Consider the following 114,472-nt stretch of genomic DNA (forward strand, 5'->3'; position numbering starts at 1 on the left):
TGACGAAAATGATCGTGCGGTTGAGCTCTTTCTGCAGATCCAGAAGTTCGTCCTGCAACTTGTCGCGAATGAGCGGATCCAAAGCGGAGAACGGTTCATCCATCAACAGGATCGGTGCATCGGTCGCGAAGGCGCGGGCCAGGCCGACACGCTGTTGCATGCCACCGGACAACTCATGGACATATTTCTCGCCCCAGCCTGCCAGACCAACAAGCTTGAGCTGCTCTTCGACCTTCGCCGCCCGGTCCTTGACAGAGACACCGGCCAGCTCCAGGCCAAAACCGACATTCTCGGTGACCGTCCGCCAGGGTAGCAAACCAAACTGCTGAAACACCATGCCAATCCGGCTGCGGCGCAACTGCCGCAAGTCGGTCGCCGAGCAGGTCTCTGGATTAACGTATCGTTGACCGTCGTGAACCTGGACCTCCCCACGGATCACTGGGTTCAGACCGTTAACACCTCGCAGAAGCGTTGACTTGCCGGAACCGGACAGGCCCATCAGAACGATGACCTCCCCTTCGTAGATGTCGAAAGTTGCACCGGCGACGCCAAGGATCTGACCTGTTTCAGTCTGAATCTCTTGGCGGGTCTTGCCTGCATCAATCAACGGCAGGGCAGACTGCGGATCATCACCAAAGACAATGTCCACTTCCTTGAAGGAAACAACCGGCGTGTTCTCTACAGAACTCATGATTTGCCTCCTTCATCCTTGCGGAAGAACCGGTCCAGAACGATGGCGATCAGAACGATACAGACACCAACTTCGAACCCCTGGGCGATGTTAACAGTGTTCAACGCTCTAAGCGTTGGAACCCCTAGACCATCGGCACCCACGAGAGCTGCAATCACCACCATCGACAACGACAACATGATTGTCTGTGTCAATCCGGCCATGATCTGAGGCAGAGCGTAGGGCAGCTCGATTTTCCAGAGCAACTGCGACTTGGTTGCACCAAAGGCCTCACCGGCCTCCAAAAGAGCCGTCGGTGTTGAGGAGACCCCTAGCTGGGTGAGCCGGATCGGAGCGGGAATGGCAAAGATCACCGTGGCGATGAGACCTGGAACCATACCAAGCCCAAACAGGATCAAGGCTGGGATCAGATACACAAACGTTGGGATCGTCTGCATGAGATCAAGCACCGGCCGCAGACCTGCAAAAAAGCGCGGATGATGTGCCCCATAAACTCCGATGGGAATACCAACCGCCATACAAACAACAGACGCGGCAATAACCAGCGCCAGGGTTTCAGTGGTTTCTTCCCAATAGCCCTGATTAATAATCAAAAGCAGGGCAATGGCGATGAAGGCTGCCAGAGACGTCTTCCGATGCACGGCGTAACCGGCAGCGGTCGCCAACGCTACGATGACGAGCGGATGCGGCGCTTGCAGCAGCCAAAGGATCCCATCGATGAGCGTCTCCAGAAACAAGGAGATCCCGTCAAATACCCAATAGGCATTGTCGGTCAGCCAATCAACCATGGACCGTGCCCATGGACCAATTGGCAATTTATAATCTGTCAGCCAGTTCAACCTGACTCTCCGATATTAGATGCTGGAAATGAAAAGGCGCCGGATCGGTTGATCCGGCGCCATATCATTGGATCCTTAGAGACCCAGGGAGCCCTTGACTGCAGCGATGGATTCGCCGCCATCGAAGGTGGTCACACCATCAAGCCATGCTTCAAATGTCGCCGGATGCGCTTTGAGCCATGCCTTGGCAGCTTTCTGCGGGTCTTCACCATCGTTCAGGATCGCGCCCATGATCTCGTTTTCCATAGCAAGGGAGAACTCGAGATTGTTGAGCAGCTTACCAACATTTGCACATTCGCTGGTGTAGCCGGCACGTACGTTGGTGTAGACAGTCGCACCACCGTAGTTTGGACCGAAGATTTCATCACCACCGTTCAGGTACGCCATTTCGAAGTTGGCGTTCATCGGATGCGGTTCCCAACCCAGGAACACGATGTCCTTGTCACGTTTGGTTGCACGGGCAACCTGGGCCAGCATGCCTTGCTCAGAGGATTCTACGACTTCAAAGCCTTTCAGGCCAAAAAGATCCTCATCAATCATTCCAATGATCAGACGGTTGCCATCATTGCCAGCTTCGATGCCGTAAATCTTACCGTCCAGTTCGTCCTTAAACTTGGCAATATCCTGGAAGCTCTGCAGACCTTTGTCATAGGTGGATTTTGGCACGGCCAATGTGTATTTGGCGCCTTCGAGATTTGCACGGACGGTTTCAACGGATCCGTCTTCACGGTACGCCTTGATATCGCCCTCCATGGTCGGCATCCAATTGCCGAGGAAGATGTCGATATCCTTGTTCTTCAGTGATGCATAGGTCACCGGAACGGACAGAATTTTGATATCTGTGTCGTATCCGAGCGCATCCAGAACAACAGTGGTCGCAGCAGTCGTTGCAGTGATATCGGTCCAGCCAACATCGGAGAAGGTAACTGTTTTGCAGCTGTCCGGCTCACCCGCCAGGGCCGTTCCGGAGAGCATCATTCCGAGAACGAGACCGCCCACGATTTTTGCTGTTGTTTTCATTTCTAGTGTTCCCCTTGTAAAAGTGAATTCGTTCTCGGCCGCTTGATTTTTGTTCTCAAGTTCCAGCTTTTCAATCTGCCTTAACCCTCTTAGCAGCCGTTATGTTCGAAATGGAAACACTCTAGAGATAATTTTGCAAGTTTTCATTGATTGATTGATCAATTAAAAATAGGAATTAGGAAATTTTGGAGATCAAAATGCCTAAAGTCGGGATGGAAGAAGAGCGCCGCCGAAGCCTTATCAATGCAACCGTGGATGCAATCCACGAGCGCGGCTACAGCGATGTGACAATGGCTCAAATCGCCAAACGCGCAGGTGTGTCCGGCGGCCTAGTTCATCACTATTTTGGCTCTAAAGATCAATTACTTGCAGCGACAATGCGACATTTGTTGACCGAACTAAACCGGGAGATCCGGTCCGGTCTTGCAGCGGCAACCACGCCCCGCGCACGCATCTCCGCCATCATCGCAGGTAACTTCGCTGTCGATCAATTTCAACCTGCGGTCATTGCTGCCTGGCTGGCTTTTTATGTCCAGTCCCGGACCACAATGAGCAACCGGCGGCTTCTAAAAATATATGCGGCACGGCTTGCATCCAACCTGACTTACAATCTACGGGCGTTTTTACCACAAGAAGAAGCACGCCGCTTGGCTGAAGGAACGGCCTCAATGATTGACGGCGTCTGGATCCGCCAGGCCCTCAGCGACAGCAAAACCGACCGCCAGGCCGCCATTGCCATGGTCGAAGACTACGTCGAAACACAGATCGCGGCCTTGTCCGCACAGCGCCCGTCACACTGACGGGCCCGGAGTAACTCATGACGAACCAGTTTGACTTCATCATCGTTGGGGCTGGATCAGCCGGTTGCGCAATCGCCAGCCGCCTCTCGGAAGACCAGCAGAACCGCGTTCTGGTTCTGGAATTCGGTGGCACGGACGTTGGACCATTCATCCAGATGCCTGCCGCGCTTTCTTATCCGATGAACATGCCGCTCTATGACTGGGGTTATGAAACCGAACCGGAGCCGCATCTTAATGGCAGGCGCCTGGCCACTCCGCGCGGCAAGGTCGTTGGCGGCTCGTCTTCCATCAACGGCATGGTTTATGTGCGTGGTCATGCCTGTGACTTCGACACTTGGGAAGAGATGGGCGCCAGCGGTTGGGGTTACCGGCACGTCCTTCCGTATTACAAGCGGATGGAAACCAGTCAAGGCGGCCAAGATGGCTGGCGCGGCACAGATGGCCCGATGCACATCCAGCGCGGCACCAAATGGAATCCCTTATTCGAAGCCTTCAAAGATGCCGGCCAACAGGCAGGCTATGGCGTCACCAGCGATTACAATGGCGAACGTCAGGAAGGCTTCGCCGACATGGAAATGACTGTCTTCAACGGACGGCGCTGGTCCGCAGCCAATGCTTATTTGAAGCCAGCTCTCAAACGCGGCAATCTTGACCTGATCAAGGGCGCACTTGTGCGCAAGGTCATCATAGAGAACGGCCGCGCGACCGGTGTCGAGTTTGAAGTCGGCGGCGAAATCCAGACTGCGTATGCGGCCCGCGAAGTCGTGTTGTCCGCCTCGGCAATCAACTCTCCGAAAATCCTGATGCAGTCGGGCATTGGACCGGCAGACCACCTTTCTGAGCTAGGGATTGATGTTGTCGCAGATCGTCCTGGTGTCGGCGCCAATCTTCAAGATCATTTGGAACTGTATCTGCAGCAGGCCTGTACACAGCCCATCACGCTCTACAAGCACTGGAACCTGATTTCCAAAGCGGTCATCGGCGCGCAGTGGCTGTTCTTCAAAAAAGGTCTCGGCGCGTCCAACCAGTTTGAAAGCTGCGCCTTTATCCGCTCCAAGGCAGGCGTAAAGTACCCGGACATTCAGTATCACTTCTTACCGTTTGCCGTTCGCTACGATGGCAAAGCGGCCGCCGAAGGCCACGGCTTCCAGGCGCATGTCGGGCCTATGCGTTCCAAATCGCGTGGCCATGTCCGCCTGACATCCAGTGATCCGCGCTCCAAACCGTCAATCCTCTTCAACTACATGTCCCATGAGGACGATTGGGAAGATTTCCGCACCTGCATCCGCCTCACCCGGGAAATCTTCGGTCAGGATGCATTTACGCCGTACCGTGGCAAGGAAATCCAGCCGGGTGACAACGTCCAAACCGATGACGAGCTCAACGCCTTCATCATGGAGCATGTCGAAAGCGCCTATCATCCGAGCTGCACCTGTAAGATGGGCGCCAAGGATGATCCGATGGCAGTTGTCGATCCGGAGTGTAAAGTGATCGGAGTGGAAGGGTTGCGGGTCGCCGACAGCTCCATCTTCCCGCAGATTACAAACGGAAATCTCAATGGTCCGTCTCTGATGGTCGGCGAAAAAGCGTCCGATCATATCCTTGGCAAAACGCCACTGCCGGCGTCCAACCAGGAACCTTGGATCAATCCGGCTTGGGAAACCAGCCAGCGCTAATTTTCATCCGGCAGCAGCCGGCAAAAACACGACAAGCAGGAGCCTCTCATGCGCGCGCAACCGCAAGCCTCCCACTATATTGGCGGCGCCTATTCTGAAAGCCAAAGCGGCACTCCGTTTGAGTCGGTTTATCCGGCAACAGGCGAAGTGATTGCCAAGATCCACCCGGCCGATGATGCAATTATCGAAGCTGCTATCTCAGCCGCCAAAGAGGGCCAAAAGGCCTGGGCCGCAACTGCGCCTGTAGAACGGGGCCGGGTCCTGCGCCGGGCTGCCGAAATTCTGCGCGAGAAAAACCACGAACTCTCGGTTCTTGAGACGCTCGACACCGGCAAGCCGCTTCAGGAAACATTGATCGCGGACGCCGCTTCCGGCGCGGATTGCCTGGAGTTTTATGGCGGCTTGGCAGCAACCCTGACCGGCGAACACATCGATCTTGGCGGCTCATTTGCGTACACCAAGCGCGAACCGCTTGGGATCTGTTTCGGCATTGGCGCCTGGAACTACCCAATCCAGATAGCCTGCTGGAAGGCTGCACCGGCGCTTGTCTGCGGCAACGCGATGATTTTCAAACCGTCGGAAGTCACCCCACTCAGCGCTTTGAAACTGGCGGAGGCCTTGACGGAAGCGGGCCTTCCGGCCGGTGTCTTCAATGTCATTCAAGGCTTTGGCGATGTTGGCGCCAAAATGGTTGCGCACCCTGACATTGCCAAGGTTTCATTGACCGGCTCTGTGCCGACCGGCGCTAAGGTCGCCGCCCTTGCAGGTGAACATCTGAAAAAGACGACTTTGGAGCTTGGTGGAAAATCTCCGCTGATCATCTTTGATGATGCGGATATCGAAAACGCAATTTCCGCAGCGATCAATGCGAATTTCTATTCCACTGGCCAGATCTGCTCCAATGGCACGCGTGTTTTTGTACACACCGCCATCAAAGAACAATTCCTGAAGCGGCTTGCAGAACGCACAGCCGATGCGGTTCTCGGCGACCCGCTGGATGAAGCAACCAGCATCGGACCACTCGTCTCCAAGCCGCAGCTCGACAAGGTTCTGTCCTATATGCAGATCGGACAGGATGAAGGCGCCCGGCTAGTTTGCGGCGGCGGCGCAGCCATTGTCGACAACCTGCCGGATGGCTATTTCGTTCAGCCGACCGTTTTTGCCGACGTCAAGGACGAGATGCGTATCGCTCAGGAAGAGATCTTCGGGCCTGTGCTGAGTGTTCTCGATTTTGAGGATGAAGACGATGTTATCGCCCGCGCCAATGACACCGACTTCGGCCTGGCCGCAGGTGTCTTTACAAAGGACATTCAACGCGCTCACCGGGTGATCGATCAGCTGCAGGCGGGTACTTGCTGGATCAACACCTACAACCTGACGCCGATCGAAATGCCGTTTGGCGGGTACAAGAAGTCTGGTATGGGCCGAGAAAACGGTCATGCCGGGATTGAGTACTACAGTCAGATAAAGAGCATCTACGTGGAAATGGGCGGTGTTGAAGCCGCCTTCTGATCGCTGAAAACAATCTCAGTTCCAGGCTCCCCGGATTATCCAATCCGGGGAGCTTTTTTATTGAAGGCATCGTTCAATCAATTCATCGATTGATCTTTCAGCAAAGACGCCCAGATTAGGGTCATGACCTTAAAAACCGAACGGATCCATATGACCCGTCAACCGCTTGATCCCTCCCCGAGAACTTACGCTGCAAATGTGCAACTGCTGGCCCGCTCACAGCGCGGTCCAGCTTGTGCACCTGATGCTCAGACCCTGGAAGACGTCAAAAACTGGCTGCTCAACGATGCCACAGAGATTGACGACGTCATGCTGATGTTCGAGGAATTCATGTGGCGGTGCCAGGCGGCCCATTTGGACATTGACCGGTCGACACTTCATATCGGGACGTTGCACCCGCGTGTGATCGGTTTTTCTTGGTTCTGGAGTGCACAAGACAGTTTTTGCGATGAACTGGCCGCTGATGCCAACGCGCTTCAGCACGAAGCCTTCACGAAAAATCCCCTCTACAAGGTCATGGCCGAGGGCGAGTTTGTCAAAGTTGACCTGGAAACTAAAGAAGGCCTCAACGCCTTCCCGATCATGCGGGACCTCGCCGAGCAAGGATATACGAATTACGTTGCCATACCGCTGAGCGCCTCAGGCACCATGAACAATGCCATGACGCTGGCGACCACTCGAAAAGGCGGCATATCACCAGAGCAGAAAGAAGAAATCCGATCTTTGATCGAGCTGTTCGCCCTGCATGTAGAACGCCACATCGTAAAACGGATCGCCCGGAACGTTGCTGATACCTATCTCGGCCCGATCGCCGGTCAACGTGTGCTTGACGGCGAAATCAAACGCGGCGACGGCGAGGCTATTGATGCCGTTGTCTTCATGAGCGATATGCGCGGCTTCACCGGTCTTGCTGACCGATTAAGCGGAGCAGAAGTCACGGCCATCCTCAACGCCTATTTTGACCGGGTCTCAACGGCTGTTCTGAACCACGGAGGCGACATCTTAAAATTTATGGGCGACGGTGTCCTGGCTGTGTTTGATCAAAAGACACTTGGCCGGCAAGCTGCAGCGGATGCCGCGGTGAATGCTGCCCGTGCAGTCCTGTCGTCCATTGACGAGTTAAATGATGCTCCTTCCGATACTCTGCCTGATCCAGCTCTTTGGCACCCACTTAAGATCGGCATCGGATTGCATATGGGTGAAGTATTTTTTGGCAACGTTGGGGGAGAAGAACGCCTTGATTTCACGGTGATTGGCCGTGCAGTTAATGAGACCAGCCGGGTGGAGGCGCTTTGCAAGCCGCTCGGCCAGACATTGCTGCTGACCGAGCCAGTCCGTTCTGCTTTGCCGGACGGCTTGAAGTCCGGCCTGGATCCTATGGGAGACCATGTCTTGCGCGGAGTTGGCAATCCGGTTGCCATTTTTTCCGCGTAATCATCTCCGTCAGGCGCGAAATAGGAACAGCCAGTTTATTTGGTCAGAATCAATTTGCCCTGTTTTGTGATCGACAGCCGGTAGGTGTCGTCGTTGTGCAGGATGTGAATCTCCCGCGTCCCGCTGAACAAATCGTCCGATTTGAGCTCGGGTTTTCCGGCAACTGATGGGGCCTTGAAGTATGCTGGGCGTGCATTGGATACAGTGAGAGACAGTCGTTGCTTACGGCTGTTCGTCGAAGGTGTCATGGCTTCAATCCATCTCTTGATATACGGGGTTTCCCCAAGGCGGAGAACAAGCTAACGGCTTGTTCTATAGAATGTTTCTAAGGTGAGTAATTTGCTCAACTTTATACTTGACACTCATACTCATGTTTTTCTATTAAAGCAATGCCTGATCGGAAAGGAACTGGAAATCGCGTCCTCTGGTTCTTGGAAGACAGGCCCCTTGTTTCGGCAAGGTGCCAAATGCCGGCAAGCCAACCGCCCTCTCCTCTCCCTCAGCGGTCAGCCAGCTCGGCCTTTGTTCGATTGGCAAATCCCAAAGAACAAACAAATAAAGCCGCCCAATGGGCGGCTTTATTTGTTTCAGATCCGGTTTTTCAGATCAGGCGTTGGCAGCAACCGGTTGTTCACCCGGGTCAATATTGAGCAGCGTGCGCATACCAAACCGGTCTTCAGACAAATCTGCGATAGACCTACCATCCAGGACTTCCATGAAAGCTTCCAAAGCCTCATGCAGCAATCCGTTGAACCCACAGGACATGATCAAGGGACAGTCTTTGCTTCCTGAATCAAAACACTCAGCCAGCAAGAAACTGCCTTCAGCGGCACGTACCACTTCCCCAACCGAGATCTGATCGGCTGGGCGCGCCAGCATGACACCGCCGTTGCGGCCTCTGATAGTTTTGATCAGATTGGCATCGACCAAAACCTTCATGATCTTGAAAAGATGGGTTTCAGACATCTCGAAGCTGGCTGCGATTTCCGCAACCCGGCTCGGCTTGTCTGGATTGACCGCGCAATACATCAGGGCGCGGACAGCATAATTGGTCTGTTGAGTTAAGCGCATGGCATAGATATGCGGGTGCGGGCTAAAAAGGTCAATCATAAATTTGGAGTATTTTGACCAAGTTTTGCGGCAACCATATCCGAAAATCTATGTTCGGCCTCAATCAATCATCCCTGAATTGCCGAGTCTCACGCCTCTGCCGGCAGATTATCTTTCAGGAAGATATCGATACCGATGCGCTCTTGATCATCAATTATTGGCACTCCATCACAAAGCGCTTTCAAGATTCGAATGGCGCTGCGGATTTCATGTCCAGGATCCTGCGCAATGACAGCATCCATGATTTCAGATTGAAGTGCCTGCCGGGTGTAGGGGGTCAATTCGTGGCCGACAAAAACGATATCCTTTGCGCGTCCACTTTCCGTCAGCGCCGAAATCGCCCCCCGGTTGCCCGCCCCGATGTTGTAAACGCCAGCCAAATCCGGATGCTCGGCCAGCAATTTGCGGATCAGATCTTCATTCCGTCCATTGTCGTCCCGGCCCTCGCGGACCTTTAAAAGCTGTAAATGCGGATATTCCGTCTCAATCACTTCGCGCAGGCCTGCAAACCGGTCTGCATGATCGCGCAAGCCGAGCGATCCGGCGATCAAGCCAATCTTGGCCGAATGTTTGGGCAAAAACCGTCCAAGAAGCCGCCCGGCGGTGCGGCCCGCGGCCATATTGTCGATACCGACAAAATGCTGCCGCTCTGAGGCTGGATGATCGGAGACAAGGGTGACTACCGGCACACCTCTGTCCTGCAGCCGGTCAATAGCCGCCCGCACTTCCGGAAAGGCCGGCGCAACCACTGCGACACCATCACAAACCGACTTGTCCAAAACTGCAAGCGTTCCAGTCACACGATGACCGTCGAAGGCATCGATTGGCTCAACATGCACCTGCATGCGGGCGCCGCTCATGGACACCGCATGCGCTTTCGCTTCGCGGGTCAGGTCTTCCATGAAGGCATTCGGACCATTTGGAATGAGGAAGTGCAGCCGGTAAGCGCTTTTTTTGGCAAGACCTGCAGCAAAGACATCTGGCTGATAGTTCAAGCTTTCAACCGCTTGCCGGACCTTTTCGATAGTCGCTTTGCGCACACCTGGCCGTGTGTTCAAAACCCGGTCCACCGTCGCCAGACTGACGCCGGCAGCTTCGGCCACATCATGAATGGTCACACGCTTCAAAACCGCCTCCCTTTGCCGGCACTATACCAGCAAATGAGGCACGGTCATCAAAAAATGCTGCAATGCAGTATTATTAGCTATGTTAGCTCTCGCTGGGGTTAAACGACCTGTCCAGCTGCGTGGCCAGACGACCACGCCCATTGGAAATTAAAGCCGCCGAGATGGCCGGTGACGTCCATCACTTCGCCAATGAAATACAGCCCTGGAACCTTGTTGCTTTCCATCGTCTTGGAAGAGAGTTCCTTGGTGTTGACACCGCCCAGTGTGACCTCCGCCGTCCGGTAGCCTTCGGTACCAACCGGTGTCAGCTGCCAGCGGTTGAGCTGCTCTGCACACCCGCGCAGAACCTTGTCGGAAAGATCCGCCATCCGGCCTTTTAGTTGGAAGGCTTGCGACAGTTCTTCAGCCAAGCGCTTCGGCAAGATCTGAGTTAGGCCCGTTTTCAAGTCCTGTTTTGGCGTGTCCAAACGGGCTTGTTTCAGGACTTCAAAAACATCCGCGCCCGGCGCCAGATTAACAGAGATCGGCTTGCCTTCTTCCCAATAGGAGGAGATCTGTAGGATAGATGGCCCGGACAGGCCACGGTGAGTAAATAACAATCCTTCCCGGAAGGTTGTTTTCTTAAAACTCACTTCCGCATCAACAGAGACGCCCGAGAGCCGTGCACACAGATCCTTGTTGGCATCGGAAAAGGTCAATGGCACCAGCGCAGCACGTGGTGCAATTACGTCGTGGCCAAATTGTTTGGCAAGCTCATAGCCAAATCCAGTTGCGCCCATTTTCGGAATGGACGGACCGCCTGTGGCCACGACCAAAGACGAGGCGCGCAGTGGTCCCTTGGATGTTGCGATCGAGAACTTGTCGTCTGGCTTGCTGACCGCTGTGATCGACGTCTCCAGCTGCAAGGCCCCTCCGGCCGCTTCCAGTTCCGACAGCAACATCTGGATGATGTCTTTCGCCGAAGTGTCGCAAAACAGCTGACCCAGTGTTTTTTCGTGCCAGGCGATGCGATGCTTTTCGACGAGATTGAGAAAATCCTGCTGGGTGTAGCGTTTCAAAGCAGACACGCAGAAGCGTGGATTCTGGGACAAAAAATTTGTTGGTGTGCAGTGAAGGTTGGTGAAATTGCATCGCCCGCCACCGGAAATTCGAATCTTCTCCGCCGGGCGTTTGGCATGGTCGATGACCAAAACTTTGCGGCCGCGTTTGGCTGCTTCAATGCCACACATCAAACCGGCAGCCCCGCCGCCGAACACAACAACATCCTGATCTCGCATACCTGCGCTTATACAAGGATTTTTATCAGAGAACAGGACCTTGCCATCAGAAGACTCGGTGCAGGATGTTTTCTGAGCGACAACCTGGGTCGCAGGGAAATCACTACATCTTTTGGTGTAGAACTTGCTGCCTTCGCTACCAGCCAGGTAAGTTACCAAATGACCATGACTTCTTCAGACATACTCGAGATTTCCGGCCCCTTGGTCCTTGCTTCTCACAATGCGAACAAATTGGCAGCGCTTAAAGAAGCCTTGTTAGAGTGCCCTGTTCAGATCCTCACAGCACGAGAGCTCGGCATAAGAAGCCCGGACGAGACTGGGACAACGGTTTTGGAGAACGCATTAATCAAAGCCCGTGCGGTTGCGGACGAAACCGGACACGCTGCAATCAGCGACGACAGCGGTTTTTGCATTACGGCTCTAGACGATTTGCCTGGCGCGGCGGCTTTAGACTGGGCGGGACCGGATGGAGATCACACCCCAGCCCTAAATCGCATCGGTGACATGCTTCAAGGGAGAGGCATTTCATCCAGTCCTGCACGGTATGTGACAGCGATCGCTGTCGCTTTACCCTGTGGGTCAGCAATCGCCGAAGAAGGAGCTACAGAAGGACAGCTTGTTTGGCCTCCAAGGGGACAAACGGAAGGTTACCTCTCGGTGTTCGCCCTGGACGGAGATGCTCAGACAATTGCTGAAAAGATGGGGGGCGAAGATACCTCTGCTACACATAACATCGAGGCTTATGCACACCGGCGCCCAACAATTGAAAAGCTGATCCGGCGCCTTCACTTTGCAGATTAAAGCCAAAAGAAAACCGGCGGTTCTTCCGATCCGCCGGTCTCAGACAATCTCGCTAAGAAAGCGAAAGATTACTTCATTTCAGAGACAACTTCGAAGCCGTCAGCGCCGACTTCAAACAGGGCGTAAGTGCCCGGAACGTCACCTTTGGCATCGAAGTTATGGTCGCCAGCAGCGCCCTTATAGTCGATGGCTGTCCCAGCTGCGATCAGCTCTTTGGCCTTCTTCCACTCACCCGGACGGATAGCTTCGCCTTCGCCGTTGGAGACTTCCATCAGAGCAGCTGCAACGCCTTCTTTTTTACCGCCAGCTTTTTCAAGAGCCAGGGCCAGAAGGAAAGCCGCATCATAGGACGTGTTTGCGAAGATCGCATCCGGATCGCCACCAACGCCTTTGAAGGCTTCGTTGAACATGTCCAGAGAGTCGGACTTTTCACCAACCGGAGACGAGGACACGAATGTGGCCAGGTTTTCAGCGCCGAGTTCATTGATCACAGCATCAGACTTCATGCCGTCACCGCCAACGAACTTCTCAAAGAAGCCGTTTTCCAGAGCCTGACGCAGGATGGTGAGGCCAGTGCCATCGCCGTAATCGAAGATCACCAGCGTGTCAGCGCCGCCTTTGGCAAGCTCTGCCAGGTTTGAGCGGTAAGAAGCTTTGCCTTCTTCATGGGCTGCGAACTGGGTGATTTCACCGCCAAGCGCATCGACATACTCAGCCTTGAACGCATTTGCGAGGCCTGTGCCGTAGTCGTTGTTAAGGTGCGCAACGGCAACCTTGCCGTAACCCATCTCTTTCATAGTGCGTGCCAGAGCACGGCCCTGATAGTCGTCAGACGGAACAGTCCGGAACACAGTGCCATTGTCTTCCAGATTGGTGATTTCCGGAGACGTGCCAGACGGTGTGATCAAGGTGATACCTGCCGGGATGGTAACGGAGCCAGCGGCTGCCAGAACTGCACCCGAGCAATGCGGACCGACGATGCCGGATACGCTCTCGATGTTCACAGCTTTGGTCGCTGCATCGGTGCCGCCTTGCGGGTTACAGGCACTATCGCCAACAACGCCGACCAGCTTTTCGCCAGAACCGATACCGCCCTGCTCATTGACCTGTTGTACCGCCAGTTGAGCTGCATCGACCATGGCCGGAGCCATCGCAGCGATCGGGCCGGAAATGCCACCGATCAGGCCGATTTTGACGTCGGCTTTTGCCGGAACTGTGGCCAGCGCTGTGGCCGTCATCAGGCCGGCTGCAAGCGTTAGAAGCTTGGTTTTCATAGAAGTACCTCCTCAATTATCCGGTCTTTGCCGGGTCTTTGAATATTTTGAGTAGCACACGCATTCAGCGCATACCACCCCAACGCGGGCCTAGTGGTCCGCACCGGTTTTTGTACTCCGCTGATCTCCTCTCAAAGGCTCTGGAAGAAGCCCTTCCGGCCGGAAGCGCAGGACAAGCTGCAGCATCAAACCAATCAGGAACAAGCGGATGTATTTTGCCTGGATCGCATATTCATGCGGCAGACGATCTGTTGCAATCTCCGAGACGGACCAAATGATCCAAACCACCGCGGCGCCCAAGATTGCGCCCCGGTTGTTGCCGGACCCGCCAAGGATCAGCATGATCCAGACAAGGAAGGTGGCAACCATCGGATCGATGGCTTCTGGAGTGATAGACCGGTTGAAGTGCGCAAACAGCGCTCCGCCCAGCCCCATTAGGGCAGCTCCGAAGATAAAAGCTTCCAACCGCCGGAATTCAACGTCCTTGCCCATTGCTTTAGCGGCGTCTTCATTGTCCCGGATGGCCCGCATCATGCGCCCCCAAGGAGCGTTAAACTGACGCTCGACCAGAACATATGCAGCGATCAACACCGCTAGAACGATGATCAGATAAGCAATCTGCGATTCCATGTAGCCGATATCGCTCATCGGCCGCGGAATGCCCGGAATACCGCGTGCACCGTTGGTAAGCACTGGTTCCGACTTGATCACCAGACGAATGATCTCTGCAATACCAATGGAAGCAATCGCCAGATAATCGGAGCGGAAGCGCAAACAGATCTTGCCGATCGGCCATGCGACAACAGCCGCGGCAATCATTGCTCCGATCCAGCCGATGATGAAATGCAGATCGAAGCCGCCAATCCGGCCGTCTACCGCCTCAGTCGTTAAGATCGCCGATGTATAGGCCCCAACGGCAAAGAACCCTGCGATACCAGCATTAAAGAGGCCGGCAAAACCCCACTGAATGTTCAGCCCCAGCGCCAACAGTGCGTAGATCGCGATGAAGATCGCCATAAAGAGGGCATAGTTTACAAGACCCAGAAATTCCATCTTGTCCTCCCTCCTTAAAGAACCTTGCCCTTGAGCAGCCCAGTCGGGCGCACAAGAAGCATGAACAACAGGATGGCAAAGGCCATCGCGGCTTTGTATTCACTTGGAATAACAAGCACCGACAGCTCTTCGGCAATCCCAACAATCAATCCACCAAGAACGGCACCTTCGACACGGCCAACACCGCCGAGAATTGCTGCCGCGAACATCGGCAGAAGCATGTGCCAGCCCATCATCGACTTTAGCTCGGTGTTGAGTCCTAGGAAGAAACCGGATCCTGCGCACAGTCCACCAGCGATCACCCAAGTCAGGATGATGACCTTCTTGTTGTCGATGCCGGAAAGCAGCGCCAGGTTCGGGTTGTCGGACATGGCCCGCATCGCCTTGCCCCACTTAGATTGGGTCAAGAACAGCTGCAACACACCCACAAGTGCCAGCATTGCGACAACTGTGTAAATCTCACGGTCACGTATTCTCAGTCCGAAATAGTTTTCGGGCCGCACAATTCCGCGCGAATAAGTTTCGGTGTCGACCCCCCAGACAACCTGAACGACCGCCCGGACCATCAATGCGATGCCCAAGGAGGCCATGACGGTCACGATCTTGGGTCGTTCCCGCAAGTGATCATAAAACACCTTGTCGATACCGACTGCCACTGCCGCCGTTGCAATGATCGCAATCGGCAGAGCCGCCAACGGCGAAACCCCGAATGTGGTAACGACAGCGAGCGCAATAAACGCCCCGAGTGTCGCCAAATCTCCGTGAGCCAAATGGGCATACCGTAAGATCGCAAAGATCAATGTGATCCCGACGGCGCCAAGGGCGTAGATTGATCCTAGAACGATGCCTGGGATGACGTAGAAATTTAGAAGTTCAAGCAAATCCATACCGCTCAGCCCCCCAGGAACATTTCGGCGACTTCACGGTCCGCCAGCAAATCGGCTCCTGAGCCTTCATGACGGTTCTTTCCTGCAGCCAGCACATAGCCCCGATCGGCAAATGCAAGCGCTTGTTTCGCATGCTGTTCGACCAGCATAATTGCGATGCCGCTATCCCGGACATCGCGGCAGATCTGAAATATCTGCTCCATATACTTGGGCGACAGTCCAGCCGTCGGTTCGTCCAATAGCAACAGTTTCGGATCCAGCATCATGGCGCGCCCCATAGCGACCATTTGGCGCTGACCGCCCGATAAACTGCCTGCCATTGTTTTGCGGCGTTCTTTTAAGTCCGGAAACAATCCGTAAATCCGATCATAGGCGGCAGACAAATCACCCTTTTTCAAGAAACCGCCCATCTCCAGATTCTCGTGGATGGACATTTCCCTAAAGATGTTGTCGACCTGCGGTACGTAGCAGATACCACGTTGAACGATGCGGTTCGGCGCCCATCCAGTGATATCGTCACCGTCAAACAGCATTTTGCCGCCACGAATGTTCAACAAGCCAAAGACGGATTTCATGGCTGTCGATTTGCCGGCACCATTCGGGCCAACAATGACGACAATCTCATCGGGCTGCACATGCATCGAAACATCCTGCAGGATGTCGGCATCGCCATAACCGCCAGTAATCTTGTCCAGAGAGAGGAGAGCAGTCATGCGGCATCCCCTGTGGTCTCGCCAAGATAGGCTTCCAGCACCTGCGGATTAGAACGCACTGTATGAAAATCGCCTTCAACCAACACTTTACCCTCAGCCATGCAGACGACCGGATCACACAGCTTTTCAATCATTTCCATGTCGTGCTCGATCAAGATGAAGGTGTATCCACGCTCTTTGTTCAAGAGTTCGATCTTACTCTCCAGCTTGCGCAAAAGTGTCCGGTTCACACCTGCCGCCGGTTCATCAAGCAATACAAGCTTGGCATCCGTCATCATTGTCCGGCCCAGCTCCAGAAGCTTCTTCTGGCCACCGGACAAATTGCCGGCACGTTCATGGGCAATGTGGCTCAGCTCCAGAAACTCTAGCGTTTCGTAGGCCTTTTTCTCGACGTCAATTTCCGCCGACTTCACCTGCCCCCAGGAAAACCAATTCGAAAACAGGCTTTCTCCCGGCTGTGACGGCGGAACCATCATCAGGTTTTCAAGCGCCGTGAGTTTGTGGAATTCATGCGGGATCTGAAATGTACGCACCAGTCCTTTATGGAACAGCTGATGGCTGGCCAAACTGGTGACATCCTCCCCCAAAAACCGGATCGTTCCGCTGCTGGGTACTAACGCTCCTGCTATTAAGTTGAAGAGCGTTGTTTTTCCTGCTCCATTCGGGCCGATCAGTCCGGTGATACTGCCCTCTTCCACTTGGAATGAGCAGCCATTTACTGCCCGAAACCCACCAAAATTCATTACGAGCTGATTTAGCTCCAGCATCAAAGCTCCTCGCCGCCCCCCGGAAGCGGTCTTTCTTATTTCCTTTGGCCGCGCATTTGTGCTTCAGGCCCACGAAAGGCTCGAGCTTTATAGGTGTTTACCGCAGCTCCCATCCTTCTAGCTTCATTGACAGATCAATCAACTCATAATCACCGCCCTGCGCACCAGAAAAGGCAAGATTTTCCTGAAACGCGATAGAATTGGTATACGCGATCCTGGTGACTTGCAGGAGACCATAGTTTTTGAACCGGTGATTTAGCGCCCGAGCTGAAGGCAGAAAGCAACCGACAGCAGATCTAAAGTGCGTCAACGGCTTAGACAACAAATACAATTTAAACGAGAAATATGCGATTGAGTCGTCTTGCTGCACCGCGCACAACAACAATCTGTGAATTAGTTCCGAAACAATACAACCCTTGCTTACTCTTAGGAGCCGGAATATCCTTTTCAAGTAAGTGCGAATTTTTGCACCATTTTATCTAAAGTTTTGTAATTCAACATCATGGAGTTAGGGGAATTTTCATCACTCATGCCTATCATCCGCGACGTAGATAGGGTGCGACGGTTTTCTTTCAAACAACAAGAACCACAGGTGTCAGGTACTGTGAATCTTGCGAATATCGCCAACTTGAAACTCTTGCTTGCAGAAGCCTACACTTCTGCATTGAACTAAATTGCCTGCACACGCATGGCTTGGAGAATGACACTGTCTGATCATCTAAACCTAAGAAAATTGGTGCAAGACGACACAGATGAGTCCGATTTTTTGGCTAAAGCGTTGTCCGATTCCAGATTTGATGCCCGGTTGATTAACAGTATTTACGACCGGTTGGATACCGGTGTGTGGATTTTTGATTTCGACGAAAAACGTATAATCTGGGCCAACAACAAAGCGCTTGAGATAACCGGTGCTCCTAACCTGACAGAATTACGGTCCCGTGACATGGGCGCCGACATGTCTCATTCTGTTGAGCAACGTCTCAATCAATACCGGCAGGACTTTAATCAGCGGGACGTCAGCTTTTCCGAAATCTGGACGCTTTATCCCAAAGGCAAAGCCCGGGTCCTGCAAGTCACTTTGAGCGGCATTCGATTGAATGATGGCCGAATGGCCATGCTTGCTGAAGCACGCGACCATCACGAGCAACAGCCTGAGACGTTGAGAAGCGCCGAAGCCCTAATGCACACAACAGTGATGATTTCGCTGTTTGCTATGGGCGGATCACCGCTCTACCGGAATACGGCTGCACGAGCGGCCTGCGTCGATCCAGACACAAATTTCTTCAGCCAGTTTCAAAATCCGGCAGATATTCAACATCTCAAAGAACGCATCGAACGAGATCGGCATGCTCGGATGGTTGCCAAAGTTCGGACAAACGACGGCGATCGCTGGCATGAATTGACGGTCCGCCCTTGCAGCGACGTCGTCACGAGCCAACCGGCCTATCTGGTCAGTGAAATCGATGTGACTGAACTGCATGAAACCAAAGAACGGGCACAATATCTCGCAAGCCATGATGCCCTGACCGGTTTGTCCAACCGGACTTTCCTGACCGAACGTTTGTCCAAGGTCCTGGCCGCCGCAGCAGCCAAGGGGCTAACGGCTACACTGTATTTGGTCGATCTCGATGACTTTAAACTCATCAACGACACTATGGGGCATGCTGCTGGTGATTCCCTACTGCAGCTGGTGGCTAACCGATTGAAGGAAATAGCCGGCCCTAACGACATCGTTGCCCGCTTGGGCGGCGACGAGTTTTTGATTTGCCATCTGGAAGACCCGGAAGCAGAAGGTCCGGGCTGGTTCGGAAAATCACTGCTTGGCACCTTCAGCTACCAGCAGATCATTGACGGGCGTCCACGTAATATCAGTCTTAGCATCGGATATTCGCATTATCCGGACGATGGCCGGTCCATCGACAATCTCATCCGCAATGCGGATTTGGCACTCTATCAAGCCAAACGTGAGCCCAAGGAAAAATGTGTCCGCTTCAAGGATACGATGCGGAAACGCCGCGATGAAAACCTCGCGCTAAAAAAAGACCTCGAGCGGGCGATCCGGGAAGATGAGTTTGTTCTCTACTTCCAACCGATCGCCTTCACGAAAACCAACCGAACGGTGTCTGCCGAAGCTTTGATCCGCTGGCTACATCCTGAAAAGGGTCTCATCGCGCCAGACCAATTCATTCCGCTTGCTGAAGACACAGGTTTGATCAACGAGATTGGGGCTTGGGTCTGCCGGAGTGTTGCTCAGGCGCAGGCCAGGTTCCAACAGCGCGGATTGAGGATCGCGATTGCGATGAATGTCTCGCCCTGGCAGTTATCTGACCCAGAGTTCACGGCACTCATGATGGATCTGCCCGATGTTTACGGCTGTGATCCCAGCCAGATCTCGCTGGAAATCACAGAGAATGTGGTTCTGGGCGAAATCCCGGATGCTTTGACGGCGCTCAAGGAGCTAAAGAACGTCGGCTACAGTATTGTCATCGACGATTTTGGAACGGGTTATTCCAATCTCGCATATTTGTACAACTATCCGATTGACGGCATCAAAATCGACAGGGTGTTCATGAACGACATTTCGACCGGGGGCGCTATCGTCAAGTTGATCCTGTCGCTTGCTGATGCATTGGGCGCCAGTGTGGTCGCAGAGGGTGTCGAGACGGTCGAGCAACGCAATTGGTTGTCCGAAAACGGATGCCACCAGTTCCAGGGATATCTCTATTCCAAACCGATCCCGGAGGATCGGTTTATCGGTTTCTTAGAAGAACAGTCCCACCTAGAGCCTGTCGCATCTAATTGATTCCATTTGATGCATAGAAACGGCTCCTTCGGCTAGGCGCGATCGCGAAACGCGATCTGGTTGATCGTGTGAGCGGTGTAACGCTGCCGATGGGCCGTTTTTCTGCACGCTTCTGTATGAAAAGACATAAGAAAAGGGCCGGACACATTTGCTCACTTGCGACGTTGTTTTGCGCTTATGGTGATCACACCATCGCGCGCAAACCACCTAGCCAGAGATCAAATGTGTCGCGGTCAAATGAAAACAATTAGATGCGACAGGCTCTAGAAGCTATGTAACCTTCGCGCGCGTTTTGTACTCTGGTCTATTCCAGCTCTCAGTCGCCAGGATATCCGCAAGTACGCTAACCGCATCGACAATGTCTTGATGTGAAAGATACAGCGGTGTGAAACCAAAACGCATCACGTCTGGCGCCCGGAAATCTCCAATAACACCACGAGTGATCAGCGCCTGCATCACCGCGTATCCTTCTTCAAAACGGAAAGATACTTGGCTTCCCCGAGCCTCCGGGTCACGCGGACTTGCCAATGTCAGCTGTGGGCATTTTGCTTCAACTTCCGCAATGAACAATTCACTCAAGGATACGGATTTGCGCCGTATATCGGCCATATCGACATCTTCAAACACTTCCAAAGCGGCATAAAGACTCGACAGAGACAAAATCGCCGGCGTGCCGACCGTCATCCGGTTAATGCCGTGCACAGGCCGGTAATCCAGATCAAAGGCAAATGGCGCTTCATGCCCCATCCAACCGGTAATAGGTGAAGTTACTTTGTCCTGATGGTCAGGTGCAACATAGAGAAAGGCCGGCGCACCAGGTCCACCATTGAGATACTTGTAGCCGCATCCGATAGCAAAGTCCGCCTTGGCCCCTTCAAGATCGACGGGAATGGCGCCAGCTGAATGCGCCAAGTCCCAAATGGCCAAGGCGCCAGCCGCATGTGCCTTTTCCGTTATTCCAGCCATGTCATGCACACGGCCAGTTCGGTAATCCACCTGGGTAATCAGAACTGCTGCGACATCTTCCGAGATCGCCGCTTCAACATCTTCTGGATCGACAATCTTCAGTTCATGCCCGCTATTGAGCAAATCTTTCAAACCGGAGGCGACATAAAGATCGGTCGGGAAATTGCCATTGTCTGACAAGATGACTTTACGGTCCGGCCGCAGCGACAAAGCGGCGGCAAGAACCTTGAAGACATTTACGGATGTGCTGTCACAGGCAACGACCGAGCCTTCGGGCGCCCCAATCAACCGGCCAATCCTATTGCCGACACGAACCGGTAAATCAATCCAGCTGTGCTCGTTCCAGGATTTGATCAGACTGGCGCCCCATTCCTTTTCCACCACTTCAGCAATGCGGGCTGGAACGTTTTTTGGCAGAACGCCGAGGGAATTTCCATCCAGATAAATCACCCCTTCCGGTATTTTGAACGCATCCTTTTTTGTACGCAGGACATCGTTCTTGTCAGAAGGGTGTTGGGATTGCATGGAGGTCTCTTGTTCCAGGTCTAGTTAATTATCGGGAGCCGCACGCTATCAAAGGCAGACCAGCGGAACAACTGTTTCCGAATACCCATGCACAATGGGAAAATCTGCTCTGACCAAAATGTCGCAATCAACACAGTTTTGCTCGCTTAACAACACGTTTGCAAAAAGCAGTCTGGTAGCTTGGGCTTCATCAATCAAACCTCAAGTATCCGGCAAAAGAAGAGCACTCCGCAACGATGTTCATCAGTGTTTTTGATATTTTCAAGATCGGGATCGGTCCCTCCAGTTCGCATACTGTCGGCCCAATGGTCGCCGTGCACAGATACCTCGACCGCCTGAGAGCCAATCCGGGAATTTGTGGCCAGGCGGCACGGCTGACAGTTACGCTGCACGGATCACTGGCGTTCACCGGCAAGGGCCATGCCACTGATAAAGCAGTTTGCCTCGGGCTGCTTGGTGCCACTCCAGATACGCTTGATCCGGATCAGGTTGAACCAATGCTGGAGGCGTTGGAAACGAAACGCCGTCTGCGCATTGAAGGGCTGCTTGATGTTCCTTTTACTCCGGAGAAAGACGTCATTTTCGACTATGGCCCGGCCTTGCCTCTGCATGCGAACGGAATGACATTCCATCTCATCAGCCAGGATGGCTCGCTCCTTGATAGCTTTGTCTATTATTCCATCGGTGGTGGTTTTGTGGTCAGCGAACAGGAATTGCGCAAGACGACCAACGAGCCAGTCAATGAACTTGCCGTTCAGAACGTTCCATTCCCTTTTGCTTCGGCCAAACAAATGTTGGAAATGGGTCAGGAAGCTGGCCTCACGATCGCCGACATGAAGCTGCGGAACGAGTGCGCGGACAAAGAGCGCGACCAGGTTGAGGCAGGGATCGACAAAGTTTGGTCCGCGATGGATTCCTGCATCAATAGGGGCATCACGCAATCCGGAATACTTCCAGGGGGATTGAACGTCAAACGACGCGCCTCTGACATCTACCAGAAGCTAATCAAAGAAGGCCGTAGCAACCCGCTGTTTGAACATAATGTTTTGGACTGGCTGGGCGTCTATGCCATGGCGGTGAATGAAGAAAATGCAGCCGGCGGGCGGGTGGTAACCGCGCCGACCAACGGTGCAGCAGGTGTTATTCCCGCAGTGACACGATATTACCTCGATCATTGCCCAGGCGCCGACACGAATGGCATCCGCACGTTTCTATTAACTGCGGCTGCCATCGGCGGTATCATCAAGGCAAATGCCTCCATCTCTGGTGCCGAAGTTGGCTGTCAGGGGGAAGTCGGCTCTGCTTCGGCCATGGCGGCCGCAGGCCTATGTGCAGCTCTCGGCGGTACCAATGAACAAATCGAAAATGCCGCTGAAATTGCCTTGGAGCATCATTTGGGCATGACGTGCGACCCAATCGCCGGCCTTGTGCAAGTCCCTTGCATTGAACGCAATGCCCTCGGTGCAGTAAAAGCCGTTACTGCTGCGTCACTGGCCCTGCGAGGGGACGGCACCCATTTCGTTCCGCTTGATGGTTGCATCGAAACCATGCGTCAAACCGGGATGGACATGATGGAACAGTACAAGGAAACCTCTCAAGGAGGGCTCGCGGTCAACATCGTGGAGTGCTGATCTGCAAGCAAAGATCTGGCGTAGTGAGATCAATCGAAACGCTTTTGACTCGCATCTGAGGAAGGCACTTCCATGCCGGTTGTTGTGACGCCCATTTTCGCCGGTCTTTTGGCACTTCTTTACCTGGCTTTGAGTGTGCGGGTCATCAATTCCCGCCACGCAGAACAAATTGCATTGGGTGACAAAGGCAACAGAGCTTTACAACGCCGGATACGGGTGCACAGCAACTTTGCCGAATACACACCATTTGCCTTGTTGCTGATATTAATCCTTGAACTTCAGGGCGCTTGGACATGGCTCACTGCCGGCCTCGGCCTGTTCCTTCTGATTGGGCGATGCTTGCATGCCTATGGTGTCAGCCAGGATCCAGAACCTTTAAAGTTTCGAACAACCGGCACGGCCATAACATTCGGTGTTTTGGGGACAGCGGCATTTGCTACACTTCTGATCCCTCTGTTATCTCTTTGAATTCAGTTGCTCTCCGATGGGCCTTGCCATTTTGACCGGAGCGCGGCCCTACTTCAGGGCACGCGCTCCATCTTCAGATAGTTAGGCGATGTAATACGGCGAATTCATTTCCCGGCTGGCCCGCGCTGTAACGCCGGCATCGAACACTCTCGTATAAAAAGCACAGCCAACATTTGCCGCGGTCTCAGGAAACTGATTGATGGCAAAATCGAGCGCCTGCTCCACGGTTTCAAAGGCGTCAAAGCCGCCAAGCGTGTTGGTTTGAAGGCCGCTCAACCAGACCTTATTCTGCAATCCGGAAACCTGCTTCAGGTCTTTGTTCCGCTCTTGCCAGTTGAACTCTTTGAACGGTTTGGAGAACTGTAGTTCGGTGTAAACAAACGCGCCCGGTTTCCGATCCGCAGCCCCTCCAAAATGCACCGCTCCCAGGTCTACGCTCGCATCTTTCACAACAGCTGCGTCAAAGACCCTTGTATTGTGAGCCACACCAAATGAGCGCGGTTCGGTCGGGAAATACTCGGTCACAAACTTTCGAGCGTTGTCGATACTGTCGAAGGCATAGAAGCCTCCAACGGTTTGAGTGGAATGCCCATGCAGCCAAGTCTTGTTCAAAAATCCCGGTTGTTGGCGGATGGCTTCATTGATTTTTTCCCATGGGGCATTTTCAAAAGGAACCGAGATTGCGACTTCCGTGTAGACAAAGGCTTGTGGCGTCATTTTCAATTTCTCCTGCGCATAAAGTAGGGTCGGCTGAAGGCCGGCAACCGCTGTGGCGGCTGCAGCCCCGGCAATTAGTTTCCGCCTCGAAATCTGGAGATCCGCAGCGGATACACCTGGCAGTTTTCTGTTTGTCATTCCGTACCTTTCTATCAACTTGCATTATGCAAGTTAATTTGAGTTACGTTATCCAATTGTATTTTGCAAGCTGATTGCCTAAATTTTCTGTATGACCAAAAAATCAGACAAATATGATTCCGGATGCCCTATCGCTTTTGGGCTGAACACTTTTGGGGATCAGTGGACACTGCTTGTCATCCGCGACATGGCCATCAAAGGGGCGACAACTTATGGGCAGTTGCTTGAAGGCTGGGAGGGGATCTCAACCAACATTCTTGCACAGCGCCTAAAACACCTTGAAGAAAATGGCCTGGTGACCAAACACCGGGATCCGGAAAACTGGCGCAGTTTTGTCTATGAGCTCACCCAAAAAGGCCGGGATCTCGCCCCGGTGATCGCTGAGATCATCTTATGGAGCGGCAAATACAACACCGCTCCGCATGCCATGACAGACACACTCGAAAAGGTTCGAACCAATAAGCAAGGCTTTGAAGAAGATATTCGGACCGGAAAATTGCCTTAAATCCGGACCGTGCAGCTAAAAACAAATTGCCTGCCAGTTAAATTTGCTGCAACCGCGTCTTATGGGCATGAGCAATATGCAAACGGGCCGCCGCTTCGGCCGTGTCGGGATTTCCATCGGCAATTGCGTTGACAATAGCCGCATGTTCTTCAACCGCCGTTTCCCGCCGCTCCGGCGTGTCCAGCGTCGTTCCGGCCATCAGGATCAGCGACAACCGCAGATGCTCTATTTGATCGACCAGATACCTGTTGTGAGAGGCTAAGCACAAACGGCGGTGGAATTCGCGGTTTGAGCGGACAAGGCTGTCCTTGTCAGCGATCCTTTGGCGGTCTGCCACCACAAGATCCTGAAGGATCTCGATTTCCGGCTTCGACGCATGTTTTGCTGCAAGACCCGCGGCGGTCCCTTCTAGAACCTCACGCATAAAATAAACTTCGTTGATCTGATTGTGGTCAAGCGTTGGAACCACCATGCCGCGGTTCGGCTCGTGGACCGCCAAGCCTTGCGCTTCTAGCCGCTTCAACCCTTCGCGGATGGGTGTACGCGATACGCCAAATGTTTCTGCAAGGTCCGCTTCGCGCAGGCGGTCTCCCGGCTTTAATGTGCGCTCTTCGATGAGGCCAATCAGCCGGTGGTAGATTTCAGATCCGTTCATGCCAAATCTGATAGCCTGTCTCGGTACTTATGCGCAAGCTGGTAGCGCATTTCACCTTCTTTGCCGCCCCGGACTTGATCCGGGGCCAATGTTTGAGGTCCCGGAACCAGTCCGGGACAGCTCGATATATTTGCGACTTAAGCTACAGTCTTAATGCAGACGCACGCCTTGGCGTTTCAGTTCATCCTGCAACAAAGAGATATCCATGGCGTTGAGATCAATGCCGTGTTTGACCGAAATGGCCGCTGCAACACCTGCGCCCTGCCCCGTTACCGTGCAGCACATCATGTTGCGGGTCGCCGCGTGGCTGACCTTGTCACCGCCCGTCGCCCGGCCAGCGACGAGAAGGTTTTTCACGCCCTTCGGCAGCATGGTCCGGTACGGCAGCTGGAAATAGCGGCCGGTGGTCGGAAGGATCAAAATGCCATAGCCGTCGATAAATTCCGGGAAGATGCCGACACTGTCGTCAAACCGGCCCTGCTCGCGCACATCGTGCCCGGTCATGTCATAGGCGGCCAGGATCTTCCGGGTATCGCGGATACCGATGGTCAAGCCGAAATTGCGCAGTTTTGCGGTATCACAGCCTGGCTGATAGCGCTTCAGCGCCTCAACTGCGAGCATGGCTTGCCGGCGGCCCTTGATTTCATTTTTCGTCATGGAATCGGGATCGGTGCCGTCACATTCCGGCAAATGCACCAAATTCAGGTAGGTGAGATCACCACTGTCATAGACCGCGCCCCAAGTGCCGGAAATGGTCTGCAAATGGGCCGGAATGATGCCGGCTTCCAAAGCCTGTTTGAACGGCTTTTTCAGGAACGGCGAGAACATTGCATCTTCTTTGCCGGTGGTTTCCACCGTCCACTCGCCTGTTTCCCAGTCCTTGTAAGTGTGCGGATCTGCTCTGACCGCATCCATGAATTTCTTCTTGTCAACGCCGTTCATGGAGAACATGACGGAGGCCGCCTGCATTTCCTCAATCGGCGTCTTGTAGGTTTCGGCGCCTGCCCGGTAGGCAATGTCCGCATCACCGGTTGCATCGATCACGCGTTTGGCCAGGATCGCTTCGCGCCCTGCCTTGCTCTCGGTAATGATGCCCTTGATTTCGTTGCCGTCCATGATCGGCGCGGCAAAGGCCCGATGCATCATTGGCCGGATACCGGCTTCTTCAACGAGATTATCGGCAACCAGCTTGAAGCCTTCCGCGTCGATCGCATCACTGTCGGACTGTGGTTCTGGCGTGGTCGCGCCAGCTTCGCGGGCCCGGCTTTCAAACTCGCGGCCGACACCTTCAGTATCTATGGTCTTTTCGTGCCGGTACCAGGCAAAGCCTTCCACGCCGACGGCTGTGATGTTGCCACCCAAACAACCGAACCGCTCCACCAAGGTGACATCAACGCCGGCGCGGGCCGCGCCAAGAGCCGCAGCCAAACCGCCGGGGCCCGACCCGACGACAAGAACATCGGTCTCGTGAATGACATTGATTTCGCGCGCGGGTTCCGTGATCGTTTTCACGCTTCCTCCAAAACAACTTTCCAAACTACCGCACGGATTATGTGCCCGGCTGGTAGATCTTGCCGCAAATAACCGGGCGTTTTGCCCCAGTCGTTTCAGGGAAGGTTGCCGGCAGTCCGGCCAAGAGCCGTCCGCCTATGAAGGCCATCGCCTGAGCCTCAAGCGCATCGCCATCAATCTTGAAAACATCGGCGGAGACAACGTCACCGGACAGCTCTTCCTGCAATTTGCGCAGTAACACAGGATTATGCCTCCCGCCACCACAGATCAGCCACGATTTTGGCCGTTGAGGCAAAAGTGTTTCTGCGTGAGAAACAGCCCGCACAGTGAAGGCAAGTAAGGTGGCCGCACCGTCCTCCAGACTTAGCCCTCCAACAAAATCGCCGGAAAAACTGTAGCGATCCAGGGATTTTGGACCCGGCTCGGATAAATACGGGTGTTTGAGCGCTTCCGCCAACCGGTTTTCCGCCACCTGCCCCTTAGCAGAGATCTCACCACCGGGATCAAAATTGCCTTTGCCGTGCTGGCGTACCCAATCGTCCAGAAGCGCGTTCCCAGGACCAATGTCGAATGCCAGAATGTGGTCGCCATCGATGTAAGTTAGGTTGGACACACCACCGATGTTTAAGAAGCACATCGGCTCCTTGTCCGGACCAACCAGCGATCGGGCCAACGCCTGATGATAAACGGGGACAAGCGGAGCGCCCTGGCCGCCTTCGGCCATGTCCGCCAGCCGGACATCGCCAATGACCTGGATACCCAAAGCATTGGCAAGCATGTGCGGATCACCGAGCTGCACGGTTTCTCCGGCAGCTGGATCATGCCACACGGTTTGGCCATGAAAGACGATGGCATCCGGCGACAGGTTTTCCCTACTGAGGAAGTTTTTTATCGCTGAGATATGATCTTCAGTAACGGCGCGTGCCAGATCCGGCCATTGCTCGCGGCCGGTTCCCTTTTTCGCCGCTGCCTCAAGGACACGTGTCCGGGTGTCAGGCCGGTAACTAACCGTGTCCGCCGCGCCAAAACCTAAGACTTGCTGGCCATCTGTAGAAATTTGCGCCAGGTCGATACCATCGGCGGAGGTCCCGCTGATGGTACCGACGATGGACCAGGCCGTCATAAGTTTGCGGCCGCCCGAAGGCCGTCTTCGGCTATATCGAACATTTCGTTGACCTGGGCTTCCGTGATGATCAGCGGCGGACAGAAGGCCATTGCATCCAGCATGTTGCGGGAGATCAACCCTCTTTCATGGAACATCGCATTGGTTCGCGCGCCCAAGGCCCCGGGCGTGTCGGCCAAGGCTTCATGATGAAGTTCCGCGGCCCCGATCAGGCCGACACCTCTGGTTTCAATAACCAGTGGGTTTTCGCCCAATTGCGCCAATCGCTTCTGGAATGTTGGCGCAACTGAACGGACATTGCCGACAAGATCCCGTTCTTCGATGATCTTCAGATTCTCCAAAGCAACCGCTGCTGCCACCGGGTGGCCACTGCCGGTGTACCCATGTCCCAAAACCCCAATCTTGTGGGATTCGTCGGCGATCGGCTGATAGACATCATCGTTGATCAACAGCGCGGAGATTGGCTGGTAAGAGGACGACAGCGCCTTGGAGAGCGTCATGATGTCCGGCTGAAGCTTATAGGTTTCCGTGCCGAACATATTGCCGGTCCGGCCGAAACCGCAGATGACTTCGTCTGCCACAAATAAAATACCGTATTTTTTCAGGACCGGCTGAACCGCTTCCCAATATCCGTCTGGCGGCACAATAACACCGCCAGCGCCCATAACCGGCTCGGCAAAAAACGCGGCGATTGTTTCGGGGCCTTCCGCCAGGATAAGGTCTTCCAGATCTTGTGCGCAGCGCTTCGCGAAATCAGCTTCGCTTTCGCCATCCTTCTTTTGACTGCGGTAGTGCGGACACGTCGTGTGCAGGACTTGGGGCAACGGCAAGTCAAAAGACCGGTGGTTGTTCGGCAGGCCTGTGAGGCTGGCGGACGCGATCGTCACACCGTGATACCCACGCACCCGTGAAATCACCTTCTTGCGCTGTGGCTGACCTAGCGCGTTGGAGCGGTACCAGATCAGCTTGAGCGCCGTGTCATTTGCCTCTGACCCGGAGTTGGTGAAATAGACCTTGGACATCGGTACCGGCGCCATCTCGATCAGCTTTTCTGCAAGTTCGATCGAGGGCCCGTGCGTCTTGTAGGTGAAGGTATGGTAATAGGGCAGCTTTTCCATTTGGCGAGTGGCGGCCTCCACCAGGCGCTTTTCGCCAAAGCCGACAGCCACGCTCCAGAGGCCAGCGAGGCCTTCGATATAGCGTTTGCCATTGATGTCCGTAACATAGATCCCCTCACCCTTGTCGATGACAAGCGCTCCAGTTTCCTCCTGTTTGCGGGCATCCGCGTAGGAGTGCAGTTGGGCCGCGATGTCGCGGGCTTCGAGGGAATTGGGGAGCTGCGCCATGAAACGCCTCTAAATTTTGGTGGTGATCAATAGATGGGAGCCCTGCGCAAATCCAGTGTCTGCACAAGCCATTGAGGCAAGCTAGAACCTTTTTCAAAAAACGGAAAGCAAAGAGTTTGGTTTTGGATTGCAGGCGCGAGATCTACTCGGCAGCACTCCGGCATTCCCGGCCGAAATACTTGATCGCTGTTTTGAGCGGTTCTTTTCCTAGTTCACTTTTCACGCACAAATCAGCAGCCATTTGGCCAACCACATGGGCCGCGGCGGCGCTGGCTCCACGAATGTCCGGGTAGCCTTGCACAAACGGGCAAGCTCCAAATTCCGCGTGCGGTAAATCGAGTTTGGAAAACTCAAACGGCGCACAACGGGCGTCTCCTTGCACGGAGACAACGCCGGGGGTTCCCGCCGGATAAACCGTTTCACCGCGTGCAGGAGATGAGGCAACCACCAAACAATTCGCCAACAGGAGGCGGGCCGTTAGAAGACTGAGGTCCAGAGATGTTTTTGCTGTCCCGAAAGAACATAGGACGATGTCCGGGGGATCTTCTGAGAACCAGTTCAACGCCTGGCATACGTGTTCAATGGAGGTGGATAGCCGACCTGAAAACACGGCGGCATTGATGAACTCTGATTTTTCGCAGTAACTCCGGATCGTTTCGGCCATCGCCCTTGCATGGGTTTCGGCCAGAGGAGCACCATCTGGCTCGCAGAAGCGCCGCTGTTTTGCCAGCCCCGGCCAATCCGCAGGCAATGCCCCGTCAATCAATCCGATCCGGATCATGCACCTTCGCCTTCCCTCAGATAAAAATCAGTCAGATCGATCTCGGCGTCGAAGGCGCCATAGTGGGCGAGATTTCCATGTGTCACGATGATCCGCGTTCTATCTGAAAACACACTGTCGATCTGTTCAACAATCCTTTGAACGCAAGCGCCATCCACCTCTGACAGGCTTTCATCTAGGATCAGAACTCTGAACGGTTGCAGGAGCGCCCTGGCCAAACACAAGCGCTGGCGTTCGCCGCCGGACAGATCAAGCCCCCCTTCTCCCAAAGGGGTCTCAAGCCCGTCTGCTTCAAACCTGTCCGCCAGCTCAACGAGCAAGATGACATTCCACATTTGCGCATCTGTAGCTTGTGGGCTTCCCATAAGCAGATTTCTTGCAAGTGTGCCGGAAAAAACATGCCCCTTTTGCGGGACCAGCGCGACAGCGGACCGCACCTCTTGGAGGCTCACATGCCGCAGATCTACACCGTTGATAACAATAGAGCCTTCACTCGGGTCGTCATGCCTCTGCAGCAATCCGAGCAAAGAAGATTTTCCGGTTCCTGAGGCTCCCAAAAGACGTGTTTTGCTTCCAGCAGGAACACGCGCACTCAATCCTTGGAACAGTGGCCGACCATCACAAGGCGCGTAGGCAATATTTTCGATTTCAAACCTGCCGCCGATTTTGGGAAGAGCAATTGGACTGCCAGGCTCCAGAACCTTTTGGTCAGCGCTCATGATCTGGTCCAGCCGGTCAAGGGCGGCACGCATGCGCGCCTGCCCATGCCAGAGGGATATCAAGGACTGCATCGGGCCAATCAAGAAGCCAAGATAGGCGGTAAAGGCAATCAGCGAGCCGAGAGGCATGGTGCCATCGATAACCGCGATGCCACCGACGAGAAAAACAGCACCGCGCAAAACAGCCGTCAACACGAGCGGAACGGCTCGGGTGATTTCGCTCCACTTTTGCGCCGTCATCAAAGCGCCGATCAGCCCTTGCTGGCGCTGTTCAATATCGTTTGCAGCGCTTTGCGAAGCATTGAGCGCCCGCAGTGCCGACAATCCAGTTATGGTTTCCGCCAAACCGGATGCCAGATATCCACGTGCAGTGCGGACATCGCGGGCACGGGCATGCGTCACGGGCCGCGCTTTGGCAAAGAAAAACAGTTCAATCGGCGCTAGGGCGAGCGCCATCAGTGCCAACAGCGGAGACAGTACGAAAAGCATAACCACGCCGCCGATCAAACGGAGCACACTGCCTGCTCCCGAAACCAGAACAGCAAATGTAAACTGCTGAACTTCTCCAGCATCCCCATCCAAGCGGCTCATCAATTCGCCGATTTTTTGTTTTGCCTGCCAGCGCGGGGATTGACCTAAAATACGGGCAACTGCCTCTCGCCGCAGATCGGCCAATAGCCTTGCGGAAAAACGTAGGTGCAGAAGGGAATTGAGCGCACCCAGGCCAAGAGCTGCCAATCCAAACCCAAACAATAATAGAACAAAGGCGAGCAAAGCCTGCTTGTCACCAGCCATCAAGCCTTGATCAATGACCAGTTTTGTCAGCCATGGTGGAACCAAGGCAGCGGCGGCCGACGCCATGGATAAGACAAACAGACCCAGAAGCGGTTTGCGATAGGACAGGACCAAGGGTGCAAGCCATCCAGCTTCACGTGCGCCAAAGACGCGAACCAGAAACCTAAGAAAAAATGGCTGCTGCGCCTTCTCAGGTGCAGCTGTCTTTTCCGTAGTCGCAATGTTTGTCACCAGCGCCATCAAATCCTATCCGCCTCACTGCGGCTTGGTCTCATAAACACAACCCCTCTCTCATTGGGAGCGGGCGGAGGTAAGGTGCTATTACATGTGTCATCCCCGCCCCTAAGCGGGAATCCACTCGCATTTCCGCTTGCCGCAGAAAAAGTGCGTTTTTGCCGAAGCTCTGCAAACGAGTGGATCCCGGACCTCCGCTAACGCGTCGTCCGGGATGACAACCGTGCGTGCAGCCAATTAGGTACAGCAAAAACGAACTGGCTCGACCACAATAGCTAATTGCCTTGCCTCCCCCTCACTTTGAGCACGCTCCGATCTCTCCCAAAGGAGAGTTGAGGTGTTCCTGCACAAAACAGCTTTGTGCAGGAGATTTTGGTCAGCTGCCGGTGCTGATCACATGCATCGTGCTGGCAGCCATGTCGCCACCGGACGGCAACAGGATCTCACCGACTCGCTCCAGGGTTTCTGCATCGTAGACACCGATGTCGTCATTGGTGCCGCCGACATAGAGTTCTTTGCCGTCGGACGAGATGTTGATGCAGTAGTAGGTGTGCGGCAGGTCCACCCGTTTCACCAGTTCCTTGGTTTCAAGATCATGCTTGGAGAGCTGGGTGTACACGCCATAGAGGTTTTTCTTGTTGTTCGGATCACGCACGGCGGAGAACATGATCACCTCGAAACTGGCGAAATCCGCAATTTCAGACTCGCCGGTAGTCAAGTCGACCGACTGATAACCCCAAACGAAGTCCGCAAGTTCGCTTTGCGTTTCATCGGTGAATTTGGCTGCCGAATAAAGCAACATGAACTCGTCGGCTTGGGTGCCAATCGGCCAGAAGGCCAAGACATCCGGCGGCGAATAGGTTGGCCGGTCCCAGGAGGCATTGGCGATTTTTACCGACATATCTCCTGTCTTCGGATCGAAGGCATAAATGTCATGCCCGCCCGCATAGACCTCGCCGTTGCGGCCGGCAGCCATTACGGTTACGCGGCGTGGCGCCGGGAACACGCGCGCCGGCTGCGCATCCAAGCCGGCTGACGTTTCATAGACGGCAAATTCCGGCTCCAAAACTTCGAAGCGGTCGGGATGCAGGCGAACGGGATTGCGGACGGTGTACACTTCTGATCCGTCCTTAGACACCGCGAGAGACGCAATGGTCTTGCGCCGCACATCGCCTTCCGATTGATGCGCCGAAAAGACGGTATTACAGGTCTGCAGCTCCACGCCGTACACATCTTCCCAGCGGTTGCCGAGAATATAGGCGATGGAATTGTCCGGTGACATGGCGATGACGCCGGGAATGATGTTGAATTCAAGTTTGCAGTCAGTTTCAACCGTCCGCGCCTTTGCGTCGATGACATAAAGGCGGTCGGGTTTGGCGACCGTGACGATAAGATCCTTGGCGAGCGCCGGCAGGGCTGTCAGCCCCAGACACAAAGCCGCCGTTGTTGCGATAAAGTTCCGCATTGGATGTCTCCAAATTCTCGTGGCTTGCGCCAAATCAGGTTTCGCTGTCGGTCGGAAAGACCGTGCCCAGAGAACGCCAGTCCTTGCCGGCATTGTCGGCGTTGGCGTTCCAGTCCTTGTACGAATTGATGGTGTCAGGCACCTGAGCTGGCCACCAGCAGGGATCGGAACAACCATAGAGATCGGCTTCCATCGGCTGGCACAAAGCGGCGACGCCACCGAAAGGATCGACTTCCCAGCCCGGATCGAGCGTCGATGTACAGCCGGTCACGACGGTCTGCATCGCCCTGACTTCATCCATCTTGTCGGTTTTGACGGCATCTACGACGCGGTCGGCTTTTTGATTGAGCGGTTTTAAATGTTTCATTTGCCGAAGGCCCTCCGCGGCATGATGTGATCTGTGAAATAGGCGGGTGCGCCGGCGATCAGGTCGCCGTAGACGCCGATGCCGAAGTCGACCCAGTCGCGCATGAGATCGCAGTAGTGGTAGGTCGGTTTCATGGGATCGGAGAAATGCGCGTAGCTTTCATGGTAACAGCCACCGGCGCAGATGTTGCGGATGCGGCAAGTCGCACAGCCTTTCTCCGTCCGGTCGGCACGGTCCTCGATGAAGCGGGCAAGTTTTTGTTTCTCGATGCCGCCGTCGATGGTCCCGAAGGTCTCCATATCCGAGCCGGTGAATCGGTGGCACAGATTGAGACCGCCTTCATGATCGACCGCCAGCATGCCAAGCCCGGCGCCGCAAGGCAGCGCCTTCGACCGGCCCTCATAAAGGTCCGTCATCAGCTGGTGCATATTGGAAAAGCCGATGTTGGTGCCCTTTAGCGCTTCGTCCCGGTAACGCCGGCCGAGCCGCTTCATTTCCGAAAACACCGTCTCGAGCTCATCGCCGGTCAGATTGAACGGCGCGACCGGCCCAGAAGTCACCGGAGAAAAGCCCACTTCGTGAAAGCCGATCTCGTTTTTGAGATGATCCCATATGTCGTAGACCGCCGTCACTCCCCGGGTCAGCGTTATTCGCCCGCCGACCGGGCGGGAGGTGTACCGCTCCAGGAGCATCTTGGTCTTGGCCGCAACAACATCATACGTACCCTTGCCGCCGACCGTTTTGCGGTTCTTATCGTGAAGCGCTTTCGGCCCGTCCATCGAAACGGTTAGGCCAAATCGATGGGCATTCAGCCAGTCTACAATCTCTTCGTTCAGAAGAGTTGCATTGGTGGTCAGGGTAAAATCGACCTTTTTGCCGAGATTCCCGAAACGCTCCTCAGAATAAGCGACCACGTCCTTGATAAGGCCCAGATTGCTCAAGGGTTCGCCGCCAAAGAAAACAACATTGTAGCTGTCGCGGTCCGGGCTTTCTTGCAACAGAAGCTCGATCGAGCGTTTGGCCGTCTCGAACGCCATCCGCCGGCCTTTCGACGGCGTGTCGAGATCCTCCTTGTAACAATAAGTGCAAGACAAATTGCAGCCGGTGTTGACGTTGAGCACGATCGTTGTCAGTGGAAAATTCTCGATGTGCACCGGCGGGCGTTCCGCTCTAGGCGGACGGCCATCGGTGACAATATCCAGATCCAACAGGGCGCGGATGCGTTCGGTCAGAAGGTCCGGATCAACCCGGCCTTCAAACCGCTCCCGCACGTCCCCTTCGCTGATCCGTTCCCGGCCGGCGAAGAGATCGATGACATCATTGTCCAGCCGGTCGATCTCGAACAGCGAGGTGGTCGGCACGTGGAACAACAAGTGCCGTCCGTCGACTTCCACCCGGTGCGCGTTCTGAGGCTGAAAAAACAGGTATCCCATAGTCTTCCTCCTCAGCGGATCGGCGGGTTGTTCCAGCGTTGGACAGTCACAATCAGCTGCCCTTCGCCTGATACACCACCGCTTTCAGCCAGAACTTTCAGATTGCCAGCATTGTTGGTCGAAAATGGCCGCTCCGGATTTGGACCCGCGACGGCGGGGTTGAAGATGCCAAGCACACCATCCATTTCACCGGCGTATTTCACATCTTCCAGATGTTCGGCTTCTTCATTGAACGGGGCGACCGACCAGGATGCGGGAACCGCACCAATCCGCACATCATCGTCTGTTCCAGGCTGACCATCAGCCCCATTCCAATAGCCGATCGCCTCAAACCGGGCAGGAACCTTGCCGGCCGATCCACCGCCGCCGCCAACACGGGCAACCGCAAAGGCTGGTTCTATCTTAAGGCTGTCGACATGGCTGTAGACCGCGAGTGCATCTCCGGCCGAAGCGCCGCGCGCAGTCACCGACACAAGCCCATCAGCATCAGCAGCCGGTGTTACGTCCAGTGCGGTCCCGAAGTCATTTTCTGTGCCACCAGATCCGTCCAGTACGCCGGACAAATTGACGGCACCCAAACCTGTCCCAACGACTTGAACAGTTGCTGTTTTTCCTGCAGGTACCGTTGACGGCACGACGGCCACGATAGAAGCTTTGCCGTCAGACCGAGCGGCCTTGAAGGCTCCGCCGAGGCTATCTTCCGCATGCAGGAACTGGCGGCCTGTCAGGCTTGCACCATCTTCGGATATCGCAAGTACCTGGCGGTATTTCTCACCACCAATGTTGAGATTGGCACGCCACTCATAACCGGTGTAGAGGTTCATCTGACCGGACATTGCCAGTTCTTCACCGCTGGCAGTCAGAAGCGTTCCGGACACGGTGTAAGGCGAGGCATCGCCAGAGACGTCCAGAGTGCCATAGGCTTCGCCTTTTTCCGGCAGTTTTGTCGCAAACACCCAGGATCCGGCAGCGTCAGGTTTTTCAGCCTTTGCCCAAGACGCCCAGGCGTCCGTTTCCAGCGGATATTGTTCGGCAAGGAACGGGACGACTTCTTCACGGGCGATCTTCAGCCATTCGCGATCCCGTGCAAGGGCTTGATATTCCAGCGTTGGCCACTGCCCGACATGAAAGTCGATGTGATAGTTCCACTCGTCTTCCGTCCGGCGCTGCAAGGCAACACGGGCTGCGGAATGGCAGCGAGAACACATTTCGCCCAAAAGACCTTCAGGTTCCTCGATCACGGACGGCTCCTGTTCCAGAATGTACCGGAACCCGGCGGTCTCAGCCGGTGCCAGACCTTGAGTGTCGGACAGATACTGAACCAGTTGCCGCTGAGCATCCGCTTCGATTTTCATCCCGTAGAACAAACGCATGCGAACGATAGTCATCAACCAGCCTTCAGGCGATTTGCGTTGTTCTTTGACCCGGCTCAGTGCACCTGAGTTATCCGTTTCGTGACAGCCGGCACAATTGTCTTCAAGCAGTGCCGCGCCATCCAGAGCGACTGCCCCACCCGGCAAGAAGAGCAGCAAACCGGTTACCCCGGCCAGCGTCCCCTTTCGCAAACGTTTGATCATGCTGTTTCCCTCATTTTGCTGTGTTTGTTTGAAAGATTGTTCAGGGCGTTGACCGACAAGCCTTGACCAGCCAGCCAGCGGAATGCGGCTACTGCGGCTGCCGACGGGCGCTCCCCGGTTGTTTGTATGCGGTTGAAAAGGCTGAACAGTTGCCGAACTGACAGCCCTGCAACAAAGGCCACACCTTCCGGATTTTGCGGTGTTATCAGCACGTCCCGTTCTTTGAGCTGGTTGTCTTCAACAACCACGTGCTGTTCCAACGACGCTTCGGCGGCTTCCTTGTGAGCCGGCTCATTATCCGGCCAAGCGGCCCGCTCCGCCCAAAACGGCTTTGCCGCTAAATTCTTCTCAAGACGATAAAAATCCCGACCGATCCGGGCCTGCCGCCAAAAGGTCCCAACCACACGATCACGGTAAAATCGCCGCGCCAGGCAAGCGCCCTCTATCGGCTGATCGAGAACCGTTCGAACAATCGAAACTGCTGAGAGTGCGGACGACAACGCCCAAAAGAGGCCGTGGCCGGACAAGGGGTCAATTGCGACCGCTGCGTCACCAATCGGAATAATCGGAAGCGTCAATTCTGGTGCTGCAAGAACCAGTCCAGCTCCCCTTGCCAGTAGATCTCCTTGGAATGACACCTCTCCGAAATGGTTTTGAAACTCCGGCTGCTTTAGAAACACTCGAACGCGCTCCTGAAGTCCGGTCTGGCCGGACCCAGCTAAATCGGCCTGCGCAATACTTACCTGCAGCCACTGGCCGAATTCCGGATCGCATGCGAACCAGCACCAACCTTGTGGTGTTGCAACAACATGAGTTCCTGGATGCTGGATGCTGGCCTTTACATGCCCGGAAATGGCTAGGGTTTGCGGCCCTTTGAGACGTACCGGTGTGGTTGCCTGCCGGCCGCGTGCATCGATCATCAGCTTGGCAGTCACAACTTGCCCGCTCGACAATTGCAGCTCGACACCACCAACCGGATCGACGGTCTCGACCCGGCGCAACCGGGCGGTTTTGAGTTCCGCCCCGGCCTCGACCGCCGCTGTTCTGAGGAAAGCATCAAACTTATGACGGCGAACAAGACGTTCACCATTCTCCGTACCCTGCAATCCGGCCCAGACAACATGTCGAGGGGCAGGTTTGCTCACGGCATTCAGAGAAATTTCAAGGCCCTTGGCGGCAAGCAGACGCGCGACACGCTCGCCCATGCCCTCAAGGCGCGGACGGCTTGTTGCAGGATCTATGAGAATGACGCGTAATCCGGCACGCGCCAGCTCACGCGCTGCGAAGGCGCCAGCGGGTCCGCCGCCGGCGACTGCCACATCGAAGCAGGCCACCAATACTGTTCCCTCATCCAAACGCCCATGTATTCATGGTGCGATTTCGGATCTCTCTCTGCCTGCCATTAGAGGGAGCATGCTTGAGTGCTTTCTCGACAATTTTGGCCAATCTTTGAATGTTGGCAGAAAAGCTCAGTTCTTCGATTGCGCCATTTGAAATTATTTGGTCTATTTTTTGAGCTTGCGGCCTATTGACGCAAGACAATCTGAGGGGAGCCAGACGCAGGACGCGCCAAATGCCGAGGAATGCCACCATAATCTCCGGCGCCTTGAATGGCCTCGAAGATCTGCTTGTCCAAAACGGCCGGGATCCGGCTGCCCTTGGACAACAAAGTGGTGTGCCGAGCGATGCCTGGCGAAATGCGCAGTGCGAAATTCCACTCTTTTCATTTGTTGAAGTGTTCGAACAAGGGGCATCAATGCTCAGCCAGCCCAACATTGGCTGGAGATCAGGAACTTACTTTGATTTTCAACAGTTGGGCGATCTTGGAAGCGCCATTTTGTCGGCATCAACTGTTGGCTCCGCGCTGCGCACCTTCGAGCGTTTTTTGCGGTTTGTCCAAAGTGAATCGGATATGCAGCTGAGTGTAGAGGACGGTGTTGCCACGCTAACTTATAGAATTCTCAATCCTGACATCTGGCCACGCCGGCAGGATGCGGAGTTCACTTTATCTGTCCTGATCGAACTCATCCGGCGAGGAGCCGGGAGGGCCTGGCAGCCGGATCTGATCTGCTTCGAACACACGGCCATCCGTCCAATCGGAAACTGTATTGATACTGCTGGCAGCTTTTGTCTTTTCGACTGTGAAACCAACGCGCTAAGTTTCCCGGAAAGCGTTCTCAGCGCACCAATGCCTCAGGATGACCTGAACCGCCATCAGCAAGCCTTGAAAAATCTGACACAAAGTCTGACGACCAAGGCTTGGGCGCAATCGTTGACGGCCCGGACGCGGACAGCAATTTACGAAGGTCTTGGCTCCGGAACGGCAGATCAGGAAACTGTAGCACGGCAACTCGGTCTTTCCCGCCGCAGTTTACACCGGCATCTCAAGGATGAAGGTGCAAGATTTTCGACGCTTCTGGATGATTGCCGGTTCCGAGTTGCCCGCCACGCATTGGTGGATACACGGCAACCGCTCGCTCAAATCGCATGCGAACTCGACTACTCAGATCAGACAGCGTTCGAACGCGCCTTCAAACGGCGCACGGGTATGACGCCGAAGCGGTATCGCCAATCTTTTGGCAAAGTGCCGAGTTAAAAATTCAAGATACTCGATTTCTTAAGGCGCTCTGACTTAACCGGTTTTGGCAAGGTCAGGCGTGGACCGTGTTTCTTGCAGAGCTTCATCAACAATTGTCTGTATTTCTGACCGGCAGGAGCCACAATTTGTCCCGGCTTTAATGCACGAACCAATGGCTTGCACTGATTGCGCACCAGCCTCTGCGGATGCCAGAATTTCACTACGGCCAACTCCGAAACAGGCACAGACCAGTGCCCCCGGATCCGGTCGATCCCCTGCCGGCCGTCCGGCCAATACCTGGACCCGATGTACGCTGCTAAAGTCTTGATCTTTCAAGAGTCCACAGGCCCATTGGCGCGAAACCTCAACCGGTTCTGGACTGAAGTAAAAAGCCGCCTGCAAATGCCGATCTTTCCAATAGGCAAAGCGTTGCGAATGCGCTTGAGACCCAACGACCGACAGTCCTTCCGGCTGACCGCCTGAATTTCCTGCAAGGTGGATGGAAAGCTCTTTCAAGTCCATTTCGCGCGTAGCAGCCATTTCCAGCCGCCAACCCCCGTCGACCGGCGCCAGAGCCCAATAGTCCGCTGGAATGTCGTTCGGTTTTTCCGACAAAACCGCGAAGCCGTACCAAGCCATTTCGACTTTGCGGATCGCAACTGGCGTAAACTTCAAACCCGGCTGACCTGACACAGGATCCGTTTCCGGTGCAATCACTGCATCCACCCGCCCTCTGGAGGACAATTGGTCGGTCCAATGCATGGGAACAAAGACGACCCCCTTTTGACCGCGATCTGTGATTTGCGCGCGCACCAGAACTTTACCGTAAAGGCTACGAACCTCCACGATATCGGCCGCTGCTATGCCATAAGCTTCGGCGTCTTCCGGGTGGATTTCGGCAAACGGCTCAGCGATGTGCGACGTCAGACGGCCGGTTTTTCCGGTCCGTGTCATCGTATGCCACTGATCGCGGATGCGGCCCGTGTTCAAGGTCAGCGGATACCTGCGTTCCGTTTGCCGGATCGGCTGTGCTTCAACTGCAACAAACTGAGCCAATTTGTTTGGCGTGTAAAAACCGCCATTTGCAAAGAACCGGTCTTTTGCCTGGGAACGGTCATATGGCAGTGGCCATTGAACAGGTGCCATCTCCTCATAGGCCTCATCCGATAACGTCTTCAATGCGCCGATATCAAAGTCGCGGCTACCATTATTCTGATAAGCGGAAAGCGCGGCGTGCTCACGCAAAATTTCCGAGGGCTTAGAATAGGAAAACCCGGCGTCAAAACCCATGCGTTTGGCGACTTCCGTCAGCTGCCACCAGTCAGGCTTGACCTCTCCCGGCAAATCCAGGAAGCTTTTTTGCCGCGAAATACGGCGTTCTGAGTTGGTGACCGTTCCGTCCTTTTCACCCCACGCTGCCGCAGGCAGCAGCACATCAGCATAGGCAACCATGTCCGCATTTCGCGTTACTTCAGAGACGACGACAAAGGGGCATTCTTCTAAGGCTTCGGCGACTTCATCGGCATCCGGCAGACTGTCGACCGGGCTGGTGGCCATCACCCAGAGCGCTTTGATCGTGCCATTCTTGACGGCCTTGAAGAGTTCAACCGCTTTCAGGCCTTGTCTGTCTGCGATCACTGGGCTTTGCCAGAAGTCCTGAACCAGTTTCCGGTGATCGGCATTTTCTAGAGCCATATGACTGGCCAGCATATTGGCGAGGCCGCCAACTTCCCGTCCGCCCATAGCATTCGGCTGACCTGTGACAGAGAACGGTCCCATGCCCGATTTGCCGATCCGGCCAGTTGCCAGATGCGTATTGATAATCGCGTTGACCTTGTCGGTGCCGACAACCGATTGGTTTACGCCCTGACTGTAAACAGTCACCGTTTTTTCGGTCCGGGCAACCATTGTGTAGAACAGGGCAATATCCTGCGGCGGCAGCCCGGTTTCATCCGCAATCCGGTTGATCTCGCATTTTCCTGCAATTGCGAGTGCTGTGTCGAAACCTTGTGTGTGCCGTTCAATGTAGCCGGTATTGAGCGCTCGGTTTTCGGACAAGAATGCAAGTAACCCGTTGAAAAGCGCCACATCCTTGTCGGGCTTCAAGGCAAGGTGCAGGTCGGCAATGGCGCAGGTTGCTGTTTCACGCGGGTCAATGACCACAACCCGCATCTCCGGGTTGGCGGCCTTGGCCACTTCCACCCGCTGGAACAAGACTGGATGGCACCAGGCCAAGTTTGACCCAACCAGCACCAAAAGGTCACAAGTCTCCAGATCCTCATAGGTTCCTGGAACTGTGTCTGAGCCGAAGGCGCGCCGGTGCCCGGCAACAGACGACGCCATGCAAAGTCGCGAGTTTGTATCGATGTTGGCCGAGCCGATGTAGCCCTTCATCAACTTGTTCGCGACGTAATAGTCTTCCGTCAGGATCTGGCCGGAGACATAGAAAGCGACGCTGTCCGGACCATGTTCTTTGACAGCCTCGGAAAACTTTTCCGCAACCAAGTCGAGCGCGGCGTCCCAACCTGCCGGTTCTCCAGCGACTTCAGGAACCAGCAGCCGGTCGTCGAGGGAGAGCGTTTCTCCCAGCGCCGACCCTTTTGAACACAATCTTCCGAAATTGGACGGATGATCCGGGTCGCCAGCGATTAAAACCGACCCGTCCTTTTTCCGGGTTGCCAGGACACCGCAGCCAACCCCGCAGTAGGGGCAGGTGGTTTTGACCGTTGTTTCTTCCAGATGCGCGGCCATGCGGTGTCTCTCCCCAGTATTTCCTTAGTGTCGTTGGATTTGGTGGCCCGCCTTAGCGGGCCTGCCTACGGGCAAGATCGTCTGCAGCGAGCAGTACCTTGCCGTTCTCAACGCGGGTGGCCGTGACCGCGACCGAGCCCTCATCGGCGCCTTTGGCCAAGCCGGTCGTCAAATCAAAGACCCAGTTGTGCAGCGGGCATGTTACCGAAGTGCCATGCACGATACCCTGGCTTAAGGGGCCGCCTTTGTGCGGACAGCGGTCGTCCATAGCGAAAACTTTATCGTCCGCGGTGCGGAAGACAGCTATGCAGCCGGCACTGGTTTTGACGACACGGGCGCCTTCTTTGGGAATGTCGGCCAATTCGCCGATTTCAACCCAGCTTCTTGTTTCCGCGTTCATTCCGCAGCCTCCGCCATCAACGTCGCCATGGGCTTGAATTCATGCTTGTCCTTGCCGGAGACACGTTCTGACCACGGGTCGACCTGCGCGAACTTCTGGGAGAAGACAAAGCGGTCGTAATACGCCTTGCGTTTGTCCGCATCGTCCATGATCTGGGTCCGGATTTCGTCGACGCCGATCCGCTTGGCCCACTTGTAGATCCGCTCCAGATAATGCCCCTGTTCGCGGTACATCTGTGTCAGCGCACAGACGTGCTCCAGAACATCCTCTTCTGTTTTCACCAGTCCGAGAACTTCGGTCCCCTTGATGTCGAGACCGGCTGCGCCTGCAAAATGGATTTCATACCCGCTGTCGACACAGATGACGCCGATGTCCTTGCAGGTCGCTTCGGCGCAATTCCGCGGACACCCGGAAACAGCGAGTTTGAGCTTGGCCGGTGTCCAGGAACCCCACATGAATTTTTCCAGCTTGATGCCGAGGCCGGTGGAATCTTGGGTGCCAAAGCGGCACCACTCGGAGCCGACGCACGTTTTCACCGTGCGCAGTCCCTTGGCGTAGGCCTGACCAGATACGAAACCGGCCTTGCCAAGGTCCTCCCACACAGCTGGAAGATCTTCCTTTTTCACACCCAGCATATCGATCCGCTGACCGCCGGTGCATTTGACCGCCGGGATGTCGAATTTGTCGACAACATCGGCAATGGCCCTCAGTTCAGACGACGTCGTCATGCCGCCCCACATGCGCGGAACGACAGAGTAGGTGCCGTCCTTCTGGATGTTCGCGTGGACCCGTTCGTTGATGAATCGGGACTGATAGTCATCCGCATATTCATCCGGCCAGTCCGAGACGAGATAGTAATTCAGGGCCGGACGGCATTTTGCGCAGCCGCCGGACGAGGTCCATTCCAGCTCCTGAATGACAGCTGGGATGGTTTTCAGTTCCTTCGACTTGATCAACCGGCGAACTTCGTCATGACCGAGATGCGTACAGCCGCACATTGGTGTTACTGCAGCCGGATTATAGGCATCGCCCAGTGTGACCTGCATCAACTGTTCAACAAGCCCGGTACAGGTGCCGCAGGATGCGGAGGCCTTAGTGTGGGCGCGGACGTCATCGAGGGTCGTCAGACCTTGATCCTTGATCGCGCCAACGATCTTTCCTTTACAAACGCCGTTGCAGCCGCAGATTTCTGCATCATCCGGCAAGGCTGCAACGGCCGCCGTAGGGTCCAGGGGGGCGCCCCCCTGATACGCCTGGCCGAATATCAGTGTTTCGCGCATTTCGGAAACATCTGTTTTCTTTTTCAAGAGATCAAAGAACCAAGGACCATCGGAGGTTTCGCCGTAAAGAACGGCCCCGATGATCGTGTTGTCTTTCAGGACGAGGCGTTTGTAGACACCAGAAGAGGCATCGCGCAGAACGATCTCTTCCCGGTCCTCGCCCTCAGCAAAATCGCCGGCGGAATAAAGGTCAACACCGGTGACCTTCAGCTTCGTTGCCGTGACAGAGCCAGTGTATTCGGCGCTTCCGCCGAGCAAGTTGCCGGCAATCACCTCGGCCATTTCGTAGAGCGGTGCCACAAGCCCGTAACACATGCCGCGGTGCTCGACGCATTCCCCGAGCGAGAAGACGTCCGGATCGCTGGTGCGCATATCGTCGCCAACCAGAATGCCGCGATTGGTTTCAAGACCAACAGACTTTGCCAGATCAGCAGATGGACGGATGCCAACCGCCATCACAATAATGCTGGCGTCGATTTCTGTACCGTCGTCCAGGCGGATCGCCTTGACCTTGCCAGTGCCATCATCGACGATTTCCTGGCTGTTTGCCTTGGTCAGGACGTCAATGCCACGGCTCTTGAATTCCTCTTCGAGAAGATAACCGGCAGCCGGATCGAGCTGGCGTTCCATCAGGGTCGGCATCAGGTGCAGGACAGTGACCTCCATCCCTTGCATCTTGAGACCGGCTGCAGCTTCGAGACCCAGCAGACCGCCGCCGATAACAACGGCGCGCCCGCCGCCTTTGGCTGCGTCCAGCATCTTGTCGACATCATCGAGATCCCGGTAAGTCAGGACCCCTTCCAGATCCTTACCCGGCAAAGGAATGATGAACGGGCTGGACCCGGTTGCAATCACAAGCTTGTCGTAGCTCTCGGTAATGCCGTTTTCGGACGAGACGGTTTTGGCGCCCCGGTCGATTTCGGACACCCGGGCGCTTTTATGAAGGGTAACGCCATTTTCTGCGTACCAGTCATCGCCATGGGTGATGATGTCTTCATAGGTCTTTTCGCCAGATAGCACCGGCGACAGCATCAAGCGGTTGTAATTGACCCGAGGCTCGGCGTTGAAAATGGTGACGTCGTAGGCGTCTTTATCCTTGTCGAACAGGTATTCCAGCATTCTGCCGGGTGCCATACCGTTGCCGACGATGACGAGTTTTTGTTTTGTCATTCTCTCCCTCCCCGGTTTCATTCAGCGGCTTCGATGGCTGCCTTTTGGCGGGCCATGCGGGCTGCACGTTTTTCCTGGATGGATTTCAGTTGGTCTTCGCTTGGATCGGCGCCGCCCTCATAAGCTTCCAGGAAGTCCAGAAGCTCTTCGCGGTAGGCGTAATAGTCAGGGTGATCCAGCAGTTCTTTGCGGGAACGCGGGCGCGGCAAGTCGACGTCCATGATGTTGCCGATCCGCGCGTTCGGTCCGTTGGACATCATCACGACTCGGTCAGCGAGCAGAATGGCTTCATCGACATCATGGGTGACACAGACCGCGGTCACCTGGGTACGTTTCCAGACGTCCATCAGAACGTCCTGTAGCTCCCAGCGGGTCAAGCTGTCGAGCATGCCGAACGGCTCATCGAGCAAAAGAAGCTTCGGTGAGAGCGCGAAAGCCCGTGCAATGCCGACACGCTGCTTCATGCCGTTGGAGAGGTCCGCTGCCGCCTTGCCCATCGCATCGGCCAGGCCAACCTTGCTCAGGTAGTATTCGATAACGTCCCGTTTCTCGGCCTTGGAAGCATCCGGATAGACCTTGTCGACACCGAGTTCGACATTCTCATAAGCCGTCAACCACGGCATCAGGCTGGGTGCTTGAAACACAACAGCGCGATCTGGTCCGGCCTGAGTGACGTGGGTGCCGTCCAGAACGATCGCGCCTTCGGTGATCGGGTTGAGCCCCGCCACCATGGACAGAACCGTCGACTTGCCGCAGCCGGAGTGCCCGATCAGGGTGATGAACTCACCCTTTTTCATTTTCAGCTCAAACCCATCGACGACGGTCAGCGGCCCTTTTGGCGTCGGATAGACCTTCTTGAGCTGAGAAAACTCCAGATAGCGGTTGTCGTTGATGGATTCTGACGCCCGCTCATACGCAACCGGCAGTGCATCCTTGCCCTTTTTCCGCTGAGTGATCGGAACAATGTTGGGCAGGATGATATCCCGCTCCAAGTCGGAACCTCGCGCGGCCCCTTCTTCCATTAGGTATTCGGTGACTTCTGCCCTAAGCTTGATGAACTCATCATTGTGGTTGAGTTCACCGCGATCCCGCGGCCGGCCGAAGGGAACCTTGAACTCAGGGCCAAGCGTGGCCGGAGAACTTGGTTTCAACGGAATGATACGGTCTGCGAGAAGGATTGCCTCATCCACATCGTTGGTGATGAGGATGATGGTCTTCTTTTCCTGCTCACAAATCGCAGCGAACTCATCCTGAAGTTTAGACCTGGTCAACGCATCCAGCGCCGAAAGCGGCTCATCGAGCAGTAGAAGTTCCGGCTGCATGGCAAGCGCCCGGGCAACGGCAACGCGCTGGCGCATACCGCCAGAAAGCTCGGACGGTTTGCGATCCATTGCGTGACCAAGGCCGACCATTTCAATGTATTTGTCGGCGATCGCCTTGCGTTCAGCTGCGCTCTCTTTCTTGAAAACGCTATCGACGGCAAGACCGACGTTTCCGGCAACCGTCAGCCATGGCATCAGGGAATAGGACTGGAACACGACACCTCGATCCGGGCTTGGACCGTCGATTTCTTTGCCTTTGAAGATCACGCCGCCCTGATCCGGCTCAATCAAGCCGGCCAGCAGGGAGATCAACGTGGTCTTGCCGGTTCCCGAGAAACCGACGATGGCGATGAATTCACCGTCCTCGACCTTCAGGTTAATGTTTTCCAGAACGTCGGTCCGCGCGGCCCCTTCACCGTAAGACTTGGAGACGCTGGAGATTTCCAAAAAGGACATTCAGAAACTCCTTACCGGTTCGCGGAGAATGTGAAGGCGCGCTGCAGGGCAAACATCAGGCGGTCAAGGGCAAAGCCGATGACGCCGATGGTCAGAACAGCAACCATGATTTTGGCGAGCGATTGGGAAGAACCGTTCTGGAATTCGTCCCAGACGAATTTGCCGAGGCCCGGGTTCTGCGCCAGCATTTCCGCGGCGATCAGGACCATCCAGCCCACACCCAGCGACAGGCGGAGACCAGTGAAGATCAGCGGCAGGGACGATGGCAGAACCAGTTTGGTTACAGTCTTCCAGGTCGGCAGTTGCAAGACGCGGCCAACGTTCATCAGATCCTTGTCGACAGAGGCAACACCCAGCGCGGTGTTGATCAATGTCGGCCACATGGAACAGAGCGTCACGGTGACGGCCGAAACCAGCAACGATTTGGAGAGCCAGCTATAGGGATCAGCATAGGTGGCCGAGACGATCATCGTTACGATCGGCAGCCAGGCGAGCGGTGACACCGGTTTGAAGATTTGAATTAGCGGATTGATCGCACCGTTGAAAGACCGGGAAAGTCCGGAGGCTATGCCGATTGGCACTGCAATGACTGTCGCAATCAGGAAGCCAAGACCGACGGTCTTCAGAGACGTACCGATCTGATCGATATATGTCGGCTTTCCTGTATACGTGCGGTGCTTGATCTTGTCGGTTTTACCTTCGGCTTCGTATTTCGCGTTGCGTTTGTCCTGACGCTCATAGAAAGCGGCGGCCTTTTCGCGTTCGCGAACGTGATCGTTCCAAAGATTGATGGTTTGCTCCCAGACCTGAGCCGGTCCTGGAACAACACCAAGTGAGGTTTGAACTTGGGGCGCAAAGAACGCCCATAGTGCGAGGAAGGCGAAAATTCCGAGCAACGGGATCACAAGCACGCGCTTGAGTTCGCTCATCTGCTCCTTCGGGCTGTCGCCAGCAGCAATTTTTAAGAGCGGGACCAGCCAGGAAAAGCCAAGTGCATCCAGCCAGCCGCCAGCCTTGTTGATCCAAGTAAAAAGTTTTTCTTTGCGTGCGGCCCGGGCGAGATCCGGAGTGCCGGCGGTATCGGCATTCGCCATGGAAACAGTCCCTTGTGTCTTTGTTATCGTCTTTGAAAAGGGGAGCGGCGGCGCTGCATAACCGCCGCCCCAGTTTGGGGAGCGTTAGCCGCCAACCACTTCGTTGCCGTCCACGACCTGCTTGCCTTTCAGGCCGATCGGCAGGCTGTCGATGTAGGCATTCGGCTGTTTTCCGTCGTAAGGAATGCCGTCAATGATGTCGCCGGCCGGGGTTGGTGCGCGGTAACCGTCGGTATCCCAAGGGAAGTCGGCTTCCGCCACATGACCTTCTTCCACCAGCATGCGCGCGGCTTTCAGGTAGATATCCGGCTGATAGACGGATTTTGCGACTTCGTCGTACCAGCTGTCCGGCTTATGTTCGCCGATCTGCCCCCAGCGGCGCATCTGTGTCAGATACCAGACAGCGTCGGAGTAATACGGGTATGTCGCGAAATAACGGTAGAAGACGTTGAAGTCCGGAACATCGCGCTTGTCGCCCTTCTCATATTCGAAGGTGCCGGTCATGGAGTTTGCGATCACTTCCGCATCTGCGCCGACATATTCCGAGCGTGATAGGATCTCAACGGCTTCCATGCGGTTGGCGTTGTTGTTTTCATCCAGCCACTTGGCGGCGCGGATCAAAGCCTTGGTCAGAGCCAGCGTGGTGTTCGGATATTCCTCGGTGAACTCCTTGGTCAGGCCGAAGACTTTTTCAGGGTTGTTTTTCCAGATTTCGTAGTCGGTCACGACCGGGACACCGATGCCTTTGAAAACAGCTGCCTGGTTCCAAGGCTCGCCTACGCAGTAGCCGTAGATGGTGCCGGCTTCGAGAGTTGCCGGCATTTGCGGCGGCGGGGTCACTGACAGAAGCGCATCCGCCTGGATTTGGCCGGAAATGTCTGTTTCTGAATAAAAACCGGGATGAATATCGCCAGATGCGAGCCAGTAACGCAGCTCGTAGTTATGGGTGGAGACTGGGAAGACCATCCCCATGTTGAACGGCTTGCCTTCGTCGATAAACTGGTCGACGACCGGCTTCAGAGCTGAGGCCTTGATCGGGTGTGCCGGTTTGCCGTCGTCCTGATATTCGATGTGCGGCTTCATCATTTCCCAGATTTCGTTGGAAACGGTGATGCCGTTGCCGTTCAGATCCATGGAAAACGGTGTGACAATGTGGGCTTTGGTACCAAAACCGATGGTCGCTGCAATCGGCTGGCCCGCCAGCATATGCGCGCCGTCCAGTTCGCCGGTGATGACGCGATCAAGCAGGACTTTCCAGTTCGCTTGAGGCTCTAACGTTACGAACAGCCCTTCTTCCTCGAAGTAGCCCAGTTCATAAGCAACAGCGAGCGGGGCCATGTCGGTCAGTTTGATGAAGCCGAATGTCAGTTCGTCCTTTTCGACGTCCAGCATTTCCGCCAGCGCAGGTGTTGCCGGAACGATAGCGGTTGCCGCCATCAGTGTTGCCAGCGCGGTCCGTCTTGTGAATTTCAGTGTTTCCATCAGTTTCACGTCCTGTCCCCTCGTAGATTGTCCCTCTGCCTTCCGGCAATGGGAACCAAACAAAAAGCCGCCGACTGAGCCTGCGGGTCTGGGAGGAGTGACCTGCAAGTCAGTGCGGCGGCTTTGCCTGAACGCCCGCCAATGGGCGCAATATCGATTAGGCCATCGTTGGCCTGCGTGGTTATCTAAGCACTAAGCGTGCCAATTCATAAATTTTCCATTTTACTTATTTATTTCAAATACTTAATTCCATTCTGCAAAATCCCAGATGAAATTCAACTGGTGTTTCCTAAGCCCATTATGCGGGCAGCTGACTTATTTTTGTGCACTGCAACGAACTTTAACTGAACAAAAGATTGCCACAGACATGGCACGTTTCCGATCTAGCGCTGATCAAACAACCGGATGGAATTGTCCTGACTCGCTCCGCTCAGTCCTAGCGCCTGAAGAAACGGTCTTGGCGAAAAGATTTTCTCGGCGACCTCAGTGTCTTTTGGGGAGACTGACGCCTGGCCCCAGCGCACCATTTGCTCGTAAAACCACCTGCCGTGTTCTGGAACTGGTGCAGCCTTTACACCGCCCGAGAACGACAGAAAGTCCGCAATTTGTAAGGCTTCCGTGCGGCTGAAATGAACCTTCCCAGTTAGAGCGGGCAAACATAAGGATACCGGGCAGGACAGATACTCAGGCTGTGACAGAAGTTCCCCCAGAGCCTCCGTATTCTCTTGCGCGGCACACCAATCAGCGGCTCTTGCAATTGCTTTCAGCAGTGCGGCAAGGGTTTCGGGATGAGACTCAGCCCAGCTCTGGGTCACTCCTAGAACCTTTTCCGGACTATCAGGCCAAATTGCCTGTTTGTAGGTCACCATCCGGCCAGTGCCTGCCAGGATCGCAGCCGTGTTCCAAGGTTCTCCTACGCAATAGCCATCTAACTGACCGGCTGCGAGCGCATCCGCCATCAGTTGCGGCGGCAAAACCGAGATTTCTATATCGCGGTCAGGCACAATACCAGCTACAGACAGCCAGTAGCGCAGCTCATACGCGTGTCCCGAGAACGGATGAACGACACCAAAGCGCAGTTTGGCTGCACCTTCTGCCATTCGATCCATCATGACCGCAGCAAGCGCCTTGCCGGTACTGACCGGATCCCCTTCCGGGTCTGCGCCGTGACCTGCCATCACCTGCCAGAGTGCGGCCGATGCAGTTATCGCGTTGCCGCCGAGCCCAAGGACCATTGGAGCAAGCATTGGCACTGCCAAGCTTGTGAGGTTCAAACTGGCAGCAATCGGCATCGGTGCCAGCATGTGCGCCACATCAAAATGCCCGACGGCAATCCGGTCTCGAATGTTGGCCCAAGAAGTTTCCCGGACCAATTTCAATGCAATTCCTTCTTCTTCGGCAAAACCCTTTTCAGCTGCAGCGACCAAAACAGCGCTGTCGAGAAGCGGGATAAATCCTGCGATTACTGGTTTTAGCTGCGGATCCATGATCCTCCGGCCTCCGTATAGACGGCCCCTCCCCGGCCTGTTTTTACCAACTGCATCTTTTAGTCCCCGAGCAATCCGCTGGCGATCACCAAGCTTTGCGCCACATCGATGATCTTGCGGCTCTGGTTCATCGCAGTCTTTCGCAAAAGATCATAAGACTCTTGCTCGGTCAGACCTTTCGACTTCATGAGAATGCCCTTCGCCCGGTCAATGGTCTTGCGGTCCGCCAGCTCTGTGCGGGCATCTTCCAGATCCTGGGTAAGTTTTGAAAACGCACGGAACCGGCTGATCGCCATATCGAGGATTGGCTTGACGCGCTCCCGCTTCAGACCATCAACAACATAGGCAGACACACCGGCATCGACAGCCGCTTCAATAGAATGGCTGTCGGCCTTGTCGACGAACATGGCAATTGGACGCTGTACAGCCCGCGAGACCTGAAACATGTGCTCCAGCCGGTCCCGGTTTGGGTTTTCCAGGTCAATAACAATCACATCTGGATTGATGTCCGCGATTTGCCGAACCAGTCCATCCATTTGATGAACCAGAATAACCTTGTCATGGCCCGCATCACGCAAACCCTGCTCGATGATGGAGGCCCTGATCTTATTGTCGTCGATGACAAGGATGGAAAGCGCGTCGCTCATGCCCGCATTATGCGCAGGACTATTTTTTATGCAATTCAAATATTGCGGCGCAGCATACGCAATCCACTGCACTGAAGGTATAGGCCGTCAATCGGGCCAAACCCAGCAAGGCAGGGCAGGTCCGGAAGACCGGCCCCGCCCGCTTTGCCGCAACCAGAGCACCGGGCGTAAACGTGGAACGGTTTGATGGCTTTGGCCGGTCTATCCGGTTAGGCGCAGCACGCGGCGCGATGCGGGGCATCGGGCAAGAGGTGCAACGCAGCCGGTGGGCCGGCCAAAGTCACCCAAAGGGCCTCGTCTCTTGAGCCCGCTGGCCTGCGTTGGCCCGCCCTTATGGTGCCAGCACCACTGCGGGCGCCCCGCCTTGCCAGCAGACACATGAGACGGGTCAAGCGCTTCCACGTTTTCGCCCGGCGCTCTAGCTATTCCGCTGCAATCGGCTGCCGTGCGAGTTGGCACTGGCTCCACAGCGAATGCAGCGCGAAGATCAACCGGTCCACATCTGCGGAGGAGTGAACCGGAGATGGCGTGATCCTCAGCCGCTCGGTCCCTTTAGGGACCGTCGGATAGTTGAACGGCTGGATGTAAATGCCGAATTCTGTCAGCAGCGTATCTGACAGGAACTTGCACTTTGCCGGGTTGCCGACAATCACCGGGATGATGTGGCTCGGGTTCGGCGTGTGCGGAATGCCGTGATTGTCGAGACGCTTGCGCACTGTCGCAACAATCGCCTTTTGCTGTTCCCGTTCCACCGAACATTCTTTCAAATGCCGGATGGACGCCGTTGCCGCTGCAGCAACAGCAGGCGGAAGGGCTGTTGTAAAGATGAAGCCGCTGGCAAAGCTGCGGACAAAGTCGCAGAGCTCCTTGGTCGCTGCGATGTAACCGCCAACAACACCGATCGCCTTGCCAAGCGTGCCTTCAATGACGGTGAGCCGGTCCATCACCCCTTCGCGTTCTGCAATACCGCCACCGCGTGGTCCATAAAGACCAACAGCGTGCACCTCATCGAGGTAGGTCATCGCGCCATATTTGTCGGCCAGGTCGCAAATCTCCGATATCGGAGCAATGTCACCATCCATTGAATAAACGCTCTCAAAAGCGATCATCTTTGGCTTGGAAGGATCGGCTGCAGCCAGCTTGGCTTCAAGGTCTTCCAGATCATTGTGTTTCCAGATGACTTTTTTTGCCCGCGAGTGGCGAATACCTTCAATCATCGACGCATGATTGAGACTGTCCGAAAACACGATCATGTCCGGAATTTGCGATGCAAGCGTGCCGAGAGCGGCCCAGTTGGAAACATAGCCGGATGTAAATACAAGCGCGGCTTCTTTACCGTGCAGGTCGGCGAGCTCTTCTTCTAGAATCACATGATCATGCGTGGTTCCGGAAATATTGCGTGTGCCGCCGGCACCAACCCCGCAGCGGTCGATCGCATCATGCATTGCGGCAATCACTTTGGGATGCTGGCCCATACCAAGATAGTCATTTGAACACCAGATCGAGACGTCGTCAGGCCCTTTGTCATGGGTCCAGACCGCTTCTGGAAATTGACCGCGTTTGCGTTGAAGGTCGATAAAAACCCGATAATTGCCCTCATCTTTGAGAGCTGCGAGCCGGGTTTTGAAAAAAGCTTGGTAGTCCATAATGTCCCCGCTTTCTATCGTGGACAAAAGCTATTTGAAGGGGGATTATTGGTACATGACAATAGTCAAGTTTCCGGCGGCCTTCCGTTGAAAGATCCGCAATTCACCGCATGCAAACAGCGGGAACATTGTGTAGGGTGGCGGCCAGAGAGAGAGGGCCAAACACGTCTTTGGCTCTTGGAGGGGAACTCGAAATATGCCGAATGAACGCCGCAGGAAGATTGCGGAAAACTCCTTATTGCTCAAAAGCTTTTCGCCCGAAATCCAGGAGGCAGTCCTCAGGATGTCGAGCTGGCGGGAGTATGAACGGGGTGAAACCTTGTTTCTTCAAGGTGAAACCGCACAAGCTGTCCATATTGTGACGGACGGATGGGTGAAGCTCTACCGGATCGCGCCCAATGGCGGCGAAGCCGTTGTGAGCGTATTTGCCAAGGGCGAAAGCTTTGGTGAAGCAGTCGCCTTCCGTGGCCAAGCCTATCCGGTGTCTGCAGAAGCCGTCACATCCTGCGAAGTGATGCGCATCCCAAGCAGCGCGATTCTGGAAGCCATGCGCAAAGATCCAGATATTGCAGTTTCAGTGCTGGCCTCTACATTTGCCCACTTGCATTCGCTTGTGTCTCAGCTCGAACAATTAAAGGCGCAGACGGGCCCACAGAGGGTTGCAGAATTCATTTTGGAACTCTGTGAAAAGGACCATGGCAGCTGTGTCGTTACCCTGCCTTACGACAAGTTCCTGATCGCTGGCCGGCTTGGAATGAAGCCGGAGAGCCTCTCCCGGTCGTTTGCGAAATTGAAGCCGGTTGGTGTCCACATCAACCGGAACCACGCAGATATTGAAGACATCGAACGGCTGCGCGACTTTTCTGAAACCGACCCTGTGGAAGCCTGGCACAAATCATAATGACAAAACTAGAAACCGTCCTGAATGCGATCGACGACGCCAACCGTGCCGATCCAAATCAGGAAGACGGCCAGCCGGCCGCCCTGCTTTATGGCCACCGAATGACCTCCGAAGTGGACCGGTTGTTCCCGGAGGCGTCTGACAGCCTGAAAATTGCGGCCCGGGGCCAGCACATCGAGCGCTGGACCGTCGCCCGTAGCACCTACCCTGAAGGCCGGGCTGGTTATCATGCCTGGCGCCGGGATCTTGCAAAACATCATGCAAGCCGGGTTGGCACCATGATGACTGACGCGGGGTATGCGGTAGATGACGTCCAAGCCGCTGAGCGCATGCTGCGCAAAGAAGGCATCAAACGGCATGACGACGTGCAGGCGCTTGAAGACGTGATTTGTTTCGTATTCCTCAAATGGTATTTTGCGCCGTTTGCCGCCAAACACGAAGAAAGCAAAGTCCTTGATATCGTGCAAAAAACGGCGCGAAAAATGTCAGATCAGGCGCGCGAGCGGGTGCTGAAGGAATTTGACCTTCCGGCGCCTTTGGCCGACGTCGTTAAGCTATAAACGCCGGGATCAGATATAGCCCCAGCATCAAAAGCCCATAAAGGCCAAGAACCCAGGTGAACCCCGCCGCCCAGGCGGGAGCTTCCCATAGGCCCAGATAACGCAGCAAGATGACCCGGGCCTTAAGCCAGGCCAAAAAGAAGACAGCTGCGCCGATGACGGCTTGCGGTACGCCGGTGCCAAGCAAGGCCGACGCAAACACTGAGGCTGCACTTAGTGCCAGTAAGATTCCCCAGGCCCGGAAGATTGGATCGCTTAACAATCTGTCACCTCAACAGGTAGATGACGGGGAACAGCAATACCCAAACGAGATCAACCATATGCCAGAAGGCAGCGCCGGTTTCGATATTCCGGGGTGTTGCGAAAAAAGAAACCAGCCCTAGGATGACGATGCCTGCGAGCACATGGGCCGCATGGAAACCGGTGAGCAGGTAATAGAAGGTGAAAAACGGATGCGTTTCCGTCGTTATACCTTGCCCGGCCTTCTCGACATATTCCCAGGTCTTGATCACAAGGAAAACGCAGCCCAGCGCCATGGCCGAAAAAAGGGCAAACCGGCTCTGTTTCTTTCGACCAGTTGAACACAGCCGGTAAGCCAGCGCTGCGAAATACCCGCTGGTGATCAATACGATTGTGTTGATACCTGCTGAAACGCGGTGCAAGTGATCCTGCGCTTCAGCAAAGCCGGCTGGATCGGTAATCCGAACACTTAGGAAAGCCGCCAGCCCAGCACCAAAAACCAGGAGTTCACTGATGATCAGCACCCACATGAGCAATTCGCCCGGGAGCTGATCCAAAAGCCCTGGTTTCTGAGCGCCGGTGGCCATCTGGGTCTCAGCCACCGACAAGCTGGCGGTAGATCTGCGGCAAGGCCTGGGTCAGCCGGTCTGGATGCGGGATCACCGCAAACCCACCTTGGCCGAACAGCCTCGGGAACCAGGACTGGCCGGATTTGTCGATCGTCACGCCGAACACAGATTGACCGGCCCTACGGGCTTCGCGCACCGCCATCCGAGTGTCTTCAATACCGTGACGTCCCTCATAATGATCCAGATCATTGGGTTTGCCGTCCGTGATGACCAGCAGAAGTTTCCGTTTTCTGCTTTGTTCCGCAAGCTCCGAAGACGAGTGCCGCATGGCAGCACCAAGCCGGGTATAAAATCCCGGTTTTAGTCCACTGATGCGTTGTTCAACCAGCTGTGACATCGGCTCATCGAAGCGTTTACAGGATTGCAGATAAACCCGGTGGCGCTTGAGGGATGAGAACGCATTGATCGAAAAATCATCACCGCAAGCGTTCAAACCCCACGCCAAGGCCGTTAACGCTTCGCGTTCGATGTCGATGACAGCCCGCTCACCAACGGCGCTTTCCGTTGACCGGGACACATCCAATAAAATGGACACGGCAAGATCGCGGGCTTCCGGCCGCGTTTGCATCCAGATCCGGTCGTTCCCGGTGCCGGTCGCCAGCCTCTCAACTTGGGAGCGGACGGCGGCTTCCATATCAAGATTGTCGCCTTCAAGGTGCCCGCGTGTTGTCACACGCCCTGGACGGAGCGCTTCAAACTGCTTTTTCACGGAGCGGATACGCCGCGCGGCACGTGGGTCCGTTTTGGCGATCAGATGATCCGGATCCGGTGTAGCAACACTTGAAAAGACACAGACATGATCCGGCAGGTATGCCCCACTGCGCACATCCCATTCCGGATAAAGCGTTTTGCCGGACAGTCTTTCCCGGTCAACATCTTCCGGTGCCAGGTCCAGATGAAGTTTCAACCGTGTTGCAGGCGCTTTGGACACCTGGCCAAGGCCGATTTCATCCTGATCGTCGGCAGCCTTTTTCGCATCGTCGTTTTCGTCGTCATCAACCCGGCGGTTCAGATTGAGAAACTCCGCCCAACTCAGGATCGCTTCGAACTTGTGGAGGATAAGACTGTCTTGGCGTTCGGCCTGATCGGCTTTCCGCCGCCGGGCGCGAATTGTCTTGTTACTTCCAGCCTCTTCCGTCTCTCCTTCGGTCTCGCGGTTTTCAACTTCATCGCCAGCCGAAAAGACCAACTCGCGGAGATCTGGCCACAAAGGCACGGGGCGGAACGGATGGTACCCGCGCGGGGCGTTAATAGCACTGAAATCTCCCTTGGCGACCAAGGCTTTCAAGTCGCGAACATCGGGAGATAAGTCGGCGGGATCGCCAAGCATGTGGCGGATCAAAGCCTCGATATCTTTCTCGCGGTCCGGCAGCTTCATTTCTGGCCGCTGGCGGAGCGTGCCATTGCAAAGTTCGCTGTAAAGGCCCTTCAATCCCGGAGCGGCTTCAATGGTGGCATACGTCATATCCAAAGCGAGTTTGAGAGCTCTCAAATCTGCCCGCAACGGATCTTCTTCGGCCGGCAGCGGGATCGCATGCGCGGTCATCCCCGTCAGCCAGAGATACAGCGCAGCATTGGCTTCGCGGAACGGAAACACCGCCAATTGCGCTGGCAGCCGTAACACTTCGCCATCAAAACTTGCTCTTGGAAGCAATTCTGCTTCGGTCCCGAGCCGCCTCAGAAAACTGAGGCGGTGACGGGATACTTCTTCGGAGACCGGGCGGATTTCAACACTGTGAAGCCCTCCCAGTCCCCGAAAGAAGACTGCAAGTCGCCCGCCGACCTCATTGAGGCCGACCGCGGCTCCATGATGCACCTCAGGCGCATCCAGGCGACTTGCAAATGAATGCCATAGTTTCCCGACCGTTTCTTCGGGTTCCCATGGTTCAAAATCGATCTTGCCCATCGGTCTGGCCTCACCCAAACACGGCCGTGACAAGATCTAGGAGCCCGCGTTTCACGTCCTCATCATCAGTGAGAGGCTCAATCATGGCCGCCAGAATGGCTCGTTCAACTGGCATGCCTTGGGCAATCAAAGTTGCGGCATAGACGACAAGGCGGGTGGAAACCCCCTCCTCCAGATCCTGCCCTTTGAGCGCCCTGAGTTTGTTGGCGAGACGGACCAGGGATTTTACCCGCGCTGCGTCCAGCCCGCTTTCCTCTGCAACAACCTCAGCTTCGAGATCAGCTGCCGGGAAATCGAATTCCATTGAGACAAAACGCTGGCGTGTTGAGGGTTTCAGTGTCTTGAGAATGTTCTGATAACCAGGGTTATAGGACGCAACCAGCATAAAGCCTGGCGCTGCCGCCAATTCTTCACTGGTCCGGTCGATCGGCAATGTGCGTCGGTCGTCGGTCAGCGGATGGAGCACGACGGTCACGTCCTTGCGCGCTTCCACCACCTCATCGAGGTAACAGATCGCCCCTTCGCGAACTGCACGGGTCAACGGCCCGTCAACCCAGACGGTTTCACCGCCCTTTAGAAGATATCTGCCGATCAGGTCGGCTGCCGACAAGTCATCATGACATGCGACGGTATAAAGCTTGCGGCCGAGTTTAGCGGCCATGTGTGCCACAAAGCGGGTCTTACCGCAGCCAGTCGGGCCTTTCAAAAGGACCGGCAAACCGTTGGCGTGAGCGGCTTCAAAAACCGTACACTCATCGCCTTGCGGCAGATAGAAGGGGGCAGATGCCGCCCCCTTTGCCAAGGATACACTTCCTTCCATTGGAATTACTCCGCAGGAGCTGCGGCGGTGTCGCCACGCTCGATGATTTCCTTCCGCGGAACTGCGACCGCGTAGATGAAGAGCAACGCTCCGATGACAACCGCGATACCGGAGCCGAAGCGCATCCAGTAGAACAGCGCCAACTGGTCTTGAACGTCCATGAAGTATTCGCCAGAAACGCGCTGCAGGTGCGTTTGGATTGTACCTGCAAATGTCAGGACGAAGGTCATGAAGGTCATACCACCGGTCATCAGCCAGAAGGACGCCATGTTCAGAACCTGGTTGTACGGATCACGACCGCGCAAGATAGGCATCGCGTAGGAGATGATCGCCAGGTTCAGCGAAACATAGGCACCGAAGAAGGCCAGGTGACCGTGGGCCGCTGTGATCTGCGTACCGTGAGTGTAGTAGTTCACGCCATGCAGAGTGTGCAGGAAGCCCCATACGCCAGCGCCGAAGAAGGCGAGTGTGGCACAGCCGAGCGACCACAGAAGCGCAGCCTTGTTCGGATGATCCCGGCGGCCTTTCCAGACCATGACGAAGGCAAAGGCCATCATTGCGAAGAACGGAATGACTTCCAGGGATGAGAAGATAGATCCTATCCACTGCCAGTAAGCCGGAGTCCCGATCCAGTAGTAGTGGTGACCCGTTCCAAGGATACCGGAGAACAGAGCTGCGGCAACGATGACGTAGAGCCATTTTTCAACGATCTCGCGGTCAACACCCGTCAGCTTCAGCATCAGGTAAGCAAGGATCGAGGCCATGATCAGTTCCCAAACACCTTCAACCCAAAGGTGGACAATGTACCACCAGTACTGCTTGTCGAGTGCCAGGTTGTCGGGATTGTAGAAAGCGAAGAGGAACAGCAGTGCCAGACCCCACAGACCGAGCAGCAGGATGTTGGAGATGGCTGTCTTCTTGCCTTTCAGCACGGTCATCGTGATGTTGTACAAGAACATCAATGCAGCAACCACGATACCGACCTTGACCCATTTGGGTTGCTCGATGAATTCGCGGCCTTCCTTACCGAGCAGGAAATTGCCTTCAAACAGGTTGAAGACGTAAGTCACAACCACGCCCAGTGTGCCGACCACCAGAATCAGCAGCTGCAGATACGCCAGCTTCGGTGAATGCAGCTCCCGCTCCGCTTCTTCCGGTACGAGGAAATAGGCGGCGCCAAAGAAGCCGAGCAGAAGCCAGACAATCAGGCTGTTGGTGTGCAACATCCGGATGATGTTGAAGGGCAGCAACTCTGATAGGAAGTTGGGCTGGACATAGACAAAGCCCGCCAGCAAACCGCCGATCACCTGGATGGCAAAGAGGCCCATAGCGACGGCGAAATACGCCAGGGCAACTTTCTGAGATTCGTATTTCATCTTAAGTTCCTTTTGCGTTCCAATCAGCCGGCGTCGTTCGGCGGCCAGTCCTGGGCGTCGATCTTGTCGGTCCAGATCAGGAAGTTCGCCAAGTCGCGGATTTCCTTATCGGTGAGATTGAAATTCGGCATCTGCCGGCGGCCTTCGATGCCGGTCGGCATGGCTTCCATCCAGGCTTTGAGCGTTTCGAAAGCCCCTTCAGGGTCATCCAGCACGCCCCAGCGTGTCATTACGTTGCCGACTTCCGGAGCGTAGTAGGCGCCCTCGCCGAGAATCGAATGACAGTTGATGCAAGCGTGCTTTTCCCAAACATGCTTACCTGAGGCGACACTTTCGGTGATACCCGCGTGGTCGGTCGACGTCCCGGTGATGTAGAAGTGGCTGTGCACCGACAGCCCTAGGAAGATGAGGATGAAGAACAGTGACCCGCCATAGAATATATTTCGGGCCATGCTTTTAGTCATGACTTCGCGCATTACGCGCTCCTTTCCCCGTGTTGATAGTGGCGAAAGAGTGGCAGCGCGGCGCCTTTTTTCCTTAACCAAAGTCAAGTTTGGTTTCGGCTAGATTGCGAATCGTGAATTTCGCGAATTGTTTCCGCCATTTTTTTCCAATGGCTTAGACGTAATACTCCTTACCTTTCACAGATGAGCCGCCACCAACCGCAGAAACGCGCCAATCCGGGGCCGGTCTATTATCTGCAGTTCCCAAGTGCCGTACACATTTTTGCCATCTTTAGCCCCTGACCACCGGCACTCTTAGCAAAAGTCAAGGAACGACTCTCCAGTCCGACGCAACTTGCACCTGCCTCACCTGGATTTGGAGATGAATATGTCACATCCAAGAAATTATAAGCGGGCCGGCCGCGCGTTAGCCGCCAGCTTTGCTCTGATGCTGGGCGGCGTGGCAACGCCCGCTTTAGCTGAAGGCCCCACTTTGAGCGAGGAGGCCTTCGAAAGTTCCAAGCAGCTCTATTTTGAAAGATGCGCCGGTTGTCACGGTGTTCTTCGCAAAGGCGCCACAGGCAAAAGCCTCGAGCCGATCGTGAAGAAAAAGAATGCTGATGGCACTGTCACAGAAACCGGTACCTTGAAGCTTGGCCAGGAACGTCTTGAGAAAATCATCTCCTGGGGTACCGAAGGCGGCATGAACAACTTCTCGGACATCATGACCGAGCAAGAAATCAAGGACATGGCGACCTACATCATGATGGAGCCGCCGAAGCCGCCTGAAATGTCCCTTGCGCAGATGAAAGAAACCCGCAAGGTCTATGTCGAACCCAAGGACTACCCGACCGAGCCGCTTCATGGCCGGAACTGGGAAAACTTCTTCGTCGTTATCGAGCGTGACGTAGGTAAGGTTGCTGTCATCGACGGCGACACCAAGGAAGTCCTAGCCCACATCCCGACCGGCTACGCCGTGCACGTGCTGAAAGCGTCTGAGCATCACAAGCTGGACGAACCGGAAAATCCGGGCCGCTTCTGGTACACCATGGGCCGTGATGGCAAGATGACCAAGATCGATCTTTGGCAGACGCCAGACAAGATGTTGGTATCCGAGGTCTCTATCGGTTATGACGCTCGTGACGTTGCCGTGTCTGGCGATGGCAAATACGTCATCGGCGGTGCCTATTGGCCTCCACACTTTGCCATCGTTGATGCGCACACAATGGAGCCGGTCAAGGTTGTCTCTACCCGCGGCGTTAACGTCGACGGTGACTATGTAGAAGAAAGCCGCGTGGCAGCTATCTACACCACTCCGAACGAGCCTACATGGATCGTAGCGGTTAAAGAACTCGGTCAGCTGTGGCAAGTTGATTACACCGACCTGGATAACCTCCGGATCGACAAGATCAATTCTGCTAAGTTCCTGCACGACGGTTTCTTTGATCCAACAGGCCGGTACTTCCAGATTGCGGCGAACGCGTCGAACAAAATGGTCGTTGTGGATACCAAAACCCACAAACTTGAAGCCATGATCGACACAGCTCCGCTTCCGCACCCGGGACCGGGCGCCAACTGGAACGACCCGAACTGCGGACCGGTTGCCGGTACCACCCACCTTGGTGAAGGTACTGTGACGGTTTGGGGTAACGACCCTGAAGGTAATCCGGACAAAGCTTGGAAGACTTGCTACGAAGTCGAAACAGACGGTGCAGGCCTCTTCATCCGGACACACCCGAACTCCAAGTACATCTGGGCTGACCAGACGAAACATCCGGAGCCGGAAGTTCAGCAATCTGTTCAAGTCATCTCGAAAGAGACCGGCGAGATTGTGAAGACTATCCAGATCACTGATGAAGAAGGGAACGTCGCAGTTCACTTCGAATTCAACCAGGATGGTTCGGAAGTTTGGGTCTCCAAATGGAACCGCGCCACTTCGAAAGAGCCAAACGGCGAAATGGTCATCTTTGACGCCGAAACTCTGGAAGAAAAAGCACGGGTCAAGGGCCTCTATGCTCCAACCGGCAAGTTCAACGTCTACAACCGTTCGAACCACGTCACATAAAACGACTTAGCTCACAGAGGAGGGCGGGCAATCGCCCGCCCTCCTTTTTTGCAAGCGATGCCGGGGCTTTATTGGCACTGCCAGCCGGAAATTACCGATCTTTCCCAGCGTCCTGCATTCCGATTTTCGACGGCCACAGGAAATAGGCCCGAAAAGACACTCAAAACGGAGCCTGGACATGAGCGAGAGCAGTCAAGGTCAACAAAAAAAGCCGATCTGGCGGCGCTACCTTCTTTGGGGAATGCCCATCGGGGGCGTTGCAGCTGCTTTTGTGGCCGGCATTATCTTCTGGGGCGGTTTCAACACCGCAATGGAAGCCACCAACACCAAACAATTCTGCGTCTCCTGTCACGAGATGCGCGACTTCGTCTATGAAGAATACAAAGGCACCATCCATGACGTGAACCGCTCCGGTGTCGGCGCGGTCTGTTCGGATTGCCACGTTCCAAAAGACTGGACCCACAAAGTAATCCGGAAGATCAAGGCGTCTAGGGAACTCTGGGGCAAGATGGTTGGCACTATCAACACCCGCGAGAAATTCGAAAACAAGCGGCTATATCTGGCAAAGAACGAGTGGGAACGCATGAAAGCGACCGATTCCGTTGAATGCCGGAACTGTCACGACTTCGAATCGATGATGCCAGAATTCCAAAAGCCGCGCGCCCGCCAGCAGCATATGAACGCCATGACCAATGGCCAGACATGTATCGACTGCCACAAGGGGATTGCGCACTCTGACGCCCGAAGCCGTGCCGACGAGGCTTATCTGGAAAAACTGGAAGCGCCGAACCCGAAGTTCGTTCGGGAAATCCCGCAAGAGTATCTGGATAGTCTGGCCCGGATCGAAGCCAAGGAAGCTGAAGAAGCAGCAGCCGCTAAAGCTGCTCAAAAAGCCCAGCGCGAAGCTGTTCAGGCTCAAATTGCAGCTGCCGTCGAAACAGCCGTTGCCGAGGCCACGGCTGCGCAGGATGGTGCTTCTGGAGCATCTGATGCAGGTGGTTCAGGCGGCGGAAACGTCGCTTCGAATGTCGACTGGAACGCGGTTCCTGTCAGTGACATGACCCTGTTCTACCCAGGTCAAGCGTCCTTTGAATGGGTGCAAAACGGCAAGACCCATGGCGGCGCACGTCCGTTCACAAAGGGCGGTGATGCTTGCACCACATGTCACGCCAAAGAGCTGGAAACCATCGGCAACAAACTTGTCGCTGGCGGCGAATTGGAACCAACCCCAATCCCTGGCAAACGCGGCACGATCGATGCGACCGTTCAAGCGGCACATGATGATGAAAATCTCTATGTCCGCCTGCAATGGGCCGATGCTGGACACAATCCGGCACCGTTCGTAGATGGCGGCAAGATGGATCCGGACAACCAGATCAAGGTTGCCATGATGATCACCGGTGACGGGATCGAATATGGGGATCAAGCCGGCTGCTGGGCATCGTGTCATGCAGACAACACCTACATGCCGTTTGATCCGGGTGCCGACGCCATTTCCGGCAATGCCGATGTGGCAGCGCAGCTGGAAGCCAAGGATACGATCACAAAGTATCTGACCGAGAGCCGGACCAAGGTGGAAATCAAAGGCCGCCGCGGCAAGGCGCAAGGTGGTTGGGATAAGCTGAAGCCTGCAGATGAGGTTGCAGCCCTGTTCGACGATGGCACTTACCTCGATCTGCTCCGTGTCTATGCGGACGGTTCGGCAACCAACGGCTACCTACTCGACCGCCGGGTAAAAAACGACGGTGAAATTGCAGCCGAAGCCAATCTGGCTGGAGGCATGTGGACCGTTGTCTTCTCGCGGCCGTTGGCCTCGGGTGCACCGGGTGATGTGCCGCTCGAAGCTGGCAAAACCTATACAGTCGGCTTTGCTATCCACGACGATTTCTCGTCCGCCCGTTTCCACCATGTGACGCTGAACACCAGCCTCGCATTGGATGATGACAGCGCACAGATTAACGTCGCAAAACAATAATATGCAAAAGAGGGGCGGCCAGATAATCTGGCCGCCCTTTTTCTATTCTGCGTGGGAGAATTTTCATGTTTCCAGGAATTCGCCAGCTTCCCCTCGCCCTCTTGGCAGTCTTGAGTGTCCCGGCAATTTCCTTGGCTGATGAAGCCGCTGAACTTTGCGCCGAAGCCGAGGAGCGTTACGTCGACATTGTTGGTCAACCGTCATCCCAGGCCGAAGGCGTGACTGTCGTCACGATGTACAAATACCGGTTCTGTCCTGAACAGCTTACGGTTCCTGTCGGCACCACAGTTCGCTGGGTGAATGTGGATAAAAGAACCAGTCACAGCGTTCATTTAAAAGAAGCGGGCGAACCAGAATCAGACCGGCTTTTCCCCGAAGAAGCATTTGAGTTCACGTTCCTTTCCGCAGGAAGCCAGCAATATCTTTGTGGCCCACATTGGGAGACCCAGGAAATGATCGGCATGGTTACAGTAACCGATTGAATTAACGAAACATTGCGGCTTGGCAAAAAATGACTTGAGCTTGACGATAGTCAATCCGGTTCCTCGTTAAACGGGCGATCATAGTCCCGAAGATTTCAGGAAAAACGAGGTCCCGAATGACTGGTAAAGTCTATCTCATTGGAGCTGGTCCCGGCGACCCTGAACTGCTGACAGTAAAAGCCACCCGCATGATCGGCACAGCCGATGTGGTGGTTTATGACCGGCTCGTCTCACCGGAGATTCTGGCACTCGCACCGAGCAATGCCGAGATGGTGTCTGTCGGCAAATCCCCGGATAATCATCCTGTGCCGCAAGAACGGATCAACGAAATCCTCGTTGAACTGGCAACGGCCGGCAAAACAGTTGCCCGCTTGAAAGGTGGCGATCCGCTGATTTTCGGGCGAGGATCCGAAGAAGCTGCTGTCTTGGTTGAACACGGAGTTCCGGTGGAATACGCACCAGGGATCACCGCTGCTCAGGGTGCAGCTGCCTCCAGCGGCGTTCCTCTGACACACCGAGGATTGGCGACCGGTGTCCGCTATGTCACCGGCCACCGGCAAGCCAACGGGTCGCTTGATCTCGACTGGAAAAGCCTGGCAAGTGAAGAGACTACGTTGGTGGTCTATATGGGGGTCGCCAATATCGGACAGATCGCCCTGCGCTTGATGGCTGAAGGTTTGAGCGATCAGACGCCTGTTATGGCCATTGCACAAGCCACCACTCCGCGTGAAACCCGACATTTTTCCCGGCTTGGCGATATTGCCATCGACGCTCGCGAAGCTGGTCTCAAAGCGCCGGTTTTGTTCGTCATCGGCAAGGTTGTCACGCTAAGCGCCGAATGGCCGTCGGCCGCTGAAACCCTTGAAATGGTGGAGGCAATACCGGCAAGGCAGCGGGCCAATGCTTAGGATATTGGCTGCTGGCCTGTTTATGATTTCGACCGTCCAAGCTGAAGAGTTCGCCTCCTCTGACGAACTTAAAAACCTCGTCCATCAGGATTGCGGGTCATGCCATGGGCTCACTCTAAAGGGCGGTCTCGGGCCAGATATCCGGCCAGATACGCTTTCTCACTACGACGCTGAAACGCTCACGACAGTGGTTCTTGACGGAATCCCTGGAACCGCCATGCCGCCCTGGCGGCCGTTGATCAGCGAGGGTGATGCCAAGCGCATCGCCGAATATTTGTTGCAAGGAGAGTTGAAATGAAATGGATTTCAGGCGCGCTTCTGGCCCTGATGCTTGGAACCTCAGCTCACTCCGACACGATTGTTGCAACAGGCGATTTGGGGCTGGTGGTCGAGCGGGCAACCGGCTCTCTTCTTCTTGTTGATCAATCGGAAAGATCATCGATTGGGCAAATCACCGGGCTTGGTGATCTCTCGCATGCAAGCCTTGTCTACTCTCCGGACCAACGGTTTGCCTATGTCTTTGGCCGTGATGGCGGACTGACCAAGATAGACATCACCGAAAAGAAAATCGTCAACCGGGTCGTGCAATCCGGCAATGCGATCGGTGGTGCGATTTCCGATGATGGCAAATTGGTTGCCGTTTCGAATTACGAGCCGGGTGGTGTCCGGATTTTCGATGCCGACACGCTCGAAATGGTCGCTGACCTGCCGACCGATTCCAAAACCATCGGTCTCGTTGATGCACCTGGACGCCGGTTTGTGTTCACCTTGTGGGATGAAGGTGAAACCTGGATTGCCGATATGTCTTCAGGTGAGCCGCAAATCACCAAGATTACCGATATCGGCGTTAACCCCTATGACGCGCTCATCACCGGAGACGGACGCCTGTATATTACCGGGCTTTTTGGCGAGGACGGTCTGACAGCGATTGATCTGTGGGACCCGAAACCAGAACCAATTCGCGTGCTGCCGAACTATGGCCGCGGCCAGAAAGATCTCCCGGTTTACAAGATGCCGCATCTGGAAGGTTGGGCTCGGGCCGGACGGGAATTCGTCTTGCCGGCGGTGGGCCACCATCAAATTCTTTGGGTCGACGGTGAAAGCTTGGAAGAGACCGGGCGTACAGACACTTATGGCCAGCCGGTGTTTGCCATGTCACGGCCCGACGGCCGGCAGGTCTGGGTGAATTTTGCTCATCCACTGAACGACACCATTCAAGTGGTTGATACCGTGAGCAAGGAAGTTGTTCATGAATTCAAACCGGGCAAAGCGGTGCTTCATATGGAATTCACACCGCGCGGACATGAAGTTTGGGTATCGGTTCGTGATGCTGGAAAGGTCATGATCTATGATACGCAAACCTTCGAAAAGCTTGGTGAAATCGACGCTGAAAGCCCATCCGGGATTTTCTTTACTTCCCGCGCTCACAAGACGGGACTGTAAACCATGGACCGGATTGGAGATCCCCTTGACCGCCGGCTCCTGAATGACTGGCAGCGCGACTTTCCTGTAACCCAACAACCGTTCCTGCAGATCGCGGAGGAGCTGGATTGCAGCGAGGAGACCGTCCTTGGGCGGCTGGAAAACCTGCATACAACTGGCCGGATAACCCGGGTTGGGGCGACCTGTGCGCCGAACACAGTATCCGCAAGCACGCTCGCTGCACTTGCCGCGCCGCCGGAGGCAATCGAAGAGGTTGCCGAGATCGTCGGCAGTCAGCCGGGCGTAAACCACTCATATCTTCGCGAAAACGACTGGAACCTCTGGTTCGTAGCAACTGGACCGGATCGGGATTTTGTCGACGCCAGCTTGCAAAATATTCAGTCACAAACGGGACTGGACGTGCTGGATCTGCGCCTAGTACGGCCGTTCAATGTCGACCTCGGGTTCAAACTCAACGGCGGAATGGACCGGCCACCAGTGCCCCGGCCGGTCTTGATAGAGCGCCTGCAGGGGGACGACGATCACCTTCTGCAGGCGCTTACCAAAGGTATGCCGATTGTCTCCCGTCCCTACAAACACATCGCTGATGAGTTAGGCGTTCCCGAGTCCCATGTTCTTGATCGGGTGTCAGATCTGGTAGACGGTGGAATCATCTCGCGCCTTGGGGTCATTGTCCGCCACAGAGCACTTGGCTGGAGTTCCAATGCCATGGTTGTCTGGGACATCTCCTCCGAGCGGATCGATGCCGCCGGACCGGCCCTGTGCAATCTGCCAGGTGTGACACTGTGTTATGAGCGCAGACCTGTTCCAGGTGTCTGGCCTTACCGGCTCTACTGCATGATCCATGCGCAAAGCCGCAACGACGCGCTTGAAGTTCTCGAAGCTGCGAAACATCTGCCGGAGCTGGCCGGTATCGACTGCAAAGTTCTCTTCTCGAGCCGCTGCTTCAAACAAACCGGTGCCCTCATCAGCCGGCGGGGAGCTGCAGCATGACCTATGAACTGACCCAGCAAGACCGCGACCTTATCAACTTGATGCAGGAAGACCTGCCGCTGACATCCCATCCATTCGAAGAGGCTGCACGCCAGCTTGGTATCGGGGAAAAGGATGTCGTCGATCGTCTGCTTCATCTCCGCGATGCGGGCGTCCTAACTCGTTTTGGTCCTTTTTTTGATGCCGAAGCTTTGGGAGGCGCCTTTTGCTTGTGTGCAATTGCGGTTCCCGAAGAGCGCTTCGAAGAGGTCTTAACGAAAGTCAATGCTTTCGAAGAGGTCGCGCATAACTATCAGCGGGACCACAAACTGAACATGTGGTTTGTGCTGGCGACTGAAAATCAGGTCGGCATCGAACAAACCGCAAAAGCCATTGAGCGCGACACCGGTCTCAAGGTTCTTCTGTTTCCCAAGGAACAGGAATTCTTCATCGGGTTTCGAGTGAAAGCATGAAATTGGATCCGAAAGACAGAGCGATTGTTGAAGCAACCCAGGCCGGTTTGCCGCTGGTCCCAAACCCCTTCAAGGTGGTTGCCGATACGTTGGGCATGGCGGAAGACGACCTAATTGAACGCTTCCGGCAGCTCAAGGAGCAAGGCATCGTCCGCCGGATCGGAGCTGCTCCGAACCATTACCGTCTGGGCATGACAGCCAATGGCATGACTGTTTGGGACGTTGAAGATGCAGTTGTGGATACACTCGGCGAGAAAGTCGGCGCTCTGCCCTTCGTCACCCATTGTTACCGACGCCCGCGCGCCTTGCCGGACTGGCCTTATAATCTTTTTGCCATGGTGCATGGAGAAAGCCGCGACGAGGTCATGGCCAAACGCGAGCAAGTCGCGGACTTGCTTGGAGACGCCGTGAAGGCACGGGACGTACTCTTTTCCACCCGGATCTTGAAAAAGACCGGTATGCGGCTGCGCAGGAAGGAAAGCTAAAACATGTTTCGCCTGTCAGAGTATATGCACCAGATCGTGGCACCGACGCCGGTTCGCGTCCGTAAAAGCCCCGGCCCTGTCAAACCGGTTGTGATCTGGAATTTGACCCGCCGCTGCAACTTGCGCTGCCGTCATTGTTATACCGTCTCTGCCGATGTCGATTTTCCGGGTGAACTGACCCACGAACAGGCAATGACAACTTTGGATGATCTGGGGCAGTTCAAGATCCCAGCTCTGATCCTGTCCGGCGGAGAACCGATCGACCGCAAAGATCTCTTTGAGATTGCGGTGAAGGCCCGCCCGATGGTCCGTATGCTCGCGCTGTCCACCAACGGCACCAAACTGCACGGCGAAATGGCTGACCGGGTCGCAGACGTTGGCTTCGATTATGTCGGGATTTCCATCGACGGTATCGGGGCAACCAACGACTGGTTCCGTGGTGTGGAAGGCGCTTACCGCGATGCTGTCAAAGGGGTCCGCGAGTGCAAGGCCCGCGGCATCAAGGTTGGTCTTCGCTTCACCATCACTGAAGGCAATCACACCCATTTGCCGGATCTTTTGAAGCTTTGCGACGACGAAGGTGTCGACAAGTTCTACCTGTCCCATCTGGTCTATGCAGGCCGCGGCGACAAACACCGCGGCGAAGATGCCGTGCATGAACGCTCCCGCAAGGGGATGGATCTTCTGATCGACCGTGCCTGGGCCGGCGTCAATGGGAGCCGTCCGCTGGACATCGTGACCGGCAACAACGATGCCGATGCCGTCTATTTCCTGAATTGGGTCCGCCGTAAATTCGGCGACGACACAGCCGAACATGTGCGCACGCATCTGGTCGCCTGGGGCGGCAATTCCTCCGGGCTTGGTGTGGCTAATATCGACACCCAGGGCAATGTCCACCCCGACACTTATTGGTCCGATTACACAATCGGCAGCGTAAAAGACACGCCGTTCTCAGAACTTTGGACCGGCAGCGATCCAATGCTGGCGCAGCTGCGTACTCGTCCGCGTCCGCTGAAGGGCCGCTGTGGGGCCTGTGCGTTCAAGGATGTCTGTGGTGGCAACACCCGCATCCGCGCCTTGCAGCTGACTGGCGACCCTTGGGCGGAAGATCCGGCCTGTTATTTGAGTGACCAGGAAATCGGTCTTGAAGACAGCCTGCATGAGCGTCTGACCGTTACTCCTTTCAAAGGAAAGAGCCATGATCCGGTTCATCGCTTCACTTAGTGCCGCAGTTATTTGTGCGTCCACGGCGCTGGCGGAGCCGGCAAAAGTCTACCAGGAAGCCTGTCAGGACTGCCACGGCGCCAACCGTCTTGGCGGGCTTGGTCCTGCTCTGATCCCGCAAACGTTGAAACGCATGCGCGGACCGAAACTTGAAAAAGTTATCCGGGACGGCCGTGTCGCGTCGCAAATGCCGGCATTCAGCGACAGCCTCAGCGACGAAGAAATCAAATCGCTTGCTGAGTACATCAAAACACCGCTTGATGAAGTCCCGCCTTGGGGCGAAGAGCAAATTGAAGCCAGCCGCCACTTAAACGAAGATTATAAACCGGTCGAAAAACCGGTTTGGTCGTCTGATCCGATGAACATAACTCTGGCCGTTGAGACTGGAGATCATCACGTCAGCGTTCTGGATGGCGACACGTTCGAACGGCTCGACCGGTTCCCGACGCCCTTTGCCGTGCACGGCGGTCCGAAGTTTGATCCCAAAGGCCGGTATGTGTTCATCATGTCGCGCGACGGCTGGGTGCAGAAATACGACCTTTATGCACTTCAGGAAGTCGGCCGTGTCCGCGCCGGCCTCAACAGCCGTAACATTGCGATGAGCCATGACGGCAAATGGCTGGCAGTCGCCAACTATCTACCCAACACGCTCACCATCTTGTCGACAGAAGACCTCAGCGTTGCGGAAGTCCACGAAGTCAAAGGCAAGGACGGGACACCCAGCCGCGTCTCTGCGGTTTATCAGGCCCCACCACGGGAGAGCTTCGTGCTGGCCCTGAAAGATGTGCCGGAAATCTGGGAAGTGTTTTATGGCCCCAATCCGCCGCAGATGGGTTTTGCTCACGATTGGCGCATCGAAGGCCCTGTGAAACATCCCTCACCTTTCCCAATCCGGAAAATCACAACGCCGGATTACCTGGACGATTTCTTCTTTGACCAATCCTATGAATACGTCATGGGCGCCTCGCGCAGCGGTGAAGGCGGTCTGGTGATTGATCTGGTGATTGGTCAGAAGACGGCTGATTTGGACCTGCCAGGCATGCCGCATCTTGGTTCCGGTATCACCTGGAAATACGGTGACACCACCGTAATGGCGACACCGCATCTGAAAGATGGGACTGTTTCGGTCATCGATATGAAGACCTGGAAGACCGTGAAACGCATCGAAACGCTTGGTCCTGGTTTTTTTATGCGCAGTCATGAAAATTCGCCCTATGTATGGGCTGATGTCTTCTTCGGACCCAACAAGGATGCCATGCACGTAATCGACAAGCAGAGCCTTGAAATCGTCAAGACGCTCCGCCCAGTCGACGGTGCGACGGTGGCCCATGTCGAATTTACCCGCGACGGCAGCCACGCCCTTGTCTCCGTTTGGGAGGACGATGGTGCTGTGATTGTCTACGATGCGGAAACGCTTGAGGAGGTGAAACGTCTACCGATGCGTAAGCCTTCAGGAAAATATAATGTCTGGAACAAGATTACCTTCTCAGAGGGCACCAGCCACTGAAGCGCTGATCGTTTCGCACGGTCAGCCTTCGGATCCGCAAGCTGGTGAAGATCAGCTGCGAATGCAGGCTGAAAAAATACAGGCCTTGCTTCCCGGCTGGCATATCCGGTCGGCGACCCTTGCTGCGCCGGGTGCGCTCGAACAAGAACTGGATGCTTTTTCCGGTAAACCCTTCCTCTTTCCAATGTTCATGGCAGATGGCTGGTTCATTAACACCGCTCTGCCCAAACGCCTTGGGGACCGGGAAGTTCATCAGCTGTCTCCGCTTGGGGTGTTGCCAGGCTTACCGCATCAAACGGTCAAATACCTCAAAGCAGAGGCAAAACGGCGGAACTGGTCGTGGAACTCCTGCGATGTCATGATTGCCGCTCACGGGTCGGTCACCGGCCCCGCTGCGGCCGAATGCGCGAACTATTTTGCCCGGCGTGTGCAAACCCTGATGACGTTCAAACAAAAGGTCCGGACTGGTTTTCTCGCGGAAGAACCGTTCCTTTCCCAGGTCGCACGGTTCAGCACAGCAAGAACCCTTTTGCTGCCTTTTTTGGCCGGAGTCGGATCTCACCTGACGGATGATATTCCGGAGGAACTGGAAAAAGGCAAATTCCGTGGAGTTCTGCTTCCACCTGTCGGCGAGGCGCCGTTTGTCCCCAAACTCATTGCCCACAGCTTGAAATCAGCGGAGCAAAAGGCCCTTAACTTTGATCCGATGAACAAAGAAAGACTGGTTGTGAGTTTTGCTCCGCCGGCAGCGGCCTCCGCTCCGGACCCTAATCCAGCCGATCCTATTGAAGCCAATAAGGTTTCGCACAGACCTTCTGGATCAAAAGGACGTACCCAGTCGGCTGCGGCGAAATTGTTGAAACTGCTTCAGGGATTTCGGAGTTTTCCGTCCGGCACTCATTCGAACCGGCTTAAAGCTAGCTAACGGACTTAGCGCCCAGCTGCAGGCCGGCATATAGTAACAAAGCGCGAAACATGCGCGACGTGGTACGTTCCAAGATTGAAGAGGCATTTCCACCATGACCGCCACCGAAAAACCCTGGTCAGTGAAGAAACTTGCCGTCGTCCTCTATCCGTTCGCCGCCGGCGCTGTCGCCATCAATCTGTTTATGCTGGGCCTGATGGGCATTGCTGTTGGTCTGCCAGCGATCTCGCCGGAAGTGGCGCTTGTAGCAAGTATCCCATTGGGTGTACCTGCGACCTGGTTGTTTGCAAAATGGGTGCGCGGCCTGATGGATGAAGCAGATGGACGAAAACCGCCAGCTGATTGACTAGCGGCGGCTTTCCCCGGCTTCAACGAGAATTACGCAGAACCTGATTTACCCATTTAACCAAGCGGTTTCACCGTTTTGACGAACGGCAAATGCGGTAGTGTCCGCATAAAGAGCAAGGACTTCTTTCAGTCCCTTTTCGCCAAGCACCAACGCGGCTGTCGACAAACCGTCAGCGACTGCAGCAGACCGGGACAACACACTGATAGCACTCAAGTCAGTGCGAACTGGCGCGCCCGTTCTCGGGTCTAGAATGTGAGAATTTTTCCCAGCTTCATCGAAGGTTGTGCCGGTTTGTGCCGAACTCGCGACTGCCATATTGGACAAGGCTGTTCTTTCGGAAAGCTCTTCCCGTTTTGGATCTGGCCGGAGGGTGACTGGCCAGCCCTTTTCGCTTTCACCAGTAACAGGCGCTCCGCCGTTCAAGCGCAGCTCTCCAAGATCCACAGCAACGTTGTCAAACCCCTTCGACTTTAGAAGCTCCGACACACGGTCGGTGATGAACCCTTGCGCGATCCCATTGAGGGTCAACGCCATGTCAGGTGATCGAAAACCGACTTTTCCGCTCTCAATCTGAACCTTGGAGAACCCGGTCCGACTCAGCGCTTGTTTGTGCAAGCGGCTGTCGTAGTCGCCAGCTGCATAATAGGCCCAGAGGGGTTGAATGGTCGGATCAAAAGCACCGCCAGTCGCCTGATGAAGCTGTTTTGCAAGTGACAACAACTTTAGCAAGTCGAGGGATGGTCCCTCCAGTAGACCTTGGCGGTTCAACCGGGACAGTTCACTCTCGGATTTGTAAAGGCTGAAGATATTTTCCAGCCTGGCGATCTCCAACTCGATCTCGCCAAACAAGCTTTTTGCTTCATGCGCATCATTATGCACGAGGTTGATTTCAGCACCTGCCCCCAGAGCGATACCTGTCCATCGATGGATGGTAGGCGCAGCGGCTGCAGCCCCCGGGAAAAGAGCGACTGCCGAAGCACTTGCTGCACTGATTTTCAAGAAACGGCGCCGACTTAGTTTGCTTTCCGGCATTTCAATTCCAGTCATTAGTGCACCCCGTCCGATCCGGGCTCTAAAAGCTGCAGAGCTGAAGACACATCGACCGGTGCCAGAACATAGTCTGCCGAAATTTCTGCAAGCCGGACGACATCACCGCCATTTTTGTCGGCGAACTCTTGGGCGCCTTTTTCCGTTCCAAAAGGAATGGTTTCCGGGGCGCCCATCCCGCCGGCTTGTTTGCTGCCTGTCACGAACCAGGCTTCATCGGCATCGATCCAATTGTCGTTACCTGGCTGGGTCCAGCTGACCGCTTTGTCCATGTCGTTGACGTAAATCGCGGCGATCTCATCGGTTTCTTCCGGAGACAGCTTGAACGCAACCGCATCCCGCACCTGGGTAAACCAGACCGGGAACGGATTTCCCGCCAGATGGATCTGGGCTTTGGGGCCATCGTGCTCCAGGACTGTCATCTGGCAGTAATGGCCGGCTGCTTCCGGCGTCAGCTCGATAGCGGCCGGTTTGGCAATTTCAATCTCTTCCTGGCAGCCCACCAAGAGGCTGGCGGCTAGGAAAACAAAACCAAGGCGGATCATGGTGTAATCCTCCGGATAAGGACCGTTGCTGCCAGCAAGGCTGCGCAGGCAAACAAGATGAGCGACGCGAGGGCAAGTGCTGGATCGAACGGCAGGGTTTCGGCAACACCGGCCATTCCGCCAACAAGGCTGCTGGCTTCAAGTGCAGCCAGATTGAACAGCCGGAACGCATCTGCCGGGTTCAACAAAACCGCATAGGGAAAGACCTTGGCTGCAAAGACACCGCCCGGATTGGCGACCAAAGCGCCCAAAAGAGCCAGATCGTAAAGAACAACAAACACCAGCCAGACCGCAATGGCGGCCGCTGCCGCCGTGCCGACTTGGCGTGTCATGCAACTCAAGACATAGCCGATGGCGACGAAACACTGGCCCAGGAGAAGCGATGTTGCGATCAAACGGGCAAAGTCCATCAATCCACTGGTGGATCCTGAGCCGGTTAGCACCAGGAAGGCCGCAGTCGTTCCATAGCCGACCACAAGCGCGAAGGTCAAAACCAGGGAATGGCCAATCGCTTTCCCGATCAAGAACTCGGGCCGGGAAACCGGGCAGGAGAAGGTCATTAACAACGTGCCGCGTTCGATTTCACCGCACACAGCATCAAATGCCAGCAGCAGCGCGATAAGCGGCACGAGGTAAACAGACAGGCTGGCCAATGAGGCAACAGTGATCGTCAGGCGGTCCACGCCGAGCGTGCCGGCAGGAGCGGAGCCGAGCAAAGCCAAAGCGAGAGAAAACGCCGCGAGGATAATTGTTGCCAGCAGGATCCAGCGGTTACGGATCCCGATCCGGACCTCTTGAGCAGCAATAGTCAATATTCTGGAGATCATTGCTGAGCCTCCTCTTGAGCCGCTTGCGAAAAGTATTTGTAGACATCGTCCAAACTTGGTGCATGAACGTCCACATCTTCAACGAGATGGCCAAGTGCACTGATCGCAGACAGTGTCCTGACCTTCTCATCCATGCCGCAGTCGAGTTCCACCGACCGACCATTCATACGGCTACGGTCGATGTTTCCGAGTTGGTCCGCCACCTCTTCTGCAGCACCCGGCCGGGTCCAGATTTTCAGCCTGATCGGCAGGCCAGCCTGAGCTCGTAAGTTCGAAAGTTGATCGTCGGCCACCAAATTGCCCTTGGACAGGATCAGGATCCGGTCAGTACGGGCTTCCAATTCGGTCAAGGCATGTGACGACAAGAGTACGGTTGCGCCCTGATCGGCAATCTCGCCAATCAGTTCATAGACATTCTGGCGGGATATCGGATCAAGACCTGTGGTCGGCTCATCGAGCAGCACCAGTCTCGGATGTCCAATCAAGGCTTGTGCAAGGCCAAGGCGCTGACGCATGCCCTTTGAATAAGTGCCGACCCGCCGTTTGGCAGCGTCTGCCAAACCGACCCGGTCAAGCAGGTGCATGACATCTTTCGGTTTTTCACCTTTGAGCCGCGCATAGTAGCTAAGAACTTCCCGCCCCGTCAGGGCTGCTGGAAACGCCACAGACTCCGGCAAATACGCCGTATTTGATCGGGCCTCCTGGCTGCCTGGTTGTGACTCCAGAACGGAGATATCGCCACCGTCCCGGTTCAAAAAACCAAGGACCATCTTGAAGAGCGTTGTCTTGCCGGCGCCATTATGGCCCAAAAGGGCAACACGTTCGCCGGCGGCCAGCGAAAAGGAGACATCGTTGACCGCAGTGTGGCTCGAAAACCGTTTGGTGACATTCTGAACTTCTAAGCTCGTCTTTGTCATCCTTGAACTCCGGAATTGGGTACGGACCCGGCGGGTGGATGCATCAAAGGTGCATTGTCTACGATACCACCCGGCAGCAGGGCCGGAAATTGGGATTGCGTCCAGCGCAGCAACTGCACAGCTGGACTGCCGATCAGGATCTTGGCGGACGGCTGGGTCCACAACACCTGGTCGACCATATCATTCGGACGGTAAGCGGTATCGGCGAGGCCATCGCCATTCATATCGAAAGCCGCGTGGTCACTCCAGAAATTGCCGCGGCCATCTGTGCTCCAATCAAGGGAGCGGCTGCCGACATATTTGACCTGCGTCTTGTTGCGAATGAACGCGTTGCCTTGGAACTTGTTTCTTGCGGATCCCGCTGTGAAATGAACACCAATCGGACACCTTTCGAAGCGGTTGTCCATCACTGTGTTCTTATTCGCATTGTACATGAACAGGCATTTCTCACCGCCACCGAAGACTTGGTTGCCTTCGATTTTCGCCCGGTTGGCATAATTCAACATCAGACCGTGATGCTTATCGCCTTTGGAGACATTGTCGCGAACCTTAAGCCGGTCCGAAAACATCAAGGCATAGCCAATGTCATTTCCTTCAGAGACATTGCCTTCGATGACACCGCTGTTGCCATGCATGTAGTGAACCGCAAACCGCAATTGCGAGAAGTGGTTGTTGCGGAACGTATCCTTGTGGCTGGTATTGACGAACACGCCGTCCCGACCATAGCGGATCGTGTTGAACTCGGCCAACAAATGCGGCGAATTCCAAACGTAGATACCGTTGCCACGTTCATTGGGGCGTAGATCCTGTCGACCCTCAATCAAGTTGTTGGAGACCACAGCATCATCAGGACCATGAACATCAACACCGGTCAGGTTGTTCAGGATCTTGTTGTCCCGGACGGTCGCACGGTCAGCCTTCTTGGTCAGTTTGACACCGGCATCCAATGTCTGGTGAGACAGACCTGATCCGGTGATGATCAGATTGGAGACCGTGACATCCGGCGCATCGACCGTGATCACACTGCCCGTACCGGTGCCTGTGACACGGGCACCATCATCCCCAACTATTTGAAGCGGAACTTCAATCGTGATCGGACCTTGATGATTGCCAGAGGCAAGCCGGAGGATATCCCCGGCCTGCGCTTTTGTGAGGACTTGTTGCAAGGCGCCCTGCTCGGCTGGAACAGTCCATTCTTCTGCGGCCAGCGGGCCCAGGCCAGCAAGCGCCGCAGCGAGAAGGGATATCCCGCCGGAGAGTAAGTGCAGAGCGCTATTCATTGTTAGGCGCCTCTTGGCTCAACAAACATCCGGCCGCGCATTTCCATGTGAAGTGCGTGACAGAACCACTGACAGTAGAACCAGTGTACACCCGGACGTTCCGCGATGAAGGTCACAGAAGCCGTGGCCTGCGGTCCAACTTCCATAGCAACGCCGTAGTTTGCCAGGCAGAAGCCGTGGGTCAGGTCGTCGATGTCATCAATGTTGGTGACATATACGGTGACTTCATCGCCCTGCTTAACCGTGAATTTCTCCATGGAGAAGTTCGGAGCAACCGAAGACATGTAGACTCGGACCTTGTTGCCGTCGCGGATAACATCCGCTGCGTCTTCAAGATCAACACCATCGGCTTTGGCTTGCTCAATCGCATCGGCAAAGCTCGGGTCATTCCGATCCCAAACAATCGCCGGGTTCACTTTTGAACGGTGAACGACGATGCTGTCATGCGGCTCGGCAAAAGTCGGGCCGTCATGGACAACCTTCATTTTGTCGCCGGAGATATCGATCAGCTGCTCGTTTTCCGGCTTCAACGGACCAACGTTCAAGAAGCGGTCTTTCGAGAACTTGTTCATCGAAATGAGCCACTTGCCGTCTGCTTCTGCGGTCTCACCCATTGATGTCGAGTTGTGACCCGGCTGGTAATGGACGTCGACTTTATCCAGAATTGGATCAACGTCCGCACCACCGTAGGCATCAATCGCCTTTTGGATGTTCCACTTGGCAACCTGGCTGTCCAGGAAGAGTGTGGTGTAGCCGTTACCGTTGTTGTCGAAAGCAGTGTGGAGCGGGCCAAGGCCAAGTTGCGGTTCTGCAACGATGGCGGAACGCGGATCTGCATTGTCAGAGAACAGTGCATCCACTTTGGTCACGTCGATCACAGAAACTGTCGGAGACAGTTTGCCGTTGATCACGATGTGCTTCTTGTCCGGAGCCGCGTTGACACCATGCGGGCTGTTCGGAATCGGGATATAGCGTGTGAAGTTGGAGTTGGCATCCTTGCGGCCATCAACAACCGGAACGCCTTTCATTTCCGTATAATTGCCGGAAGCAACAGCTTCCTCGATGGCCTTGATGTTGAAGACAACAACATGGTCGAGTTCGCTCTCGGTCATTTCGGCAAGGTTCGTGCCCATTTCCGAGTTATAGGAAGTTGAGAAGGCGTATTTACCCTGATAATCACAGTCGGTGTTATCGAGGTTACCGGAAACAATCACCTGCCATGCGACCTTCATGGTGTCACCGTCGATCGCGGTGAAGATGCAGGCGTATTTATCCGGCTCATCCAGGATGCTGCCGTCGTTGACCAGCGGCGCTTCATGTTCGCCGTTTGCGAAGACGTAGCCCGTGCGCGGATATTTCTGCGGACGCATGCCATGAATGTCATGGGCATTCGGGATCTCGATGATCTTGTCCGTCTTCATCATTTTCAGGTCGATACGCGCAACGCGGGTGTTCGCCTTGTCGTTGGCGAAGATGTAGCGACCGTCGTATGTGCCGTCGGTGAAGGACATGTGCGGATGGTGAAGGTCACCATTGTCGTAGGTCACTTTGCCCTGAGCCTTCAAGAAGGCTTTGGTTTCCGGCAGCAGACCTTCGGTCAGGATTTTCAGAGACTCGTTGGTCTGACCCCAACCCGTAGCGGAACAACGGTTAAAGACCGGAATGCGCATCAGTTCGCGCATAGAAGGAACACCGAGAATGCGGACTTCGCCTGTTTGGCCTGAAGACCAGAAACCGTAGTATTCGTCCAGCTCGCCCGGCGCCAAATGTGCGCTCTGGCCGCCTTCAGCGGCAGTTGCCGGTGTCGCGCTTCCAAGAGCAGCGGCGCCCATGCCGGCGACAACAGCCGTTTTTGCAGTTCCTCCAAGCAATGCCCGGCGTGACATTGCTCTTTCTTTTAAACTCTCCGTCATGACTTTTCTCCTTGTGTCGGTGTCGGAGTTCATCCAGCTGAGTTGGCGGTAGTCACCCCGCCGTCCGGTGCCGGTTTCGTGTTCCCTGTCTGAGTTTCAAGTTTCTGCCGATCGGCGCGTTTCTGAGCCCAGACGGGGCATTCCTTGTTGTGTCTCCTCGTGTGGGAGTTCACCCAGCTGGGTTAGCGGTAGTCACCCCGCCTGCCTGTGCCGGTTTCGTCATCGCTGTCTGCTTTTCAAATTTCCGCCGCTTGGCGAGTTTCTTGATGCAGACGGGACATTTCTGATCGTGCTGATACAGGACCTGGCAATGCAGGCAGTTCAGGCACTCGTTCGGATTGATGTTGCCTTCCGGATGGATGGCTTGGACCATGCATTCCTTGCCGCAGCGCTGGCATGGATCGCCGCAGTCGCGGTAGCGTTTCAGCCAGTCAAACATGCGCAGGCGCGCAGGGATCGCCAGGGCAGCGCCCAGCGGGCAAAGGTAGCGGCAGTAGAACCGTTCAATGAAGAGACCAGCTACCAGCAACGCGACCGCAAAGAGGACGAAGGGCCACGCCCGCTGGAATTTCAGGATAATCGCTGTCTTGAACGGCTCCACTTCCGCATAGTGTTCGGCAACGTCAAGAGAGTAGAGGGACAGGCCGAACAATCCGAGGAAAATCATATACTTGAGTGGCCACAGGCGTTCGTGGAGAGCCCAGGGCACTTCGATCTGAGGAATACGGGCAAACTTGGCCAGCCGGTTGGTCAGCTCCTGCATGGCACCGAACGGACACAGCCAGCCGCAATAGGCGCCCCGCCCCCAGAACAACAAGGCAGCTGCAACGGAGAACCACAATAGGAAGACCAGTGGATCCATCAGGAAGGCGTCCCAGCTGAAACTGCTGGTCAATGACGAGAAGAACGCCATGACGTTGACGACCGAGAGCTGCGCATTTTGCATCCAGCCCAACCAAACCAGCGTGAAGGTCAGGAAGGCAATCCGGAACCAGAACGTGAAGCGCTCATTGCGGGTGACCTGCATCTGGAAGAAGAAGACGATCGTCAGAATACCGATCGCACTGGCCAAGATAATGATGTCGGCCTTGCGGTCTTCCCAGATACGCACCCAAAGTTTCGGCGCTTCATCATCGCCGTTGACAAGAGCCTGTGCGGAGACTGGGTCGCCAGCGGCGAGCGCGACTTCTTCGGCCTTCAGATAGGCATCCGGCAGTTGATATCCGAGATCGAATGTCAGGAAGACCTTTTCAATTGGACCAACCGCGCGCTGAACAAGCAGCTGCAGACGGAAATCTTTGGAAGGATCAAACCCGGCGTCGGCTGGTATGATGAACAGATCCATCTCGACAAAGGCTGGAGACCCATCTGCCGCTATTTCACCAACGCGGACTTGCTGCTTGTCGAAGAAGCGGACGGAGATATCGTCCTGGATCAGCTGGATCCGGTCGAAAATACCGCCTCGGACATACCCAGAGCCTTTGAAGGAATACCGCCCGCGCCCCATGACCAGGATTGCATGCTCACCTTCTTTCAAACGGTTCTTGAGATTGTCATATTCCCGTTGACCGAGAAGCGACAGACCGATGGACGGCACATTGGCCAGGCCCATGTACATGTCGATGAACGTATCTGTATCCGGACCATCTTCCGGGCGCTTGATCGCACGTGGGTCACCCTGAGTGACAAAAGCTTCATTCACTTGGGCAACATCTAGGGACAGGCGCCGGACAGACCCGTCACCGGTCATTGTCATCCAGTCACTGACAGCCACTTTATCGTAATCGATGATCTTCTTCGGGCCAGTGTCCGCTACGGCTGGTACCAAACCGCCCAAACCAAGAATACGGGCCACTTTAATGCCGGCGCGGACGATCGAATCATCAATCACCATGATGGTGACGGTCGCACCCGAAATGATGTCCAGTTCGTGCGCGGAGCCGCCTTGCTGCGCTTCGATTTTGAGATCCAGACCGGCATAACCTTCTGTCACCGCCTGAATTTGCGAATCTGGAATACCAATCAAAACAATCGGTTCTGAGTGTTTGACCAGCCGCACACCTGTGACAACGGCATCAGGGTCAACGCCAACCATCGTGTGGATCGGTTTGCCCGAATATCCAGTTGTTGAAACAAAGTCAGATGTCAGGAAGACCCACCCAACTGTTTCACCGCCTTTTAGGGCAGGAACAACCGGAACATCGTCCCGCACAGCACCGAAACTATCGGCACCGGGAACCATTTCAGATGGTTGAACTTTATCCAGAAACCTTGAAACCAGCGCGTCAGAAGCGTTGGCCGTCGGGGCCAATACCAATGCAGCTAGCATGGCCAGGCTCAAGCACAGTATCTGAATTATTTTACCGGGACGCCCCACGGGACACGCTCCAACAAATCATGCATAATATTTTCAAGATTTGTTTTGCGCCTTCGCCGATCTGTTTTCTTTGACGATAGTCAAGAAGACACGTAACGAATTGCAATCTTATACAAACTTCCGCTTGGCGCGTTACGACAGAAAGCGCTTCCGCCGTCGAAAACAAGAAGCGCTCTGATTGGAGTTATTTCTGTTTGCGAGGCGTTGTCAGGATCGGGAAATAGACACCGAGATAGAGCGAAAATGCTGCGATCCAGAGCCCGCCAGACAGGAACATGACTGTGTAGTACTCAACAAATTGCGTTCCGAACGTCCGGACCAAGGCGCCGGCGATGATCAATACATAAGCAATAGAAATCGGAGTTGGAGCGATAAGCGGCCGACCACTGTGGCCAAGAGACGCACGGGTCATCATTGCCATGGTCATACATCCGACAGCGCCTACAGCCAGAAGATGAAGGGCTGCCGTTTCTGGCAACACAGCAAACAAGATAGAACTGCCGTAGACGATATACCCTGCCCCGAGCAGCAGATAAGCTACGTGAAGAACCCACAAAATCGGATTGTTTAGAGTTTTCAACCCTACCCATCCGAAAAGACGGGCCAAGTTCACGCCACCTGCCACCAAACAAATCAGTCCCAAAACCTGCTCTGGTACGAACGGCAAGCATGCCAAGACGGCAAGCAACGCTGATAGGATGCCAACACGGTCCAGCCATTTGTGGGACGCAGGCAATTTGCCAGTATGACCTGCCCGGTTCAGGGCATTTCGAGTAAAAGCTGGAACGACCCGGCCTCCGATGATCGCAATCATCGCGGCGCTGGCAAAAATACCCAGCCGGACGCCAGCTTCGGTATTGCCTCCGGCCCAACCAAGCCACTCAAGATGCATGAACAGATTGCCGATAAAAAGCGCGGCCAAAAGAAACAGAAAAATGACATTTCTGAGTTGAGACAATTGTGCAAGCCGCCCAAAAATCGCGATCGAAAGCACCGGAACAAAGGCCAAATCGATTGCGGCGACCAGAAGCGGATCCAGCACCGAGGACATGCCGACTGCAATCCGGCCTGACAGCCAGACCAGACCGGCAATCATGACAAAAGCAGGCCCTGCTTCATTGCTGCCTGTCCAATTTGGGACAGCCGTCACAAAAAAACCGGCCATCACCGCAACAGTGTAGCCAAACATCATCTCGTGGGCATGCCAAAGGTGTGGCGCTGTGTTTATAGGAAGTGCCAGAAACGCGCCGCCTGCTGCATGCACACCGAGCCAAAACACCCACGCCACCATTGCAAAGACGGCATAAAGACCGGCAAACAAGAAGAAAAAACGGAAACCTGCGGTAAAGACTACCGGAAACTGAATTTGGCTCTTACCGTCTTTTGACATCGCAGCTTCAACCATGACCCTACCTTCATCAAAACGATGGAAGACCCTGCAATGGTGAACATTGGTGACAGCACCTTTGAACAGTTTCGTCCAATGAGATGATTACAGCGTCTCCGCAGCCAAGGCTTGACCTTGGTCAAACAGGCGCGGTTATTGGTGCGTACTGGTGTCTGGCAGGCAATTTCCCGGCAGTGACACCGCCGGGAAATCATAAGTCTCTTAGCGTTTGGGAAGCTGGATCCACTCGGTCATAGCAACATCGGCGTGGGCGAATTGAGGCATGCTGGCGCTCAGGTCATCCATATTCTTGATGTCTTTCTCATTGAGGAAATCCTGCGTGATCAGAGTCGGTGGAACAATCACGGAAGCACCAGGATTTTCTCCAGCCAGCATCATCGCGAGCGCCCGTACCGAGACTTCGCCAACCACGGCAGGATTGGTCGCAACTGTTGCGACCCAGGCTGACCCCGGCTCCCGCATTGCCGAAATATCAGCTGTCGAAACATCGGCGGAATAGATGTCGATGTCGTCTGTCAGACCGGCTTCGTCGACTGCAATTTTGACGCCTTTCGCAAATTCATCATAAGGCGCGAAGACCACATTGATGGTCGGATTGGCCTGAAGGACCGCACGAGCCTGATTGGCCACGGAGTTCGCGATTGGGTTGTCCAGCGTGCCAAACATGGCTGCTTCTGTGATGCCCGGATTGGCCTTCTTGGTTTCTTCCCAGGCAACGTGGCGGCGATCCAGCGGTGCAATGCCCGGGACATAAACATAACCGGCTGTGAAGTCGGTACCATTGTCCTTGACGGCTTGCTCAAGTGCGAGCTTTCCGAGCATGTAATCGGATTGTTCGATCTGCGGAATAGCTTCATTTTCGACGTTCACATCGAATGCGACAACTTTGATGCCGGCATCAACTGCCCTCTGGGCCGCTTCCTTCATAGACTCGGTCAAACCGTGCTGGATGATGATACCGTCTACACCGAGCGCAATTGCCTGGTCGACCATATCCGCCTGCAAGGCAGCATCCTGGCGGCTGTCAAATACTCTCAAGTCGACACCAAGCGCTTCCGATTGGGTCTCAACGCCCGACAAATAAGCTTGGAAGAAGTCTCCCGTTGACAGATAGCGCACCAGAGCAATGGTCACGTCTTCCGGTTTGTCAAACGGAGCGGGCATATCTGCTGCCAGGGCCTGTCCGGCTCCAAGAGCAATTGCGGTCGCTCCGGCCAATTTCAATAAACTGCGTCTCAACATTGTTTTTCCTCCCAGTTATCTACGTCTTTCATGAATGTCCGCTGCCGGCGCGCCGCGCAGACAGGTAAAAAGTGAAGACCAGCGCCAGAACAAGGACCGCGCCTTTGACAAAGTCCTGGGTGTAGTAAGGGGCATTCATCATCGTCATTCCTTGAAGAAGGATGCCGACAAAGAGGGCGCCGATCGCAGTTCCAAAGGCATTTGGACGGGCAGCGCCCAACACGGCAAATCCAATCAAAGCCGCCGCGACGCTGTCCAAAAGAAGATTGTTCCCGCTGGCGATATCCCCGCGCCCAAGCCGCGCGGCAAGCAGGATTCCGCCGATCGAAGCGGTGACACCGGAAATCATATAAGCGGTGATTTTGTAGGTGTTGACCGGTGTTCCCACCAATGCTGCCGCCCGTTCATTGGAGCCAATGGCATACTTGAGGCGGCCGTGGCGGGTGAAGCCAAGGTACAGCCAGATCAGGATGGCAATCAAAATGAATATGACTACGGGCACCGGCACCAATCGATCCAGAACCAGATCAAACCGGTGACGTCCAAGCCAGAGAAAAGCCTGCGAGAAGCTGCCTTCAGCCACAGACCCATTTGGCAATGCCATGCCCGTGGCGATGGAATTACCTTGTGTTGGAATGCGCTGCAATCCGATCAGCAAGAACATCATACCGAGCGTTGCCAGAAGATCCGGCACCCGGAACTTCACTATCAATACGCCATTGATGAAACCAACTGCTGCGCCCATCAATAGACATAAGAGAACCGCGACATAGGCGGGCTGCTCCAAAATAACCATGGAATAGGCGGAGAGCATCAAAGCCGACGTGGCAACGGCTCCGATGGACAGATCAAACCCGCCGACCACCAAAGTGCAGGTTACTCCAAGTGCCAGAATACCGGTGATGGCAACCGACTGAAGAACAAATACAGCCGAACGCGGGCTCGCAAAGCCGGATGCCGCCAAGCTGAAATAGATAATAAGACCGGCCAGCAGGATCAAAAAACCGTACCGTATGGCGAATTTCAACAAGTTATCCTGCATTTACCTGCCCAGAAGTTGTCCCTGAAATTTGTGCGACAAGCGCACCAAGATCGACATTTGCATTGATGTGCTCTCCGGAAATACTTCCTTCGTTCATGACGATGATCCGATCCGCGATCTCAAGCGCTTCATCAATCTCGGCCATGAAAACCAAGGTTGTCCGGCTCCCTGCCGTCTGACGGATATGTGCGCCGATATCCCGCCGGGCACCAATGTCCACGCCTTGGAAGGGTTCGTCCAAAAGAAGCACACGGGAAGCTTTCAACAGCCAGCGACCGATCATCACCTTTTGCTGGTTGCCACCCGACAGTGTCCCAATGCCATCGCCGCTTGATTGGCAGACAATCCCGATCTGATCGATCATTTCATTGGTTGACCGCCGCTGATTGATCCCAGCAAGAAACGAAAATCTGCTGAATGCTCCCAAGAATGGAAGTGTCATGTTGTTGGCGATGTCGAAGGCGGGAATGACCGCATTCGTTCCGCGGTCCTTTGGAGACATGAATACGCCGCGGGAAATGGCATCGCGAACCGAACGCGGCTTGTAGCCGGATCCGTCCAATCGCATGCCACCGGCGTGCGGCGGGGTTATCCCGAAAATGATTTCCGCCAAGCGGCTTTTACCGCTTCCCAGCAAGCCCGTGATTGCAATCACTTCACCCTGCCGGGCAGAAAGATCAATCGGATCACAGCCTTCCTGGATTTCCAGACCATCGAGTCCCAGAACCGGTTTGTTACCAGAAACAGGAACAACATCGACGTCGGTCATCTTGTGTCCGAGCATCGCGGTAACGGCCGCCTCCAGATCAAGCGGCTCTTGTTCGAAAACGCCCGAAATCTCGCCATCACGAAGGCAAACGATACGATCGGCTATCCGGCGGATGTCCGACATGCGATGCGAGATGTAAAGAATTGCCACACCCTGTGCCCGAAGCCGGTCAACCAGAGCGAACAAACGCTCGGCCTCTGAAGCTGACAAGGATGAGGTGGGTTCGTCCAGAATCAGGATCTTTGGGGTTCTTGCCATCGCACGGGCAATAGCGATCATTTGCCGGTCGGCAACGGACAGGTCTGAGACGCGGGCGCGGACATCCACTTCAATCCCCATAGACTGAGCGATTTCTTTGGCTTGCCGGCGCAGCTGCCGTTCCTGAACAAAGAGCCCTGCGCCTTTTTCCGTCAACCGGTCCAGCATCAAGTTGCTGGCAACATCGAGATCCGGGATGACACCGTCATCAATCGATTGGTGGACTGTAACAACGCCTTGCGCAATGGCCTCAGCAGCGTCGCGCGGGGCAAAGAGTTTTCCGGAAACCAACACTTGTCCGCCGTCGGCCGAATGAAATCCGCTAATGACTTTGACGAGTGTTGATTTTCCAGCGCCATTTGCGCCCATAAGCACAGTCACGGAACCTGCTTTGAGCTGCAGGTCCACGCCTCGTAATACATGATTTCGTCCGAAGGATTTGTGAAGTCCTTCGATTTCTAAAACGAAATCAGTCAACTAACCCTCCCAGATAGGCTGTTCTCGTTATCTTCGAGGGGAAGCCTACACCCAAAAATAAACAATAGTCAATGCGATTGACATTTGACAGAAACGAAGCCTAACCTGCAATCAAACTTGGGAGAACACATCCAAATGGACGCGTCAGACAGCTATCAGGCCCTCACCGTTGAAAACCTCCCCAAACGTTTGGGGTCATTGGATGCAGTGACAGAAAAGGTCGGCGGAGACCCGTCGTCCTGGCAAGTGGAGGAGGTCGGCGACGGCAATTTGAACCTGGTCTTCATCGTCACCGGCCCCTTGGGAAAGGTCATTGTCAAACAAGCCCTTCCCTATGTCCGGTTGGTTGGCGACAGCTGGCCGCTGCCGCTGTACCGCGCCTATTACGAGTACCATGCACTGGTTCGACAGGCAGAAAGAGATCCGGGCAGCGTGCCGGAGATTTTTCATTTCGATGAGACACAAGCCCTGATCGTTATGGAGTTTCTTGCACCGCATGTGATTTTACGCCGCAAGTTAATCAACGGCGAAAGGGTTGAGGGCCTAGCTGAAACCTTAGGAAAGTTTTGCGCACGCACAGCGTTCCGCGGGTCAGAACTCTCCATGAAAAGCGCGGACAAAAAGGCAGATGTCGGGTTGTTTTCCGGCAATATAGAAATCCCAGCAATCACGGAAGCGCTCGTTTTCACCGATCCCTATTTCGATGCTGAGATGAACCATCACACTGATGGTCTTGATCCCGTGGTCGCTGAAATCAGACGCAACGCAGACATGAAGGCGCGGGTTCAGCGCATGCTTTTGAAGTTTTCGGCGAACACCGAAACGATGGTTCATGGCGACCTGCATTCTGGCTCGATCATGGCCACCGAAACCGAAGCCAGAGTGATTGATCCAGAGTTTGTCCAATATGGTCCGTTTGGGTTTGACCTTGGAATGATGATCGCAAACTTTCTGATGGCCTATTTCAGTCAACCGGCGCACCGCGGAGATGATCTGGACAGCTATCAGGCATGGATCCTGACCGTGGTGGAAGACTGTCACACTGCATTTGTTGATGAGTTCCGCAGTCTTTGGGCCAGTGAGCGGAACGGGATGTTGTATCCCTCAGCCCTCTTCGAAGATCAGGGCCAGAGTTCCGGATCTGCCTGCACCGCGTTGCTGGCCGATATCTGGACAGATGCACTTGCGATCTGCGGAATTGAAATGCACCGCCGTACCTTGTCATTGGCGCACAATGCAGACTTTGAAGAGATCGAAGACACAACTGTCCGCGCGCCTCTTGAGGCCCGCAATCTCATGCTCGGCGCTGAGCTGATCCAGAAATCCGAAACAATACCAGATGCAAAAACTTTGACGGACCTGGCGCGCGATTTCAACAAAAGGAACTTCCTATGAAGGTCAACGGAAAACACTATCGGTCGCTTTGGTGGGACTCGGAGCAGAACTGTCTGCAGATCATCGACCAGCGCTGGTTGCCGCATGACTTTCGTATTCAGCCTGTACGGACAATGGAAGAATTCTCTGACGCTATTGTCGAGATGCGCGTTCGCGGCGCCCCTTTAATCGGTGCAACCGCCGCCTATGGGATGGCACTGGCGATGGCGATTGACGCGTCTGACGAAAATCTGGATGCAGCTTGGACATTCTTGGAAAAAACCCGTCCAACGGCAATCAATTTGCGGTGGGCGCTCGACCGATGCCGGACCGCTCTGAAACCTTTACCAGTAGTAGAGCGCGCCGAAGCCGCGCTGAAACTTGCCCACGCCATTTCAGATGAAGATGTCGAAATCAACCGCCGTATCGGCGAGAACGGTCTCAAGCTGATTGAGGAGATTGCTGCTAAAAAGCCGAACGGAGAGCCGGTTCGCCTGTTGACTCACTGCAACGCCGGTTGGATCGCAACTGTGGACTGGGGGACAGCGACGAGTCCCATGTACCAGGCGCATAATGCCGGCATCCCGCTTCATGTCTGGGTCGATGAAACCCGCCCAAGAAATCAAGGTGCCTTAACGTCCTGGGAGCTGGGTAGCCACGGCGTGCCGCACACCTACATCACAGATAATGCCGGCGGCCATCTGATGCAGCATGGCCAGGTGGATATGGTGATCGTTGGAACCGATCGCACAACACGGCGCGGCGACGTTTGCAACAAGATTGGCACCTATCTGAAGGCGCTTGCTGCACGGGATAATAATGTGCCGTTTTATGTTGCCCTGCCGTCCCCGACCATTGATTGGACAGTCGACGATGGCGTGGCCGAAATCCCGATTGAGGAACGGTCTGAACGCGAAACAACGCATATTCAAGGCAAAGCTGAAAGCGGAGAGTTTGGCGTCGTTCAGGTAACACCGGATGGCACGGCCGGCGGCAATCCAGCGTTCGATGTGACGCCAAACAGGCTCGTAACCGGTTTGATCACGGAACGGGGGATATGCGAAGCTTCACCAGAAGGATTGGCGAGCTTGTTCCCGGAAATGGCGCAAGCTGCTGAATAGGATAAAAATGGCCGGAAGCACACCGCCTAAAAAACCAAAAGGACATTCCGAAATAGACCGGATAGCCTCACGGGACGACGCACCTTTTGTCGAGGCGGCTTGGCTTTATTACCATGACGGCCTCAATCAGAACGAAATTGCAGACCGGATGAAGGTCAGCCGGGCAACAGTGGTCAATTACCTCAACGAGGTGCGTAAGCGGGATTGGGTGCGTGTCTATCTGGACAGCAATGTCTTTCTGGAACATCAGCTCGCCGACGAACTGTGCAAGGCCTACGGCCTCAAAGAAGCGTTGATTGCACCGGATGATCCTCATGACCCGGTGTCCTCCGGAGCCCGGGCTGTTCGTGCGGCCGCGGACTGGTTGCCGCGCTTACTGGTTCCGGGAGACCGGTTGGGCGTATCCTGGGGCGAAACCATTTATCAAGTCGCGCAGAATGTTGCCCATGTGCCGATCGACGATTTGACCGTTATTCAGCTTTTGGGATCACGGCCGGCTGCGCTCGGATTTGCTGCCGAAGCTTGTACATCGATGCTGGCGCAAAAACTGGGCGGACAATGCATCAACCTGCATGTACCTCTGTTGCTTTCCAACAAAACAATCCGCGATACCCTTTGCGAAGAGCCGGTTATTGCTGCTCAGCTCAAGGCTTTGGCGACGTGCAACAAGACCATTCTGGCTTGCGGCAAATGTAGCGAAGATGCGCATGTCGTCCGAACCGGGATCTTGAATGTCAGCAATGTTGCAAAATATCGCGAGCAAGGTGCTGCCGGTGTCATTTGCGGCAGACTGATTGACACAGACGGTGAACCAATTGTTGCGGCCATCGAAGACCGCATGATTGGCGTTTCTTTAGAGCAAATGCGCGGCAAGGAAATGTCTTTGCTGGTCGCCGCGGGTTCTGGCCGGGCGACGTCCGCCCGTGCAGCCATATTGGGCGGTTACGTTACCCATCTGGCCACCAGCACATCGATTGCGCGGGAGCTTCTGGACATGGCAGCCTGACCACCTTGCCAATGATGTTTGTCCAGCTTCGACAAGGTTCCGGATTATTTTTCGACAGTTCGCGCCTATTCCCGCCCACATTAGGCTTGGTTTAATCCCGGACTACAAACACGGAACAGCCCGCCCGACGCACAACCCGGGACGCGGTCGATCCCAAAAAGTAGTCCTGAGCGGACGGATGATGTGAGCCCACCACAATCAGATCAACTCCATTGTCTTCCGCATAAAGAGCGATCTGCACGCCGGGTTTTCCGGTCACGACCTTACAGCCAATTTGATCGTCATCGCCAGCGGCCTGTCCCAATTTGGCTTCGACTTTTTGAGTCAGATGATTGTCGATGTCCAGATCGACAAATTCAGACACAAATCCCGGAATGTTTTCCAGAACGGTGAGCAAGGTGATCTTGCCATCGTCTGACAATAAGTGCCGGGCGACCTCCATTTTTTGCGCAATCAGGGTTTCATGGTCCAGCGCAACGGGAATGAGGATATGTGAGTACATGGGATCGGTGCCTCTTCTCATTTGGTCTGCATCAAGGAGTCCCCGTCAAAGGCGGTAAGACAACCAGCAAACCGATTCCAATCACGGCTGCCAGAAAAACGGTTTGCGCGATCAAAAACGCAGCTGCGCTCTTACCCACCTTCATGAGATCTTTCGGGACGGTTTTCAGGCCTACCGCTGCAATTGCGAGCAGGAGGAGCCATCGCGATATGGAAGCAGATGACTCAGTGATAATGGACGGCAAGTTGACGAAGGAATTCAATGTCGCCAAACCGACAAAACCGACAACAAAAAACGGAATGAGTGGCGGAGAGTCCGAGCCTCCGTCCGCTTTGACATTGGAAAGCCGGAGTACAAGCAGCGCGAACAGAACAATCGGCGCCAACATGGCAACCCTTAGCAACTTGACCAAGGTTGCAGTTTCACCAGCTTCTTCAGACACGGAGAACCCAGCGCCAACCACCTGGGCGACATCGTGGATTGTTGCTCCAAGATAGATCCCGGCCATTCGGTCAGTGAAACCTAGGCTCTGACTAAGAATCGGGTAAAGGATCATGGCGACGGTCGACAGGATGGTGACACCAACAACGGTGAAAACCAACCGGTCTTCCGACCTTTCGTCCTTCGGCAATATGGCCGCGATCGCCATGGCAGCAGACGCTCCGCATATGGCGACAGAACCCGCCGACAAAAACGCAAAACGCATTCTAAATCCAAAAAACCGAGCGAATACCAAGCCAAATCCAATGGTCAGAAAAGTGCCACTCACAACAAGGGCAACGACAGGAAGGCCTAAAGCGGCAACCATATCGAAACTGATCCGGAGCCCCATCAGCGCAACGCCGAACCGGAGCATCTTCTTCGCCCCAAAAGCAATGCCGGCTTTGCACTGCGCATCTTCGGACAGAAAGTTCAGGGCAATCCCGATCAGAAGTGCCAGCAACATAGCTGGTGCGCCGTAGTGCTCGGCAATAAACTGGCTGGCGAGCGCGATGACTGCAGCTACCAAAAGACCTGGCAGGAGCAGTTGCCCCTTTTCCTTCAACGCCCGAACTTTTTCGGAAAGCCGCAGTTCTGCAGTTTGTTCCATCAAGAAATCCTTTGGTCAGGCGGCCGGAAAACCGGCCACCTGACAGTCAACTCACGCGCTTCTGTAGAGTTTTGTCATTGAGAACTCGCGGTGTCCGAGGGCTTCGGCTGCGGTATTGCGACCATTGGCGGTGCGGCGGATCATCTCGATCAGCGCATCGCCGGCCTCATCAATGGTCATCTCGCGGCGCAGGATGCCGGAAACATCCACATCTACGTGTTCGCTCATGGTGCGCACCGTGCGCGGGTTGGCGGTGATCTTGATCACCGGCACGATTGGGTTGCCAACCACATTGCCCTGGCCGGTCGGGAAGGTGTGAATGACAGCCCCGCCCGCGGCCATCAGCGTCACACACTCGGCCGCCGCAGACGAACTGTCCATGAAGTAAAGACCATTGCCGGAGTTCGGCGCTTCGGCCGGTTCCAGAATGTCGATGTACTGCGACGTGCGGCCGATCTTTTCCAGATTGCCGAGCGCCTTTTCTTCAATGGTGGTCAGGCCGCCCTCAATGTTGCCCTTGGTCGGCTGACTGTCAGAGAGGTCATCTGTCTGGTGGGCAAAGATGACGTCGTCCGAATAGGCTTTCCACATCTTGTACCAGCGTTCGCCAACCTCTTCGTTGATGGCCCGCTTCTGACAGATGTGTTCGGCGCCCGTGATTTCGGACGTTTCACCAAAGAAACCCGTGATGCCCTCAGGCAAGAGCTTGTCATACATGTTGCCGACGGTCGGACAGGAGCCAAGGCCGGTGGTGGTGTCGCTCTCGCCGCATTTGGTTGACACCCATAGATCGGAGATCGAGCATTCCTCGCGCTGGTATTCCGACGCCATATGGACGAAATCCTTCGCAGCCCAGGACGCCTGACGGATCGTCTCGAAGTCGCCTTTCTGCTCGATGGAAAACTCAGCGACCGGCTTGCCGGTTTTCCGGATGCCGTCGGCGATGCGTTTGGTCCAGCCCGGCTCGATGCCGATGACAACGACCGCGGCAACATTCGGGTTGGCGCCGGTGCCGATGATGGTGCGGAAATGCAGTTCCAGATCTTCCCCGAACTGCAACCGGCCATAGGCATGCGGAATGGCGAGCGTGCCCTTGACGTTGTTGGCAACAGCTTCACAAGCGGCGTTGGAGATATCATCGACGGGCAGGATGAGAACGTGATTGCGCACGCCGACGCGGCCGTTTTCGCGCCGGTAGGCCTTCACCGTGATATTCGAATATTTGGACGACATGAAACGGCTCCTTACCAGCGCTTGGTTTTGCAATTGTGGGTGTGAACGTGGCCGCCCTTTTCGATATCGGCGATGATCTTGCCGATGTCCTCGCCGTATTTGATCGCCGTGTCGCCGTCCTTCAGGTCCTTCAGCGCGATCTTGTGACCGATCGGCACATCCGCGCCGGCCGTTAACCGGAACGTGGAATTGTCATGGGTGACGCAGCACAGCATATCCGTGCCGGCACTCAAGCCTTCCACAACAACAACACCGACATTGTCGGCATGCTCGTGGACAAGCAAATGCGGTATCTCTGACATCATTTAGCTCCTCAAGAGACTGGAGTAAGTAGAATTTTGGGGACCATCACCTGGCCCGCACGCAGGTCGGCGAAGGCCCTTTGGCCGTCTGACAATGGCCGTGTCTCAACCCAATTGAGCTCACCGAGCCGCCCATCAAACATGGCCTGTGCGGTCTCGCGGAAGTCTTCGGCGGTGTAGGTGTAGGTGCCGATGAAGGTGATTTCCTGAAGCGTCATTCGGCGGATATCGAGGCCGCCGTCAGCAGAGCCGAGCCCGATATGGACAATCACAGCCCCCGGCTTTGCCAGCTTCGAGGCACTTGCGCGTGTTGCGGCATATCCAACCCCGTCAATGATCAGGTCGTAAAGCCCGCTGGCATCGGCTGCCTCTGGCGTCAAAACCTCGATTCCACACATAGACTTGAGATACGCAGCACGCTCAACATTCGGTTCGACTAGCCTGACATTCGGGACGCCTTGGGCCTTAAGAGATAATGCTGCGCCGAGACCGATGGCACCACCGCCGATCACAAGCGCCTTTGCTTCACTCGGATCTGTAGCCAGAACTCTTTTTGCAAGGCGCACGCCGTGCCAGCCACAGGCGATCGGTTCGGCCAAAGCAGCTTGCGCATCCGTAACATGGTCCGGCACTGCCACCAGGTTGGACACAGGCATGGTGAGGTATTCTGCGAACCCGCCCTCGCGGGGCGGCATGGAGATGATCTGACGGTCGGGGCACAAATTGTCCCTGCCAGACCGGCACGCTTCGCAGGTACCGCAGGTGACCAGCGGATTAACTGTGACCCTCTCGCCCTCAAGCCTTCCAGAAATCACTGTTCCAGCCACTTCATGGCCAAGGATGAGCGGCGCCGGGCGGCGTTCGTCGTGCCCCAAAAAGGCATGCATGTCCGAGCCGCATATTCCGGTGTGAGCCACCTTGATAAGCGCTTCCCCTTCGGCTTGCACCGGATCGGCAACTTCCAAGTAAGCTTGGCTTTCCGGGCCTGTGTAGACAAGAGCCTTCATTTTGCAGTGAACCCTCCGTCGACCATCAGCACCTGCCCTGTAACAAAACTGGATGCGTCCGAACAAAGAAACAGGAGCGGGCCGTCGAGGTCTTCCAGCGCGCCATTGCGGCCGACGCAGGTTTGATCGGCATTACGCTTGGCCCGCTCCTCATCTCCAAAGACAGCCGCAGTCAGTTCTGTTGGGAAAAAGCCTGGGCCGATGGCATTGGCGTTTATCCCGTCCTTTGACCAGGCTTCCGCCATGGCGCGGGTCAGTTGTCCGATGCCACCTTTGGAGGCGCCATAGGCAATGCCACCTGGGAAAGCACGGGTGGTTTGTAGCGACGCGAAATTGACGATCCGGCCCCAGCCCTTCTCCCGCATCGCCGGAACAAAGGCTTTGCTTAAAAAGAACGGCACTGTCAGGTTGAGCATCATTGTGATGTCCCAACCAGCATCTGTCACATCGTCGGCAGCTTCACGTGTGTTGATACCGGCCGCATGAACCATGATCTGCGGCGGACCAAATGGCGCAGAGATATTCCGGCTAATCTGTTCCAGAGACGCCCTGTTGCTCAGATCGGCCGGGACAACCGCAGTCGTACCGGCGACCTCTGACCGCCAGGCCTCAAGGTCAGCTTCCCGGCGGGCCACTCCAACCACCGAGGCCCCGGCGTGGGCCAGTACCGTTGCCGCGCGCCGGCCAAGACCGGAACTTGCACCGGTGACACAGGCGACTTTGCCTGAAACATCAAACAAACCAGTCATGACCTTACTCAGCCGCCTCTGCGGTCAGGTCAAAGTTTTCACTCGGGAAATACTTCTTGAGCCGGATATCGGCCGTGCGGGCGTGACCCTCCATGCCCTCCAGGCGGGAAATGCGCGCTGTCGCTTCGGCGACTGGCTTGGCACCTTCCCGGGTTGCCCGTTGCCAAGTCACGATTTTCATAAACTTGTGCACCGACAGGCCGCCTGTGTAGGAAGCTGCACCCGAGGTCGGCAACACGTGATTGGTGCCAGACGCCTTGTCGCCGAATGCAACGGTGGTTTCCTCGCCCAGGAACAGCGAACCGTAGCAGGACAGCCGCTCCAGCCACCAATCGAGATCCTCGGCCTGAACGGTCAAATGTTCGGGCGCATAGGCGTCCGAGGTAGCTGCCATTTCTTCTCGGGTGTCGCACAGGATCACCTCTGCATAATCCCGCCATGCAGCGGCGGCGTTGTTGCTGTTGACCTCCGGCAGATCGTCAATCAACTTCGGCACCAAGGCCATCACCTCTTCAGCGAGCAGCCGATCATCCGTGACCAGCCAGACCGGAGAGTTGTAGCCGTGTTCGGCCTGACCGACGAGATCGGCGGCAACCACTTCGGCGTCCGCAGTCTTGTCTGCAAGGATCAGACTGTCGGTGGGGCCGGCGAACATGTCGATGCCGACACGTCCGAACAAAATCCGCTTGGCTTCGGCAACAAACTGGTTGCCCGGCCCGACCAAAATGTTGGCCTTGGGCAGACCGAACAGGCCGAAGGTCATGGCGGCGACGCCCTGGACACCGCCCATGGCGACGATCTTGTCGGCACCGCAAACATGCGCTGCATAGATAATCGCCGGATTGATGCCAACGCCCGGCCGAGGCGGCGAGCAGGCGACGATATTTTGGCAGCCGGCTACCTTGGCCGTGGTCACAGTCATGATCGCGCTGGCAATGTGGCTGTAACGGCCACCCGGAATGTAGCAGCCCGCTGTGTTAACCGGAATGCTTTTCTGTCCTGCTATCAGGCCTGGAACAATCTCGACCTCGACGTTCTGACAGGTCTCCTTCTGGGTCTGCGCAAAGCGCTCGACATTGGCATGAGCGAACTCGATGTCCCGCTTCAGCTTGTCCGGAACCTTAGCGCTTGCAGCCTCGATTTCCACATCGGTCAGGATGATGGCACCGTCATACTTATCGAACTTGGCGGCGTACTCCATCGCGGCGGCATCGCCGCCCTTTTCGATTGTGTCGAGGATCTCCTGAACGATCTTCGTCGTCTCGGAGGCATCCGTCGTGGATGTCAGGTCCGCTTTCTTGAGATATTCAACAGTCATTTCAAAACCTATTGGTAAATTTCAGGCAGCAGCGTTGTGGAGATTGCCGGGACATAGGCAATCAGCAGTGTCACGCCGAGCATGAAAAGGACGAAGGGTACGGCACGGGCGGCGATCTTGAGGATCGATTCACCGGTCAGGCCGGACACCACGAAGAGATTGAGACCAAGCGGCGGTGTGATGAAGCCAACACCCAACGCTGTAATCATCATGATGCAGAACTGGATCTCGTTCATACCGATATTGTCGGCGAGCGGCTTCAGGATCGGTGCCAGGATCACGATGTTGGGTGTTGTTTCCATGACGCAGCCTGCGGCGATCAGGATGAGGATCATCATCGCAATCAGAACAGCCGGTTCATTGGAAATCGAGGTCAGCGCGTAAACAAAGCCCTGCGGCACACCCAGAATGGCCAGCGCTTGAGCCAGCGGCAACGAAAACGCAATGATCGGAATGATCACACCATTGACCTTGGCCGAGCTCACCAGCATTGCCGGGAAGTCCGACAGCTTAAGGGTGCCGAGGATGAAGCCCATGACGATGGTAACAACCACGGCAATGGCACCCGCCTCTGTTGGGGTCAAGCGGCCTGAGAAGATGCCGTAGAAGATGATTCCCGGCACAATGAAGGCATACCAGCCGGATTTCAGCGCCTGGCCGAAATTTGCCGCCCACTCAGAGAACGTCATCAGACCACCGCCCTCATAGGCATAGATGCGGTTCATCACGATGTTGGTGACCAGGATCGACACGAGGATCGCGATACCGGGAATGACGGCAGCCAAAAACAAAGTTGAGGCGGAAATGCCGAGCACAAGACCGATGATGATATAGGCGATCGACGGCGGGATCAGGATCCCTGTGCAGGCACCGGCCGCGACCAGAGCGCAGGCATAGGGCCGCGGATATCCGCTTTCCACCAGCCGATCAATTGTCATACGGCCAACCGCCGCCGCACCCGCCGCATCAGACCCGGAAATGGCCGCGAACATGCCGCAGACGAGAACCGTCGCCGAGCCAAAGCCACCTTTGGCCCAGCATGTGAGAGCTTCCGCGACATCGAGAAATTTTCGGCTGAGGCCAGTCCGCACCAGGACGTCGCCAGTCAGGATGAACAGCGGGACCGCGGTGAGCGCAAAGTGATCGATCCCGTGAAACAAACTTTCACCGACCAGCGACAGCGGTAGAGCGCCCGATATCACCAGCATGGCGATGGCGGCCGAACCGATAGCAGCCCAAACAGGCACTGCGAGTGCGACAAGGGCGACGAAAATCAGAACCGGGCCATAGAAATCCCAACCAAGTTCAATGGTCTGTTGTTGCATATGTTGCCAGAGCATCGTCGTCCCCCTCAGTCGAACAACTTGTCGCCTTCGTAAACGGGCTTGCCGTCACGAAGATCGCGAATGTCACGCAGGAAGGATTGGGCAAGGCGGAAGAGCACAAGACCAAAACCGAAGGGAACAGCCATCAGGAACCAGACTTGAGAAATCCGTAGGCCGTGAGTGACCGAGCCGAACTTGGCTGACACAAGGACGGTTTCAAAAGACCAATAGAACGCAACCAAAGCGACTGCGGCCATAACGATGTCGCCGAAGATGTAGAGGATTGCCTTCACTCGAGGGCGGACATATTGCATCAGTACGTCGATGCGGATGTGCCCACGCTCCTTGACTGCAGCGGCAGCGCCGATCCAAGCCAGGTAAATGAAGGAATACCGGACAATCTCTTCGCCCCAAATGGACGAATAAGCAAACACTTCACGCCGGACCACTTCAACAAACATGGTCAGGACAAGCATGACGTAGAACACCAGAAGCAGCCAGCGTTCGGCGTTCTGATCCAGAGCTTGTAGAACTTTCGACATGGGCACTCCTCTACCGGTCCCATCAGACAACGAGCCTGATGCGGTGGTCGCGCGAATAGGGAAAGTGAAGGCACCGTGAGAACTGCCGGCGCTTTCTGTTGGCGCGCCGGCAGGTAAGATTAATGTTTATGCGTCGTGGACGTATAGACGGCTTTGTGTATTGGCAGCCTCCTCGAGGCGGCCAAACGCGTCCATTGATCCGGCGAGATCTTTCTTGAATTGATCCCACTCAGAACGCTGATAGCCACCTGCGTCTTGCCACTCACCCAGTTGGTCTTCGCTCAGCGAATGGAACTCCACGCCGGATTTCGCAAGCTCGGCCATGGCATAGGATCGTGCTGCCGGTACCTTAGCGAGGTTTTGCTGCGCGGTAATTTCACCAGCGAACTCAATCCCTTCCTGAACATCAGCCGGCAGAGAATTGAACCACTCCAGATTCATGGAATAGACCTGACTGTCCGGGACAGCCTGGGTAAAGGTCACGTGGCTGAGGATGTCCTTGAAGCCAAATACGTAAAGAGCCCCAACGGACGGGTCGAGTGCATCGGCCACGCCTTGTTTGATCGCCGATGGCGTTTCGCCCCAGGCTACCGGCGTCGGATTGGCGCCGACCATACGGTAATATTGCTGCAACATGGCGGATCCCGGTACGCGGAACTTCACACCATCCAGATCGCCTGGTGTAATCACCTTGTTGCCACCCTTGCGGACTGCCACAACGCGCGGATCGATCACGACATAAAAGAGCGCCTTGAAGCCGGAGGCCTCGACCTTCGGATGCACTTCCTTTTTCCAAGCGTCCGATGTGACGAGGTTGGTGAACCGCTGATTAGACCCGCAGAAATACGGCATATTGATGAGATCAACCGCCGAAGCGAACGGAGCGAAGTTCGACAGTGAGTGTTGCGCGGCTTGGATCGTCCCACCTTGAACGGCTTGAGCAAGCGCACCACCTGCACCGAGCTGACCACCCGGAGCGAGCTTGACATAGACCTTGCCATTGGTGGCGTTCTGGATGTTTTCTTTTAGGTCCAGCTGCATGATAGGATAACTGCGGGAAGCACCAAGTACATATGCGGTCGCCAGCGTCATTGTGTGAGCTGCTGCCTTTTCGCGCTCCCGTTCTTCCTGTGCAGTTTGCGCGACTGCTTCATCTGACCATAAGGTCCCTGCAGCTCCTGCAACAACGGCTGCCGTGAAGCCGCCTGCACCAGCTAATTTTAGAAAATTCCGACGCTCATGCGACGTAAGTCCGTCCTGCTTTTTCATGAATTCCTCCCAGAACTCTGGATGTTGATGTTACTGGTTGCCAAGCTTTTCGTTTGCTTCCCGCTTTAAGATCGCCACCACAAACGACACAGATGCTGCAAGCAACAGCAGCATTTCTCCGACAATCCCCAACAGTGCTGTGCCGGTGATTGATCCCATCGAAACATTGATTACGAACACAGCGAACAGGCCGCCCGCCAATGCCAAAAACATGATCACCTCCCAACGACCATTTCACCCGGCTGAGCAAAATGTAAGCGCTTACATTTCCGTTTGCAAGCAGAAAATTGTTTTCTTGATTGCGCCCTGTCTGTATTGCAGTTTCAAAGATCAACAGAACTCCCGGTTCACCGAGCGCATAGTCCAATGGAAGAAATCTCCAATCCCCCCACTTCTGAAGTGCCGAAACTTTCAGATGTTGCCACCTTGGCAGGGGTATCGACCGCGACGGTTTCCAGATGCCTGAACATGCCGGATCGTGTCTCAAAGAAGACGCTTAAATCTGTCATGGATGCCATTGACGAGCTCGGATATTCGCCCAACTACAGTGCTCGCGCATTGGCGGCCGGACGGACGAATACCATCGGCGCAATCATTCCAACGATGGAAAATGCGATTTTTGCCCGCGGCATCCAGGCCTTCCAGGAAGAACTGCAAAACAATGGCTGCACTCTCTTAGTTGCAAGCTCATCCTACCGGCCGGACCTTGAAGAAGATCAGATACGGACGCTTACCGCCCGCGGAGCCGACGCCTTGTTGCTGATCGGTTACGACCGGGATCCGCAAATTTACGAATTTCTGGAAAAGCGAAGAATTCCCACTGTCCTGACTTGGGCTGCGGATCGGACTGGAAAACACCTGTCGATTGGGTTTGACAACCGGAACGCCATCAAAGTCCTCGCAAACGAAGTGATTGCCAAAGGCCACCGGACGATCGGGTACATCTCTGCAGAAATGGCAACAAACGACCGGGCAAGGGAACGCGTTGAAGGCGTTTGGGATGCAATGCGGGACGCAGACATTGACCCTGCATCGCTTCGCCTTACCGAAACCACTTATTCGATCGAAAACGGCGAAGCCGCCTTTGAAAAGCTAATGGCCGCCGACAACCCGCCGACAGCCGTGATGTGCGGCAACGACGTTCTGGCTGTCGGTGCCCTGCGAGCTGCAACGGCTCAAAATCTGCGCGTTCCAGAAGATGTCGCGATTACCGGCTTCGACGATATAGAACTTGCCAGCGTTGCCCCAATCCCTCTGACAACCGTTCACGTACCACATCGCCGCATGGGCCAGCTTGCCGCTCAAGCCCTCATAAACACACTTAACGGCTTGAAACCTGAGAGTGTTGAATTGCCGACATCCATCTGCCGCCGCAATACGCTCTAGATTTGCCAAAACTCGGACGCGTTCGCCGCCTCAAGTGCACAAAACAAAAGGCAGGAGTTTCCCTTGGAATCTCCTGCCTTTTTTGAGCTTGTCTGACCGGCTCGTCCAAAGGACTTTGTGAGACCAGGCTGCACTGCCGGTCTGAGGGCCAGAACCGCCTACGTTCTACGTGATAAGCGTGAGCAGCTTATCAAGCGAGGCTTTTGCATCGCCATAGAACATCCGGGTGTTTTCTTTGTAGAACAGCGGGTTTTCAATGCCGGAATAACCCGTGCCTTGCCCACGTTTGGAAACAAACACCTGCTTGGATTTCCAACACTCTAGAACCGGCATACCGGCGATCGGTGAGTTTGGATCTTCCTGAGCTGCCGGATTGACGATGTCGTTGGATCCAATGACGATGGCCACATCCGTTTCCGGGAAGTCATCGTTGATCTCGTCCATATCCAGAACGATGTCATAAGGAACCTTGGCCTCGGCCAGCAGCACGTTCATGTGACCTGGCAGACGTCCAGCAACCGGGTGGATCGCAAACCGCACGGACTTGCCCTTCGCCCGCAGACGGCGGGTCAGTTCGGCAACATTCTGCTGAGCCTGCGCAACGGCCATGCCGTAACCCGGAATGATGATGACATTGTCAGCATCTTCCAACGCTGCGGAAACACCATCGGCGTCAATGGCGATTTGCTCGCCTTCGACTTCCATTTGCGGACCTGCGTCGCCACCAAAGCCACCGAGAATGACCGAGATAAACGACCGGTTCATTGCTTTACACATGATGTAACTGAGGATCGCACCGGAGGAACCAACCAAGGCACCGACAACAATCAGCAAATCGTTCCCGAGGGAGAAACCAATGGCCGCAGCCGCCCAGCCCGAGTAACTGTTCAGCATGGACACCACAACCGGCATGTCAGCGCCGCCGATGCCCATGATCAGGTGATATCCGATGAACAGCGCCATGATCGTCATAAGGATCAAAGGCAACAAGCCACCGGTGTTGAAGTACCAGATCAGCGACAGAACAGAGATTGCCGCGGCGCTGGCATTCAGCACATGTCCACCAGGCAGTTTTGTTGCTGCAGACGTCACTTTACCCGCCAGTTTGCCATAAGCGACAACCGAGCCGGTGAAGGTGATCGCACCGATAAACACGCCAAGGAAAAGTTCGACCCGAAGGATCGAAACTTCCACGGCATCTTTCTTCGCCAGGATCGCTGCAAAACCCTCGAGAGCTTTCTTCGCTGAGTCGTCCATGGCCAGCACACGGCCAAGTTCAAAATGAGCGTTGAAACCAACAAACACAGCAGCAAGACCGACCAGCGAGTGCATCGCGGCGACCAGCTCCGGCATTTGGGTCATTTGCACCCGATTGGCCAAAAAGAACCCGATGACGCCGCCTGCACTGATCAAGACGAGCGACAAGAGCCACAAGCCGGAACCTGGGCCAATCAGCGTGGCAAAAACCGCGAGGGCCATGCCGACAATGCCATACCAAACGGCGCGTTTAGCGCTTTCCTGTCCCGAAAGTCCCCCAAGCGAGAGGATGAAGAGAACAGCCGCGACCACATAGGCCGCTGTCGTAAAACCGAAATCCATCTGACTACTCTCTCAATTCAGGACTTTTGGAACATGGCGAGCATCCGGCGCGTCACGAGGAAGCCACCGAATATGTTGATGCCGGCCATGAAGACCGAGACCGCCGCTAGCAGGATCACAAGGAAGCTGCCCGAGCCGATCTGCATCAGCGCGCCCAAAATGATGATGGAGGAGATCGCGTTGGTAATCGCCATCAGCGGGGTGTGAAGGCTGTGTGCCACGCCCCAAATCACCTGGAAACCGACGAAGACAGCCAGAACGAACACGATGAAGTGCTGCATGAAGCTTGCCGGAGCCACGAGGCCCACACCGAGGATCAAGGCTCCACCTACTGCCAAAAGCGTGACCTGCCGTTTGGTCTGCGCCTTGAACTCCGCCAATTCCTTGGCGCGTTTTTCTTCCGGCGTTAGTTCCTTTGGCTTTTCCTGAGGCTTGGCAGCAATCGCCTGCACCTTGGGCGGTGGCGGCGGGAATGTAATCTCCTTCTTGAACGTGACCGTTGCACCGCGGATGACATCATCTTCCATGTCGTGAACGATCTGCCCATCCTTTTCAGGCGTCAGGTCGGTCATCATGTGGCGGATGTTCGTCGCGTAAAGAGTAGAGGACTGAGCCGCCATCCGGCTCGGGAAGTCCGTATAGCCGATGATCGTCACACCGTTGTCGGTGACAACTTTCTCGTCCATCACCGTCCCTTCGACATTGCCGCCTTTTTCAGCAGCTAGGTCGACGATGACCGAGCCCGGCTTCATGGCCTTGACCATGTCTTCCAGCCAAAGCTTCGGCGCTTCACGGTTTGGAACCAGAGCGGTCGTAATGACGATGTCGATATCAGGAGCAAGTTCACGGAACTTGGCCAACTGCGCTTCGCGGAACTCTGGGCTGGAGACTGCAGCATAACCGCCCGTCGCGGCCCCATCTTGCTGCTGTTCTTCAAAGTCGAGATAGACGAATTCTGCGCCCATGCTCTCAACTTGCTCGGCCACTTCCGGACGCACATCAAACGCGTAGGTGATTGCACCTAAGCTCGTTGACGTGCCAATTGCGGCAAGACCTGCGACACCGGCACCAACAACAAGAACCTTAGCAGGTGGTACCTTGCCGGCAGCTGTAATCTGACCGGTAAAGAACCGGCCGAAATTGTTACCCGCCTCAATAACGGCCCGGTAACCGGCAATGTTGGCCATGGATGACAGAGCATCCATTTTCTGGGCCCGGCTGATTCGTGGCACCATTTCCATGGCGATCACGTTGGCGCCCTTGGCCTTGGCAGCTTCCATGCCAGCTTCATTGCCACCGGGATTGAAGAAGGAAATCAGCGTTTTGCCGTCGCTCAACTGTTCCAGCTCATCTTCGTTCGGCTGACGTACTTTTGTGACGATGTCCGATTTGGACCACAAGTCTTTTGCAGTCTCGACCACTTCCGCGCCAGCAGAGCGGTAATCTTCATCGGAAAAACCCGCAGCAGCCCCTGCCCCGGTTTCAATCAGCGGCTCAAAGCCAAGCTTGATCAGCTTCTCGGTGCTTTCCGGAGTCAGCGCTACACGCGCCTCACCGGGAAATACTTCCCGAGGCGTTCCTATCTTTTGTCCCATACAATTACGCCTTTTTCTTCTTGGGCGGCATCAAATCGGTGATAGTCCCTTCAAACATCTCTGCTGCGAAGTCGCAGTTTCGGGCCAGGCGGGATTTGGCCGGATACTATGCCTTAATTCTGCCGCACTGCAACCCATCTCAATGTCGAATGCCGCTATAGTTATAAATACCTCAGCGTTTGTGCCGATGATACGTGCCCTAATGACGCGTTTATCATCTGCATTAGAACCTAACTTCGGGACGCTTACGGGTAAGCCGCTCGCGCATAACTTACGCGAAACCGCTTCCGTCAAAGGCACACAGCTTTGTCTACTTTTTTATCAAAGATGGCCAAAATCCGCCGATCCAGATCAAAAATGTGCAAGACCAACAGACGACTGACAGACCGAGATAGGGGCCGGGTATTCGAAACCAAAGTCTGGCGCGATCCGGAAACCGACGGCCAGGACGAGCAAACGTGCTCCGATGCGAATAGAAATACTCTGTCCGATAGGCTGGCTGGTATGAAGTTTTCCGGCAATGCACAAAATCGCGTAAACGCCGAGTCCCAACCCGCCCATGAGCGCCACATGCCATCCAGAACCTTCTGTCCATGGCGCTCCCACCCGGGGAGCACCGGCAAGCATCAATCCGGTCCCGGCTAGAAACGACGATCCTGCAAGCATCAGGATTTCAGATTGGAAAACCGCCTTGCCAATGTAGGCTTCCGCCACCCGGTCCATGAAGGCATGCGCCAGCATTACGGAAAGACAAAAGGCAAATGCCAGCAATCTCTCTGTTTTCTCTGCCAAGAAAGGCGGAGCACACAGAATAGGAGCACCGATAGCCATGCCACATCGGCAACGGCGCACAGAAGTCCCAAATCATCCCAGCCGAACAAACCGATGATGCGGCCGGCACCCCAAACGGCAGCAAGAGACCAGAGCGCCCTCCCCTGAAGTGGTGGACTAGCCGTCCATTCCGGCGCCGCCGTTGTTAAAAACCCAATCAAGGCGGCCTTGAAGGCGCAGATGGCTTTTCGTTGCATGTGGAGGCACGACTTCGCCGTCTTTGATATCGAGAAGGACAACCGCCGGGCCGCCTTCGTGCTGACATACCAAGAGGTGTCAACTGCGCAGCCCTATAGACTTACTTCGACGGCAATTTGCCTGTGTCAATCGAACTCGTACCGGCCAACGCTGAAGCGGAAAGCGTCAACGACAGTGCGGTCGCCAGAAAGAATCTCATCTTTCAAGTCCTTTTGTTTTGAACCGCGAAAAAGCGGTAAAGTTACTGGCTAGCTGTTGCCTGGTTCTTGGATGGAATTGGCCGGGCCGGCCTGGAAAGAATGAATGCTGCGGCGAGCGTCATGCACGCTGCTTGCACAAATAAGACGGGCACAGGCGCGGAAAGCCCGACGCTCAATGCGAATGCTCCGGCCATCATCATGATCGAGACAAATTTGAAACGTGTGGCGATCGCACCGTTCTCTTGCCAATCAGCAATGATGGGTCCGAAAACCTTGTTGTTTTCCAAATACGCCTGAAGACGCGGAGAGCTCTTTCCGAAAGCAAAAGCGGCCAGGATTACAAAAGGAGTCGTTGGCAAGACCGGAAGGGCAACTCCCAAAAAACCGAGGCCTAGGGCACAAAACCCGATAAAATGCCAAAAGGTATCTTCTGCATGGGGTTTGAGAGTTTTAAGAACGCGCTTCACGAGAGAACTCTAATCTGGAGTATTTAAATCATATTTTAGACTGAGCTAACCAACTGCTGTTTGACAAAGGTCAAGCAGGTGAAATTCTTAAGGCCTTCAGAATGCCTGTTGAGGAGTGGATGGTGTCCAAAGCTGGAAACGATGCCGGTTTCCAAGGATGCTTGGAGACCGGAAGTAGCAGGATGTTTTGCAAACTGAATATGCTCAAACCGGCCGTCAGTCACTCGGTCCAATCATTTTCTCAGGACGCACGAGCGCATCAAAGTCGACTTCCGAGACATATCCAAGGCTCAATGCTTCTTCGCGCAAGGACGTTTCGTTCTTGTGGGCCGTCTTGGCGATTTCAGTCGCCTTATCGTAGCCGATGGCCGGCGCAAGGGCGGTCACAAGCATAAGGGAGCGTTCCATAAGCGCAGTGATGTTGTCTTCATTGGCTGTGATGCCAGACACGCAGCGGTCTGCGAAGCTGATAGATGCATCGGCCAGCAGCTTGATAGACTGCAGCATGGCATAGCCCATGACCGGTTTGTAGACGTTGAGTTCAAAATGTCCCTGGCTGCCCGCCATTGAGATGGTCGCATGATTGCCGTGCACCTGGGTGCAGACCATGGTCATCGCCTCGCACTGGGTCGGATTGACTTTGCCCGGCATAATCGATGAACCCGGCTCATTTTCCGGCAAGGAGAGTTCACCAAGACCGGAGCGCGGGCCGGACCCAAGAAAACGAATGTCATTCGCAATCTTGAAAAGCGAGACTGCCACAGTGTTCAGGGCTCCGTGCGCGTAGACATAGGCATCGTGGGCAGCAAGCGCCTCGAACTTGTTCTCTGCGGTCCGGAAGGGCAAGCCGGTAATGGCGGCCACTTCCGCTGCAAACGAACTGTCGAAACCCTTTTTGGTGTTCAGCCCTGTGCCAACGGCCGTACCACCTTGGGCCAGGTCATAAAGGCCGTCGAGCGCTTCCGTGACGCGCCGGATACCTAGCTCCAGCTGGGCAGCATACCCGCCGAACTCCTGCGCCAGGGTCAAAGGGGTGGCATCCTGCGTATGGGTGCGGCCAATCTTTACGATATGCGCCCATTCTTCGACCTTCTTATCGAGAGCCGTTTTCAGATGAGCCAGCGCAGGCAGGAGCGTTTCCTTGATTTCGCGGGCTGCAGCAATATGCATGGCCGTCGGGAAAGTATCGTTCGAGGACTGGCTCATATTGCAGTGATCGTTCGGATGAACGGGATCCTTGGAGCCAACGACACCGCCGAGGATTTCAATCGCACGATTGGCAACGACTTCATTGGAGTTCATGTTCGATTGAGTGCCCGAACCGGTCTGCCAAACGACCAGCGGGAAGTGCTCATCCAGCTTTCCCAATGCCACTTCAGAAGCTGCCTGTTCAATCGCCCCGGCAAGTTTTGGATCAAGTTTGCCTTGCGCTTTGTTCACCCGCGCCGCCGCCTGTTTGATAACACCAAGTGCGTGCACCAGTGGGCGAGGCATTGTCTCGCCACCAATCGGGAAATTGATCAGCGAGCGGGCGGTCTGGGCGCCATAATACTTGTCTGAAGGAATTTCGAGGCTACCGAACGAGTCGGTTTCGGTACGAACTGTCTGGGACATGGGTTCCTCGTCTAGAAAGGCTGATTGGTGTTTTAATTGGAGGATGCGGCCGGTATTTCCATGCAGGTAGAAGCACCGATTAGGTAACTTGTTTCGGAGACAGTCCGAATTCTCGTTTGAAGGCGGTCGAAAAATTGGCAGGCGATGAATAGCCTGAGATATGCGCAGCCTCAGCAATTGTCAGGCCGTCGCGCTCTAGCGCTTCCCGTGCTTTCTCCAGCATGAACCTCCGGATAAAGCGCGATGTCGACAGGCCATAGGTGCGGTTCAACAGGCGCTGCAAGGAGTTGGGGCTCATTCCGGCAGTGGCTGCCAGTTCATCAGCTGTAATCCAGTGCCCTTGCTGTTCAGTCAAAAACCGCTCGACGGATTCCAGCTTCTGCCGGTCCTTACCATCGACCGAATTTATGAATGCGGGTGTGTGCTGTGAGGAAAACTTCTGGAAGGCTTCTTCCAGCAACCCATAGGCACGGGTTGCGATGTAAAGTTTATATTGGAACGGCGAGCGGTTTGGCGCGGCGATGATTTGCTCCGCCAGGCTGATCGCATGTGCACTGGGTGTCCATTTCAACGTTGCGAAATGACGTTCTGCGAAATCCTTGAACACAGCAAAATCCTGGTCGGACAAGTCGAGATGCCCAAACAGCCACTCGTGCGAAATTGATAGGATCACCTTTTTTATCCGGGCTCCTTTGCGGGCTATGCGGATAAATTTTTCCGGTTTGCTCTGGGAAAACACCATGGCCTCAGGGATCCAATGGTGGGCTTCTGGATCATAGCCCGGCATAGGCATCTTGAAGTCACCGATGAATGCGTCGATCTGGCCTTCAAGAAAAAGCGATACACATATGCGCGGCCCACATTCGGCTTCCAACGTCAGATCGTGCAGATCTTCCGCATTCGAAAAATGAACCGTCAGGCCGTCTTCAAGTTTTACAAAGCCGATGGCGCCGCGCAGCACTTGATCATCTGTCTCCAGGCTTGGCCCAAGCCAGCGTTTTGGGCGCGACTCCTTTTGGCCCATCAGGTCTTCTTTGGTGACGAAATGGCGATGATGATCTGTTGGTATGAACATGCCAGGAACCATGCTTGAGTGGATCGATGCTGCAGTGGGTCCTGTTTGGCTGAAGAAGCTTTTTGAAAAAGCACCATTTGGCTTCAGGCATCATTTCGCAAAGAAGTTTGGGTGGTCCGCAAACGCTTTCCGAATTGTCCGGTCGCAGTCCTCCCTTTATTAAATACCTGAATTTTACAGTCAAGTTATACTGGCCCACACGTTCAAAGGCGTGGCAGACAGGCCGGCTGGGTTTTGGGGAACATGATGTCAGGTGGAATTTTTATGCGGACGGCCATTTTGGCATCCGTCAGCACACTCGCTCTTACAACTGGATCGGCGCTCGCTGAGGATGTTCAAGAGCTCGATGTCATCGTTGTTCAGAACAGGTTTGCTGAAACATTTGAGACGCTGGAAACGTCCACTCAAATCACACAAGACGACATTCAGAACCGCCAGCCGGTTGACCTGAAACAATTATTCCAAACAACTCCATCAGTGACGACCGCTGGTGGAAGCACCGCTTCCCAGAAGTTTTATGTTCATGGCGTCGACCAGTCGAAACTGAATGTGACCATTGACGGCGCACGCCAGAAAAACAACGTTTGGCACCACAATGGCAACATCGGAATCAATCCGATGTTTTTGAAGGCGGTGGATATCAACGCAGGTGTCGCCCCGGCCGATCATGGCCCCGGTGCCTTAGGTGGTAGCGCAAGATTTGAAACGGTCAATGCAACGGACTTGCTCAAAAAGGGACAGGAACTCGGTGGGCTCGTGTCCGTTGGGTATGACACAAACTCCGAGACCTTGACCGGCACGGCTGCGGCTTATGGTGCGCTTCTGACATGTAGCTTCCATCTGGCTTCACATCCTTATAACTGGCCTGTTGCCTTGGCGATTGCCGCATCGGTTTGCAGCAGATCCTCTGCCGACAAGGCTAGGTGTGCGTAAAGCTTGCTGTCGGGTTTCAGGATGCCACTTTTGCGCAGCGATGCGTTGAACGCCTTGGCCTGCGCTGCATTGTTCTTGAGCGTATCGCGGTAATCGCGCACCGGCTCGCCGGTGAAGACGACATCAAAGAGCATGGGCTCGCCAACGATCTGGTGAGGCACGCCCGCAGCTGACAGATGCGTGGTGTAGCTTTGCATCAACTGCTCACCGTGTGCTGTGAGCTTTTCATAGGCGCCCGGACGGCGCAGGACTTCCAGCGTCTTCAAGCCCGCAACACTCGCAACCGGGTTGCCGCTCAATGTCCCGACCTGAAAGGTGAAACTCCGGTCGCCGACAATCGCCTTGTCGAAATGCGCCATGATCTCGGACCGGCCAGCAATGGCTGCGAGCGGGAAGCCGCCGCCGATAATCTTTCCAAGCGTGCACAGATCCGGCACGACGCCGTAGTACTCCTGCGCACCGCCATAAGCGAAGCGGAAACCGGTGACCACTTCATCAAAGATCAGGACAATTTCATGCTTGGTTGCCAGATCCCGCAAGGTCTGGAGAAACCCCGGTGCGGGCGGGATCAGCCGCTGCAAGGGTTCCACAATGATACAGGCAATTTCGCCGGCGTATTCCTCAACCAGAGACGTGACGAAATCCGCATCGTTGAACGGCGCAATCAGCATGTTGTCACGCACGCTTTCCGGGATACCGGCGGAATCTGGAACGGCTTGCGGGAAATTGACGAGCGTTTTCGGCGAAAGGCTCATCAAGGCTTCGCCGGACATGCCGTGGTAGCCGCCCTCGAATTTGAGGATTTTGTCTTTCCCCGTAAAGGCGCGGGCCAGCCGCATGGCGTACATGTCCGCTTCTCCGCCAGTGGACACGTACCGGACTTGCTCAGCGCAGGCCATGGCCTCGACCAGGGCTTCTGCAAGCTCAATGCCGGCCGCATTGTTGGTGAAGAACGTCATGCCCTTGCCGAGCTGCTCGTGCACCGCGTCCAGCACTTCCGGATGACCATGGCCCAGGATCATGGGGCCGGACCCGATCAGATAGTCGATGTATTCTTTGCAATCTTCGTCCCAGACCCTTGATCCCTTGCCTTCACGCAAGATCAAAGACGGATCGAAATTTCCAAACCCGGCCGCAGGCAGGACTTCGCCTGCACGGTCTTTCCAATCGGATTGCGAGATATTCGTTTTCATGGGCGTGCCTCTCAGGCTGGCCTTATGCCACTAGGTCGAGAATGGGATCTCCGAGCACATCCGGATCGGGCGATACACCCAATCCCGGACCACTTGGAGGAGAAATGAAACCACCGGTCCGCGAGGGCGCAGCGGGATCAATTCTGGGTGCAACATATCCGGACAAATCACAGACATTCATGATGCCCTGGCGCGGTGTCGCGGCGGCGACATGAAGCGCTGCAGCTGTTGCGATATCCGAACCCCAAGTATCCTCAACACACATGCGCGCGCCGGCATAGAGGCAAAAGTCCCGGGCTTTTCGAAGTTCGGTAATGCCACCGAATTTGGACAATTTCAGAGCCACCGCATCCATGCAGCCAAGCTCATAGGCCTTCAAAAGACTGGTTGTGTCATGGGCGTTTTCGTCGAGCTTCATCGGCAAGCCGGTGGCAGCCCTGACGGCAGCGCACTCTTCCAGCGTCTGGCACGGCTGTTCCAGCATGATGTCGAGATCGGCAACAGCCCGCCCGACGCGCGTGGCATCCATGCGCGTTGCACCGCAATTCCAGTCGCCATAGACGATCGGGCCGGGACCAACCGCCTCGCGAACAAGACGCAAGCGAGCAACGTCTGCCTGCCAATCATCGTCCGCACCGAGCTTGACCTGAATCTGGCTCATGCCCGCCGAAATCGCGTCTTTGGCGATCCGGACCATGTCCTCCGGCGCGATGCATGTGATGGAGTGATAGAGCGGGAGTTGATCTGTCTGCAGCCCGCCAAGCAGGGTGTAGATCGGCAGCCCGCAAGCCTTTCCGGTCAAATCCCAAAGCGCAATGTCGATGGCAGATTTTGCATAGACATGACCGATCAGGTGCTTGTTGCAGGCCGCCATCGCAGCCTCCGCGCCAATCGGGCTCCGGCCGATCAGAACGGGCGCGAGTTCTTCGAGAGCCGGAGCAACACCGTTGGCATAGGCGGGCAAATAATGAGGGATTGGGCAGACTTCGCCCCAACCGGAGACCCCTTGTTTGGTCTCGATCCGCACAACCATGCTGTCCACGGTGGCACAGGCCTTGCCGGATGCCATGTAGTAGGTCTCATGGCTTGTCAGTGGAACCCGCCACAGGGACAGACCCGAGATTTCTAGATCAGGCACGTTTCTCATGCGGCGTCTCCATATACCGCGATCGGGTCACCAAGAATTTCAGGATCAGGTTCGACACCGATGCCTGGGTTCTGATCGAAATGAACAAAGCCTTTGACATTGCGAGCGCCTTGGCCGGGAACTGGATCAACAGCAAGATGCGCATGGCACAGCCAGCTTGCCAGTCTATTGACCTCTGGCGTTGCAGCTGCCAGATGCAAGGCGGCGGTGTCTGCAAACGCGGTTCCGCCCGTGTCTTCAATGTGCATCTGCCAACCGACCGAGATGCCGAAATCCCGGATCTGTTTCGCCTTGGTCAGTCCGCCGACTCGGTTCGGCTTGACCTTGACGCCCTGACAAGTCCCGGCTTTCCAGGCATCAAGATGATCTGTAAAAGAATGCAGACATTCATCCAGCATGATTGGCTGAGGCACTTTGGCGGCCACAAGCGCACACTCGGCAAGCGTTTCACATGGCTGCTCGACCCAGTCCCTGGCAGCAACCGAGTTCAAAACCTGCAGTGCAACACCTGGTGTCCAGGCCCGGTTCACATCGAAGGTCACCTGTTCATCCGGCGCCAAGGCCGCAGAAATTGCTTCGATCCGATCAATGTCTGCCTTGAAATTGCTCCCGCCGACCTTGGCAGAGTGGGTCTTGTAACCCTTGGCACTGGCGGCCTGAATATCCGCGATCATTTCATCTGGCGTACCGGTTGAAATTGAAGAGTTGATCGCGACCTCTGCAGGGGTTTCCGCTCCGAAGAGCCGCCAAAGAGGGGAACCGCTTGATTTGCGAAGGATGTCCCAGCAGGCAATGTCCAAAGGTGCTTTCGCGTACGGGTGTCCGGGCAATTGCAGATCCATCGCCCGATTGACCGTCTCCAGAGCCCGCGGGTCCTTGCCGATCAAGGCCGGTGCCAGGAGCTCTATAGCCGCACGCAAACCTGAACCATGGGCCGGCAGGTAAGTATGACCCCACGGGCACCCTTCCCCCCACCCGGTGAGACCTTCGTCGGTTTCAATGCGTACAAAGGTGCTGTCGAGCATCTCAAATTTCAGCCGCCCACCGGAAAGCCAGTAGGGTTTGGAGAGCGGCAGATCGATCTGCCAAACCGAGATCTTTGTGATCTTCATGCGGCCTCTCCATAGGTGGCCACAGGTTCTCCAAGAGAGGTAAAATCCGGAGCGATGCCGAGCCCCGGTGTGTCGGGGGCAAAGAGCTTTCCACCCTCCGTCTTTGGGGCCGGTGTCCCTGTCGAGCGGGTGTTGTAATTGCAAAGGTCCGTTGTGTTTTGCAGATATTCCGCTGGTGTGGACGCTGCGAAATGGGCAAGCGTTGCGGTTGCGATTTCGCCGCCCCATGTGTCTTCGGCGACGACCGGTATCCGGTTGTCCAGGAAAAAGTCCCGCACCCTCCGTGCCTTCGATAACCCGCCGAGATTCGAGATTTTCAAACACACCAGATCCGCGCCCTGATCGGTAACAATCCGTTGTGCGGCCCGCATACTGGTCACGCATTCGTCGAGCTTCATTGGCAGATCGATCCGCCGGCGGACTTGAAGGCACTCCTCATAAGTCCGGCAGGGTTGTTCGAAGATGAAGTCAAGATCCCGTGTTGCCCGGGCCACCCGGAGGGCATTGTCAACGCGCCAGCCCTGATTGGCATCGGCTATTGCTTTTTCACCGGGTTTCAGAAGCGGAACGGTTGCGCGAATGCGGTCTATGTCGCTGGACCAGTCCGCACCGACCTTGATCTGGAATTGCCGGTATCCTGCAGCCCGGTGCCGCTCCAGCTCGGCGATCGTCTCTTCGGTTCCTCTATGCGGCGCAACACGGTACATGGGCGCACCGTCCGTGAGCTTGCCGCCGAGGAGAAGCCAAACCGGCGCATCGAGAGACTTTCCAAAAATATCCCAGCACGCGGCATCGAATGGGGCCTTGGCATAGCCGTGGCCCTGAATGGTGTGATCGAGGATCTGCTCGATCCGGGCCACCTGTCTCGGATCTTCTCCGATCAGAACCGGCGCGACGAGCCGCGCGAGCGCTTCAACCCCTTCAGAATGGGCGACCATGTAGTTCTCGCCGCATGGCGTGAACTCACCGCAGCCTTGCACACCCGCATCCGTGTCAATCACGACAACCGAGGCCTTCGCCACCGTGATGGCGTTGCCCGCTCCCCAGCCGTATGCGCCATCGACATAGGGAAGATCTGTCTTGTAGACACGGATGCGGGTGATCTTCATGGGGTCACCACAATGTTGCCCGTGTGCTTCTTCTCGATGAATGCTGTTTGTGCCGCATGAAAGTCCTTAAGCGGATAGGTTGCGGCCAGCGCGGGTCTGATTTCACCGCGTTCAATGTACCCGACGACATCCGGGAAAATATGGGGAGCAATGACGGTCGAGCCGGTAAATGTCAGGTCGCGCAGGTAGAAGGTCCTCAGATCGAGTTCCACGATCGGGCCCGCAATGGCACCGGAGCACGTGTACCGGCCGCCACGTTTCAAGACATTGATCAAGGTGCCCCAATAGGGCCCGCCAACAACATCAGCCACAACAGAAACCGTGTCTTTGCCGGTT

General features: G+C 55.3%; 104 protein-coding genes and 1 pseudogene (2 of these 105 only partly in view). 31 read left to right on the top strand and 74 right to left on the bottom strand.

Features of this window, described 5'->3' with window-relative positions:
- The 3 genes from choV to ACOOFE_RS22330 all read right to left on the bottom strand — a co-directional run.
- Positions 1 to 691: the 5' portion of a choline ABC transporter ATP-binding protein gene (choV, locus tag ACOOFE_RS22320; RefSeq protein ID WP_420412097.1), read on the bottom strand. 353 nt of this gene lie to the left of the window's left edge; 691 of the gene's 1,044 nt are visible here — the first part of the coding sequence; its start codon is at positions 689 to 691; its stop codon lies off the left edge, out of view.
- Entirely contained in the window at positions 688 to 1,530 is an 843-nt protein-coding gene (gene choW / locus ACOOFE_RS22325) for a choline ABC transporter permease subunit (protein ID WP_420412098.1), read from the bottom strand. Before choW ends, choV begins: the two co-directional genes overlap by 4 nt.
- Positions 1,531 to 1,605: 75 nt before the next feature.
- Complete coding sequence (locus ACOOFE_RS22330) at positions 1,606 to 2,550, bottom strand: choline ABC transporter substrate-binding protein (RefSeq protein WP_141188398.1); 945 nt, start codon at positions 2,548 to 2,550, stop codon at positions 1,606 to 1,608.
- Between the two features lie 197 nt (positions 2,551 to 2,747).
- Between ACOOFE_RS22330 and betI the strand changes: the two genes are divergently transcribed.
- From betI to ACOOFE_RS22350, 4 genes are all read left to right on the top strand, one after another.
- Entirely contained in the window at positions 2,748 to 3,350 is a 603-nt protein-coding gene (betI, locus tag ACOOFE_RS22335) for a transcriptional regulator BetI (protein WP_141188399.1), read from the top strand.
- Positions 3,351 to 3,367: 17 nt separating this feature from the next.
- Complete coding sequence (betA, locus tag ACOOFE_RS22340) at positions 3,368 to 5,026, top strand: choline dehydrogenase (RefSeq protein WP_420412099.1); 1,659 nt, start codon at positions 3,368 to 3,370, stop codon at positions 5,024 to 5,026.
- 48 nt (positions 5,027 to 5,074) lie between these two features.
- Complete coding sequence (gene betB / locus ACOOFE_RS22345; protein WP_420412100.1) at positions 5,075 to 6,538, top strand: betaine-aldehyde dehydrogenase; 1,464 nt, start codon at positions 5,075 to 5,077, stop codon at positions 6,536 to 6,538.
- A gap of 123 nt (positions 6,539 to 6,661) precedes the next feature.
- Entirely contained in the window at positions 6,662 to 7,972 is a 1,311-nt protein-coding gene (locus ACOOFE_RS22350; protein WP_420412101.1) for an adenylate/guanylate cyclase domain-containing protein, read from the top strand.
- A gap of 35 nt (positions 7,973 to 8,007) precedes the next feature.
- Here the strand turns inward: ACOOFE_RS22350 and hemP are convergent, their stop codons facing one another.
- From hemP to ACOOFE_RS22370, 4 genes are all read right to left on the bottom strand, one after another.
- Positions 8,008 to 8,220 carry a hemin uptake protein HemP gene (gene hemP, locus ACOOFE_RS22355; RefSeq protein ID WP_141188402.1) on the bottom strand — a complete coding sequence of 71 codons (213 nt, stop codon included), beginning with the start codon at positions 8,218 to 8,220 and terminating at the stop codon, positions 8,008 to 8,010.
- Between the two features lie 358 nt (positions 8,221 to 8,578).
- Entirely contained in the window at positions 8,579 to 9,043 is a 465-nt protein-coding gene (locus ACOOFE_RS22360) for an Rrf2 family transcriptional regulator (protein WP_420415623.1), read from the bottom strand.
- A 128-nt stretch (positions 9,044 to 9,171) separates the two neighbouring features.
- Positions 9,172 to 10,209 (bottom strand): LacI family DNA-binding transcriptional regulator, encoded by a 1,038-nt coding sequence (locus tag ACOOFE_RS22365; protein ID WP_420412102.1) that lies wholly within the window; start codon positions 10,207 to 10,209, stop codon positions 9,172 to 9,174.
- Between the two features lie 98 nt (positions 10,210 to 10,307).
- Positions 10,308 to 11,486 (bottom strand): NAD(P)/FAD-dependent oxidoreductase, encoded by a 1,179-nt coding sequence (locus tag ACOOFE_RS22370; RefSeq protein ID WP_420412103.1) that lies wholly within the window; start codon positions 11,484 to 11,486, stop codon positions 10,308 to 10,310.
- Positions 11,487 to 11,651: 165 nt separating this feature from the next.
- Here ACOOFE_RS22370 and ACOOFE_RS22375 point away from each other — a divergent pair, with 165 nt between their 5' ends.
- Positions 11,652 to 12,287: a non-canonical purine NTP pyrophosphatase gene (locus ACOOFE_RS22375; RefSeq protein WP_420415624.1), complete on the top strand. Its 636-nt coding sequence runs from the start codon at positions 11,652 to 11,654 to the stop codon at positions 12,285 to 12,287.
- A 68-nt stretch (positions 12,288 to 12,355) separates the two neighbouring features.
- On the opposite strand, the gene ACOOFE_RS22380 is transcribed toward ACOOFE_RS22375, so the two are convergent.
- From ACOOFE_RS22380 to ACOOFE_RS22400, 5 genes are all read right to left on the bottom strand, one after another.
- Positions 12,356 to 13,561, bottom strand: a complete 1,206-nt coding sequence (locus tag ACOOFE_RS22380) for an ABC transporter substrate-binding protein (protein WP_141188404.1) — start codon at positions 13,559 to 13,561, stop codon at positions 12,356 to 12,358.
- A gap of 90 nt (positions 13,562 to 13,651) precedes the next feature.
- Positions 13,652 to 14,614, bottom strand: a complete 963-nt coding sequence (locus ACOOFE_RS22385; protein WP_420412104.1) for a branched-chain amino acid ABC transporter permease — start codon at positions 14,612 to 14,614, stop codon at positions 13,652 to 13,654.
- A 14-nt stretch (positions 14,615 to 14,628) separates the two neighbouring features.
- Complete coding sequence (locus ACOOFE_RS22390) at positions 14,629 to 15,501, bottom strand: branched-chain amino acid ABC transporter permease (RefSeq protein ID WP_141188406.1); 873 nt, start codon at positions 15,499 to 15,501, stop codon at positions 14,629 to 14,631.
- 5 nt (positions 15,502 to 15,506) lie between these two features.
- Positions 15,507 to 16,214 (bottom strand): ABC transporter ATP-binding protein, encoded by a 708-nt coding sequence (locus ACOOFE_RS22395; RefSeq protein WP_420412105.1) that lies wholly within the window; start codon positions 16,212 to 16,214, stop codon positions 15,507 to 15,509.
- Positions 16,211 to 16,981, bottom strand: a complete 771-nt coding sequence (locus tag ACOOFE_RS22400) for an ABC transporter ATP-binding protein (RefSeq protein WP_420412106.1) — start codon at positions 16,979 to 16,981, stop codon at positions 16,211 to 16,213. Before ACOOFE_RS22400 ends, ACOOFE_RS22395 begins: the two co-directional genes overlap by 4 nt.
- A 700-nt stretch (positions 16,982 to 17,681) precedes the next feature.
- On the opposite strand from ACOOFE_RS22400, the gene ACOOFE_RS22405 reads away from it, so the two are divergent.
- Entirely contained in the window at positions 17,682 to 19,784 is a 2,103-nt protein-coding gene (locus ACOOFE_RS22405) for a putative bifunctional diguanylate cyclase/phosphodiesterase (RefSeq protein ID WP_420412107.1), read from the top strand.
- Positions 19,785 to 20,054: 270 nt separating this feature from the next.
- On the opposite strand, the gene kynU is transcribed toward ACOOFE_RS22405, so the two are convergent.
- Positions 20,055 to 21,275 carry a kynureninase gene (gene kynU, locus ACOOFE_RS22410; protein WP_420412108.1) on the bottom strand — a complete coding sequence of 407 codons (1,221 nt, stop codon included), beginning with the start codon at positions 21,273 to 21,275 and terminating at the stop codon, positions 20,055 to 20,057.
- A 236-nt stretch (positions 21,276 to 21,511) separates the two neighbouring features.
- On the opposite strand from kynU, the gene ACOOFE_RS22415 reads away from it, so the two are divergent.
- Both ACOOFE_RS22415 and ACOOFE_RS22420 read left to right on the top strand, forming a co-directional pair.
- Complete coding sequence (locus ACOOFE_RS22415; RefSeq protein WP_420412109.1) at positions 21,512 to 22,906, top strand: L-serine ammonia-lyase; 1,395 nt, start codon at positions 21,512 to 21,514, stop codon at positions 22,904 to 22,906.
- A gap of 72 nt (positions 22,907 to 22,978) precedes the next feature.
- On the top strand, positions 22,979 to 23,374 hold the full coding sequence (locus ACOOFE_RS22420) for an MAPEG family protein (protein ID WP_420412110.1): 396 nt from the start codon (positions 22,979 to 22,981) through the stop codon (positions 23,372 to 23,374).
- 81 nt (positions 23,375 to 23,455) lie between these two features.
- Here ACOOFE_RS22420 and ACOOFE_RS22425 read toward each other — a convergent pair whose 3' ends face one another.
- On the bottom strand, positions 23,456 to 24,229 hold the full coding sequence (locus ACOOFE_RS22425; protein ID WP_420412111.1) for a YdhR family protein: 774 nt from the start codon (positions 24,227 to 24,229) through the stop codon (positions 23,456 to 23,458).
- 91 nt (positions 24,230 to 24,320) lie between these two features.
- Between ACOOFE_RS22425 and ACOOFE_RS22430 the strand changes: the two genes are divergently transcribed.
- Positions 24,321 to 24,734, top strand: a complete 414-nt coding sequence (locus ACOOFE_RS22430) for a winged helix-turn-helix transcriptional regulator (protein WP_420412112.1) — start codon at positions 24,321 to 24,323, stop codon at positions 24,732 to 24,734.
- Positions 24,735 to 24,771: 37 nt separating this feature from the next.
- On the opposite strand, the gene ACOOFE_RS22435 is transcribed toward ACOOFE_RS22430, so the two are convergent.
- The 11 genes from ACOOFE_RS22435 to ACOOFE_RS22485 all read right to left on the bottom strand — a co-directional run bounded on the left by ACOOFE_RS22435 (position 24,772) and on the right by ACOOFE_RS22485 (position 38,075).
- Positions 24,772 to 25,389: a GntR family transcriptional regulator gene (locus tag ACOOFE_RS22435; RefSeq protein ID WP_141188415.1), complete on the bottom strand. Its 618-nt coding sequence runs from the start codon at positions 25,387 to 25,389 to the stop codon at positions 24,772 to 24,774.
- 150 nt (positions 25,390 to 25,539) lie between these two features.
- Positions 25,540 to 26,901, bottom strand: a complete 1,362-nt coding sequence (locus ACOOFE_RS22440) for an FAD-dependent oxidoreductase (RefSeq protein WP_420412113.1) — start codon at positions 26,899 to 26,901, stop codon at positions 25,540 to 25,542.
- Positions 26,902 to 26,938: 37 nt separating this feature from the next.
- Entirely contained in the window at positions 26,939 to 28,024 is a 1,086-nt protein-coding gene (locus ACOOFE_RS22445; RefSeq protein ID WP_420412114.1) for an anhydro-N-acetylmuramic acid kinase, read from the bottom strand.
- On the bottom strand, positions 28,021 to 29,370 hold the full coding sequence (locus ACOOFE_RS22450; RefSeq protein WP_420412115.1) for an aspartate aminotransferase family protein: 1,350 nt from the start codon (positions 29,368 to 29,370) through the stop codon (positions 28,021 to 28,023). The genes ACOOFE_RS22445 and ACOOFE_RS22450 overlap by 4 nt, the downstream gene beginning before the upstream one ends.
- 142 nt (positions 29,371 to 29,512) lie before the next feature.
- Positions 29,513 to 30,151: a hypothetical protein gene (locus ACOOFE_RS22455; protein ID WP_420412116.1), complete on the bottom strand. Its 639-nt coding sequence runs from the start codon at positions 30,149 to 30,151 to the stop codon at positions 29,513 to 29,515.
- Positions 30,148 to 31,905, bottom strand: coding sequence for an ABC transporter ATP-binding protein (locus tag ACOOFE_RS22460; protein WP_420412117.1), 1,758 nt, complete (start codon positions 31,903 to 31,905; stop codon positions 30,148 to 30,150). Before ACOOFE_RS22460 ends, ACOOFE_RS22455 begins: the two co-directional genes overlap by 4 nt.
- A gap of 370 nt (positions 31,906 to 32,275) precedes the next feature.
- Complete coding sequence (gene peaD / locus ACOOFE_RS22465) at positions 32,276 to 33,364, bottom strand: quinohemoprotein amine dehydrogenase subunit beta (protein WP_420412118.1); 1,089 nt, start codon at positions 33,362 to 33,364, stop codon at positions 32,276 to 32,278.
- A 34-nt stretch (positions 33,365 to 33,398) separates the two neighbouring features.
- Positions 33,399 to 33,731: a quinohemoprotein amine dehydrogenase subunit gamma gene (gene qhpC, locus ACOOFE_RS22470; RefSeq protein WP_141188422.1), complete on the bottom strand. Its 333-nt coding sequence runs from the start codon at positions 33,729 to 33,731 to the stop codon at positions 33,399 to 33,401.
- Positions 33,728 to 35,164 (bottom strand): quinohemoprotein amine dehydrogenase maturation protein, encoded by a 1,437-nt coding sequence (peaB, locus tag ACOOFE_RS22475; RefSeq protein ID WP_420412119.1) that lies wholly within the window; start codon positions 35,162 to 35,164, stop codon positions 33,728 to 33,730. The genes qhpC and peaB overlap by 4 nt, the downstream gene beginning before the upstream one ends.
- Positions 35,165 to 35,175: 11 nt before the next feature.
- Positions 35,176 to 36,741 (bottom strand): quinohemoprotein amine dehydrogenase subunit alpha, encoded by a 1,566-nt coding sequence (peaA, locus tag ACOOFE_RS22480; protein WP_420412120.1) that lies wholly within the window; start codon positions 36,739 to 36,741, stop codon positions 35,176 to 35,178.
- A complete protein-coding gene (locus tag ACOOFE_RS22485; RefSeq protein ID WP_420412121.1) occupies positions 36,738 to 38,075 on the bottom strand; it encodes an NAD(P)/FAD-dependent oxidoreductase in 1,338 nt (445 codons plus the stop codon). Before ACOOFE_RS22485 ends, peaA begins: the two co-directional genes overlap by 4 nt.
- A 239-nt stretch (positions 38,076 to 38,314) precedes the next feature.
- Between ACOOFE_RS22485 and ACOOFE_RS22490 the strand changes: the two genes are divergently transcribed.
- Positions 38,315 to 39,337 carry an AraC family transcriptional regulator ligand-binding domain-containing protein gene (locus ACOOFE_RS22490; RefSeq protein ID WP_420412122.1) on the top strand — a complete coding sequence of 341 codons (1,023 nt, stop codon included), beginning with the start codon at positions 38,315 to 38,317 and terminating at the stop codon, positions 39,335 to 39,337.
- Between the two features lie 36 nt (positions 39,338 to 39,373).
- On the opposite strand, the gene ACOOFE_RS22495 is transcribed toward ACOOFE_RS22490, so the two are convergent.
- The 9 genes from ACOOFE_RS22495 to hemA all read right to left on the bottom strand — a co-directional run bounded on the left by ACOOFE_RS22495 (position 39,374) and on the right by hemA (position 53,054).
- Entirely contained in the window at positions 39,374 to 42,070 is a 2,697-nt protein-coding gene (locus ACOOFE_RS22495; protein WP_420412123.1) for a molybdopterin-dependent oxidoreductase, read from the bottom strand.
- Between the two features lie 52 nt (positions 42,071 to 42,122).
- Entirely contained in the window at positions 42,123 to 42,470 is a 348-nt protein-coding gene (gene nirD / locus ACOOFE_RS22500; protein ID WP_420412124.1) for a nitrite reductase small subunit NirD, read from the bottom strand.
- Positions 42,467 to 44,920: a nitrite reductase large subunit NirB gene (nirB, locus tag ACOOFE_RS22505; RefSeq protein ID WP_420412125.1), complete on the bottom strand. Its 2,454-nt coding sequence runs from the start codon at positions 44,918 to 44,920 to the stop codon at positions 42,467 to 42,469. The genes nirD and nirB overlap by 4 nt, the downstream gene beginning before the upstream one ends.
- A 17-nt stretch (positions 44,921 to 44,937) precedes the next feature.
- Positions 44,938 to 46,698 carry an ABC transporter ATP-binding protein gene (locus ACOOFE_RS22510; RefSeq protein WP_420412126.1) on the bottom strand — a complete coding sequence of 587 codons (1,761 nt, stop codon included), beginning with the start codon at positions 46,696 to 46,698 and terminating at the stop codon, positions 44,938 to 44,940.
- An 11-nt stretch (positions 46,699 to 46,709) separates the two neighbouring features.
- Entirely contained in the window at positions 46,710 to 47,792 is a 1,083-nt protein-coding gene (locus ACOOFE_RS22515; RefSeq protein WP_420412127.1) for an ABC transporter permease, read from the bottom strand.
- 84 nt (positions 47,793 to 47,876) lie between these two features.
- Complete coding sequence (locus ACOOFE_RS22520; RefSeq protein WP_420412128.1) at positions 47,877 to 49,274, bottom strand: CmpA/NrtA family ABC transporter substrate-binding protein; 1,398 nt, start codon at positions 49,272 to 49,274, stop codon at positions 47,877 to 47,879.
- Between the two features lie 383 nt (positions 49,275 to 49,657).
- Positions 49,658 to 50,761: a CmpA/NrtA family ABC transporter substrate-binding protein gene (locus ACOOFE_RS22525; RefSeq protein WP_420412129.1), complete on the bottom strand. Its 1,104-nt coding sequence runs from the start codon at positions 50,759 to 50,761 to the stop codon at positions 49,658 to 49,660.
- A 59-nt stretch (positions 50,762 to 50,820) separates the two neighbouring features.
- Entirely contained in the window at positions 50,821 to 51,408 is a 588-nt protein-coding gene (locus ACOOFE_RS22530) for an ANTAR domain-containing response regulator (protein ID WP_141188432.1), read from the bottom strand.
- Positions 51,409 to 51,830: 422 nt separating this feature from the next.
- Positions 51,831 to 53,054 carry a 5-aminolevulinate synthase gene (gene hemA, locus ACOOFE_RS22535; protein WP_420412130.1) on the bottom strand — a complete coding sequence of 408 codons (1,224 nt, stop codon included), beginning with the start codon at positions 53,052 to 53,054 and terminating at the stop codon, positions 51,831 to 51,833.
- A gap of 196 nt (positions 53,055 to 53,250) precedes the next feature.
- Between hemA and ACOOFE_RS22540 the strand changes: the two genes are divergently transcribed.
- Both ACOOFE_RS22540 and ACOOFE_RS22545 read left to right on the top strand, forming a co-directional pair.
- Positions 53,251 to 53,955 carry a Crp/Fnr family transcriptional regulator gene (locus tag ACOOFE_RS22540; RefSeq protein ID WP_141188434.1) on the top strand — a complete coding sequence of 235 codons (705 nt, stop codon included), beginning with the start codon at positions 53,251 to 53,253 and terminating at the stop codon, positions 53,953 to 53,955.
- Positions 53,955 to 54,515, top strand: coding sequence for a DUF4202 domain-containing protein (locus ACOOFE_RS22545; protein ID WP_420412131.1), 561 nt, complete (start codon positions 53,955 to 53,957; stop codon positions 54,513 to 54,515). Before ACOOFE_RS22540 ends, ACOOFE_RS22545 begins: the two co-directional genes overlap by 1 nt.
- Here ACOOFE_RS22545 and ACOOFE_RS22550 read toward each other — a convergent pair.
- The 6 genes from ACOOFE_RS22550 to ACOOFE_RS22575 are packed head-to-tail and all read right to left on the bottom strand — an operon-like array spanning position 54,505 to position 59,962.
- Positions 54,505 to 54,777, bottom strand: coding sequence for a hypothetical protein (locus ACOOFE_RS22550; protein WP_420412132.1), 273 nt, complete (start codon positions 54,775 to 54,777; stop codon positions 54,505 to 54,507). The two genes, ACOOFE_RS22545 and ACOOFE_RS22550, sit on opposite strands and share 11 nt — an antisense overlap.
- Positions 54,778 to 54,781: 4 nt before the next feature.
- Positions 54,782 to 55,342 carry a cytochrome c oxidase subunit 3 family protein gene (locus tag ACOOFE_RS22555; RefSeq protein ID WP_209010845.1) on the bottom strand — a complete coding sequence of 187 codons (561 nt, stop codon included), beginning with the start codon at positions 55,340 to 55,342 and terminating at the stop codon, positions 54,782 to 54,784.
- Positions 55,343 to 55,349: 7 nt separating this feature from the next.
- The gene (locus ACOOFE_RS22560) at positions 55,350 to 57,290 is read right to left on the bottom strand and encodes a nitric oxide reductase activation protein NorD (protein WP_420412133.1); all 1,941 of its coding nucleotides are present in this window, start codon (positions 57,288 to 57,290) and stop codon (positions 55,350 to 55,352) included.
- A gap of 10 nt (positions 57,291 to 57,300) precedes the next feature.
- Positions 57,301 to 58,110 (bottom strand): CbbQ/NirQ/NorQ/GpvN family protein, encoded by an 810-nt coding sequence (locus ACOOFE_RS22565; protein ID WP_420412134.1) that lies wholly within the window; start codon positions 58,108 to 58,110, stop codon positions 57,301 to 57,303.
- Positions 58,111 to 58,115: 5 nt separating this feature from the next.
- Entirely contained in the window at positions 58,116 to 59,486 is a 1,371-nt protein-coding gene (locus tag ACOOFE_RS22570; protein ID WP_420412135.1) for a cbb3-type cytochrome c oxidase subunit I, read from the bottom strand.
- 23 nt (positions 59,487 to 59,509) lie between these two features.
- The gene (locus ACOOFE_RS22575; protein WP_420412136.1) at positions 59,510 to 59,962 is read right to left on the bottom strand and encodes a c-type cytochrome; all 453 of its coding nucleotides are present in this window, start codon (positions 59,960 to 59,962) and stop codon (positions 59,510 to 59,512) included.
- Between the two features lie 355 nt (positions 59,963 to 60,317).
- Between ACOOFE_RS22575 and ACOOFE_RS22580 the strand changes: the two genes are divergently transcribed.
- From ACOOFE_RS22580 to ACOOFE_RS22645, 14 genes and pseudogenes are all read left to right on the top strand, one after another.
- On the top strand, positions 60,318 to 61,994 hold the full coding sequence (locus ACOOFE_RS22580; RefSeq protein WP_420412137.1) for a cytochrome D1 domain-containing protein: 1,677 nt from the start codon (positions 60,318 to 60,320) through the stop codon (positions 61,992 to 61,994).
- Positions 61,995 to 62,235: 241 nt separating this feature from the next.
- Positions 62,236 to 62,727: pseudogene (locus ACOOFE_RS22585) on the top strand (NapC/NirT family cytochrome c); the annotation flags it as partial.
- 90 nt (positions 62,728 to 62,817) lie between these two features.
- Positions 62,818 to 63,969: an ethylbenzene dehydrogenase-related protein gene (locus ACOOFE_RS22590; RefSeq protein WP_420415625.1), complete on the top strand. Its 1,152-nt coding sequence runs from the start codon at positions 62,818 to 62,820 to the stop codon at positions 63,967 to 63,969.
- Between the two features lie 65 nt (positions 63,970 to 64,034).
- A complete protein-coding gene (locus ACOOFE_RS22595) occupies positions 64,035 to 64,451 on the top strand; it encodes a cupredoxin domain-containing protein (RefSeq protein WP_420412138.1) in 417 nt (138 codons plus the stop codon).
- A gap of 116 nt (positions 64,452 to 64,567) precedes the next feature.
- Positions 64,568 to 65,359, top strand: a complete 792-nt coding sequence (cobA, locus tag ACOOFE_RS22600; RefSeq protein WP_141188444.1) for a uroporphyrinogen-III C-methyltransferase — start codon at positions 64,568 to 64,570, stop codon at positions 65,357 to 65,359.
- The gene (locus ACOOFE_RS22605; protein ID WP_420412139.1) at positions 65,352 to 65,657 is read left to right on the top strand and encodes a c-type cytochrome; all 306 of its coding nucleotides are present in this window, start codon (positions 65,352 to 65,354) and stop codon (positions 65,655 to 65,657) included. Before cobA ends, ACOOFE_RS22605 begins: the two co-directional genes overlap by 8 nt.
- A complete protein-coding gene (locus tag ACOOFE_RS22610; protein ID WP_420412140.1) occupies positions 65,654 to 66,802 on the top strand; it encodes a cytochrome D1 domain-containing protein in 1,149 nt (382 codons plus the stop codon). The genes ACOOFE_RS22605 and ACOOFE_RS22610 overlap by 4 nt, the downstream gene beginning before the upstream one ends.
- A gap of 3 nt (positions 66,803 to 66,805) precedes the next feature.
- The gene (locus tag ACOOFE_RS22615) at positions 66,806 to 67,795 is read left to right on the top strand and encodes an Lrp/AsnC family transcriptional regulator (protein WP_420412141.1); all 990 of its coding nucleotides are present in this window, start codon (positions 66,806 to 66,808) and stop codon (positions 67,793 to 67,795) included.
- On the top strand, positions 67,792 to 68,247 hold the full coding sequence (locus tag ACOOFE_RS22620; protein ID WP_420412142.1) for an Lrp/AsnC family transcriptional regulator: 456 nt from the start codon (positions 67,792 to 67,794) through the stop codon (positions 68,245 to 68,247). The genes ACOOFE_RS22615 and ACOOFE_RS22620 overlap by 4 nt, the downstream gene beginning before the upstream one ends.
- Positions 68,244 to 68,732: an Lrp/AsnC family transcriptional regulator gene (locus tag ACOOFE_RS22625; protein ID WP_420412143.1), complete on the top strand. Its 489-nt coding sequence runs from the start codon at positions 68,244 to 68,246 to the stop codon at positions 68,730 to 68,732. The genes ACOOFE_RS22620 and ACOOFE_RS22625 overlap by 4 nt, the downstream gene beginning before the upstream one ends.
- A 3-nt stretch (positions 68,733 to 68,735) precedes the next feature.
- Entirely contained in the window at positions 68,736 to 69,956 is a 1,221-nt protein-coding gene (gene nirJ, locus ACOOFE_RS22630) for a heme d1 biosynthesis radical SAM protein NirJ (RefSeq protein WP_420412144.1), read from the top strand.
- Positions 69,931 to 71,463 (top strand): cytochrome D1 domain-containing protein, encoded by a 1,533-nt coding sequence (locus tag ACOOFE_RS22635; protein ID WP_420412145.1) that lies wholly within the window; start codon positions 69,931 to 69,933, stop codon positions 71,461 to 71,463. Before nirJ ends, ACOOFE_RS22635 begins: the two co-directional genes overlap by 26 nt.
- Positions 71,420 to 72,388 carry a sirohydrochlorin chelatase gene (locus ACOOFE_RS22640; RefSeq protein ID WP_420412146.1) on the top strand — a complete coding sequence of 323 codons (969 nt, stop codon included), beginning with the start codon at positions 71,420 to 71,422 and terminating at the stop codon, positions 72,386 to 72,388. Before ACOOFE_RS22635 ends, ACOOFE_RS22640 begins: the two co-directional genes overlap by 44 nt.
- 94 nt (positions 72,389 to 72,482) lie before the next feature.
- The gene (locus tag ACOOFE_RS22645; RefSeq protein WP_420412147.1) at positions 72,483 to 72,734 is read left to right on the top strand and encodes a hypothetical protein; all 252 of its coding nucleotides are present in this window, start codon (positions 72,483 to 72,485) and stop codon (positions 72,732 to 72,734) included.
- 48 nt (positions 72,735 to 72,782) lie between these two features.
- Here the strand turns inward: ACOOFE_RS22645 and ACOOFE_RS22650 are convergent, their stop codons facing one another.
- The 11 genes from ACOOFE_RS22650 to ACOOFE_RS22700 form a co-directional block, all read right to left on the bottom strand.
- Positions 72,783 to 73,784, bottom strand: coding sequence for an FAD:protein FMN transferase (locus ACOOFE_RS22650; RefSeq protein WP_420412148.1), 1,002 nt, complete (start codon positions 73,782 to 73,784; stop codon positions 72,783 to 72,785).
- Complete coding sequence (locus ACOOFE_RS22655; RefSeq protein ID WP_420412149.1) at positions 73,784 to 74,329, bottom strand: nitrous oxide reductase accessory protein NosL; 546 nt, start codon at positions 74,327 to 74,329, stop codon at positions 73,784 to 73,786. Before ACOOFE_RS22655 ends, ACOOFE_RS22650 begins: the two co-directional genes overlap by 1 nt.
- Positions 74,326 to 75,156, bottom strand: coding sequence for an ABC transporter permease (locus tag ACOOFE_RS22660; protein WP_420412150.1), 831 nt, complete (start codon positions 75,154 to 75,156; stop codon positions 74,326 to 74,328). The genes ACOOFE_RS22655 and ACOOFE_RS22660 overlap by 4 nt, the downstream gene beginning before the upstream one ends.
- Complete coding sequence (locus ACOOFE_RS22665) at positions 75,153 to 76,073, bottom strand: ABC transporter ATP-binding protein (RefSeq protein ID WP_420412151.1); 921 nt, start codon at positions 76,071 to 76,073, stop codon at positions 75,153 to 75,155. Before ACOOFE_RS22665 ends, ACOOFE_RS22660 begins: the two co-directional genes overlap by 4 nt.
- Complete coding sequence (locus ACOOFE_RS22670) at positions 76,070 to 77,353, bottom strand: nitrous oxide reductase family maturation protein NosD (protein ID WP_420412152.1); 1,284 nt, start codon at positions 77,351 to 77,353, stop codon at positions 76,070 to 76,072. Before ACOOFE_RS22670 ends, ACOOFE_RS22665 begins: the two co-directional genes overlap by 4 nt.
- A gap of 2 nt (positions 77,354 to 77,355) precedes the next feature.
- The gene (gene nosZ / locus ACOOFE_RS22675; protein ID WP_420412153.1) at positions 77,356 to 79,266 is read right to left on the bottom strand and encodes a TAT-dependent nitrous-oxide reductase; all 1,911 of its coding nucleotides are present in this window, start codon (positions 79,264 to 79,266) and stop codon (positions 77,356 to 77,358) included.
- A gap of 169 nt (positions 79,267 to 79,435) precedes the next feature.
- Entirely contained in the window at positions 79,436 to 81,595 is a 2,160-nt protein-coding gene (locus ACOOFE_RS22680) for a 4Fe-4S binding protein (protein WP_420412154.1), read from the bottom strand.
- Between the two features lie 232 nt (positions 81,596 to 81,827).
- On the bottom strand, positions 81,828 to 83,048 hold the full coding sequence (locus ACOOFE_RS22685; RefSeq protein WP_420412155.1) for an NnrS family protein: 1,221 nt from the start codon (positions 83,046 to 83,048) through the stop codon (positions 81,828 to 81,830).
- Between the two features lie 204 nt (positions 83,049 to 83,252).
- The gene (locus tag ACOOFE_RS22690) at positions 83,253 to 84,293 is read right to left on the bottom strand and encodes a substrate-binding domain-containing protein (RefSeq protein WP_420412156.1); all 1,041 of its coding nucleotides are present in this window, start codon (positions 84,291 to 84,293) and stop codon (positions 83,253 to 83,255) included.
- A 28-nt stretch (positions 84,294 to 84,321) separates the two neighbouring features.
- A complete protein-coding gene (locus ACOOFE_RS22695; RefSeq protein ID WP_141188461.1) occupies positions 84,322 to 85,335 on the bottom strand; it encodes an ABC transporter permease in 1,014 nt (337 codons plus the stop codon).
- Positions 85,325 to 86,839: a sugar ABC transporter ATP-binding protein gene (locus ACOOFE_RS22700; RefSeq protein WP_420412157.1), complete on the bottom strand. Its 1,515-nt coding sequence runs from the start codon at positions 86,837 to 86,839 to the stop codon at positions 85,325 to 85,327. Before ACOOFE_RS22700 ends, ACOOFE_RS22695 begins: the two co-directional genes overlap by 11 nt.
- A gap of 135 nt (positions 86,840 to 86,974) precedes the next feature.
- Here ACOOFE_RS22700 and mtnK point away from each other — a divergent pair, with 135 nt between their 5' ends.
- From mtnK to ACOOFE_RS22715, 3 genes are read left to right on the top strand one after another with little or no spacing between them, the layout of a single operon-like run.
- The gene (mtnK, locus tag ACOOFE_RS22705) at positions 86,975 to 88,234 is read left to right on the top strand and encodes an S-methyl-5-thioribose kinase (protein WP_420412158.1); all 1,260 of its coding nucleotides are present in this window, start codon (positions 86,975 to 86,977) and stop codon (positions 88,232 to 88,234) included.
- A complete protein-coding gene (mtnA, locus tag ACOOFE_RS22710; RefSeq protein WP_420412159.1) occupies positions 88,231 to 89,334 on the top strand; it encodes an S-methyl-5-thioribose-1-phosphate isomerase in 1,104 nt (367 codons plus the stop codon). Before mtnK ends, mtnA begins: the two co-directional genes overlap by 4 nt.
- Before the next feature lie 7 nt (positions 89,335 to 89,341).
- Positions 89,342 to 90,340 carry a sugar-binding transcriptional regulator gene (locus ACOOFE_RS22715; RefSeq protein ID WP_420412160.1) on the top strand — a complete coding sequence of 333 codons (999 nt, stop codon included), beginning with the start codon at positions 89,342 to 89,344 and terminating at the stop codon, positions 90,338 to 90,340.
- 91 nt (positions 90,341 to 90,431) lie between these two features.
- On the opposite strand, the gene ACOOFE_RS22720 is transcribed toward ACOOFE_RS22715, so the two are convergent.
- The 11 genes from ACOOFE_RS22720 to ACOOFE_RS22770 form a co-directional block, all read right to left on the bottom strand.
- Entirely contained in the window at positions 90,432 to 90,842 is a 411-nt protein-coding gene (locus tag ACOOFE_RS22720; protein ID WP_420412161.1) for a universal stress protein, read from the bottom strand.
- 31 nt (positions 90,843 to 90,873) lie between these two features.
- Complete coding sequence (locus ACOOFE_RS22725) at positions 90,874 to 91,932, bottom strand: YeiH family protein (protein ID WP_420412162.1); 1,059 nt, start codon at positions 91,930 to 91,932, stop codon at positions 90,874 to 90,876.
- A gap of 51 nt (positions 91,933 to 91,983) precedes the next feature.
- Positions 91,984 to 93,165, bottom strand: coding sequence for a UxaA family hydrolase (locus ACOOFE_RS22730; RefSeq protein ID WP_141185294.1), 1,182 nt, complete (start codon positions 93,163 to 93,165; stop codon positions 91,984 to 91,986).
- An 11-nt stretch (positions 93,166 to 93,176) separates the two neighbouring features.
- Positions 93,177 to 93,467 (bottom strand): UxaA family hydrolase, encoded by a 291-nt coding sequence (locus ACOOFE_RS22735; RefSeq protein WP_141188662.1) that lies wholly within the window; start codon positions 93,465 to 93,467, stop codon positions 93,177 to 93,179.
- Between the two features lie 11 nt (positions 93,468 to 93,478).
- A complete protein-coding gene (locus ACOOFE_RS22740; protein WP_420412163.1) occupies positions 93,479 to 94,474 on the bottom strand; it encodes an alcohol dehydrogenase catalytic domain-containing protein in 996 nt (331 codons plus the stop codon).
- Positions 94,471 to 95,223 carry an SDR family NAD(P)-dependent oxidoreductase gene (locus ACOOFE_RS22745; RefSeq protein ID WP_420412164.1) on the bottom strand — a complete coding sequence of 251 codons (753 nt, stop codon included), beginning with the start codon at positions 95,221 to 95,223 and terminating at the stop codon, positions 94,471 to 94,473. Before ACOOFE_RS22745 ends, ACOOFE_RS22740 begins: the two co-directional genes overlap by 4 nt.
- A gap of 4 nt (positions 95,224 to 95,227) precedes the next feature.
- The gene (gene hisD, locus ACOOFE_RS22750; RefSeq protein ID WP_420412165.1) at positions 95,228 to 96,541 is read right to left on the bottom strand and encodes a histidinol dehydrogenase; all 1,314 of its coding nucleotides are present in this window, start codon (positions 96,539 to 96,541) and stop codon (positions 95,228 to 95,230) included.
- Between the two features lie 8 nt (positions 96,542 to 96,549).
- Positions 96,550 to 97,881 carry a TRAP transporter large permease gene (locus ACOOFE_RS22755; RefSeq protein ID WP_141188470.1) on the bottom strand — a complete coding sequence of 444 codons (1,332 nt, stop codon included), beginning with the start codon at positions 97,879 to 97,881 and terminating at the stop codon, positions 96,550 to 96,552.
- 11 nt (positions 97,882 to 97,892) lie between these two features.
- Positions 97,893 to 98,408 (bottom strand): TRAP transporter small permease, encoded by a 516-nt coding sequence (locus ACOOFE_RS22760; protein WP_141188471.1) that lies wholly within the window; start codon positions 98,406 to 98,408, stop codon positions 97,893 to 97,895.
- Between the two features lie 126 nt (positions 98,409 to 98,534).
- The gene (locus ACOOFE_RS22765; RefSeq protein ID WP_141188472.1) at positions 98,535 to 99,677 is read right to left on the bottom strand and encodes a TRAP transporter substrate-binding protein; all 1,143 of its coding nucleotides are present in this window, start codon (positions 99,675 to 99,677) and stop codon (positions 98,535 to 98,537) included.
- A 30-nt stretch (positions 99,678 to 99,707) separates the two neighbouring features.
- Positions 99,708 to 99,890: a hypothetical protein gene (locus ACOOFE_RS22770; protein ID WP_141188473.1), complete on the bottom strand. Its 183-nt coding sequence runs from the start codon at positions 99,888 to 99,890 to the stop codon at positions 99,708 to 99,710.
- Between the two features lie 153 nt (positions 99,891 to 100,043).
- Between ACOOFE_RS22770 and ACOOFE_RS22775 the strand changes: the two genes are divergently transcribed.
- Entirely contained in the window at positions 100,044 to 101,063 is a 1,020-nt protein-coding gene (locus ACOOFE_RS22775) for a LacI family DNA-binding transcriptional regulator (protein WP_420412166.1), read from the top strand.
- A 165-nt stretch (positions 101,064 to 101,228) separates the two neighbouring features.
- On the opposite strand, the gene ACOOFE_RS22780 is transcribed toward ACOOFE_RS22775, so the two are convergent.
- The 7 genes from ACOOFE_RS22780 to ACOOFE_RS22810 all read right to left on the bottom strand — a co-directional run bounded on the left by ACOOFE_RS22780 (position 101,229) and on the right by ACOOFE_RS22810 (position 108,642).
- Entirely contained in the window at positions 101,229 to 102,662 is a 1,434-nt protein-coding gene (locus ACOOFE_RS22780) for an NAD(P)(+) transhydrogenase (Re/Si-specific) subunit beta (RefSeq protein ID WP_420412167.1), read from the bottom strand.
- Between the two features lie 17 nt (positions 102,663 to 102,679).
- Positions 102,680 to 104,257: a Re/Si-specific NAD(P)(+) transhydrogenase subunit alpha gene (locus tag ACOOFE_RS22785; protein WP_420412168.1), complete on the bottom strand. Its 1,578-nt coding sequence runs from the start codon at positions 104,255 to 104,257 to the stop codon at positions 102,680 to 102,682.
- Between the two features lie 351 nt (positions 104,258 to 104,608).
- On the bottom strand, positions 104,609 to 105,028 hold the full coding sequence (locus ACOOFE_RS22790) for an NnrS family protein (protein ID WP_420412169.1): 420 nt from the start codon (positions 105,026 to 105,028) through the stop codon (positions 104,609 to 104,611).
- Positions 104,998 to 105,285 (bottom strand): NnrS family protein, encoded by a 288-nt coding sequence (locus tag ACOOFE_RS22795; RefSeq protein WP_420412170.1) that lies wholly within the window; start codon positions 105,283 to 105,285, stop codon positions 104,998 to 105,000. The genes ACOOFE_RS22790 and ACOOFE_RS22795 overlap by 31 nt, the downstream gene beginning before the upstream one ends.
- A 242-nt stretch (positions 105,286 to 105,527) precedes the next feature.
- Complete coding sequence (locus ACOOFE_RS22800; protein WP_420412171.1) at positions 105,528 to 105,953, bottom strand: YbaN family protein; 426 nt, start codon at positions 105,951 to 105,953, stop codon at positions 105,528 to 105,530.
- 216 nt (positions 105,954 to 106,169) lie between these two features.
- Positions 106,170 to 107,567, bottom strand: coding sequence for a class II fumarate hydratase (gene fumC / locus ACOOFE_RS22805; RefSeq protein WP_420412172.1), 1,398 nt, complete (start codon positions 107,565 to 107,567; stop codon positions 106,170 to 106,172).
- Between the two features lie 79 nt (positions 107,568 to 107,646).
- Positions 107,647 to 108,642 (bottom strand): helix-turn-helix domain-containing protein, encoded by a 996-nt coding sequence (locus ACOOFE_RS22810; RefSeq protein WP_420412173.1) that lies wholly within the window; start codon positions 108,640 to 108,642, stop codon positions 107,647 to 107,649.
- A 264-nt stretch (positions 108,643 to 108,906) separates the two neighbouring features.
- On the opposite strand from ACOOFE_RS22810, the gene ACOOFE_RS22815 reads away from it, so the two are divergent.
- Positions 108,907 to 109,575, top strand: coding sequence for a TonB-dependent receptor plug domain-containing protein (locus tag ACOOFE_RS22815; protein WP_420412174.1), 669 nt, complete (start codon positions 108,907 to 108,909; stop codon positions 109,573 to 109,575).
- On the opposite strand, the gene ACOOFE_RS22820 is transcribed toward ACOOFE_RS22815, so the two are convergent.
- The 5 genes in view from ACOOFE_RS22820 to ACOOFE_RS22840 are tightly spaced (at most 22 nt apart) and all read right to left on the bottom strand, a layout consistent with a single transcriptional unit that may run on beyond the window.
- On the bottom strand, positions 109,497 to 110,768 hold the full coding sequence (locus ACOOFE_RS22820) for an aspartate aminotransferase family protein (RefSeq protein ID WP_420412175.1): 1,272 nt from the start codon (positions 110,766 to 110,768) through the stop codon (positions 109,497 to 109,499). The genes ACOOFE_RS22815 and ACOOFE_RS22820 overlap by 79 nt on opposite strands.
- Before the next feature lie 22 nt (positions 110,769 to 110,790).
- A complete protein-coding gene (locus ACOOFE_RS22825; protein ID WP_420412176.1) occupies positions 110,791 to 111,915 on the bottom strand; it encodes a mandelate racemase/muconate lactonizing enzyme family protein in 1,125 nt (374 codons plus the stop codon).
- Positions 111,912 to 113,027 carry a mandelate racemase/muconate lactonizing enzyme family protein gene (locus tag ACOOFE_RS22830; protein ID WP_420412177.1) on the bottom strand — a complete coding sequence of 372 codons (1,116 nt, stop codon included), beginning with the start codon at positions 113,025 to 113,027 and terminating at the stop codon, positions 111,912 to 111,914. Before ACOOFE_RS22830 ends, ACOOFE_RS22825 begins: the two co-directional genes overlap by 4 nt.
- Positions 113,024 to 114,136 (bottom strand): mandelate racemase/muconate lactonizing enzyme family protein, encoded by a 1,113-nt coding sequence (locus ACOOFE_RS22835; protein WP_420412178.1) that lies wholly within the window; start codon positions 114,134 to 114,136, stop codon positions 113,024 to 113,026. Before ACOOFE_RS22835 ends, ACOOFE_RS22830 begins: the two co-directional genes overlap by 4 nt.
- Positions 114,133 to 114,472, bottom strand: the 3' portion of a protein-coding gene (locus ACOOFE_RS22840) for an alcohol dehydrogenase family protein (RefSeq protein WP_420412179.1). Its footprint extends 755 nt past the window's final position; the window shows 340 of its 1,095 coding nt (coding positions 756-1,095); the start codon falls outside the window, past its right edge; its stop codon occupies positions 114,133 to 114,135. Before ACOOFE_RS22840 ends, ACOOFE_RS22835 begins: the two co-directional genes overlap by 4 nt.

It is taken from the genome of Roseibium sp. (assembly GCF_965216085.1).
Taxonomy (GTDB): domain Bacteria; phylum Pseudomonadota; class Alphaproteobacteria; order Rhizobiales; family Stappiaceae; genus Roseibium.

What these genes read in the sequence shown, in the direction of transcription:
- ACOOFE_RS22330 (WP_141188398.1), bottom strand. Translation starts at nt 2,550, where the DNA reads ATGAAAACAACAGCAAAAATCGTGGGCGGTCTCGTTCTCGGAATGATG.
- betI (WP_141188399.1), top strand. Translation starts at nt 2,748, where the DNA reads ATGCCTAAAGTCGGGATGGAAGAAGAGCGCCGCCGAAGCCTTATCAAT.
- betA (WP_420412099.1), top strand. Translation starts at nt 3,368, where the DNA reads ATGACGAACCAGTTTGACTTCATCATCGTTGGGGCTGGATCAGCCGGT.
- betB (WP_420412100.1), top strand. Translation starts at nt 5,075, where the DNA reads ATGCGCGCGCAACCGCAAGCCTCCCACTATATTGGCGGCGCCTATTCT.
- ACOOFE_RS22350 (WP_420412101.1), top strand. Translation starts at nt 6,662, where the DNA reads ATGACCTTAAAAACCGAACGGATCCATATGACCCGTCAACCGCTTGAT.
- hemP (WP_141188402.1), bottom strand. Translation starts at nt 8,220, where the DNA reads ATGACACCTTCGACGAACAGCCGTAAGCAACGACTGTCTCTCACTGTA.
- ACOOFE_RS22360 (WP_420415623.1), bottom strand. Translation starts at nt 9,043, where the DNA reads ATGCGCTTAACTCAACAGACCAATTATGCTGTCCGCGCCCTGATGTAT.
- ACOOFE_RS22370 (WP_420412103.1), bottom strand. Translation starts at nt 11,486, where the DNA reads ATGCGAGATCAGGATGTTGTTGTGTTCGGCGGCGGGGCTGCCGGTTTG.
- ACOOFE_RS22375 (WP_420415624.1), top strand. Translation starts at nt 11,652, where the DNA reads ATGACTTCTTCAGACATACTCGAGATTTCCGGCCCCTTGGTCCTTGCT.
- ACOOFE_RS22380 (WP_141188404.1), bottom strand. Translation starts at nt 13,561, where the DNA reads ATGAAAACCAAGCTTCTAACGCTTGCAGCCGGCCTGATGACGGCCACA.
- ACOOFE_RS22385 (WP_420412104.1), bottom strand. Translation starts at nt 14,614, where the DNA reads ATGGAATTTCTGGGTCTTGTAAACTATGCCCTCTTTATGGCGATCTTC.
- ACOOFE_RS22390 (WP_141188406.1), bottom strand. Translation starts at nt 15,501, where the DNA reads ATGGATTTGCTTGAACTTCTAAATTTCTACGTCATCCCAGGCATCGTT.
- ACOOFE_RS22395 (WP_420412105.1), bottom strand. Translation starts at nt 16,214, where the DNA reads ATGACTGCTCTCCTCTCTCTGGACAAGATTACTGGCGGTTATGGCGAT.
- ACOOFE_RS22400 (WP_420412106.1), bottom strand. Translation starts at nt 16,981, where the DNA reads ATGCTGGAGCTAAATCAGCTCGTAATGAATTTTGGTGGGTTTCGGGCA.
- ACOOFE_RS22405 (WP_420412107.1), top strand. Translation starts at nt 17,682, where the DNA reads ATGACACTGTCTGATCATCTAAACCTAAGAAAATTGGTGCAAGACGAC.
- kynU (WP_420412108.1), bottom strand. Translation starts at nt 21,275, where the DNA reads ATGCAATCCCAACACCCTTCTGACAAGAACGATGTCCTGCGTACAAAA.
- ACOOFE_RS22415 (WP_420412109.1), top strand. Translation starts at nt 21,512, where the DNA reads ATGTTCATCAGTGTTTTTGATATTTTCAAGATCGGGATCGGTCCCTCC.
- ACOOFE_RS22420 (WP_420412110.1), top strand. Translation starts at nt 22,979, where the DNA reads ATGCCGGTTGTTGTGACGCCCATTTTCGCCGGTCTTTTGGCACTTCTT.
- ACOOFE_RS22425 (WP_420412111.1), bottom strand. Translation starts at nt 24,229, where the DNA reads ATGACAAACAGAAAACTGCCAGGTGTATCCGCTGCGGATCTCCAGATT.
- ACOOFE_RS22430 (WP_420412112.1), top strand. Translation starts at nt 24,321, where the DNA reads ATGACCAAAAAATCAGACAAATATGATTCCGGATGCCCTATCGCTTTT.
- ACOOFE_RS22435 (WP_141188415.1), bottom strand. Translation starts at nt 25,389, where the DNA reads ATGAACGGATCTGAAATCTACCACCGGCTGATTGGCCTCATCGAAGAG.
- ACOOFE_RS22445 (WP_420412114.1), bottom strand. Translation starts at nt 28,024, where the DNA reads ATGACGGCCTGGTCCATCGTCGGTACCATCAGCGGGACCTCCGCCGAT.
- ACOOFE_RS22450 (WP_420412115.1), bottom strand. Translation starts at nt 29,370, where the DNA reads ATGGCGCAGCTCCCCAATTCCCTCGAAGCCCGCGACATCGCGGCCCAA.
- ACOOFE_RS22455 (WP_420412116.1), bottom strand. Translation starts at nt 30,151, where the DNA reads ATGATCCGGATCGGATTGATTGACGGGGCATTGCCTGCGGATTGGCCG.
- ACOOFE_RS22460 (WP_420412117.1), bottom strand. Translation starts at nt 31,905, where the DNA reads ATGGCGCTGGTGACAAACATTGCGACTACGGAAAAGACAGCTGCACCT.
- peaD (WP_420412118.1), bottom strand. Translation starts at nt 33,364, where the DNA reads ATGCGGAACTTTATCGCAACAACGGCGGCTTTGTGTCTGGGGCTGACA.
- qhpC (WP_141188422.1), bottom strand. Translation starts at nt 33,731, where the DNA reads ATGAAACATTTAAAACCGCTCAATCAAAAAGCCGACCGCGTCGTAGAT.
- peaB (WP_420412119.1), bottom strand. Translation starts at nt 35,164, where the DNA reads ATGGGATACCTGTTTTTTCAGCCTCAGAACGCGCACCGGGTGGAAGTC.
- peaA (WP_420412120.1), bottom strand. Translation starts at nt 36,741, where the DNA reads ATGATCAAACGTTTGCGAAAGGGGACGCTGGCCGGGGTAACCGGTTTG.
- ACOOFE_RS22490 (WP_420412122.1), top strand. Translation starts at nt 38,315, where the DNA reads ATGCCGAGGAATGCCACCATAATCTCCGGCGCCTTGAATGGCCTCGAA.
- ACOOFE_RS22495 (WP_420412123.1), bottom strand. Translation starts at nt 42,070, where the DNA reads ATGGCCGCGCATCTGGAAGAAACAACGGTCAAAACCACCTGCCCCTAC.
- nirD (WP_420412124.1), bottom strand. Translation starts at nt 42,470, where the DNA reads ATGAACGCGGAAACAAGAAGCTGGGTTGAAATCGGCGAATTGGCCGAC.
- nirB (WP_420412125.1), bottom strand. Translation starts at nt 44,920, where the DNA reads ATGACAAAACAAAAACTCGTCATCGTCGGCAACGGTATGGCACCCGGC.
- ACOOFE_RS22510 (WP_420412126.1), bottom strand. Translation starts at nt 46,698, where the DNA reads ATGTCCTTTTTGGAAATCTCCAGCGTCTCCAAGTCTTACGGTGAAGGG.
- ACOOFE_RS22515 (WP_420412127.1), bottom strand. Translation starts at nt 47,792, where the DNA reads ATGGCGAATGCCGATACCGCCGGCACTCCGGATCTCGCCCGGGCCGCA.
- ACOOFE_RS22520 (WP_420412128.1), bottom strand. Translation starts at nt 49,274, where the DNA reads ATGGAAACACTGAAATTCACAAGACGGACCGCGCTGGCAACACTGATG.
- ACOOFE_RS22525 (WP_420412129.1), bottom strand. Translation starts at nt 50,761, where the DNA reads ATGGATCCGCAGCTAAAACCAGTAATCGCAGGATTTATCCCGCTTCTC.
- ACOOFE_RS22530 (WP_141188432.1), bottom strand. Translation starts at nt 51,408, where the DNA reads ATGAGCGACGCGCTTTCCATCCTTGTCATCGACGACAATAAGATCAGG.
- hemA (WP_420412130.1), bottom strand. Translation starts at nt 53,054, where the DNA reads ATGGACTACCAAGCTTTTTTCAAAACCCGGCTCGCAGCTCTCAAAGAT.
- ACOOFE_RS22540 (WP_141188434.1), top strand. Translation starts at nt 53,251, where the DNA reads ATGCCGAATGAACGCCGCAGGAAGATTGCGGAAAACTCCTTATTGCTC.
- ACOOFE_RS22545 (WP_420412131.1), top strand. Translation starts at nt 53,955, where the DNA reads ATGACAAAACTAGAAACCGTCCTGAATGCGATCGACGACGCCAACCGT.
- ACOOFE_RS22555 (WP_209010845.1), bottom strand. Translation starts at nt 55,342, where the DNA reads ATGGCCACCGGCGCTCAGAAACCAGGGCTTTTGGATCAGCTCCCGGGC.
- ACOOFE_RS22560 (WP_420412133.1), bottom strand. Translation starts at nt 57,290, where the DNA reads ATGGGCAAGATCGATTTTGAACCATGGGAACCCGAAGAAACGGTCGGG.
- ACOOFE_RS22565 (WP_420412134.1), bottom strand. Translation starts at nt 58,110, where the DNA reads ATGGAAGGAAGTGTATCCTTGGCAAAGGGGGCGGCATCTGCCCCCTTC.
- ACOOFE_RS22570 (WP_420412135.1), bottom strand. Translation starts at nt 59,486, where the DNA reads ATGAAATACGAATCTCAGAAAGTTGCCCTGGCGTATTTCGCCGTCGCT.
- ACOOFE_RS22575 (WP_420412136.1), bottom strand. Translation starts at nt 59,962, where the DNA reads ATGCGCGAAGTCATGACTAAAAGCATGGCCCGAAATATATTCTATGGC.
- ACOOFE_RS22580 (WP_420412137.1), top strand. Translation starts at nt 60,318, where the DNA reads ATGTCACATCCAAGAAATTATAAGCGGGCCGGCCGCGCGTTAGCCGCC.
- ACOOFE_RS22595 (WP_420412138.1), top strand. Translation starts at nt 64,035, where the DNA reads ATGTTTCCAGGAATTCGCCAGCTTCCCCTCGCCCTCTTGGCAGTCTTG.
- cobA (WP_141188444.1), top strand. Translation starts at nt 64,568, where the DNA reads ATGACTGGTAAAGTCTATCTCATTGGAGCTGGTCCCGGCGACCCTGAA.
- ACOOFE_RS22605 (WP_420412139.1), top strand. Translation starts at nt 65,352, where the DNA reads ATGCTTAGGATATTGGCTGCTGGCCTGTTTATGATTTCGACCGTCCAA.
- ACOOFE_RS22610 (WP_420412140.1), top strand. Translation starts at nt 65,654, where the DNA reads ATGAAATGGATTTCAGGCGCGCTTCTGGCCCTGATGCTTGGAACCTCA.
- ACOOFE_RS22615 (WP_420412141.1), top strand. Translation starts at nt 66,806, where the DNA reads ATGGACCGGATTGGAGATCCCCTTGACCGCCGGCTCCTGAATGACTGG.
- ACOOFE_RS22620 (WP_420412142.1), top strand. Translation starts at nt 67,792, where the DNA reads ATGACCTATGAACTGACCCAGCAAGACCGCGACCTTATCAACTTGATG.
- ACOOFE_RS22625 (WP_420412143.1), top strand. Translation starts at nt 68,244, where the DNA reads ATGAAATTGGATCCGAAAGACAGAGCGATTGTTGAAGCAACCCAGGCC.
- nirJ (WP_420412144.1), top strand. Translation starts at nt 68,736, where the DNA reads ATGTTTCGCCTGTCAGAGTATATGCACCAGATCGTGGCACCGACGCCG.
- ACOOFE_RS22635 (WP_420412145.1), top strand. Translation starts at nt 69,931, where the DNA reads ATGATCCGGTTCATCGCTTCACTTAGTGCCGCAGTTATTTGTGCGTCC.
- ACOOFE_RS22640 (WP_420412146.1), top strand. Translation starts at nt 71,420, where the DNA reads ATGTCTGGAACAAGATTACCTTCTCAGAGGGCACCAGCCACTGAAGCG.
- ACOOFE_RS22645 (WP_420412147.1), top strand. Translation starts at nt 72,483, where the DNA reads ATGACCGCCACCGAAAAACCCTGGTCAGTGAAGAAACTTGCCGTCGTC.
- ACOOFE_RS22650 (WP_420412148.1), bottom strand. Translation starts at nt 73,784, where the DNA reads ATGACTGGAATTGAAATGCCGGAAAGCAAACTAAGTCGGCGCCGTTTC.
- ACOOFE_RS22655 (WP_420412149.1), bottom strand. Translation starts at nt 74,329, where the DNA reads ATGATCCGCCTTGGTTTTGTTTTCCTAGCCGCCAGCCTCTTGGTGGGC.
- ACOOFE_RS22660 (WP_420412150.1), bottom strand. Translation starts at nt 75,156, where the DNA reads ATGATCTCCAGAATATTGACTATTGCTGCTCAAGAGGTCCGGATCGGG.
- ACOOFE_RS22665 (WP_420412151.1), bottom strand. Translation starts at nt 76,073, where the DNA reads ATGACAAAGACGAGCTTAGAAGTTCAGAATGTCACCAAACGGTTTTCG.
- ACOOFE_RS22670 (WP_420412152.1), bottom strand. Translation starts at nt 77,353, where the DNA reads ATGAATAGCGCTCTGCACTTACTCTCCGGCGGGATATCCCTTCTCGCT.
- nosZ (WP_420412153.1), bottom strand. Translation starts at nt 79,266, where the DNA reads ATGACGGAGAGTTTAAAAGAAAGAGCAATGTCACGCCGGGCATTGCTT.
- ACOOFE_RS22680 (WP_420412154.1), bottom strand. Translation starts at nt 81,595, where the DNA reads ATGCTAGCTGCATTGGTATTGGCCCCGACGGCCAACGCTTCTGACGCG.
- ACOOFE_RS22685 (WP_420412155.1), bottom strand. Translation starts at nt 83,048, where the DNA reads ATGGTTGAAGCTGCGATGTCAAAAGACGGTAAGAGCCAAATTCAGTTT.
- ACOOFE_RS22690 (WP_420412156.1), bottom strand. Translation starts at nt 84,293, where the DNA reads ATGTTGAGACGCAGTTTATTGAAATTGGCCGGAGCGACCGCAATTGCT.
- ACOOFE_RS22695 (WP_141188461.1), bottom strand. Translation starts at nt 85,335, where the DNA reads ATGCAGGATAACTTGTTGAAATTCGCCATACGGTACGGTTTTTTGATC.
- mtnK (WP_420412158.1), top strand. Translation starts at nt 86,975, where the DNA reads ATGGACGCGTCAGACAGCTATCAGGCCCTCACCGTTGAAAACCTCCCC.
- mtnA (WP_420412159.1), top strand. Translation starts at nt 88,231, where the DNA reads ATGAAGGTCAACGGAAAACACTATCGGTCGCTTTGGTGGGACTCGGAG.
- ACOOFE_RS22715 (WP_420412160.1), top strand. Translation starts at nt 89,342, where the DNA reads ATGGCCGGAAGCACACCGCCTAAAAAACCAAAAGGACATTCCGAAATA.
- ACOOFE_RS22720 (WP_420412161.1), bottom strand. Translation starts at nt 90,842, where the DNA reads ATGTACTCACATATCCTCATTCCCGTTGCGCTGGACCATGAAACCCTG.
- ACOOFE_RS22725 (WP_420412162.1), bottom strand. Translation starts at nt 91,932, where the DNA reads ATGGAACAAACTGCAGAACTGCGGCTTTCCGAAAAAGTTCGGGCGTTG.
- ACOOFE_RS22730 (WP_141185294.1), bottom strand. Translation starts at nt 93,165, where the DNA reads ATGTCGTCCAAATATTCGAATATCACGGTGAAGGCCTACCGGCGCGAA.
- ACOOFE_RS22735 (WP_141188662.1), bottom strand. Translation starts at nt 93,467, where the DNA reads ATGTCAGAGATACCGCATTTGCTTGTCCACGAGCATGCCGACAATGTC.
- ACOOFE_RS22740 (WP_420412163.1), bottom strand. Translation starts at nt 94,474, where the DNA reads ATGAAGGCTCTTGTCTACACAGGCCCGGAAAGCCAAGCTTACTTGGAA.
- ACOOFE_RS22745 (WP_420412164.1), bottom strand. Translation starts at nt 95,223, where the DNA reads ATGACTGGTTTGTTTGATGTTTCAGGCAAAGTCGCCTGTGTCACCGGT.
- hisD (WP_420412165.1), bottom strand. Translation starts at nt 96,541, where the DNA reads ATGACTGTTGAATATCTCAAGAAAGCGGACCTGACATCCACGACGGAT.
- ACOOFE_RS22755 (WP_141188470.1), bottom strand. Translation starts at nt 97,881, where the DNA reads ATGCTCTGGCAACATATGCAACAACAGACCATTGAACTTGGTTGGGAT.
- ACOOFE_RS22760 (WP_141188471.1), bottom strand. Translation starts at nt 98,408, where the DNA reads ATGTCGAAAGTTCTACAAGCTCTGGATCAGAACGCCGAACGCTGGCTG.
- ACOOFE_RS22765 (WP_141188472.1), bottom strand. Translation starts at nt 99,677, where the DNA reads ATGAAAAAGCAGGACGGACTTACGTCGCATGAGCGTCGGAATTTTCTA.
- ACOOFE_RS22770 (WP_141188473.1), bottom strand. Translation starts at nt 99,890, where the DNA reads ATGTTTTTGGCATTGGCGGGCGGCCTGTTCGCTGTGTTCGTAATCAAT.
- ACOOFE_RS22775 (WP_420412166.1), top strand. Translation starts at nt 100,044, where the DNA reads ATGGAAGAAATCTCCAATCCCCCCACTTCTGAAGTGCCGAAACTTTCA.
- ACOOFE_RS22780 (WP_420412167.1), bottom strand. Translation starts at nt 102,662, where the DNA reads ATGGATTTCGGTTTTACGACAGCGGCCTATGTGGTCGCGGCTGTTCTC.
- ACOOFE_RS22785 (WP_420412168.1), bottom strand. Translation starts at nt 104,257, where the DNA reads ATGGGACAAAAGATAGGAACGCCTCGGGAAGTATTTCCCGGTGAGGCG.
- ACOOFE_RS22795 (WP_420412170.1), bottom strand. Translation starts at nt 105,285, where the DNA reads ATGCAACGAAAAGCCATCTGCGCCTTCAAGGCCGCCTTGATTGGGTTT.
- fumC (WP_420412172.1), bottom strand. Translation starts at nt 107,567, where the DNA reads ATGTCCCAGACAGTTCGTACCGAAACCGACTCGTTCGGTAGCCTCGAA.
- ACOOFE_RS22810 (WP_420412173.1), bottom strand. Translation starts at nt 108,642, where the DNA reads ATGTTCATACCAACAGATCATCATCGCCATTTCGTCACCAAAGAAGAC.
- ACOOFE_RS22815 (WP_420412174.1), top strand. Translation starts at nt 108,907, where the DNA reads ATGCGGACGGCCATTTTGGCATCCGTCAGCACACTCGCTCTTACAACT.
- ACOOFE_RS22820 (WP_420412175.1), bottom strand. Translation starts at nt 110,768, where the DNA reads ATGAAAACGAATATCTCGCAATCCGATTGGAAAGACCGTGCAGGCGAA.
- ACOOFE_RS22825 (WP_420412176.1), bottom strand. Translation starts at nt 111,915, where the DNA reads ATGAGAAACGTGCCTGATCTAGAAATCTCGGGTCTGTCCCTGTGGCGG.
- ACOOFE_RS22830 (WP_420412177.1), bottom strand. Translation starts at nt 113,027, where the DNA reads ATGAAGATCACAAAGATCTCGGTTTGGCAGATCGATCTGCCGCTCTCC.
- ACOOFE_RS22835 (WP_420412178.1), bottom strand. Translation starts at nt 114,136, where the DNA reads ATGAAGATCACCCGCATCCGTGTCTACAAGACAGATCTTCCCTATGTC.